Annotated in this window: 98 protein-coding genes, 2 pseudogenes and 2 riboswitches (2 of these 102 only partly in view); of the genes and pseudogenes, 42 read left to right on the plus strand and 58 right to left on the minus strand. The window is 72.0% G+C overall.

The window, feature by feature from the left end; all coding sequences use genetic code 11:
* From OHU35_RS38010 to OHU35_RS38020, 3 genes are all read left to right on the plus strand, one after another.
* Positions 1–477, plus strand: partial view of a MarR family winged helix-turn-helix transcriptional regulator gene (locus OHU35_RS38010; RefSeq protein ID WP_189722190.1) — the 3' portion only. Its footprint begins 27 nt before the window's first position; only the last 477 of its 504 coding nucleotides appear in the window; its start codon lies beyond the left edge, outside the window; the stop codon is at positions 475–477.
* Between the two features lie 623 nt (positions 478–1100).
* Complete coding sequence (locus OHU35_RS38015) at positions 1101–1667, plus strand: 2'-5' RNA ligase family protein (protein WP_189722189.1); 567 nt, start codon at positions 1101–1103, stop codon at positions 1665–1667.
* Between the two features lie 242 nt (positions 1668–1909).
* Positions 1910–4081: a SpoIIE family protein phosphatase gene (locus OHU35_RS38020; protein WP_405508555.1), complete on the plus strand. Its 2172-nt coding sequence runs from the start codon at positions 1910–1912 to the stop codon at positions 4079–4081.
* A gap of 95 nt (positions 4082–4176) precedes the next feature.
* Here the strand turns inward: OHU35_RS38020 and OHU35_RS38025 are convergent, their stop codons facing one another.
* On the minus strand, positions 4177–5361 hold the full coding sequence (locus tag OHU35_RS38025; protein WP_189722186.1) for a type III polyketide synthase: 1185 nt from the start codon (positions 5359–5361) through the stop codon (positions 4177–4179).
* Between the two features lie 341 nt (positions 5362–5702).
* Here OHU35_RS38025 and OHU35_RS38030 point away from each other — a divergent pair, with 341 nt between their 5' ends.
* From OHU35_RS38030 to OHU35_RS38050, 5 genes are all read left to right on the plus strand, one after another.
* Positions 5703–6170 carry a GNAT family N-acetyltransferase gene (locus tag OHU35_RS38030; RefSeq protein WP_189722643.1) on the plus strand — a complete coding sequence of 156 codons (468 nt, stop codon included), beginning with the start codon at positions 5703–5705 and terminating at the stop codon, positions 6168–6170.
* A 166-nt stretch (positions 6171–6336) separates the two neighbouring features.
* On the plus strand, positions 6337–7236 hold the full coding sequence (locus OHU35_RS38035; protein ID WP_189722184.1) for a dihydrodipicolinate synthase family protein: 900 nt from the start codon (positions 6337–6339) through the stop codon (positions 7234–7236).
* 46 nt (positions 7237–7282) lie between these two features.
* Positions 7283–7363 (plus strand): putative leader peptide, encoded by an 81-nt coding sequence (locus OHU35_RS38040; RefSeq protein WP_359890358.1) that lies wholly within the window; start codon positions 7283–7285, stop codon positions 7361–7363.
* Between the two features lie 275 nt (positions 7364–7638).
* Positions 7639–9054 carry an MFS transporter gene (locus OHU35_RS38045; protein WP_405508557.1) on the plus strand — a complete coding sequence of 472 codons (1416 nt, stop codon included), beginning with the start codon at positions 7639–7641 and terminating at the stop codon, positions 9052–9054.
* Positions 9055–9065: 11 nt separating this feature from the next.
* Positions 9066–10139, plus strand: coding sequence for an LLM class flavin-dependent oxidoreductase (locus OHU35_RS38050; RefSeq protein WP_405508559.1), 1074 nt, complete (start codon positions 9066–9068; stop codon positions 10137–10139).
* Positions 10140–10303: 164 nt separating this feature from the next.
* Here the strand turns inward: OHU35_RS38050 and sigJ are convergent, their stop codons facing one another.
* Positions 10304–11221 (minus strand): RNA polymerase sigma factor SigJ, encoded by a 918-nt coding sequence (gene sigJ, locus OHU35_RS38055; RefSeq protein ID WP_405508560.1) that lies wholly within the window; start codon positions 11219–11221, stop codon positions 10304–10306.
* A gap of 102 nt (positions 11222–11323) precedes the next feature.
* Between sigJ and OHU35_RS38060 the strand changes: the two genes are divergently transcribed.
* Positions 11324–11704: a hypothetical protein gene (locus tag OHU35_RS38060; protein ID WP_405508562.1), complete on the plus strand. Its 381-nt coding sequence runs from the start codon at positions 11324–11326 to the stop codon at positions 11702–11704.
* A gap of 31 nt (positions 11705–11735) precedes the next feature.
* Here the strand turns inward: OHU35_RS38060 and OHU35_RS38065 are convergent, their stop codons facing one another.
* The 3 genes from OHU35_RS38065 to OHU35_RS38075 all read right to left on the minus strand — a co-directional run bounded on the left by OHU35_RS38065 (position 11736) and on the right by OHU35_RS38075 (position 16050).
* The gene (locus OHU35_RS38065) at positions 11736–13352 is read right to left on the minus strand and encodes an MDR family MFS transporter (RefSeq protein ID WP_189722175.1); all 1617 of its coding nucleotides are present in this window, start codon (positions 13350–13352) and stop codon (positions 11736–11738) included.
* Positions 13353–13440: 88 nt separating this feature from the next.
* On the minus strand, positions 13441–14649 hold the full coding sequence (locus OHU35_RS38070) for a glycosyltransferase (protein WP_359890151.1): 1209 nt from the start codon (positions 14647–14649) through the stop codon (positions 13441–13443).
* A gap of 78 nt (positions 14650–14727) precedes the next feature.
* Entirely contained in the window at positions 14728–16050 is a 1323-nt protein-coding gene (locus OHU35_RS38075; RefSeq protein WP_359890154.1) for a UDP-glucose/GDP-mannose dehydrogenase family protein, read from the minus strand.
* A 277-nt stretch (positions 16051–16327) separates the two neighbouring features.
* On the opposite strand from OHU35_RS38075, the gene OHU35_RS38080 reads away from it, so the two are divergent.
* Positions 16328–16993 carry a TetR family transcriptional regulator gene (locus tag OHU35_RS38080; RefSeq protein ID WP_405508565.1) on the plus strand — a complete coding sequence of 222 codons (666 nt, stop codon included), beginning with the start codon at positions 16328–16330 and terminating at the stop codon, positions 16991–16993.
* A 16-nt stretch (positions 16994–17009) separates the two neighbouring features.
* Here OHU35_RS38080 and OHU35_RS38085 read toward each other — a convergent pair whose 3' ends face one another.
* On the minus strand, positions 17010–17717 hold the full coding sequence (locus OHU35_RS38085) for a B3/4 domain-containing protein (protein ID WP_405508566.1): 708 nt from the start codon (positions 17715–17717) through the stop codon (positions 17010–17012).
* A 148-nt stretch (positions 17718–17865) separates the two neighbouring features.
* Between OHU35_RS38085 and OHU35_RS38090 the strand changes: the two genes are divergently transcribed.
* On the plus strand, positions 17866–18438 hold the full coding sequence (locus OHU35_RS38090) for an XRE family transcriptional regulator (protein WP_359890160.1): 573 nt from the start codon (positions 17866–17868) through the stop codon (positions 18436–18438).
* 9 nt (positions 18439–18447) lie between these two features.
* On the opposite strand, the gene OHU35_RS38095 is transcribed toward OHU35_RS38090, so the two are convergent.
* The gene (locus OHU35_RS38095; RefSeq protein WP_405508568.1) at positions 18448–19152 is read right to left on the minus strand and encodes a FadR/GntR family transcriptional regulator; all 705 of its coding nucleotides are present in this window, start codon (positions 19150–19152) and stop codon (positions 18448–18450) included.
* A gap of 200 nt (positions 19153–19352) precedes the next feature.
* On the opposite strand from OHU35_RS38095, the gene OHU35_RS38100 reads away from it, so the two are divergent.
* Complete coding sequence (locus OHU35_RS38100; protein ID WP_405508570.1) at positions 19353–21587, plus strand: alpha-L-fucosidase; 2235 nt, start codon at positions 19353–19355, stop codon at positions 21585–21587.
* Positions 21588–21599: 12 nt separating this feature from the next.
* On the opposite strand, the gene OHU35_RS38105 is transcribed toward OHU35_RS38100, so the two are convergent.
* The 3 genes from OHU35_RS38105 to OHU35_RS38115 form a co-directional block, all read right to left on the minus strand.
* Positions 21600–23003, minus strand: a complete 1404-nt coding sequence (locus tag OHU35_RS38105; protein WP_359890165.1) for an FAD-binding oxidoreductase — start codon at positions 23001–23003, stop codon at positions 21600–21602.
* An 8-nt stretch (positions 23004–23011) separates the two neighbouring features.
* Positions 23012–23683 carry an HAD-IA family hydrolase gene (locus OHU35_RS38110; protein WP_189722161.1) on the minus strand — a complete coding sequence of 224 codons (672 nt, stop codon included), beginning with the start codon at positions 23681–23683 and terminating at the stop codon, positions 23012–23014.
* A gap of 161 nt (positions 23684–23844) precedes the next feature.
* A complete protein-coding gene (locus OHU35_RS38115; RefSeq protein WP_189722160.1) occupies positions 23845–24504 on the minus strand; it encodes an SDR family NAD(P)-dependent oxidoreductase in 660 nt (219 codons plus the stop codon).
* Between the two features lie 167 nt (positions 24505–24671).
* Between OHU35_RS38115 and OHU35_RS38120 the strand changes: the two genes are divergently transcribed.
* Together OHU35_RS38120 and OHU35_RS38125 are read left to right on the plus strand one after the other, a co-directional pair.
* The gene (locus OHU35_RS38120) at positions 24672–26021 is read left to right on the plus strand and encodes an MFS transporter (protein WP_405508573.1); all 1350 of its coding nucleotides are present in this window, start codon (positions 24672–24674) and stop codon (positions 26019–26021) included.
* Between the two features lie 24 nt (positions 26022–26045).
* Complete coding sequence (locus OHU35_RS38125) at positions 26046–27629, plus strand: PucR family transcriptional regulator (RefSeq protein ID WP_189722156.1); 1584 nt, start codon at positions 26046–26048, stop codon at positions 27627–27629.
* Between the two features lie 74 nt (positions 27630–27703).
* Here OHU35_RS38125 and OHU35_RS38130 read toward each other — a convergent pair whose 3' ends face one another.
* From OHU35_RS38130 to OHU35_RS38165, 8 genes are all read right to left on the minus strand, one after another.
* Positions 27704–28552, minus strand: coding sequence for an HpcH/HpaI aldolase/citrate lyase family protein (locus OHU35_RS38130; protein WP_405508575.1), 849 nt, complete (start codon positions 28550–28552; stop codon positions 27704–27706).
* Positions 28549–29421, minus strand: a complete 873-nt coding sequence (locus tag OHU35_RS38135; protein ID WP_359890177.1) for a hypothetical protein — start codon at positions 29419–29421, stop codon at positions 28549–28551. Before OHU35_RS38135 ends, OHU35_RS38130 begins: the two co-directional genes overlap by 4 nt.
* Positions 29422–29452: 31 nt before the next feature.
* Complete coding sequence (locus OHU35_RS38140; RefSeq protein ID WP_405508577.1) at positions 29453–30517, minus strand: MFS transporter; 1065 nt, start codon at positions 30515–30517, stop codon at positions 29453–29455.
* A 17-nt stretch (positions 30518–30534) separates the two neighbouring features.
* Positions 30535–30810: a hypothetical protein gene (locus OHU35_RS38145; RefSeq protein WP_405508579.1), complete on the minus strand. Its 276-nt coding sequence runs from the start codon at positions 30808–30810 to the stop codon at positions 30535–30537.
* Positions 30811–30860: 50 nt separating this feature from the next.
* On the minus strand, positions 30861–32327 hold the full coding sequence (locus OHU35_RS38150; RefSeq protein WP_189722149.1) for an aldehyde dehydrogenase: 1467 nt from the start codon (positions 32325–32327) through the stop codon (positions 30861–30863).
* A 17-nt stretch (positions 32328–32344) separates the two neighbouring features.
* Entirely contained in the window at positions 32345–32932 is a 588-nt protein-coding gene (locus tag OHU35_RS38155) for a thiamine pyrophosphate-dependent enzyme (RefSeq protein WP_189722148.1), read from the minus strand.
* On the minus strand, positions 32932–33468 hold the full coding sequence (locus OHU35_RS38160) for a thiamine pyrophosphate-binding protein (protein ID WP_189722146.1): 537 nt from the start codon (positions 33466–33468) through the stop codon (positions 32932–32934). Before OHU35_RS38160 ends, OHU35_RS38155 begins: the two co-directional genes overlap by 1 nt.
* Before the next feature lie 148 nt (positions 33469–33616).
* Positions 33617–34576 carry a LysR family transcriptional regulator gene (locus OHU35_RS38165; RefSeq protein ID WP_359890186.1) on the minus strand — a complete coding sequence of 320 codons (960 nt, stop codon included), beginning with the start codon at positions 34574–34576 and terminating at the stop codon, positions 33617–33619.
* 154 nt (positions 34577–34730) lie between these two features.
* Here OHU35_RS38165 and OHU35_RS38170 point away from each other — a divergent pair, with 154 nt between their 5' ends.
* Positions 34731–35930: a CaiB/BaiF CoA-transferase family protein gene (locus tag OHU35_RS38170; protein ID WP_189722142.1), complete on the plus strand. Its 1200-nt coding sequence runs from the start codon at positions 34731–34733 to the stop codon at positions 35928–35930.
* An 18-nt stretch (positions 35931–35948) separates the two neighbouring features.
* Complete coding sequence (locus tag OHU35_RS38175; RefSeq protein WP_405508581.1) at positions 35949–37151, plus strand: acyl-CoA dehydrogenase family protein; 1203 nt, start codon at positions 35949–35951, stop codon at positions 37149–37151.
* A gap of 9 nt (positions 37152–37160) precedes the next feature.
* Here OHU35_RS38175 and OHU35_RS38180 read toward each other — a convergent pair whose 3' ends face one another.
* Together OHU35_RS38180 and nac are read right to left on the minus strand one after the other, a co-directional pair.
* Positions 37161–38159: a D-glycerate dehydrogenase gene (locus tag OHU35_RS38180; protein ID WP_359890191.1), complete on the minus strand. Its 999-nt coding sequence runs from the start codon at positions 38157–38159 to the stop codon at positions 37161–37163.
* A 110-nt stretch (positions 38160–38269) separates the two neighbouring features.
* Positions 38270–39202 (minus strand): nitrogen assimilation transcriptional regulator NAC, encoded by a 933-nt coding sequence (nac, locus tag OHU35_RS38185; protein ID WP_184587346.1) that lies wholly within the window; start codon positions 39200–39202, stop codon positions 38270–38272.
* Positions 39203–39459: 257 nt separating this feature from the next.
* On the opposite strand from nac, the gene OHU35_RS38190 reads away from it, so the two are divergent.
* The 7 genes from OHU35_RS38190 (at position 39460) to OHU35_RS38220 (ending at position 46040) form a co-directional block, all read left to right on the plus strand.
* Positions 39460–40242, plus strand: a complete 783-nt coding sequence (locus OHU35_RS38190; protein WP_405508583.1) for a LamB/YcsF family protein — start codon at positions 39460–39462, stop codon at positions 40240–40242.
* A 1-nt stretch (position 40243) separates the two neighbouring features.
* Positions 40244–40957 (plus strand): allophanate hydrolase subunit 1, encoded by a 714-nt coding sequence (locus OHU35_RS38195; protein WP_405508584.1) that lies wholly within the window; start codon positions 40244–40246, stop codon positions 40955–40957.
* Entirely contained in the window at positions 40950–41936 is a 987-nt protein-coding gene (locus OHU35_RS38200) for a biotin-dependent carboxyltransferase family protein (RefSeq protein WP_405508586.1), read from the plus strand. Before OHU35_RS38195 ends, OHU35_RS38200 begins: the two co-directional genes overlap by 8 nt.
* 88 nt (positions 41937–42024) lie before the next feature.
* Complete coding sequence (locus OHU35_RS38205; protein ID WP_189722136.1) at positions 42025–43335, plus strand: MFS transporter; 1311 nt, start codon at positions 42025–42027, stop codon at positions 43333–43335.
* Between the two features lie 46 nt (positions 43336–43381).
* Entirely contained in the window at positions 43382–44125 is a 744-nt protein-coding gene (locus OHU35_RS38210; protein ID WP_405508588.1) for an SDR family oxidoreductase, read from the plus strand.
* 4 nt (positions 44126–44129) lie between these two features.
* Positions 44130–45356 (plus strand): aspartate transaminase, encoded by a 1227-nt coding sequence (locus tag OHU35_RS38215; protein ID WP_405508589.1) that lies wholly within the window; start codon positions 44130–44132, stop codon positions 45354–45356.
* 9 nt (positions 45357–45365) lie between these two features.
* Positions 45366–46040: a 4-carboxy-4-hydroxy-2-oxoadipate aldolase/oxaloacetate decarboxylase gene (locus OHU35_RS38220; protein WP_189722133.1), complete on the plus strand. Its 675-nt coding sequence runs from the start codon at positions 45366–45368 to the stop codon at positions 46038–46040.
* A gap of 19 nt (positions 46041–46059) precedes the next feature.
* On the opposite strand, the gene OHU35_RS38225 is transcribed toward OHU35_RS38220, so the two are convergent.
* Positions 46060–46515 (minus strand): ATP-binding protein, encoded by a 456-nt coding sequence (locus tag OHU35_RS38225; RefSeq protein WP_189722132.1) that lies wholly within the window; start codon positions 46513–46515, stop codon positions 46060–46062.
* A gap of 167 nt (positions 46516–46682) precedes the next feature.
* Between OHU35_RS38225 and OHU35_RS38230 the strand changes: the two genes are divergently transcribed.
* From OHU35_RS38230 to OHU35_RS38260, 7 genes are all read left to right on the plus strand, one after another.
* Positions 46683–47048 (plus strand): STAS domain-containing protein, encoded by a 366-nt coding sequence (locus OHU35_RS38230; RefSeq protein ID WP_229872802.1) that lies wholly within the window; start codon positions 46683–46685, stop codon positions 47046–47048.
* Positions 47045–47923, plus strand: coding sequence for an alpha/beta fold hydrolase (locus tag OHU35_RS38235; protein ID WP_405508592.1), 879 nt, complete (start codon positions 47045–47047; stop codon positions 47921–47923). Before OHU35_RS38230 ends, OHU35_RS38235 begins: the two co-directional genes overlap by 4 nt.
* 69 nt (positions 47924–47992) lie before the next feature.
* The gene (locus OHU35_RS38240; protein ID WP_359890215.1) at positions 47993–48640 is read left to right on the plus strand and encodes a hypothetical protein; all 648 of its coding nucleotides are present in this window, start codon (positions 47993–47995) and stop codon (positions 48638–48640) included.
* Positions 48641–48742: 102 nt separating this feature from the next.
* Positions 48743–49927: an aromatic ring-hydroxylating dioxygenase subunit alpha gene (locus OHU35_RS38245; protein WP_189722128.1), complete on the plus strand. Its 1185-nt coding sequence runs from the start codon at positions 48743–48745 to the stop codon at positions 49925–49927.
* A gap of 51 nt (positions 49928–49978) precedes the next feature.
* A complete protein-coding gene (locus tag OHU35_RS38250) occupies positions 49979–50734 on the plus strand; it encodes a GntR family transcriptional regulator (RefSeq protein ID WP_405508594.1) in 756 nt (251 codons plus the stop codon).
* Positions 50735–50863: 129 nt separating this feature from the next.
* The gene (locus OHU35_RS38255) at positions 50864–51988 is read left to right on the plus strand and encodes a TIGR03364 family FAD-dependent oxidoreductase (RefSeq protein WP_405508595.1); all 1125 of its coding nucleotides are present in this window, start codon (positions 50864–50866) and stop codon (positions 51986–51988) included.
* Entirely contained in the window at positions 51982–52656 is a 675-nt protein-coding gene (locus tag OHU35_RS38260) for a phosphonatase-like hydrolase (RefSeq protein WP_405508597.1), read from the plus strand. The genes OHU35_RS38255 and OHU35_RS38260 overlap by 7 nt, the downstream gene beginning before the upstream one ends.
* A 49-nt stretch (positions 52657–52705) precedes the next feature.
* On the opposite strand, the gene OHU35_RS38265 is transcribed toward OHU35_RS38260, so the two are convergent.
* Positions 52706–53119, minus strand: a complete 414-nt coding sequence (locus OHU35_RS38265; protein WP_189722124.1) for an SRPBCC family protein — start codon at positions 53117–53119, stop codon at positions 52706–52708.
* A 110-nt stretch (positions 53120–53229) separates the two neighbouring features.
* Positions 53230–54726 carry a glycine betaine/L-proline transporter ProP gene (proP, locus tag OHU35_RS38270; RefSeq protein ID WP_189722123.1) on the minus strand — a complete coding sequence of 499 codons (1497 nt, stop codon included), beginning with the start codon at positions 54724–54726 and terminating at the stop codon, positions 53230–53232.
* Between the two features lie 284 nt (positions 54727–55010).
* Between proP and OHU35_RS38275 the strand changes: the two genes are divergently transcribed.
* Entirely contained in the window at positions 55011–56414 is a 1404-nt protein-coding gene (locus OHU35_RS38275) for an MFS transporter (RefSeq protein WP_405509406.1), read from the plus strand.
* 18 nt (positions 56415–56432) lie between these two features.
* Here the strand turns inward: OHU35_RS38275 and OHU35_RS38280 are convergent, their stop codons facing one another.
* From OHU35_RS38280 to OHU35_RS38290, 3 genes are all read right to left on the minus strand, one after another.
* On the minus strand, positions 56433–57188 hold the full coding sequence (locus OHU35_RS38280) for a hypothetical protein (protein ID WP_189722121.1): 756 nt from the start codon (positions 57186–57188) through the stop codon (positions 56433–56435).
* Between the two features lie 72 nt (positions 57189–57260).
* On the minus strand, positions 57261–58922 hold the full coding sequence (locus OHU35_RS38285) for an amidohydrolase (protein ID WP_405508599.1): 1662 nt from the start codon (positions 58920–58922) through the stop codon (positions 57261–57263).
* A gap of 25 nt (positions 58923–58947) precedes the next feature.
* Complete coding sequence (locus OHU35_RS38290; protein WP_405508601.1) at positions 58948–60444, minus strand: APC family permease; 1497 nt, start codon at positions 60442–60444, stop codon at positions 58948–58950.
* Between the two features lie 148 nt (positions 60445–60592).
* Here OHU35_RS38290 and OHU35_RS38295 point away from each other — a divergent pair, with 148 nt between their 5' ends.
* A complete protein-coding gene (locus tag OHU35_RS38295) occupies positions 60593–61300 on the plus strand; it encodes a TetR/AcrR family transcriptional regulator (RefSeq protein WP_405508603.1) in 708 nt (235 codons plus the stop codon).
* 9 nt (positions 61301–61309) lie between these two features.
* Here the strand turns inward: OHU35_RS38295 and OHU35_RS38300 are convergent, their stop codons facing one another.
* The 5 genes from OHU35_RS38300 to OHU35_RS38320 form a co-directional block, all read right to left on the minus strand.
* Positions 61310–61810: a zinc-binding dehydrogenase gene (locus OHU35_RS38300; protein WP_405508604.1), complete on the minus strand. Its 501-nt coding sequence runs from the start codon at positions 61808–61810 to the stop codon at positions 61310–61312.
* Positions 61811–62075: 265 nt separating this feature from the next.
* Complete coding sequence (locus OHU35_RS38305) at positions 62076–63056, minus strand: NAD-dependent epimerase/dehydratase family protein (RefSeq protein ID WP_359890246.1); 981 nt, start codon at positions 63054–63056, stop codon at positions 62076–62078.
* Positions 63053–64654 carry an AMP-binding protein gene (locus OHU35_RS38310; RefSeq protein ID WP_405508605.1) on the minus strand — a complete coding sequence of 534 codons (1602 nt, stop codon included), beginning with the start codon at positions 64652–64654 and terminating at the stop codon, positions 63053–63055. Before OHU35_RS38310 ends, OHU35_RS38305 begins: the two co-directional genes overlap by 4 nt.
* Positions 64651–65595 (minus strand): alpha/beta fold hydrolase, encoded by a 945-nt coding sequence (locus tag OHU35_RS38315; protein WP_229872800.1) that lies wholly within the window; start codon positions 65593–65595, stop codon positions 64651–64653. Before OHU35_RS38315 ends, OHU35_RS38310 begins: the two co-directional genes overlap by 4 nt.
* A complete protein-coding gene (locus OHU35_RS38320; RefSeq protein WP_189722114.1) occupies positions 65592–66620 on the minus strand; it encodes a 3-oxoacyl-ACP synthase III family protein in 1029 nt (342 codons plus the stop codon). Before OHU35_RS38320 ends, OHU35_RS38315 begins: the two co-directional genes overlap by 4 nt.
* 156 nt (positions 66621–66776) lie before the next feature.
* On the opposite strand from OHU35_RS38320, the gene OHU35_RS38325 reads away from it, so the two are divergent.
* The gene (locus OHU35_RS38325) at positions 66777–74225 is read left to right on the plus strand and encodes an SDR family NAD(P)-dependent oxidoreductase (RefSeq protein ID WP_405508607.1); all 7449 of its coding nucleotides are present in this window, start codon (positions 66777–66779) and stop codon (positions 74223–74225) included.
* Positions 74226–74294: 69 nt separating this feature from the next.
* Here OHU35_RS38325 and OHU35_RS38330 read toward each other — a convergent pair whose 3' ends face one another.
* The 7 genes and pseudogenes from OHU35_RS38330 to OHU35_RS38360 all read right to left on the minus strand — a co-directional run bounded on the left by OHU35_RS38330 (position 74295) and on the right by OHU35_RS38360 (position 81848).
* Positions 74295–76109, minus strand: a complete 1815-nt coding sequence (locus tag OHU35_RS38330) for an ABC transporter ATP-binding protein (RefSeq protein WP_189722113.1) — start codon at positions 76107–76109, stop codon at positions 74295–74297.
* A 236-nt stretch (positions 76110–76345) separates the two neighbouring features.
* Positions 76346–76993: pseudogene (locus OHU35_RS38335) on the minus strand (dihydrofolate reductase family protein).
* A gap of 83 nt (positions 76994–77076) precedes the next feature.
* Positions 77077–77982, minus strand: coding sequence for a MerR family transcriptional regulator (locus tag OHU35_RS38340; protein WP_189722111.1), 906 nt, complete (start codon positions 77980–77982; stop codon positions 77077–77079).
* 217 nt (positions 77983–78199) lie between these two features.
* Complete coding sequence (locus tag OHU35_RS38345) at positions 78200–78532, minus strand: STAS domain-containing protein (protein WP_189722110.1); 333 nt, start codon at positions 78530–78532, stop codon at positions 78200–78202.
* Positions 78529–79851 carry a PP2C family protein-serine/threonine phosphatase gene (locus OHU35_RS38350; protein ID WP_189722109.1) on the minus strand — a complete coding sequence of 441 codons (1323 nt, stop codon included), beginning with the start codon at positions 79849–79851 and terminating at the stop codon, positions 78529–78531. Before OHU35_RS38350 ends, OHU35_RS38345 begins: the two co-directional genes overlap by 4 nt.
* Positions 79851–80654: an alpha/beta fold hydrolase gene (locus tag OHU35_RS38355; RefSeq protein WP_189722108.1), complete on the minus strand. Its 804-nt coding sequence runs from the start codon at positions 80652–80654 to the stop codon at positions 79851–79853. The genes OHU35_RS38350 and OHU35_RS38355 overlap by 1 nt, the downstream gene beginning before the upstream one ends.
* A gap of 180 nt (positions 80655–80834) precedes the next feature.
* Complete coding sequence (locus OHU35_RS38360; protein WP_189722107.1) at positions 80835–81848, minus strand: LacI family DNA-binding transcriptional regulator; 1014 nt, start codon at positions 81846–81848, stop codon at positions 80835–80837.
* A gap of 126 nt (positions 81849–81974) precedes the next feature.
* Between OHU35_RS38360 and OHU35_RS38365 the strand changes: the two genes are divergently transcribed.
* Together OHU35_RS38365 and OHU35_RS38370 are read left to right on the plus strand one after the other, a co-directional pair.
* Positions 81975–83792, plus strand: a complete 1818-nt coding sequence (locus OHU35_RS38365; RefSeq protein ID WP_189722106.1) for a glycoside hydrolase family 2 protein — start codon at positions 81975–81977, stop codon at positions 83790–83792.
* A gap of 27 nt (positions 83793–83819) precedes the next feature.
* The gene (locus OHU35_RS38370; protein ID WP_405508610.1) at positions 83820–85259 is read left to right on the plus strand and encodes a glycoside hydrolase family 43 protein; all 1440 of its coding nucleotides are present in this window, start codon (positions 83820–83822) and stop codon (positions 85257–85259) included.
* A 30-nt stretch (positions 85260–85289) separates the two neighbouring features.
* Here the strand turns inward: OHU35_RS38370 and OHU35_RS38375 are convergent, their stop codons facing one another.
* Entirely contained in the window at positions 85290–85946 is a 657-nt protein-coding gene (locus tag OHU35_RS38375; RefSeq protein WP_405508612.1) for a maleylpyruvate isomerase N-terminal domain-containing protein, read from the minus strand.
* 207 nt (positions 85947–86153) lie between these two features.
* On the opposite strand from OHU35_RS38375, the gene OHU35_RS38380 reads away from it, so the two are divergent.
* On the plus strand, positions 86154–87947 hold the full coding sequence (locus tag OHU35_RS38380; RefSeq protein WP_405508613.1) for an FAD-binding dehydrogenase: 1794 nt from the start codon (positions 86154–86156) through the stop codon (positions 87945–87947).
* 63 nt (positions 87948–88010) lie between these two features.
* On the opposite strand, the gene metE is transcribed toward OHU35_RS38380, so the two are convergent.
* The 10 genes and pseudogenes from metE to OHU35_RS38430 form a co-directional block, all read right to left on the minus strand.
* Positions 88011–90344: a 5-methyltetrahydropteroyltriglutamate--homocysteine S-methyltransferase gene (gene metE / locus OHU35_RS38385; RefSeq protein WP_405508615.1), complete on the minus strand. Its 2334-nt coding sequence runs from the start codon at positions 90342–90344 to the stop codon at positions 88011–88013.
* Between the two features lie 165 nt (positions 90345–90509).
* Positions 90510–90731, minus strand: a riboswitch (cobalamin riboswitch).
* Positions 90732–90758: 27 nt separating this feature from the next.
* Positions 90759–91610 carry an energy-coupling factor ABC transporter ATP-binding protein gene (locus OHU35_RS38390; protein WP_189722101.1) on the minus strand — a complete coding sequence of 284 codons (852 nt, stop codon included), beginning with the start codon at positions 91608–91610 and terminating at the stop codon, positions 90759–90761.
* Complete coding sequence (cbiQ, locus tag OHU35_RS38395) at positions 91607–92356, minus strand: cobalt ECF transporter T component CbiQ (RefSeq protein WP_189722100.1); 750 nt, start codon at positions 92354–92356, stop codon at positions 91607–91609. The genes OHU35_RS38390 and cbiQ overlap by 4 nt, the downstream gene beginning before the upstream one ends.
* A gap of 5 nt (positions 92357–92361) precedes the next feature.
* On the minus strand, positions 92362–92730 hold the full coding sequence (locus OHU35_RS38400; RefSeq protein ID WP_359892933.1) for an energy-coupling factor ABC transporter substrate-binding protein: 369 nt from the start codon (positions 92728–92730) through the stop codon (positions 92362–92364).
* Positions 92727–93428: an energy-coupling factor ABC transporter permease gene (locus OHU35_RS38405; protein ID WP_189722098.1), complete on the minus strand. Its 702-nt coding sequence runs from the start codon at positions 93426–93428 to the stop codon at positions 92727–92729. The genes OHU35_RS38400 and OHU35_RS38405 overlap by 4 nt, the downstream gene beginning before the upstream one ends.
* 29 nt (positions 93429–93457) lie before the next feature.
* Positions 93458–93665: riboswitch (cobalamin riboswitch) on the minus strand.
* A gap of 68 nt (positions 93666–93733) precedes the next feature.
* Positions 93734–95161 (minus strand): serine/threonine-protein kinase, encoded by a 1428-nt coding sequence (locus OHU35_RS38410; protein WP_405508617.1) that lies wholly within the window; start codon positions 95159–95161, stop codon positions 93734–93736.
* A 261-nt stretch (positions 95162–95422) separates the two neighbouring features.
* Positions 95423–96721 (minus strand): annotated as a pseudogene (locus OHU35_RS38415) (MDR family MFS transporter).
* Positions 96718–98529 (minus strand): ABC transporter permease subunit, encoded by a 1812-nt coding sequence (locus OHU35_RS38420; protein WP_405509408.1) that lies wholly within the window; start codon positions 98527–98529, stop codon positions 96718–96720. The pseudogene OHU35_RS38415 and the gene OHU35_RS38420 overlap by 4 nt, the downstream one beginning before the upstream one ends.
* Before the next feature lie 113 nt (positions 98530–98642).
* Positions 98643–99179, minus strand: a complete 537-nt coding sequence (locus OHU35_RS38425) for a GNAT family N-acetyltransferase (protein ID WP_189722096.1) — start codon at positions 99177–99179, stop codon at positions 98643–98645.
* Positions 99180–99209: 30 nt separating this feature from the next.
* On the minus strand, positions 99210–99644 hold the full coding sequence (locus tag OHU35_RS38430) for a nuclear transport factor 2 family protein (RefSeq protein WP_405508618.1): 435 nt from the start codon (positions 99642–99644) through the stop codon (positions 99210–99212).
* Positions 99645–99784: 140 nt separating this feature from the next.
* On the opposite strand from OHU35_RS38430, the gene OHU35_RS38435 reads away from it, so the two are divergent.
* Entirely contained in the window at positions 99785–100519 is a 735-nt protein-coding gene (locus OHU35_RS38435; RefSeq protein WP_405508620.1) for a carbonic anhydrase family protein, read from the plus strand.
* A gap of 53 nt (positions 100520–100572) precedes the next feature.
* Here the strand turns inward: OHU35_RS38435 and OHU35_RS38440 are convergent, their stop codons facing one another.
* Entirely contained in the window at positions 100573–101370 is a 798-nt protein-coding gene (locus OHU35_RS38440) for a VOC family protein (protein ID WP_359892922.1), read from the minus strand.
* 224 nt (positions 101371–101594) lie between these two features.
* Here OHU35_RS38440 and OHU35_RS38445 point away from each other — a divergent pair, with 224 nt between their 5' ends.
* A complete protein-coding gene (locus OHU35_RS38445; RefSeq protein WP_405509409.1) occupies positions 101595–102443 on the plus strand; it encodes a class I SAM-dependent methyltransferase in 849 nt (282 codons plus the stop codon).
* Positions 102444–102460: 17 nt separating this feature from the next.
* Here the strand turns inward: OHU35_RS38445 and OHU35_RS38450 are convergent, their stop codons facing one another.
* Positions 102461–103258, minus strand: coding sequence for an SDR family NAD(P)-dependent oxidoreductase (locus OHU35_RS38450; protein ID WP_405508621.1), 798 nt, complete (start codon positions 103256–103258; stop codon positions 102461–102463).
* Between the two features lie 108 nt (positions 103259–103366).
* Here OHU35_RS38450 and OHU35_RS38455 point away from each other — a divergent pair, with 108 nt between their 5' ends.
* Positions 103367–103843, plus strand: coding sequence for a DUF4396 domain-containing protein (locus tag OHU35_RS38455; RefSeq protein WP_405508623.1), 477 nt, complete (start codon positions 103367–103369; stop codon positions 103841–103843).
* 28 nt (positions 103844–103871) lie between these two features.
* Here the strand turns inward: OHU35_RS38455 and OHU35_RS38460 are convergent, their stop codons facing one another.
* Entirely contained in the window at positions 103872–105017 is a 1146-nt protein-coding gene (locus tag OHU35_RS38460; protein ID WP_189722090.1) for a winged helix DNA-binding domain-containing protein, read from the minus strand.
* Between the two features lie 143 nt (positions 105018–105160).
* Between OHU35_RS38460 and OHU35_RS38465 the strand changes: the two genes are divergently transcribed.
* Both OHU35_RS38465 and OHU35_RS38470 read left to right on the plus strand, forming a co-directional pair.
* A complete protein-coding gene (locus OHU35_RS38465; RefSeq protein ID WP_189722089.1) occupies positions 105161–105814 on the plus strand; it encodes a hypothetical protein in 654 nt (217 codons plus the stop codon).
* A 147-nt stretch (positions 105815–105961) separates the two neighbouring features.
* The gene (locus tag OHU35_RS38470; RefSeq protein WP_189722088.1) at positions 105962–106594 is read left to right on the plus strand and encodes a sigma-70 family RNA polymerase sigma factor; all 633 of its coding nucleotides are present in this window, start codon (positions 105962–105964) and stop codon (positions 106592–106594) included.
* A 60-nt stretch (positions 106595–106654) separates the two neighbouring features.
* Here the strand turns inward: OHU35_RS38470 and OHU35_RS38475 are convergent, their stop codons facing one another.
* The 4 genes from OHU35_RS38475 to OHU35_RS38490 all read right to left on the minus strand — a co-directional run bounded on the left by OHU35_RS38475 (position 106655) and on the right by OHU35_RS38490 (position 112594).
* The gene (locus OHU35_RS38475; protein WP_405508626.1) at positions 106655–107863 is read right to left on the minus strand and encodes a type III PLP-dependent enzyme; all 1209 of its coding nucleotides are present in this window, start codon (positions 107861–107863) and stop codon (positions 106655–106657) included.
* Complete coding sequence (locus OHU35_RS38480) at positions 107860–109605, minus strand: IucA/IucC family protein (protein ID WP_405508628.1); 1746 nt, start codon at positions 109603–109605, stop codon at positions 107860–107862. The genes OHU35_RS38475 and OHU35_RS38480 overlap by 4 nt, the downstream gene beginning before the upstream one ends.
* An 89-nt stretch (positions 109606–109694) precedes the next feature.
* Positions 109695–111425 carry an IucA/IucC family protein gene (locus tag OHU35_RS38485; RefSeq protein ID WP_405508630.1) on the minus strand — a complete coding sequence of 577 codons (1731 nt, stop codon included), beginning with the start codon at positions 111423–111425 and terminating at the stop codon, positions 109695–109697.
* Positions 111422–112594: an ATP-grasp domain-containing protein gene (locus tag OHU35_RS38490; RefSeq protein ID WP_359892902.1), complete on the minus strand. Its 1173-nt coding sequence runs from the start codon at positions 112592–112594 to the stop codon at positions 111422–111424. Before OHU35_RS38490 ends, OHU35_RS38485 begins: the two co-directional genes overlap by 4 nt.
* A gap of 171 nt (positions 112595–112765) precedes the next feature.
* Here OHU35_RS38490 and OHU35_RS38495 point away from each other — a divergent pair, with 171 nt between their 5' ends.
* The gene (locus tag OHU35_RS38495; RefSeq protein WP_359892899.1) at positions 112766–113605 is read left to right on the plus strand and encodes a (2Fe-2S)-binding protein; all 840 of its coding nucleotides are present in this window, start codon (positions 112766–112768) and stop codon (positions 113603–113605) included.
* A gap of 7 nt (positions 113606–113612) precedes the next feature.
* On the opposite strand, the gene OHU35_RS38500 is transcribed toward OHU35_RS38495, so the two are convergent.
* Both OHU35_RS38500 and OHU35_RS38505 read right to left on the minus strand, forming a co-directional pair.
* Positions 113613–114422, minus strand: coding sequence for an alpha/beta fold hydrolase (locus tag OHU35_RS38500; protein ID WP_359892896.1), 810 nt, complete (start codon positions 114420–114422; stop codon positions 113613–113615).
* 31 nt (positions 114423–114453) lie between these two features.
* On the minus strand, positions 114454–115343 hold the 3' portion of the coding sequence (locus tag OHU35_RS38505) for an FAD-binding oxidoreductase (RefSeq protein WP_405508633.1). Its footprint extends 493 nt past the window's final position; the window shows 890 of its 1383 coding nt (coding positions 494–1383); its start codon lies beyond the right edge, outside the window; it ends in the stop codon at positions 114454–114456.

The raw sequence follows: 115343 nt of genomic DNA on the forward strand, positions 1-115343 counted from the left end.
CCCGTGCAGCTCGGCGCCTACTTCGACCTCGTCGAGGTGACCAGCCTGCTCCGGCACGCGGTCGAGCAGCAGCTGCGCGAGACCGGTGATCTCAGCTATGTGCAGTTCCAGCTGCTGGCCCGCCTCGGGGACTCGCCGACGGGCAGCCACCGCATGACCGACCTGGCCGACGGCGTCGTCTACAGCCGCAGCGGCCTGACCTACCAGGTAGGTCTCCTCGAAAAGGAGGGCCTGGTCGTCCGCACCCCCTCGCCGGACGACGAGCGGAGCATCACCGTCACCCTCACCGACGCCGGACGTGAGCTGCTCGCGCGAGTGCTGCCGGGTCACATCGAGGTGGTCAGCGGTCTCCTGTTCGCGCCCCTTTCGCGCGACGACGTCAAGGCTCTCGCCGACCTGCTGGCACCGGTGCGCGACCACATGCGCTCGACGCCGCCTCGCTCGGCCGCGCCTCGCCGCCGCAGAAGCGGAGCATAAGGAAGTAGGTGCCGGCCGGGACGGAGGCGTCACGGCCCTGGTCGTGCGGGTCTCGCAGGGTTACCGCGCCTCGTAGCACGACGTACAGCCTGATCTGGTCGTGCTCGTGCGTTCCGACTGCCTGGGTGCTCACCGGGGAGGAGCCCCAGAGTTCGTTGACGGCGGTGTCCTGCAGGGTCACCGAGCGCATGGTGCCCTGGAAGCCGTCGACCGTGGAAGCGCTGAACTCCGGCAGGGGATACAGGTCTCCCAAGCGCGGGGCCCCTACCGAGGACAGGGCCGTGGTGGAGCCGGTGATCACCGCGTGGAAGGACCGGCACCGCTCGGTCAGCGGGGGCCTTGCCCTGGGGCAGGGGCCCGAGCATGTGCTGGGACATGCCCCGGCGTTCCCGGTTCCACTTGATCCTTTGGCCCATGCCGAACGGCATCGCGGTGTTCCGCCAGCGGGCTGGTCTCATCACCAAGCGTGACAACTCGAGGTGCGCGGGGGCGGCGGGGCTGGTTTCTTGGAGGGGCATTCGTCCGCCTCGGTCGTGCGGAAGCCCCATGTTGAAGCCGAGGCCACGAGATCGCCCCTGCGCGGCAATCCGCTGTGGGCGCGGAGAGTGAAAACGGAGGAAGCAATGGCGAGTGGCCGGACGACGAACGCGTTCATCTGCCTGAGGGTCCCGTCCGAGCTGGTCGACGCTCTGGTCGACCTGCAACGCGAGTTTCAGGACCGCGTCGACCCGCAGTCCCCGGAGCACATCCACATCACCTTGGGTTTCCTGCATGGCGCCGACGACCGGAAACTGGCCGACGCACGCTCCTTCATCAGCGAAGGAACATGGGCCGCACCTGCCGTCCGCCTGACCGGCGAGGTACGCCACGGCAGCTGGACCCTGCGAAAGAACCCGGCCTACCAATACGACGAGGCCACCGTGCAAAAGGGAGAACAAGTCCGCCTGGGCGTCGAACACAACCCCGAGCTGGCCCGCATCCACCAGGACATCACCCAGCACCTGAACATCGTGGAGGACGGCTTCTGGCCCCATGTAACGCTCGGCCTGGCCCGAGAGGACTTCCCCGCCTCCGAGGTCAAGGCGTTCAGGCTCCCCTCGGTGAGCGGCGCGGCTCCCAGTGTGGACGCGCAGCAGGAGGCGTCGGCCACCGCGTTCACCACCCTCGTCAGGAAAGACCTCACCGCCTGACGAGGGTGGTTGCGCGGGGTCGTCACCGTCGCGGACGACGTCGAGCACGGGCCCGTCCATTCGTCACCGAACGTATCCTTCCCTCGCGGTCCGTGTTCACGGTGCGGTCCGCCGGCGTAGGCGAAGCGGCGCCGGGTGTTATTGAATGAGGTGTGCGGTCAGGAATCTCGGGGCCCTGTCGCCCGGGTTCTGGTACGGCCCCGGCGCTGTGCCGGGGTTGGCGAGCGAGCTGAGAGAGCCGCATGGACTCCACCCCCTCCCCCTCGTCCGCGTCGCCGTTCGACATGGTCAGCGGCGCCCTGGGGCGGTACATCCCACGTGGCGGGGCGGCAGCGGCCGCCGGTTCTGCCGACCCGCAGGGTGACAGTGCCGCCCGCCCACGCGTACCCGCCGATCCGGCCTCCGGCCGTCAGGAGCAGATCCTCGGCGCGGTCAACCTGGACCGGGATCTGAGAATCACCCGCTGCAATCTGGACGCCCCCGTGTTCGCGGGGGTGGAGGCCGTAACCGGGAGCTCGTTCGTCGATCTTCTGCCTCCCTGGGACGTACCGACGGTCACCCGGCGGCTGCGGCAGGTCCTCGAGACCGGTGAGCCGCACGTCGCCCGGGTCCAGCGCCTGCGGCGCGGTGACGGGTCAGAGCTGGTGGTCTCGATGAGCATCCTGGCCGCCGCGGCGCCTCAGGAGGGCCTGACCGTCTCCCTGATCGCCATGGCCAGGAGGCTGCACCTGTACGCCGCCGAGACCGCGATCGGCACCTCGTTGGACATCGGCGAGACCGCGCAGTCGCTGGCGCAGTCTCTGCTGGCCTGGGGAGACGTGGCCGCCATCGACCTCGACCTCGCCGTGTGGACGGGCGAGGTGGTCACCGAGCAGCCGCAGCGGCGCATCCGGCTGCGGCGGGCGGCCCTGGTGCCGGACCGGGCGTGGCCCGACGGCTACGTGACTCCGGGCGACGATCTTCCCGGCGACGCGAGCCGCTTGCTGTCGCAGGCGATACGGCGTGACGACGCCGCGCAGGCCATCGTCCTGCCCGACCGGGAGGCGATCGAGCGGGTCCTCGGCAGTGCGCGACTGGTACGTGCCCTGGTGCCCAGTGACCGGGCGGCGGGTGTGGCGTACATACCGCTGGTCCTGGACGGCGCGCCGCCCGTCGTTCTGGGGGTGGCGGAGGTCTGGCGGCGGGCGGACCGCCCCTTCCACGACAGCGAGCTGCTCGACCTCCAGGAGCTGGTGGCCAGGACCTCTCATCACGTGGACCTGGCCCGTCAGCACCAGCGCGAGCACACGCAGGTGCTGGCGTTGCAGCGCCGACTGCTGCCACGGTCCGGCGGCGACACCATCGAGACCGCCAGCGTCTACCAGCCCGCCACCCCCGACAGCGCGGGCGTCGGCGGTGACTGGGTGAACAGTTTTCCCCTGCCGGACGGCCGTACCGCGCTGGTGGTCGGTGATGTCGTCGGGCACGGTCTGGGAGCGGCGGCGACCATGGGACAGCTGAGCATGGAGGCCCGCGCGCTGCTGTCCGCGGGGCTGGCGCCCAACGAGGTGCTGGAGCATCTGGACGAGACCGTGACGCTGCTGGACGACACGGAGTCCGGGCTGGCGGCCGGTTACAGCGCCCTCGGGTCGACCTGCTGCATCGCCGTCTACGACCCGGTCAGCCACCATGTGGCGCTGTCCAGTGCCGGCCACCTCCCCCCGGTCCTGGTGCCGCCGGACGGGCCGGCCGGCCCTGTCGCAGTAAGCCCCCACCCCGGGCTGGGGGCCGAGTTCGCGCTGCGGGAGCCGTTCGGCGTGCACACGTTCCCCGTACCTCCGGGCTCGCTGCTCGCCCTCTACACCGACGGCCTGGTGGAGGATCCCGCCCTCTCGATCGACGAGGGCATCGACAGGCTGGCGGACGCCGTGTCCACGGTGCACCCCTGGGATGCCCTGCAGCAGGCCGCGCGGCGCGTGGTCTCCGACCTGGCGCCCGTGCGCCGGCGCGACGACGTGACCCTGCTGCTCGCGCGCATGATCGGCTACCGCAAGGGGGACACCGCGACCTGGCGTCTGCCCGCCCGCGGCGACGCGGCCGCCCGGGCCCGCACGCTGGTCTCCGCGCTGCTGGTGCGATGGCGCACCAGAGCCGACACCCGGGACAGCGTGCTGCTGGTGGTCAGCGAACTGGTCGACAACGCGGTCCGCTTCGCCGAGGGACCCATCACGATACGGCTGATCAGGGCCGGTCACGGGCTGCTGTGCGAGGTGGGCGACACCGGCAACGGCAGGCCGCGGCTGGGCCGGGGCGGGCTCCTCGACGACGGTGGTCGTGGCCTGCACGTCGTGCACGGACTCACCACCCGGTGGGGGGTGCGGTGGACCGACACCGGCAAGGTGGTCTGGGCGTCGGTGGCCTCAGCCGCGAGGTGACGCGGCTGTGGGGAGCCGGGCGGCGAGTGCTCGTCGGGCTGCGTCACCGGCGGTACGGGCCGGGACCACTGGTACGGGTGTGGCGCGAGTTCGCGCTACAACCACTCTCCTTGCAGTGCGGTGGCCGTGAGGCCCGGGGCCGCCGCGTACAGGACGGCGCGACTGCCCCGTTCCTGCCCGGCGTCGTGCGCTCTCCGCAGGATGTCGAACACGGCGGCGCCTCCGCGGTTGCCGCTGGTGTAGCTGTCCCGGCTGTAGTCCAGCAGTCCCGACGGCCAGCCGTCGGGCATCGTCTGCTCCATGTACTCCAGCACTCGCGTCCCGCCGGGGTGCGCGAGCAGCACGTCGGGGTGCCAGGAGTCGGGGTCGTCCTGGTAGCGGACACGCAACCACTCCCACATCGCGGTGACCGTCTCCTGCACGGCGCGTGGCCCGCGCCGGTCCATCACGAAGTGGGTGCCGTCCTCCCGTGTCTCCAGGCGGTGCAGGTCCTGGGTGCCGGGCAGGGTGTGGTGCCAGGCGGCGTCCAGCCGCAGCACCGACTCGGGCCTCGGGCGGCCCGTGACCACCGCGGCGACCGCGGTGTCCGCGAACAGCAACCGGACGATCAAGGACTCCAGAGTGTCGTCCGCGGGCTGGTAGGTCGTGCTCAGCGCCTCCGCGATCACGACCAGGACCACCCGGTCGGGGTCCGCGGCCACGAGATCCGCCGCCAGCGCCAGGGAGCGGGTTCCGGCGACGCAGGCCCACTGCGTGGCCGGCAGCAGCATCACGTCATTGCGGAGCGGGAGCTCGTTGGCCAGGGCGACGTCCAGCCCCGGCAGCGCCGGGGTGGTGGAGTTGCTGGTGATCAAGCAGTCGACGTCGGCGGCGTCCAGCCCGGCGATCTGCAGGGCCCCGCGCGCCGCACGCTCCCCGCAGGACCGCACGGCCGCCCAGGCCGGCGCGGTGCGCTCCTGGACGGTCTGGGGCGCGGGTATCGCCTCAAGGGCGGCGATCACGCGATCCACGTCCTGTGCGGTGAACCCGTCGCCGGCCAGGGCCGCTCGGGCCGGCCCGACGCCGGCAGCGGGCAGGGCGCTCCCGTTGCCCGGCGCGACGGCGGTCTCCAGGGGCAGCATCCACCCGCGGGATTCGATGCCCGTACTGGCCGCGATGCCGTCGATCCGCGGCGCCCACGGCGCGTGCGGGTGCCGGTCGCGCACTTCCGCCACGATCTGGCTGGTCTTCACGGTGTGCTCGCCGTGTATCACGGCAGGCGGGCACAGGTATGCGGCCATGGTGGGCACCTTTCTCGGGGGAACGAGGCAGAACATCACGAAGGCTGTGTCGTGGATCACTTGGGCACGGCGCATCCAAGTCAATGGCGGTGCGCTCTACTTCGTGCTTCTGCGTCCGCCTCGAGAATGGAGGCTAAAGGGACATTTGCGCTGTGATCTGGGCAACTTAGGTGGTTTTTGCCGTGCGTGACACGGCGCACACTGCTGCACGAGGCGAAAACAGTTGGACACGTCCTGGGCTCTCCATGACCATTCGCGCTGTGACAGACAATGCCGAACGCCCGACCTCAGTCCCCACGAGCGCGAAATCCGTACGATTCGTCGAGTTGTCGAGCGCGGCCATGATCGCGTTGCTGAAGGACGACCTGGCTCAAGCCAGTGCCGAAGCGGGTGTCGCTCTCACCGGGTACTTCGTCACCGACAGGGCGAAGTGGGTGTGGCGGTATCGGGTGAATCAGCTGACTTCGGACCCGGGATGCGCGGGGTGGCTCACGCAGGTTGTGGTGGCCGAGCCGGAGGGTGTCGTCGTGGGGTATGCCGGGTTCCATGGGCCGCCGGACGACGCGGGTATGGTGGAGCTCGGCTACTCGGTGGTCCCTGACTGCCGTCGTCAGGGCTACGCCCGGGCGATACTGACCGCGTTGGTGCGGCGGGCCGCCTCCGAAGCCCGGGTCAGGATCGTGCGGGCGACGATCAGTCCGGACAACACCGCTTCCCTGGCCACGATTTCCGGGTTCGGCTTCGTGGAGGTCGGAGAGCAATGGGACGAGGAAGACGGCCTCGAACTCATCTTTGAGGTTCCTGCCTGATCAAGCTTCCGTGGGAAGCGACGCCGCTGAAGCCGCGGGGGAGGGCCCTACTCGTCGGCGACGCGGAGGCCGGCCGTCTGTGGCCTCGGCGCACGCGGCGCACGCGGCGCACGCGGCGCAAAGCCAGTCGCGGTCCAAGAAACAACCGATACCGAGGAGTCCTTCCATGTTCCGCGGCCTCAGCGCCTTCCCTCTCACGCCCACGACGGAAGAGGGCATCGACGAGCGGGCGTTCAGCGCCCTCGTCTCCCGCCTCGCCGCGGCGGGCGTCGACTCCATCGGCGCCCTCGGCTCCACCGGCGGCTACGCCTACCTCACCCGCGAGCAGCGCGCCCGCGTGGCGAGGCTCGCGGTCGAAGCCGCCGGCGGTGTCCCGGTCATGGCCGGCATCGGGGCACTGCGCACCTCGCAGGTACTCGCCGTCGCCGAGGACGCGCAGAAGGCGGGCGTGTCCGCGGTCCTGCTCGCCCCGATGACGTATCAGTCCCTCACCGACGACGAGGTGTTCGGCCTGTACGAGAGCGTCGCCCGTGAGCTGTCGGTGCCGCTGTGCGTGTACGACAACCCCCGCACCACCCACGTCCACTTCACCGACGAACTCCACGGCCGTATCGCCGAGTTGCCGAACGTGGCCGCGGTCAAGATTCCGCCGGTGCCCGACGACCCGGCGGCCGCGCGACAGCGCGTCGCGGCGTTGCGGGCGCTGCTCCCGGACACGGTCAGCATCGGTGTGAGCGGCGACTGGACGGCGGCCACCGGACTGAACGCCGGATGCGACGCGTGGTACTCGGTCATCGGCGGCCTGTTCCCCGCCACCGCCCTCGCCCTCACCCGGGCCGCCCAGGCCGGCGCCACGGCCGGCGCCACGGCTCGCTCCGAGCGGCTGGAGCCCCTTTGGGAGTTCATCCGCCAGTACGGCGGCCTGCGCGTGATGTCGGCGGCCGCCTCGCAGCTGGGCCTCGCGACCGAGCCGAACCTCCCGCTGCCCCTGCGGGGCCTGCCCTCCGACGCCCGACGCCGACTGGTCACCGTCCTGGAGAACCTCGGCCTGGGAACGAGTGCGTGAACTGCCCACTTGAGCTCGACGGGGTAACTCACGCACAATGCCTGGCATGACCGCTGCCGCCGACATCCTCGTGGGACGACTGCACGTCGATCTGTGCCGCCAGTCCAGCGCGACCTGTCGCGGCTGACGACCAAGAGCCCATGAGTTCCCCGGCGGCGTAGGGCCACCGGGTCGTCAGCCTTCGCCCGTCCGCGTCCCCCACAGCAGCATGCGCACCGGTCAAGGCTGCGGCCATCCCCTTTCACGCGCCCTTGCGTGCCCCGACGCGTCCCTGGACGTACGTCTTTCGCGTCGGCATGCCCGCACGCCGTCTCCGCACCCCACTCGGAGCCACATGTCCGCGCATGCCCTGTCCCTGTTCCCGCCCACAACCGGTGACCGCCGCCCGGGCGGTGGTGCGCGATGAGCGCCGCGCCCGTCCCGTCGCGGACAACGGAAGCCCAGAAGCCGGAACAGGATGCCCCCGCCCCCTCCCGGCTGAGGACCGTGGTGCTCGCCAGCCTGCTGGGCACCACCGTCGAGTGGTACGACTTCTTCCTCTACAGCACCGCCGCCGGACTCGTCTTCGACAAGCTGTTCTTCCCCACGTCCAACGGCACGGTCGGCACGATGCTGTCCTTCGCGACGTTCGCCGTGGGTTTCGTCGCCCGCCCCGTGGGCGGTCTGCTCTTCGGGCACATCGGAGACCGGATCGGCCGTAAGCACACCCTGGCCTTCACCATGGGGCTGATGGGCGTCTCCACCGCCCTGATCGGTCTGCTGCCCACCTATCAGCAGGTCGGCGTCCTCGCCCCCGCGCTGCTTCTGGTCCTGCGGGTCGCGCAGGGCGTGGCGCTGGGCGGGGAGTGGGCCGGGGCGGTGCTGCTGGCCGTGGAGTACGGGCCCGACGGCCGCAAGGGCCGGTTCGGCAGCCGCCCGCAGATCGGGCTGGCCCTCGGACTGGCCCTGGGCACCGGCGTGTTCGCGCTGCTGAGCGACGCGCTCAGCGACGAGGCGTTCCTCGCCTACGGGTGGCGGATCGCCTTCCTCGTCAGCCTGGTGCTCGTGGTGGTCGGGCTGGCCGTGCGGCTGAAGATCGACGAGACGCCGGCGTTCCGTGCCGTACGCCGACTTCAGGAACTGCCGCGTTCCGCGCCGCTGGTGGAGCTGATGCGTGCGTTGCAGGCACGCCGGCACGTCCTGCTCGGGATGCTTGCCCGGTGGGGCGAGGGGGCCGCCTTCAACACCTGGGCCGTCTTCGCCATCACCTACGCGACCGGAACGCTGAAGCTGGACCGTACGCCGGTGCTGCTCGCGGTCACCGCAGCGGCGCTGGTGATGGCCGTGCTGATACCGGTGTCCGGGGCGGCGGTCGACCACCGCGGGGCCCGCCGGGTCTACGTCACCGGCATGGCGGCGTTCTCCGTCTCGGTCTTCCCGGCGTTCTGGCTCTTCGGCACCGGCGGGACCTGGGCCTTCGCGGCGGCGCTGGTCGTGACGCTCGGGGTCGTGCACGCCTGGTTCTACGGCGCGCAGGGCACGCTGTTCGCCGCGCTCTTCGCCACCCCGGTCCGGTACACGGGCATGTCCTTCGTCTACCAGATGTCCGGCATCTTCGCGTCCGGCATCACCCCGCTGATCATGACCGCCCTGCTGGCACTCGGTTCGGGCAGCCCCTGGTGGGCCTGTGGCTATCTGGCACTGACCGGCCTGGTCAGTGTGTGGGCGACGGGCCGGCTGCGGGACGGGGATCTGCATGTCCCGACCGGAGCGGCGTCCCTGGCGAAGGCCGAGGTGCTGCCGGCCCGGGCCCAGCGTCCCGGCGCCGGCCGACCGTGATCGGAGACAGGATGAGCCCCGAATTCCTCTGGTACATCCCCAACACCGTCGAGCCGGGCCACCGCGGCGACGACACGACGACCGGCTGGGGCTCCATCGAGTTCTCCACCGACCTCGCCCGCACGGCGGAGGAACACGGCTGGGGCGGTGCGCTCCTCGGAACCGGGTGGGGGCGGCCGGACACCTTCACCGTCGCCACCGCGCTGGCCGCCCGGACCACCACCTTCAAACCCCTGATAGCCGTCCGCCCCGGCTACTGGCAGCCCGCGCACTTCGCCACCGCCGCGGCGACCCTCGACCAGCTCAGCCGTGGCCGGGTCCTCATCAACATCGTCAGCGGACTCGACAACCTGGCCGCGTACGGCGACACCCGCAGCGACCCCGCCCAACGGTACGCGCGCACCCAGGAGTTCCTGCGTCTCGTACGACGGCTGTGGACCGAGGAGGACGTGACGTACACCGGCGAGCACTTCCAGGTCGAGCGGTCCACGGTGACGCCACGGCCGTACGCCACCGACGCGAGGGCGCACCCGACGCTCTACTTCGGCGGTGCCTCCGAGGCCGCCGAACGGGTGTCGGCGGCGGAGGCGGATGTGCAGCTCTTCTGGGGCGAGCCCCTCGACGGGATCGCCGAACGCATCGACCGGCTCAGGGCGTTGAGCGAGCAGGTGGGCCGCCGGCACAAGCCCCTCGAGTTCGGGCTGCGGATCACCACGTTGGTGCGCGACACCACGGAGGAGGCGTGGCAGGCGGCCGAGGAGAGGACCGCGACGATGGCGGCGGCCGGGGCGCGCGAGCTGACGTGGACGGGCAACCGCAGGACCGCCGTCGGACAGCGACGGCTCCTCGACCTCACCGCGCGGGGCGAGGTGCTCGACACCTGCCTCTACACGACGCCCGGCAGATTCGGCGGTGGCGGAGCGGGAACCACCTGGCTGGTCGGCTCCGCCACCGACGTCGCCACGGCCCTGCACAAGTACCGCAAGCTCGGCATCACCCACTTCGTGCTCTCCGACACGCCCTACAGGCAGGAGACCATCCGCGTCGGCGACCAGCTCCTGCCCAGGCTGCGTGGCGGCGGATGAGAGCAAGATCTCGCTGGAGCAACCGCGCATGGTCCCGAGCCTGCGGACCGGGGCCCTCCGGGTGCGTACCGTCCGGGCCGGGCCAGCGCGGCATCGGCAGGCCGGGCGACGCGGACCCGAACGCCGATGCGGGCGGCATCGGCCACAGGGGGAGCGTGGGACGGCTAGTCCTCCCGTGCCCACGGCCGCAGCTTCTCCGGGTTGCGGATCGCCCAGATCCGGGTGACGCGTCCGTCGGAGACGTCGAACGCCGCGACGGTCATGACGACGCCGGCGCGCTGGGCGACCAGGCCGGGCACACCGTTGACCGACCGCTCCAGGAGTTCGAGCCCGGGGGCCTTGTCGGCGATGGCGACCATGTACTGGGCGATGCGTGCGCCGCCCTCGACCGGGCGCAGGACGGTGCCGACCATGCCGCCGCCGTCGGCGGTCATCACCGCGGCCGGGTCGAGGAGTCCGACGAGGGCCGCGATGTCCTTGGTCTCCCATGCCTCTTTGACAAGCCTCACCACGTCGGCCCGGCCGGTCGCCGGCACCGGAGCGCGCGCGGCGCTCACCCGCCGGCGGGCGGAAGCCGCCAGTTGCTTGCAGGCGGCAGGGGTACGGCCGAGAACGCCGGCGATCTCGGCGAACGGGTAGCGGAAGACGTCGTGCAGGACGAACGCCACCCGCTCGGCGGGCGTCATCGACTCCAGGACGACGAGGAAAGCCATGGTCACCGACTCGTCCAGGACGATCTGGTCGGCGGGGTCCGCGGGGCCGGTGGCGTCGGCGCCGCCTGCGTGGTCCCACTCGGTGCGGTCGGGCAGCGGCTCGGGCAGCCACGCGCCGACATAGCGTTCACGGCGCGCCCTGGCGGAGCCGAGCAGGTCCAGGCAGATACGGCTGGTCACGGTCGTCAGCCAGGCGCCGGGGGACAGGATCTCCTCCTGCCGGCTTCGTGACAGCCCGTACCAGCGCGCGTAGGCGTCTTGTACGGCGTCCTCCGCCTCGGTCACCGAACCGAGTAACCGGTAAGCGACATTGATCAGTTGGCGTCGCTCGCCGGCTATCTCATCCGTCCTCGTCCCGCCGGTCCCCATGCTTCCGGCCGCCCCCTCGCCTTACCTTTCGCGGTCCCGCGTCGTCGGGCTGGTGAGACCTTATCGATCTACCGCCCGACGGCGGGAAAAGGGGACTGTGACATGGCCACTCAGGTGACGGCGACCGCGCCGGCGAACGCACAGCGCACTTCCTCGTTCCTGCGGATCGCGATCGCCATCCAGACCCTGACCATCTTCCTCCAGGCGGTCTCGGCCGGACTGCTGCTGACCTCGTCCTACGGGGCGGTGCTGCACGATGTCGGAGCCCGGGTGATGTACGGGGCGTCGATGCTGTACCTGCTCGCGGCGGTGCTGGCGTGGAAGCCGGGCGGCGGTTCGCCCCGGCCTGTCTGGCACGCCACGGGTTTTCTCGTCCTCGCCTCGGCCCAGGTCGTGCTCGGCATCGCGCACGTCCCGTCGGTCCATCTCCCCCTGGGCGTCCTGATGTTCGGTCTGAGCGTGCTGGCGCTGGCCCGGCGCTGAGGTCCGACAGTGGGCAGCCCCGAGCCGGCGGCTACTCGTCGGACAGCGTGAGGTCCGGGACCCGCCAGGCCGCGATCACGAAGGCGGCCAGGGACACCGCTGCGCCCATGAGGAAGACGATGCGCATCGAGGCGACGTAGCCCTCCAGGAACGGCAGGGTCACGCTCGGGTCGAGGGCGCGCAGGAACGCGGAGTCCTCAAGGTCGACGCCGCCGTCGGGGCGGAGCACTCCCGTCAGGGCGTGCGCGTTGTCGGGCTGGGCCAGCAGCCGGCGGTAGCCCGGGTCCTGGCGGGCCTCGGCCAGGCGGTCGGCGATGCTGCCGGCCGCCGTGGTGAACAGGATCGACAGGAACGCGGCGGTGCCGACCGTGCCGCCGTTGGAGCGGAAGAAGTTGACCGATGCCGTCGCCGCGCCCATGTCCGTACGGGGCACCTCGCACTGCGCGAGCGTGGTGAGCGTCTGCATCGACGCGCCGAGCCCGGCGCCCATCAGGGCCATGCCGAGCGCCGGGTGCCACAGCGGGCTGTCCGCCCGTAGCGTGGCGAAGACGAGCATCGCCGCGGTGAACGAGCCGACACCGGCGACGAGATGGACCTTGAACCTGCCGGTCCGGGCGATCATCCGGCCCGTCAGCAGCGTCACCGCGAGGTTCGCGGCGACCGTGGGCAGGGTGGCCAGGCCCGCCGCGATGGGGCTCATGCCGCGTACGAGCTGCAAGTAGAGCGGCAGCGTCGTCATCGCGCCGAACATGCCGATGCCGACGACGAAGTGCAGCCCCACGCCCAGCCGGAAGGTCCGGATGCGGAACAGGCGCGGCGGCAGCAGCGCGGCGTCGCCCGACCGCCGCTCGACGACCAGGAACACGGCCAGACCTGCCACACCGATCGCGTACATCGACAGGGACAGGGGCGAGCCCCACCCCCAGGAACGGCCCTGTTCCGCGACGGTCAGCAGCGGCACGATGCCCACGGCCAGGGCGAGCGCCCCGGCGTAGTCGAGCCGGTGCCGCACCCGCCGGTGCGGGAAGCGCAGCACGCGCATGATCGTCACCGCGGCCGCGGCGGCGAGCGGCACGTTGATCAGGAAGATCCAGCGCCAGCCGGCGATGCCGAGCAGGTCGGCCCGGTCCGCGAACGCACCGCCCACCAGCGGTCCGACGATGCTGGCGCCGCCGAACACGGCCATGAAGTAACCCTGGTAGCGGCCCCTCTCCCGCGGGGAGGTGATGTCGGCGATGATCGTCATCGCCAGCGACATCAGCCCGCCGCCACCGAGTCCCTGAACGGCGCGGAACGCCGCGAGTTCATAGATCGAGGTGGCGCATCCGCACAGCAGTGAGCCGACCGTGAACAGGGCGATCGCGGCGAGGTAGACGGGCCTGCGGCCGTGGATGTCGGAGAGCTTGCCGTAGAGCGGTGTCGCGAGCGTGGCGGTGATGAGGTACGCGGTCGTCACCCACGCCTGGGCCGTCAGCCCGTGCAGGTCGTCGGCGATGGTCCGCAGCGCGGACGAGACCACCGTCTGGTCCAGCGCCCCCAGGAACATGCCGAGGACCAGTCCGGACATGACGGTGGTGATCTGCCGGTGACTGAGCCGCGGGGGTATGTCCCCGGCCGCGCCCTGTTCTTGGGTGTCGGAGAAGGTCACGTGTCGTCCTTGGGAGGGGGCGGGTACAACGCGCGGGCACGGGCCGCCCCGGGGCTCCGGAGCGGCCCGTACCCGGGGGAGCGGGCGGCTAGCCGGCGATCTTCGCCAGGTCGGCGACCGCCTGATCGACCTCCGGCAGCGTCAGCATCGCCAGCTGGGCCGACCGGGCTCGTGCCCGGGGCGCGGGATCGGCGAGGAGTCCCCGGCACACGTCGGCGATGCCGGCCGCGCCGCGGTCCGTGATGTGACGGCCGAGCCCCAGCTCCTGCACCCGGTCCGCGTTGGCGGGCTGGTCGCCGAAGTGCGGCAGCACCGCCAGCGGCGTACCGGTGCGCATGGCCTCGCGGATGCTGTTGAAGCCGCCGTGGGTGACGAACAGGTCGACCGACTCCAGCAGCAGCGGCTGCGGCACCCGCTCGGCGACGTGGATGTGCCCGGGCAGCCCCTCCGTGTCCACCGGGATCCCGGACGTCGACACGACCACCGTGCAGTCGTCCAGTCCGGCCGCCGCCCCCAGGATCGCGTCCAGGCTCTCGGTGGGGTCCGGCAGTTTCACGGGCAGCGGCGTGTCCCGGTCCGCCATGCGCTCCCGCATCACCGGCAGGGCGGTGCCGATCGCCGCGTACACCAGCGGCCGGTCCGTCGGCAGCTGGGCCGCCCACTGGGGCAGCGCGCCGCCGCGCTCGACGTCCACCGTCTGCCGGTAGGCCCACGCCTGGTGCAGATGCCGGGCGAAGGAGAAGGCGGGCGGCACGTAGTCGACGCGGCCGTGCGGAACGAGGGACAGCGGGTCGTCCCGGACGGGCAGTCCCAGCTCCTCGCGCCGCTCGTTGAGCTGCGGCAGCACATCCGCGGGGTCCAGGATGTTGCTGAACCCCGAAGGCGTCGGCAACTGCGGTACGCCCAGCAGCTCGGCGGTCAGCACCGCACCCATGTCCATGCCGTCCCGCAGGATCACATCCGGCCGGAAGTCCTTGGCGAGGGGGAGCAGGATGTCCAGGTGCGGCTTGACTCCCGGCCCGGCCACGTGCCGCATCAGCAGCCCGGTCAGCGCGGCCGTCGGATCCGTGAGGTCGGCGGTCTCCTGGAGCTCGGCGAGGTACGGGCCCATCGCGGCGAGCGGATCGAACTCCGGTAAAGCGGCGTTCACTTGAACGTCGTCGTCACGGAAGACGGGGGCGAGGGCTTCGGTGGTGACCACCAGCACCTGATGCCCGGCCTCGGAGAGGGCGCGCAGCAGCGGCAGTTGAGCACGGCCGTGGGAGGGACTGCCGAGCGTGGTGCACAGAACCCGCATGGGGTGAGCCTTTCTCTCGGGATTTCTTCGGCGGCAGGGAAGAGGGGCAGGGGGCGCGGACCGCCCCCTGCCCAGGTGTCACGCCACCCGCGTCGGCGCCTCAGCGCGGCCGATGCCCTGCCAGCTCAGTCCGGCCCGCGCGAGCCGGTCCGCGTCCAGCAGGTTGCGGAAGTCGTGGACCTCGTGGCCGGCCATGCGTGCGGCGATCGCCGCCCAGTCGAGGTCACGCAGCTCCGGCCACTCGGTGAGGACGAGACAGGCCGCCGCCCCCTCCGCCGCCCGCACAGGGTCGTCGGCGAGCTCGACCAGATCGCTCAGGTCGGGCCGCTCCGCACGCAACGCCGGGTCGTACGCCGTGAGTTCGGCGCCCCGCTCGCGCAGCAGCCGGGCCACGGAGAGCGCGGGGGAGTCGCGCAGGTCGGAGGTGCCGGCCTTGAAGGTCAGGCCGTACAGGGCGAGCCGTACGCCGTGCAGCGAGCCGTCCTCGGCGCGTCCGCACGCGGCGGCGACCCGATCGACGAGCTGCCGCTGGTGGGCGACGTTGGTCTCGATGGTGGCGCGCAGCAGGGGGAAGTCGACCCCGGCCAGATCGCACACGGTCAGCAGGGCGTGGGTGTCCTTGGGCAGACAGGAACCGCCCCAGCCGGGCCCGGGCCGCAGGAACGCGGAGCCGATGCGGGGGTCCCGGCCTATGCCCTCGGTGACATCGTCGATGTCGGCGCCGAAGCGTTCGCAGACGGTGGCGAGGTTGTTGGCGAAGGACAGCTTCATCGCGAGGAAGAAGTTCGCCGCGTACTTGGTCAGTTCGGCGCTGGCGGCATCGGTGAGCACCAGCGGCGCGTCCAGTGCGGCGTACAGGTCGGCCACGCGCCGGCCGGCGTCCCGGTCGGCGGCGCCGATGACGATCCGGTCGGGGTGCAGGAAGTCCTGGACGGCACGGCCCTCGCGCAGGAACTCCGGGTTGCTCACCACGGCCACGTCGTCCCGGCCGAGCAGCGCGGCCACGCGCTCACACGTACCGACGGGCACCGTCGACTTGTTGACGACGACACAGCCGGGCGGCAGTACGTCGCGGATCTGCGCGGCCACGGCCTCCACGGCGGCGAGATCGGCCGCGCCGCCCGCCCCCATGGGCGTGGGCAGGCACAGGAACACCGCATCCGCCTCGGCGACGGCGGCCGCGGTGTCGCCCGTGAAGTCGAGCCGGGCCGCGTCCAGGGCCTCCCGGACGGCCTCGGGCAGACCGGGCTCCAGGATGTCCACCCGGGCCTCGCGCAGTCGCTCGACCTTGTGCGGGTCGGCGTCCGCGCACACCACGAAGTGCCCGAGAGAGGCCAGACAGGCGCCGGTTGTCAGTCCGACGTAGCCGGTTCCGATGACGGCGACGCGTCGAGCAGGCACAGAAGATCACCTTTTCCGGTCGGTGGGGGTGCCCGCGTGCGGCGGCTTCGGGACGTGCGCCGTCGTGTCCTGCGGGCAGACCTGAAGGGCCGACTCCGTCGTACGGCCCGGGCACAGCGAGGACTCAAGTCACCAATCGTTGACCTGAGTCAGGTATGTCATGGGGTCAGAACGCAAGTCAACGATTGATGACATAGGTCGGTGACTTTGAGACAGTCGCCGCAGACTGGAACATGGGCGGATGGCCGAGGGGCCGTGGACCACGGAGGTGCGGTACGTGACCGGAGCACACAAGAGCGAGGCGCCGAAGGCGGAGGCCTGTCGGCCCGCCCACAAACGCTCGGCGTCGGGGACGCGCACCGCGCTGCGGGCCGCCGCGGCCTTCCGCTTCGGCAAGTACGGCTACGAGGGCACCAGCGTGCGCGACATCGCGGGCGACGTCGGTGTGGACGCGGCCCTCGTCTACCGCTACTTCGGCTCGAAAGAAGCGCTGTTCAACGACGTGTCGGGTACGGGCAAGATATTCGAGCCGCTGCTGAACGAGCCGGTCGAGGCGATACCCGACTGGTTCTGCGCGCTGCTCATGGGCCCGCCGAGGGAGGGCGACTTCCCGCATCCGGTGCTGTCTGTGCTGCGCTCTTCCGGCCGGGACGAGGCGGTGGCGCGGCTGCGGGCGGACTTCACGGAGGTGTTCTCCCAGCGCCTGGCCGCCCGGCTCGGCGGCCCCGACGCGGACCTGCGGGCGGAACTCCTGGCGGCCTGGATGCTCGGCACCAGCCTGATGCGATCGGAGATTCGCCCACCCGCCCTGGCCTCGGCGCCGGACGCCACAGTGGAGCGCTATCTACGAGCGGGCATCGACGTCCTGCTGTGCCCGGCGCCGGAGGACACCGACGGGACGGCCCGGGCCGGGGGCGAAGGTCACTGCATCGGCGACAACTGACCCGAGACGGCCGGCCTCAGACGGTGGCCTCGGGCCGGGCGGGGCTGAGGCGGTACCCGGCCGTCCGCGTGGCGTGCGGGGCGAGCAGGTCCAGCAGTTGGTCGGCCGCGAGCTTGAGGAGGTCGCCGTCGCGCTCCGCGTGGAGGGTTTCCAGGACGAAGGCCACGCGGGTGGAGTCCTCGGTGACGCGGGTGCGGTGGGCGTCGCGGTGGTTCCAGTGCCGGGTCAGGACCCCGGTGGCGTCCGCGTAGATGATCTCGCCGGGCTTGGGGTGCTCGACGGTGTCGGGTTCGCCGAGCGGGGTGAAGGACTCGGTGCCGTCCGCGTGGTGGATGCCGATGTCGCCGGTGACGTGGTCCAGGTCGAAGGCGCCGGCGGGCAGGCCGTGGCGGACGGAGACGGCGTTGTAGGAGTCGACGGCCGGATTGATGCGCGGCAGTGTTCCCTTCTTGGCGAAGCGGCGGCCGAGTGCGTCGACGCTGGGGCGGATACGGCGGGGGTTGGTGCCGAAGGAGCGGTAGGCGGTGTGCCAGGCCTCGATGCGCGGGTCGGTCTCGTCGGCCGGGTGCCAGGTGCCGGCGGCGACCTGCTGCTCCAGCTCCTCCAGGGCTCCGCCGGTCTGGGGCCAGGGCTCGCGGCCGCGGAGGCCGGTGGCGGTGACCAGGGCGATGAGGGTGCCGGGGAAGGCGTCCGCGACGGCGGGGGAGAGGTGGAAGGAGGTCATGGGCGGGTTTCCGTTTCCAGCAGAGCGATCACAGCACGTCCCTTACCATTCAATGGAACGACCAGACCGTACAACGCAACGACCGGATAATGTCAACCAAACGACCGTGCGGTGCAGTGGAATGGTCGATGGCGAGGAGGGAGACCGGATGGCCGAGACAGCCGCGACCTTGCGGACGGTCGCGCACAACGTCCGGGCGGCGCGCACCCGGGCCGGCCTGTCCCTGGAGGAGCTCGGCCGCCGGGCCCAGGTGAGCAAGGGGGCCCTGGTCGCTCTGGAGAAAGCCCAGGGCAATCCCAATCTGGCCACCCTGGTCCGACTGGCCGACACGCTCGGCATCTCGGTGTCCGCCCTGATGCAGGGGCCGCCCGAAGGGCGTGTCCGGGTCGTGGCCGCCGACGCCGTGGCACCCCTGTGGACCGGCGAGCGGGGCAGCGAGGCCCGCCTCATGCTGACGACCTCGGGCCCGGCCCCGGTGGAGGTCTGGCGCTGGCGCCTGGAGCCGGACGAGGAATACCCCAGCCACCCCCACCAGGCGGGAGTCGTGGAGACCGTCAGCGTCACCTCAGGCCGCATGACCCTGATCGTCGACGGCATGGAACACACCCTGGAAGCCGGACAGACCGCCACCTTCGACGGCGACGCCTCGCACACCTACCGCGGTTCCGGCACCGAACCCTGCGACCTGATCATGACGGTCCACCTGCCGCCCGCGCCCTGAACCGTCACCTCAGCTCGGGAGAGCCGCGCCCGCGCCCAGGTGTTCCCGCAGCCACTGCTCCGTGTTGCTCACATGAAGCAGTGCCGCCGCCTGGCCGAGGGCGGAGTCACGGGCGGCCAGGGCCCTGAAGATCGCCTCGTGCTCGGCGAGGGTCCGGCCCGCGGCCCGGGCGTCGACCAGGCCGCGCCAGATGCGGGCGCGCAAGGTGCGGCCGGAGATGCCCTCCAGCAGGGTGAGGAGGCTCTCGTTGCCCGTGGCCGAGACGACGGCGCGATGGAAGGCGGCGTCATGGGCGTTGAGCTGTTCGACATCGTCACGGGCCTCGCGCATGGCATCCAAGTGCCGCTCCACCTCGGCCAGTTGGGTGTCCGAGATCCGGGTGGCGGCCAGCGCCGTGGCGACCGGTTCGAGGAGCCGCCGTACCTCCATGAGGTCCTGGAGCGCGGCCGAGTCGCCCTGCAGCAGTTCCACCGCACCGCCGAGCCCTCCGAGGAGCAGGCTCGGCTGCAGGCTGGTCACATAGGTGCCGTCGCCCCGCCGGACCTCCAGTACTCGCGCGACGGCCAGTGCCTTGACGGCTTCGCGCGCCAGATTGCGGGACAGGCCCAACTGGGCGGCCAGGTCCGCCTCCGGAGGGAGCTTCGAGCCGGGAGGCAGGGCGCCGGTCCTGATCAGCTCGCGAATCTGCTCGATGGCCTTGTCCGTGAGCGACATCGCGAACTCCTCACCAGCTGGATGGTGCCGGGAAACATACCATGTCTGGCCGACCGGAAAGAAATGGTAAGGGGGGAAATGTCAGGTGTGGTGCAGAGTTTGCGGGCGCCGTTCATTCCGTCACACCCGTTGACATCCCATGAATCAGGGTCGATCTTCGTGCGTAACGTCTCCTGCCCCCTCATACCAGGGATGTCTCCATGCCGAGGTCTTCGATCAACAGACGCCAGTTCCTCGCCAGCGCCACCTGCGTGGCCGCGGCGGCCGGCGCCGCAAGTGCGTTCGGTGCCGGCAGCGCGCAGGCGGCGCCCCGGACGTACACGCCCGACTGGGATTCGGTGGACCGCCATCCGCCGGCCCCGGAGTGGTTCCAGGACGCCAAGTTCGGCGTCTACTTCCACTGGGGCGCCTTCAGCGTTCCGGCCTACGACAGCGAGTGGTACCCGCGCAACATGTACGAGGGCGGCAGCAACGCCAACAAGCACCACATCGCGACCTATGGCCGGCCATCCCAGTGGCCGTTCCACAACTTCATCGACGGCGCGCGGGACCTGGCGGGCAACACCGTGAAGTTCGCGCCGAAGCTGAAGTCGGCGGGCGGGAACTTCGACCCCGACGAGTGGGCGCAGTTGTTCGTCGACGCGGGCGCCAGGTTCGCCGGCCCCGTGGCGGAGCACCATGACGGCTTCTCCATGTGGGACAGCCAGGTCAACGAGTGGAACTCGGTGGACAAGGGCCCGGGCCTCGACCTGCTGCGGATCTTCACCACGGCCATCCGCGCCAAGGGCCTCAAGCTGCTGGTGGCGATGCACCACGCGTACAACTTCACCGGCTACTACGAGTACGCGCCCGCGCAGACGGACCCCAGCCTGAAGAAGTTCTACGGGCAGTTGAGCGCGACGGAGGAGAACCAGCTCTGGTACGACAAGCTCAAGGAGGTCATCGACCGGGCCGAGCCCGACATCCTCTGGCAGGACTTCAACCTGGACGCCGTCGACGAGACGCAGCGGCTGAACTTCCTGGCGTACTACTACAACCAGGCCATCGGCTGGGGCCGCGAGGTCGTCGCCACGTACAAGGACGGCATGAACGGCAAGGGCGAGGTCTTCGACTACGAACGCGGCGGCCCGGCCGACCTCACCGCCCCGTACTGGCTCACCGACGACAGCATCTCCAGCAGCAGCTGGTGTTACACGCAGAACATCGGCTACTACAGCACCCAGGAGATGCTGCACTCGTTCATCGACCGGGTCAGCAAGAACGGCAACATGCTGCTGAACATCGCGCCGATGGCCGACGGCACCATTCCCCAGGTCCAGAAGAACATCCTGCTGGGCATCGGAGACCACCTGAAGCGCTTCGGGGAGTCGGTGTACTCGACCCGCGCGTGGACCGCGTACGGCGAGGGGCCGACGAAGATGGGTGGCGGCTCCTTCACCCGGCCCACGGCCGGCACCGCGCAGGACATCCGCTTCACACGGAACAAGGCGAACACCGTCCTGTACGCCACCGTGCTCGGCTGGCCCGGCAGCTCACTGACCATCAAGACGCTGAGTTCGGACCGGATCGACCTCTCGTCGCTGACCTCGGTGAAGCTGCTCGGCTCCACCGCCGGCACCTACACCCGCCTGCCGAAGCCGACACAGAACGCGTCGGGGCTGACGGTCACCCTGCCGTCCTCGGCGCCGTACAGTGCCGACGCCTACGTATTGAAGCTCGCCTTCTCCGGACGGATCCCCGGCCTGCGCCCGCTGACCGGTGCCGTCGGCTTCAGGGAGGTGAACTACTCCGGCGTCGCCGCCGTGCTCCCCCTCGGCGACTACACCGCGGACGAACTGACCGCGGCCGGACTGGGCACCCGCACCCTCTCCTCCCTGCGGTTGGCCCCCGGTTACCAGGTCATCGGCTGGTCCGGCGACAACTTCACCGGCACCTCCTGGACGTTCACCGCCGACAACGCCGACCTCCGGGGCACCGGCGGCAACGACCGGGTCACCTCGCTCAAGGTCCGGTTCAGGCCCTCGACGTACTTCCGCATCACCAACGTCACCGACGGACTCGCCCTCGACAGCGGCGGCGACGTCGCCTCCGGGGCCGACCTCAAGCAGTGGACCTGGGACGGCAGCACCAATCTGCAGTGGCAGGCGGAGGAGGTCGGAGGCGGCTACTACAAGCTGGTCAACCGCACCAACGGCATGGTCGCCGACGGCTGGGGCGCCACGGCCGATGGTTCCGCCGCCCGGCAGGCTGCCTGGAACGGCGGAAACAACCAGCAGTGGACGATCACCCACCGGGGCGACGGCCGCTACTCGATCGCCAACCGGACCACCGGACTGGTCCTCGACGGCGGCGGCAACGTGCCCTCGGGCTCCGTCACCAAGCAGTGGACGTACGACCACAGCACCAATCTGCTGTGGACCTTCATGGCCCTCTGACCGCCCGCGCCGTCAGGGGCGCCGGCTGATGACGTCGGCCAGCCTCGCCAGCCGGGACGCCCGTTGACGCCCGGCGAGTTCCTTGCGGTCCGCACGGCTGTAGGCCAGGTACATGGACCGCACGCCCAGCCACCGCAACGGTTCGACCTCCCACTTCCGTGAGGTGTGACCCACCCAGGGAAGCCGGGTGAGTTCGGTGTCGTGGCCGAGGACCAGATCGCGCAGGGTGCGGCCGGCCAGGTTGGTGGTGGTGAGGCCCTGGCCGACGTATCCGCCGGCATGCCCGAGCCCGGTGGCCGGGTCGAACACCGCGCTGGAGCACCAGTCCCGGGGGACGCCGAGGACACCGCACCAGGCGTGTTCCACCCGGTGGCCGCGCGTGGCGGGGAACCTGCGGTGCAGGATCGAGGTGAGGGACCGGATGGTCGCCTCCTGCGTGGCGCCGTCGCGGTCGGTGGCCGAGCCGAAGCGGTAGGGGATGCCCCGTCCGCCGATCGCGATCCGGCCGTCGGCCGTGCGCTGGCCGTACATGTGGGAGTAGCACTTGTCGCCGAGGGTCTCGCCCCCGTTCCAGCCGATCTCGTCCCACACGGACCGCGGCAGGGGCTCGGTGACGATCATCGAGCTGTTCATCGGAAGCCAGGTGCGCCGTTCCCCGGCCAGGGACGCCGTGTAGCCCTCGGTCGCCCGCAGGATGACGGGGGCCCGGACGACACCCCGGTCGGTGTGCGCCGTGCCGCTCTCGATCCGGGTGACGGCGGTCGACTCCCGGATCGTGACGCCGAGGGACTCGACGACGTCGGCCAGACCGCGGACATAGCGGGCCGGCTGCATCCGGGCGCAGTGCGGGGTGTAGGAGGCCTTGAGGGCTTCCGGGATACGGAGGCGCTCACGCAGTTCGCCGTCGTCCAGCAGGCGGGACTCGGTGACGCCCCACCTGTGGTCCTCGGTGACGCCGGAGGTCAGCCGGTGCACCTGCGACGGGGAGGAGGCGATGCGGATGGTGCCGCCCTTGACGACATCGGCCTCGATCCCCTCGGCCGCGCCGACCGCGACGATCTCGTCCACGGCCTCGTGCATCAGGCGCTGTTGCGCCTTGGTCGCGTCGACGCCGTACAGCTCCGCGAACCTGTCCCGGGAGCCGGCGAGCAGCCCGGAGGCCCAGCCGCCGTTGCGCCCCGAGGCGCCGTAGCCCGCGAACTCCCGCTCCAGGACGACGATCCGCAGGGAGGGGTCGGCCTTCTTGAGGTAGTAGGCGGTCCACAGTCCGGTGAACCCGGCGCCGACGATGCACACGTCAGCGGTGGTGTCGCCGGGCAGCGCGGGTCGCAGCGGGGGGCGGCCGCCGATGGCCTCGAACCAGAAGGAGACGTTTCCGTTGACGGGATCCGCCCGTGGCGTGGTGGCAGCGTCCATGGCCCTGCTCACATCCCCAGCAGCGCGGGGAGTTCGGACAGGTCGCGGATCTCGTCGTAGGGCTGGTAGGCGTCGCTGCCCTTGAGGTCGTAGCGGTTCACCCAGACCCGCCGGGCGATGCCGAGGTCCTTGGTGGGCATGATGTCGTAGTCCCAGCCCTGCGCGGCATGGGTGATCTGGTCCCTGCTCTGCGGCAGCACCTCGAAGAGCTTCTCGAAGGCCTGGCGGCGGGGCTTGTAGGCGCCTGCCTGCTGCGCGGTGACCACATGGTCGAAGGGGACGCCGATGGTCTCCAGGTGATACGGGATCAGATCGTCGTCGCTGTTGGTGAGGATGGCGATGTCGTAGCGCTCCTTGAGCGTGCGGAGCGCGTCGGGGACGTCGGGGAAGACCGGGAACCTCTCGGCGGCGGCGATCAGCCGGTCGTAGTCCTCGTCGCGGTACTCGATGCCGTGCAGCAGCATGCAGTTCTCGAGGCTGTCCCGCACGATCTCGCGGTAGCGGCGGTAGGGCTGGACGACGCCCTGGAAGCGCATGACGCGCAGGTTGTCGAGGAAGACCTCGTGGTCGACGCCGACCTCGTCGAGGCGGTCCCGGACGATGGGCAGGGTGGCGCGGTTGAGGTCGAAGTCGATCAGGGTGCGATAGCAGTCGAAGGAGACGACGGGCCTCGGAGCCATGGGCGTTCCTCAGTGGTCGTGCCGCCTGCGAGCGGCGGGATGTTTTCTTCACTCTGAGCCGCGGGGTTGTGGGGAGACAGGCACAGACTGTCAGCGCATTGCGGTTCTGCTTGACACGGCGTCGTGTCGAGGCCGGTGGACTCGCTGAGCAGTGCGTCCGCTCACCAGGCGAGCGGTTCCCGGTCCCGGAAGAAGCCGCCCGTGGGGCCGCCGTCGGGCAGGGTCGCGAGCCAGACCGGGGTGTCGGCCCCCTCGGCCGGGCCGCGGGTCGCGGTCGGGCTCATGTCGGTGCGCACCCAGCCGGGCGAGGCGGCGTTGACCAGGACCCCGGTGCCGGCGAGCTCCGCGGCGAGCAGCCGGGTCAGCGCGTTCAGCGCGGCCTTGGAGACGCGGTAGCCGGGTTCGGTCGGGCGGTCCATGAGGGCGAGGGAGCCGAGCGTGCTGCCGATGTTCACGATGCGGCCGTAACCGGCGGCGACCATGCCCGGGACGACCGCCTGAGCGCACCGCCAGGCGCCAAGGACGTTGGTGTCCCACACCCGGGCCGCGACATCGAGATCGGCGGTGGCGGGCGCCTGCTTGCCGTCGGTGATGCCGGCGTTGTTGACGAGGATGTCGACGCGTCCGTCCTCGTCCAGGATCCGCCGCACCGCCGCGGTGACGCTGTCCTCGTCCCGTACGTCCAGCCGCACGTCGCGTGCCGCGCCTCCGCCCTCTCGTACGCCGCGCCACACGCGGATACCCTGTCCGGCCAGGCCTTTGGCGATGGCGGCACCCAGTCCTCGGTTCGCGCCCGTGACCAGCGCGGTTCTCTGTTCCATGGCGACCAGCTGTACCGCAGTCGACAGGCCGCGCGGTACCGGCGGGCGAGGAACGGAACGCCGTGTCAACCGGGCCCGGGACCACCTGACAATCTGTACCTGTCGGTCCCAGGTGAGCTGTCCCACAGTGTCTGCACCCGGCCCTTGCCGACGAAAGGCGCACCACCATGACAACCACCCTGGACGACGTTCCCGTCAATCGGTTCCATCGCCGCCTGGTCGCGGTGGCGATGGGCGGCCCGTTCTGCGACGGCTATCTGCTCGGCATCATCGCCATCGCACTGAGCCAGATCACTCCCCAGCTGCACCTGGGCTCCGTGTGGTCCGGACTGCTCGCCAGTTCCGCCCTGATCGGTGTGTTCGTCGGAGCGATGGTCTTCGGAGCGATCACCGACCGGGTCGGACGTCGGCTGATGTACGTGCTCAACCTCGTGGTGTTCGTCGCCGCGTCGATCCCGCAGTTCTTCGTGAACGAGGCCTGGCAGCTCTTCGTACTGCGCCTGATCATCGGGATCGCCGTCGGCGCGGACTATCCGATCGCCTCGGCCCTCACCGCCGAACTGGTCCCCAGGAAACTTCGGGGCAGCGCGTTGTCCGGACTGGTGCTGTCGTGGTGGATCGGCTACGGCGTGAGCTACTGGATCGGGCTGGCCCTGATGGGGGTCGGCGACGACGCGTGGCGGTGGATGCTGGTCTCGGGGGTCGTTCCGGCGGCGATCTTCCTGGCCATGCGGGCGGGACTCCCGGAATCACCGCGGTGGCTGGCCAGCCGGGGCCGGGTGGACGAGGCGACCGCGATCGTACGGCGCTACATCGGACCCGACGTCCGGGTCGACGAACTCGTCGAGGAGAGCAGGGTGCCGCGGCGCAAGGGGTCGGGCCTGGGCAACATCGGTGAGGTGTTCCGCCGCGGCTACACGAAGCAGGTGGTGTTCTGCTCGACGTTCTTCCTGTGCCAGGTGGCCACGGGCTACGCGATCCGGACCTTCCAGCCGCAGATCCTCACGTCGATGGGTGTCGGCAACGCCACGACCAGCGCGGCGGTCATGATGCTGATCCCGATCCTGGGCGTGGCGACCGGTCTGTTCCTGGTCAACCGGGTCGGCAGGAGGCCGCTGCTGATCGGCAGCTTCGTCGCGATCTTCGTCGCGCTGTTCTGTCTGGCGGTGCTGCCGCTGCACCTCGCCCTGCCCATCATCGTGCTGTTCCTGGTGTTCCACTTCGCCGAGGCCGCCGGCAGCGCCCTGCAGTTCCTCTATCCCAGCGAGCTCTTCCCCACCGATCTGCGGGCGACCGGGGTCGGCTTCGCCTCCGCCATGAGCCGCATCGGGTCAGCCGGCGGCACCTTCTGTCTGCCGCTGCTCATCGCCGGTGTGGGCAACTCCGGAACGCTGCTGATCGGAGCGGGCATCACGCTCGTCGGCCTGGTGGTCTCCCTGGCCCTGGCGCCGGAGACGAAGGACCGCCCCCTCACCTCCACGACTCAGACCGAAGCCGTGCCGGTCCGGCAGCCGTGACCCATTGCGTGGTGGCTCGAAAGCATGCAAGTTGTCAGAGTGAGCGACGGCGGGACAGTGACGGTGGCCGAGGTACTGGCCCTTCCCGTGCTGGTCCGCGGGCTGCCGAAGGTCCTCGCGGGGCACGACCGACTGGACCGGCAGGTGCGCTGGGTGCATGTCACCGAGTGGGAGCACCCGGCCTCGGCTCTGCGGGGCGGCGAGCTGGTGCTGACCACCGGGTTCGGCTTTCCCAACCGGCTGGAGGAGTGGGCCGCCGAATTCGCGGACATCGGTGCCGCCGCCCTGGTGCTGGAACTCGGCCGCCGCTTCCAGGAAGCGCCTTATGAGCTGGTCGCCGCGTGCCGCGCGCGGGGCGTGCCGCTGATCGTGCTGCAGCGGGGGATCAAGTTCGTCGACGTGACCCAGGAGGTGCACGCGATGATCCTGACCGGCCAGGTCCGTACGCTCCGGGCCGCGCAGCACGTCCACGACACCTTCACCGCGCTCTCCCTGCGCGGAGCCGGGGCCGACGAGGTCGTCCGGGCCGCCGCGACGATGACCGGCCGTGCCGTCGTACTGGAGAACCTGGCCCACCAGGCCCTGATCTGCGCCCCCGGCGAAGCCATGGTGGAGGACGCGCTCAACCGGTGGGAGGAGCGGTCCCGGGTCACTCCCTCGCCCACCGAACGCACCGAGGTGTGCGGACAGGAGGGCTGGCTGGTCACCTCGGTGGAGTTCCGCGGGCAGCGGTGGGGACGGCTGGCCATGCTGCCGGGCAGCACCGCCGAGCAGCGGTTCCACACCGACCATGTGATGGTCCTGGAGCGGGCGGCCATCGCACTCACCCTGTCCCGGCTCACCCATGAGACGCGCTGGGAGGAACAGGCCCAACGGGACGCGCTGCTCGACGTCCTGGAGCAGCGGCACCTGTCCTGGCGCGACACCCGGACGAAGATCACCGCGCTCGGGGTACCGACCCACGGGCGCAGACTCGCCGTCGTCCTGGTCTGCGCCGCCGACCGCGACGCGCTGCTCGACAAGCTGCGCGCACGGTTGGAGGGCAGCGCCCTCGTGGGAGACCTGGGCGAGCGCGGAATCGGTGTGCTCCTGGCCTACCGGGAGCCGGGTGGCTGGCGACCGCTGGCCACCGACATCAGCGAACTGGCCGGTGCACCCGTCTATGTCGGCGCCGAGGTGGGCGAACTGTCCGAGGTGGCCCGCTCCGCCGCCGAGGCGGAACAGGTCGCCGACGCCGTTCCGCCCGTCGGGCCTGCGGCCGTCCACACCATCGCCGACATCGGCCTGCCCCAGCTGTTCTACTCGCTGCGCGACGACCCCCGGGTCCAGGCCTACGCCGAGCGTCAGCTGGCGGCACTGCTCGCCCATGACCAGGACCACGGCACGGACCTGCTGACCACCCTGCGCCACTACCTCGCGTCCGCGGGCAACAAGTCGATCGCGGCCCGGCGGAGCCACCTGTCACGGCAGGCGCTCTACCAACGCCTGCACCTCATCGAGGACATCCTGCGCGCGGACCTCGAGTCCGGCGACTGCCGGGCACAGCTGCATGTCGCCATCGCGGCCCTGGACGCACAACGGGCACGACACCGCCCGGGCCGGGCGTGACCCCACCGGTCGGGTCCTGGACCACCAGCCCGAGTCGGCCGGCGACTGTCCCGGACCTTTGGTACCTGGCGGTGTCAGGACGTGCTGTGCGGTGTGCGGGCCAGTGCCAGGACACGCCGGGCGCGTTCCAGGACCGGTGTGTCGACCATCTGGCCGTCGATCGTGGTGACGGAGTCGCCCGCGCCGAGGACGGTCCGGGCCCAGCGCAGCTCCCGCTCCGAGGGTGTGAATCCGTCGGCCGCGCCCGCCAGTTGGGACGGATGGACGCAGAGCTTGCCGGTGAATCCCAGCCGTCGGGCGTGGGCGATGTCGGCGGTAAGCGTGTCCGAGTCGCGTACGGCGGTGGTGACGCCGTCGATCGGCGGGCCGATGCCGACGGCGGCCGAGGCGAGGACCAGACGGGAGCGGGCGTGGGCGAGTGCCGTGTGGTCGTCGTGGGCGACGCCGAGCCGGGCGGCGAGGTCGACGTTGCCGAAGGCGGCGCGGGTGACACCGGGTGTGGCGCACACGGCGAGGGCGTGCTCCACGCCGAGGGCGGTCTCGATGAGCGCGATGACAGGGCACCGCCCTGCCGTGCGGGCGGCGATATCGGCGAGGGCGTCCGGGTCCTCTGCCTTGGGCACCATCACCGGACAGCCGTGCTCGGCCGCCGTCCGCAGGTCGTCCTCGGCCCAGGGAGTCCCGGAGGCGTTGATCCGTACGACGGCCCGGTTGCCGAGCGAGAGCCAGGCCGCGGCGTCGGACCGGGCCCGCGCCTTGTCCGGGGCGGCGACCGCGTCCTCCAGGTCGACGATGACCAGGTCCGCGCCGGAGGAGGCGGCCTTGTCGAAGCGGTCGGGCCGGTCCCCGGGGACGAAGAGCAGGCTCCGAGCGGTGGCGACGCGGTCGTGGAGAGAGCTGATGCCGTCATGGAAGGGGCTCATGCGAAGGTCACCTCCGCCGTGGCGTGCCGTTCCTCCCGGTGGGTCGCGACCCGCAGCTCGGCATGGTCGCCGGCGGGAGTGCCGCACGCTGCCAGGGCCTCACCGGCGAACGCCGGGTGCCGGAGCCGGTACGACAGGGAGCGCACCTGCCGTGCCGGGGCGCGGCGGCGCGGCAGTTCGAGCATGAGCAGGGCCAGCAGGGGACCGTGCACGACGAGACCGGGGTAGCCCTCCTCGTCCCGGCAGTACGGGGCGTCGTAGTGGATGCGGTGCGCGTTCGCGGTCAGGGCGCTGAACCGGAAGAGCAGCGGCGGGTCCGGGCGCAGCGGCAGCTGCCACGGGTCGTCCGGCCGGGGGAGGGCGGACTCGTCGACGGCGGACGGGTGCTGCCCGGTACTGCGCCCCGACCGGTAGACGATGTCCTGCTCCTCGACGAGGCAGGTCCGGCCGCCCTGCCGGAACTCCCGGCGCTCGGTGACGAACAGCAGCTCCCCGGTGCGGCCCCGCTTCGCGGTGACGGAGGCGAGGCTGCTGACCCGTACGGCGGGTGTACCGAGGCGCAGCGGCTCGGTGATCTCGCAGCGGCCGCCGGCCCACATGCGCTGCCGGTCGGGCAGGGGCGGCAGGAAGTGCCCGTCCAGCGGGTGGCCGTCGGCGCCCAGGTCACGCTGGGCCGGCCAGGTGAGGAAGTGCAGCCAGTGCCACAGCGGAGGCAGTGGGTCCCCGGCCTCCGCGACGGTGCCGGGCAGGTCCAGGGCCGCCGACAGGGCCGCCACCGGCCCCGTGGCCAGGGGGTCTTCGTCCGTGAGCGGCCCGGGAGTCCACGACTCCACGTATGAGCCGAGGGGCGCTGGTGAGGTGGGCTGCATGGGCCTTCCGTTCTGGGGGATGTGCGTGCGGTCAGGTGAGCCGGGCCGCCTCGGAGCGACGGCTGGGTGCGGCCTCGGTGGCCTCCAGGAGGGAGGTGCGGGACGGCTCGGGTATGAGCAGGGTGGCCAGGAAGGTCAGGGCGACGCATCCCGTGACATACCAGAAGAAGACCGTCTCGTGGCCGCTGTTCTTCAGGCCCAGCGCGATCGGCTCGGTCAGTCCGCCGAAGGTGGCGGTGACCAGCGCGTGCGGCAGACCCACGCCCAGCGCCCGGACCTTGGTCGGGAACATCTCGGCCTTGATGATCGCCGCCAGGGCCGAGTATCCGGTCAGGAAGGTCAGCGCGGTGGTCATCAGCAGGAAGGCGAGCCACGGATTGCCGGTGCGACCGAGGACGGTCATGATCGGGACCGTGAGGAGCATGCCGCCGGCCGAGAAGACGAACATGACCGGGCGGCGGCCGAAGCGGTCGGACAGATGGCCCGCGACCGGTTGCAGCAGCATGTAGACGAACAGGGCGGCGAAGCCGATGACGGAGACGGTCGACTTCTCGATGCCCGCGGTGTTCACCAGGTATTTCTGCAGGTACGTCGTGTAGGTGTAGAAGGCGACGGTGCCGCCGATGGCCAGCCCGAACACGGCGATCAGCTGGCGCGGGTACTCGCCGAACAGGGCGCGCAACCCCTTGCGTTCCCCCGCGGTGCTCTCGGCCTTCGCCCGCTCCTGCCGGAAGTGCTGCGACTCCTCCATGGTGCGCCGCAGGTACATCACGACGAGACCGGCCGCGGCGCCGACCACGAAGGGGACGCGCCAGCCCCACGTCTGCAACTGGTCCTCGGTGAGGAGCCGTTGCAGCAGGATCATCACGAGCAGGGCGGCGAGCTGGCCGAGCACGATGGACACGTACTGGAAGCTGGAGTAGAAGCCCCGCCGGCCCGGGGGTGCGACCTCGGCGAGATACGAGGCGCTGGAGCCGAACTCGCCGCCGACGGACAGCCCTTGAGCCAGACGGGCCAGCACCAGCAGGACCGGTGCCCAGATGCCGATGGTGTCGTGGGAGGGAGTGGCGGCGATGGTCAGCGAGCCGATGCTCATGAGCGTGACCGACAGGGTCAGCCACGGCGGCGGCCGAAGCGGTCGGCGTACGCGCCGAGCAGCCAGCCGCCGAGGGGCCGCATCAGGAAGCCGACGGCGAAGACCACGGCGGTGGACAGCAGTTGGGCCGTCTGGTCGCCCGCGGGGAAGAACACGGCCGCGAAGTAGACGCTGAACGTGGCGTAGACGAACCAGTCGTACCACTCGACGAGGTTGCCCAGACAGCCGCGTACGACATTGGCGGTGACCCGGGAGCGGTCGGGAGCGGGGGAGGGGGCGGGTGGCTGCGACATGGGAAGCTCCGTTGCTCTTGTCGCCTGGGGTGACTGCGGGTCGGGGGCTTTCAGCGCAGGACGAAGGGGTTTCCGGTGGGGGCGCCGATGTTGATCCACACGCTCTTGTCCTCCAGGTAGGAGGCGATCGCGCCGATGCCGTTCTCGCGGCCGACGCCGGAGTCCTTGAAGCCGCCGAAGGGGGTCAGATAGCTGACCGCGCGGTAGGTGTTGACCCAGACGGTGCCGGAGCGGATGCGGTCCGCCATGCGGAAGGCGCGGCCCATGTCACGGGTCCAGACACCGGCGCCGAGGCCGTAGCGGCTGTCGTTGGCGATCTCGACCGCCTCCTCCTCGTCCTTGAAGGGGATGACGGCCAGCACGGGCCCGAAGACCTCCTCCTGCGCGATACGCATGCTGTTGCGCACACCGGTGAAGACGGTCGGCTCGACGAACCATCCGCCCCGTTCCGCGGCTCCGCCGCCGAGGGCGGTCCGGGCGCCCTCCCGCTGCGCGCTGCCGATGTGGTCGAGGACCTTGTCGTACTGGGCGCGCGTGGTGACGGGCCCGACCTGAGTGCTGTCGTCCATCGGGTCACCCATGCGGGCGGTCCGGGCCAACTCGACCACTCCGCCTACGACTTCGTCGTGCACGCTCTCCTGCACCAGCAGCCTGGAGCCTGCGATACAGGTCTGCCCCGTGGCGGCGAAGATGCCGGAGACCGCGCCGTTGACGGCGGCGTCGAGGTCGGCGTCGGCGAAGACGATGTTGGGTGACTTGCCGCCGAGTTCGAGGCTGACGTGCTTGAAGTCGCGGGCGGCGGCCTCGTTGATACGGCGGCCGGTGGCGTCCGAGCCGGTGAAGGTGACCTTGCGGACCAGGGGGTGTTCGACGAGGGCGGCGCCGACGTCCTGCCCGAAGCCGGTGACCACGTTGACCACACCCGGAGGCAGCCCCGCCTCGTGGCAGAGCCGGGCCAGCTCCAGCGTGGAGGCGGAGGTGAACTCGGACGGTTTGACGACGACGGTGCAGCCGGCCGCGAGCGCGGGGGCGATCTTCCACGCCAGCAGCAACAGCGGGGAGTTCCAGGGCGTGATGACGGCGACGACCCCGACGGGTTCCTTCTTCGTGTAGGCGAAGTAGCCCTGCTTGTCCATCGGCGGGACGGTGCCCTCGATCTTGTCGGCCAGCCCGCCGTAGTAGTGGAACCACTGCGGCACGTAGGAGAGCTGTCCGTGCATCTCGGTGAACAGCTTGCCGTTGTCGCGGACCTCGATCTCGGCGAGGCGGCGGGCGTTCGCGGCGATGATGTCGCCGAGCCGCCGCAGCAGGGCACCGCGCGCACTGGCGGTGAGCTCGGCCCAGGGGCCGGTGCGCAGAGCACGGTCGGCGGCCCGTACGGCGTCGTCGACGTCCTGCGCGGTGCCCTGGGCGACCTCGGCCCACGGGGTGCCGAGGTAGGGGTTGTCGGTGGGGAACCAGTCACCGCCGGAGGCCTTGCGGCTCTCGCCGTCGATGAACATCTCGTAGCGCTGCATGGGGAGCTCCGGCCGAGTCAGAAGGTGTTCAGGCCCAGGGAGGCACGAAAGGCGTTCTTGTTGGCGACACCGTCGCGGGGCGGCAGGGCACGGGGTGGTTCGGTGGTGTCGATCAGCACCTGCGCGTACGTCGTCGCCGCGCGCGCCTTGACGCGCTGAGCCAGGTCCTCGGTCTGGGCGAGGTCGGTGATCCGTACGGCGTCGGGGATGCCGAAGCCCCGGGCGACGGCGACGAGGTCGGTGCCCAGGCCGGTGTGGCTGGGCTGCATGCCGGTCTCGCCGAAGTGGGCGTTGTCCAGCACGACGACCGTGAGGTTGGGCGGAAGCCGCACGCCGATCGTGGCCAACGTGCCGATGCCCATGAGGTGTTCGCCGTCGCCGGTGACCGCGACGACCGGGCGGTCCGGCCGGGCGAGGGCGAGACCGAGGGCCAGGGGTACGGCGGCGCCCATCGCGCCCCACAGGTAGTAGGTGCCGGGGCGGTCGCCGGCGGCGAAGACGTCGTAGCTGGGGGAGCCGAGGCCGGTCACCAGCAGGGTGTCCTCGGGGAGCAGGCCGACCAGGTCGGCGACGAAACGGCGGCGGTCCAGCCGGACGGAGGTCATCAGTCGCGCTCCCACTTCTTGCGGCCGATCAGCCTCTGCCCGAGGAGCACGGCGACACGCTCGCCCGCCTCGAACACCGAGTCCAGGGCCGCCTCGACGGTCTCCCCGACATCCTCGGGGCGGTCGGCCCGCAGGACGGTGATGCCCATGAGTTCCAGGGCCTGCTGGGTGGTGCGGCCCATGGGGCCCTGCCAGGGGTTGAACTCGGCGTACTCGCCGCGCATGGTCACCAGCGTCAGAAAGGGGAACCGGCCCATCTGGAGCAGGGAGAACATGTTGACGCAGTTGCCGACGCCGCTGCTCTGCATCAGCAGCACCGCGCGCTGCCCGCCCAGCCAGGCCCCGCTGACGACGGCGACGCCCTCCTCTTCGGTGGTCAGCACCACGTCGCGGATGTCGGGGTCTCGCTGGGCCTCACGGATGGTGTGGGAGTGGCCGGAGTCCGGGACGTAGGCGATCTGCCGGACATCGCGCTTCTTCAAGGCGGCGAAGACGTCCTCCTGCCAGGAGGGTGCCGGGGCATGTGTCTGACTCATTCGTAGCGACTCCGCTGATCGGTCGGCTCGAGGTGCCACACATCATGGGTGCTGATGAATGAGAATAGACAATAGAAAATCGTGATGCCCGCATGCCCCGCTCGCATGCCAGGCGCCGACGGCTGGTCGGCCCCTTCGGCGCTGTTCGTCAGGGGCCTTCGGTCGCAGGGGAGTTGTCGCCGCCCTGTATCCGGGCGGACGGCCATCTGCCCTGTTCCACCGCCGTGTTGATCTGGAGGACCAGCTCGCGCGCCACGATCTCCACCGCGGGCGGGACGCGGGTGAACCGCGGGGTGCCGAGGACGATCGAGCGCCGCACATCGGGTTCGCTCAGGGGTGCGGCGCTCAGCGTGCCCCGCGCGACGTCCTCGGCGATCCCCACTCCGGGCAGGACGGTCCAGCCGTGCCCGGCGCCAACGAGCTGCTTCTGCACCCGCATGGAGTTGGTCTGCATGACGATGTCCATGGCGGCCCCGGAGCGAGCCGCCGCCGCGTCGATCAGCCGCCGCAGGGCGTGCCCCGAGGCGGGCATGACCAGTGGGTGCGCGGCCGCTTCCGCGAACGGAACGGGACGGTCGGCGCGCAGACCGGCGGACGCGGGCGCCACCGCCCACAGCTGCTCCCGCACCAGCGGGCGGGCGTTGAGCGAGGGCGTGCTGTCGAGGTTGTAGAGCAGGGTCAGGTCCAGGTCCCCGTCGTCGAGCCACTGCTGGAGATGCCCGGAGTAGGCGGTCATCAGACGCAGCTCGACACCGGGGTGGGCGCGGGCGACAGCTGTCACCAGGGGCTCGGCGAGCAGGTCGCTGGTGCTCTCCAGCAGTCCGACGGTGACGATGCCGGTCACGACCCCGGGGGCCGGCTGCACCTCGGCACGGGCCCGCTCCAGTTCGCCCAGGGCACGCCGGGCTCGGTCCACCATGATCGCTCCGGCCTCGGTGGGGCGCATGCCCTGCCCGGTCCGCTCGAAGAGGTCGATGCCGAGTTCCTGCTCCAGTGTACGGATCTGCCGGGTCACCGCGGGCTGCACCAGATGCAGCAGCTCCGCGGCGCGCGTGACGCTGCCCACCTCGGCGACCGTGACGATCGCCCTGAGCTGCTTGATGTCCACGAAGGGCCCTTCCTCTCCGCCGGCCGCCGACGCGCGCGGCGGCCATCCGCGGCACGCATGGGGGTATGACGGATTGCTATTTCAATTACGACGTCATGAGTGTTCATGATGGTACGTCCCGAGAGGGGACCCTGACCCACGTGGAGGTCACCACATGAGCGAACGCCCGGAAGCCATGCCGCTCTCCGGCATCACCGTCGTCAGCATCGAGCAGGCGGTCGCCGCTCCCTTCGCCACCCGCCAGCTGGCCGATCTCGGCGCGAGGGTGATCAAGGTGGAGCGCCCGGGAGGAGGTGACTTCGCGCGCCGGTACGACACGACGGTGCACGGCGAGTCCAGCTACTTCGTGTGGCTCAACCGGTCCAAGGAGTCCGTGACGCTCGATTTGAAGGCGGACGCGGGACGGACCGTCCTGGACCAACTGCTCGGCGGAGCCGACGTGTTCGTGCAGAACCTGGCTCCGGGCGCGGCCGCCCGGCTGGGCCTGGGCGCCGAGGCGCTCGCCGAGCGCTTCCCCGCCCTCATCCCGTGCACCGTCTCCGGCTACGGAACCAGCGGCCCGTGGGCCGACCGCAAGGCGTACGACCTGCTGGTGCAGTGCCAGACCGGGCTCGTGTCGCTGACGGGCGACGAGCACGCGTCCGCCCGCGTCGGGGTGTCGGTCGCCGACATCGCCGCCGGGATGTACGCCTACTCGGGCATCCTCACCGCCCTGTTCACCCGGGCGACCACGGGCGTCGCTCGGGCCGTGGAGGTGTCGCTGTTCGAGGCCCTGGCCGAGTGGATGAGTCAGCCCGCCTACTACACCCGTTTCGGCGGCACCCAGCCCCCGCGCCTCGGCACCCAGCACGCCACCATCGCCCCCTACGGCGCCTACACCTGCGCCGACGGCAAGGACGTCCTCCTCTCCATCCAGAACGAGCGCGAATGGGCGGCCCTGTGCGACCGGTTCCTCGGCCTGCCCGGGCTCGCCGCGGATCCCCGGTTCGCCACCGGCGCCGCCCGGGTGGGCCATCGCGCGGAGCTGAACGCGATCGTCGCCGAGCGGTTCGGGGAACTGGGCAGCGACGAGGTGGTGAAGCTGCTCGGGGAGGCGGGCATCGCTCACGCGGATGTGAACGACGTCGGGGAGTTCCTGGCCCACCCGGTGCTCAGCGAACGGGGCCGCTGGCGGGACGTACGGATCCCCGGGGGCGTCGAGGTGCCGGCACTGCTGCCGCCGGTCGACCTGGCGGGCACCGCCCCACGCATGGACCCGGTCCCGGCGGCCGGAGAGCACACCGAGACCCTCCTGGCCGAACTGGGATACGCCCGCGCCGACATCGACCGCCTCAGGGCCGACAGCGTCATCTGAACCACAAGGAGTTCCCTCATGAGCACCCTCGACATCCTGTCCGAGGACGAGCGGTTCGTCGTCCGCACCGTGCGTGACTTCGTGGACAAGGAGGTCAAGCCCGTCGTCCGGGAACTGGAGCACAGCGACACCTATCCCGAGGCCCTGATCGAGCAGATGAAGAGCCTCGGCATCTTCGGCCTGGCCGTCCCCGAGGAGTACGGCGGCACACCCGTCTCCACCTCCTGCTACGTCCTGATCACCGAGGAACTGGCGCGCGGCTGGATGAGCCTGGCCGGAGCGATGGGCGGGCACACCGTCGTCGCCAAGCTGCTGCTGCACCACGGCACGGAGGAGCAGAAGCGCCGGTATCTGCCGAGGATGGCCACCGGCGAGGTCCGCGCCACCATGGCCCTGACGGAACCGGGCGGCGGCTCCGACCTCCAGGCCCTGCGCACGGTCGCCCGCAAGGACGATGGGGGCACCTCCCGCTCGAGCGAAGCCGAGAGTGGGGGAGGCTACCTGGTCAACGGCTCGAAGACCTGGATCACCAACTCCCGGCGCTCCGGCCTGATCGCCCTGCTGTGCAAGACCGACCCCGAGGCCACGCCCGCCCACCAGGGCATCTCGATCCTCCTCGTCGAGCACGGCCCCGGCCTGACGGTCTCCCGCGATCTGCCCAAGCTCGGCTACAAGGGCGTCGAGAGCTGCGAGCTGTCCTTCGACGACTACCGCGCACCGGCCGACGCCGTCCTCGGAGGGACGGAGGGCAAGGGTTTCGCGCAGATGATGAAGGGCCTGGAGACGGGACGCCTCCAGGTCGCCGCCCGCGCGCTCGGAGTCGGCCGGGCGGCCTTCGAGGACGCGCTGGCCTACGCGCAGGAGAGGGAGTCGTTCGGCAAGCCGATCTGGAAGCACCAGTCGATCGGCAACTATCTGGCGGACATGGCGACATCGCTCACCGCGGCCCGGCAGCTCACGCTGTACGCGGCCCGCGAGGCGGACGCGGGCCGACGCGTGGACATGGAGGCCGGGATGGCGAAGCTCTTCGCCTCCGAGGCGGCCATGCGCATCGCCCTCGACGCCGTCCGCATCCACGGCGGTTACGGCTACTCCACCGAGTTCGACGTCGAACGCTACTTCCGCGACGCCCCGTTGATGATCGTCGGCGAGGGCACCAACGAGATCCAGCGCAATGTCATCGCGGGGCAGCTCGTCAAGCGCGGCGGTCTGGAGGCGTGAGGATCCCGCTCACCGCGGTGCCGCCTCCGTCGGGGACGGCACCGCCGGGCTGCCCGGCAGCGGCGTCCGGGCGGGGCGTTCGGCCAGGACGTCCAGGATGTTGTCGACCGCCAGGTCGACCATGGCGGCCCGGGTGGCCTCGGTGGCCGAGCCGATGTGGGGCAGTGTGACCACGTTCGGCTCGGCGACCAGCGGTGACAACTCCGTTCCCATCGGCTCACGTTCGAAGACGTCGAGCCCGGCGGAGTGCAGCCGCCCCTCCCGGACGGCGTGCAGCAGGGCCTCCTCGTCGACGACACCGCCGCGGGAGGTGCTGACCAGGGTGGCCGTGGGTTTCATCGCGGCCAGTTCGCGGGCGGAGATGAGGTGCCGCGTCTCCTCGGTGAGTGGCACGTGCAGCGACACGACGTCGGACTCGGCCAGCAGTGTGGACAGCTCGACCGAGGCGGAGAGGTCGTCGTCGGGCGCGTAGGGGTCGTGGTGGAGCACGCGCATGCCGAACCCGTGGGCCCGGCGGGCCACCGCGCGGCCGATCTGGCCGTAGCCGACCAGGCCGAGGGTGGCTCCGTGGATGTCCAGACCGAGGTAGTCGTGCATCCGGAACAGACCCCAGGAACCCGACGCCAGGCTCGCTGCGGCGGTGCCGACCCGCCGGCGGGCGGCGAGGATCAGGGCGAAGGTGAGGTCGGCGGTGGTCTCCGCGAGCACGCGCGGGGTGTGGGTGACGACGATGCCGCGCTCGGCGGCGGCGGCCCGGTCGACGTTGTCGAAGCCCATGCTCGCCAGCGCGATCACCCGTAGAGTCGGGCCGGCGGCGTCCATCAGCGCGCCGTCCACCGGGTCGTTGCCCAAGGCGAGGATTCCGCTGACTCCGGGTGCGAGCGCGGCGAGGTCCGAGGGTCCGGGCTTGCCGTCGCCGGGCCAGGCCACCCTTTCCGCCGCATCGGACAAGCGGTCCAGGCCGTTGCCGGGCAGGTTTTCACGGGTGGTGAGCACACGCTTTTTCATCTGTGTCTCCGGTTTCGGGCTTCGCATGTCGACCGTGCGGCGTTGTGAAAACGTAGCCGCGGCACTCACCGGGGACAAATAGATGTTTCGTGTGACGCTATTGCGGCTCCTTATTCTTCGTGAGGGGAGTCGTCGTGCAGAGAACCGTCGAAATCCGTGATGAGTTCCAGGAACAGGTCGTGCACCGCCAGGGCGGGTTCCGAGAGGGGCTGGTTGTCCGAGGTGACCAGGGACAGCTTCACCTGGATCACGGGATGCACGATGCGGCGCACCGACAGGGAGCGGACGTCGAGGATGGCGCGCGCGGCCGACCAGGGCAGGACGGTGGCGCCGAGGCCCGCGTCGACGGCGTTGACGAGCGTCAGCGCGGACTCGACCTCACCCGCCACGTTCGGCAGGAGCGAGGCCTGCTGGAAGGCGGCGTCCACCACCTGCCGGATCGTGTGGATGCGGCTGGGCAGCAGCAGCGGCACGTCCTTGAGCTCGTCCAGATCCACCTCGCCCGCTCCGTGCGGGGCCGTACCGCCGGGGGCGCCGATCAGGAACAGGTCCTCCGTGCGCAACGGCTCGAACTGCACGCCCCGCAGCGGACCGGCCCCGTAGATGAACGCCATGTCCATCCGGCCGGTCATGATGGCCTCGCTGATCACACCGCCGAAGTTCTCGTTGATGTGCAGCAGGATGTCCGGGTAGCGCTCGCGCACGCTCTTCAGCAGCGGCAGCGCGAGCGCCGCGCCCAGGCTGTACGGCGCGAGCCCCACGGACACGCTGCCGGCGGGAGCCCGGCCGGAGACCTCCACGGCGGCGTGCGCGAGGTCCACCTGCCTCAGGATGAGCTGGGCGTGCCGGTACAGCGCCCGGCCCGCCTCGGTCGGGGCGACCCCGCGTTTGCTGCGGATCAGCAGCTGCTGCCCGAACTGCGCCTCCAGCGCGGACAGCTGCTGGCTGAGCGCGGGCTGGGCGATGTGCAGGATGTCGGCCGCGCGCGTGATGCTCCCCGCGTCAATGATCTTGATGAACGAGTACAGACGCCTGGTGTCCATGCGGGGCCTTCCACGGGGAGCGGAGCCTCATCGTAGGGAGGGGCCACCCCGAAGCACACCCCCGAGAGGGGTCAGGGGTGTGAGGCAGGTCATAACCGTTCGCGATAACGCCAGATCGAACGCATATTGGCGGTCAAGCGAGCATGGGATTAAGTTGAGCGGAACATCCAGCCCGGATGATTCTCGGGAAATCACCAAGACGTGATGGCATTCCCTTTCCTCGCATTGTCCTTCCCCATATTCTCCCGGAGGACGTCATGACCCCCATGGTTGATCTCGTCGCCGATCTCGGCGAGGGATTCGGCGCCTACACGATGGGCGACGACGAAGCCCTTCTGGAAATGCTGACGTCCGCCAATGTCGCCTGCGGATTCCACGCCGGTGATCCGCGCATCATGGACGCCACCGTCCGGACCTGCGTGCAGAACCGGGTGGCCGTGGGCGCCCACCCGAGCTTTCCCGACCTGGTCGGCTTCGGCCGCCGCGCCATGGACCTCACGCCCGAGGAGGTCCGCACCGACATGCTCTACCAGATCGGCGCCCTCCAGGCGTTCGCCGTCGCGCACGGCACCCGGGTGCAGCACGTCGCCCCGCACGGACGCCTGGGCAACCTGGTCGCCGTACGCGCCGACTACGCCCGTGCCGTCGTGGACGCCGTCGCCTCCCTCGACGAGTCGCTGATCGTCCTCGCCCAGGACGGTGAGCTCGCCGACGCCGCCCGGGCCCGCGGACTGCGCGTGGGCATCGTCGGCATCGCCGACCGCGCCTACCGCGACGACGGGACCCTCGTCCCCCGCTCAGAGCCCGGAGCGGTCATCCACGACCCGGACGAGGTGGCCCGGCGGACCCTGCGCATGGTCACCGAGGGAGTCATCCGCAGCGCCGACGGCAAGGACATCCCGGTCGCGTGCGACACCGTCCTGCTGCACGGCGACAGCCCCGGAGCGATCGCGCTGGCCCGCCGCATCCGCGAGGAACTCCTCGCCGCCGGTGTCGAGATCACCTCGCTCGACAAGGTGCTGAGCGGGACGGGCGCCTGACATGAACGGCAACATCACGATCACGGACTGCGGTGACTCCGCCCTGACCGCCAGGGCCGTGGGCCTGGACGCCGAAGACGCCTGGCGGCTCGTCCACGCCCTGGCCGACGCCCTGGACACGGTCCGGCTCCCCGGAGTCCACGACGTGGTGCCCACCTACGACGCCCTGCTCGTGGAGTTCGACTGCACCGGCACCGACCACGACACCGTCCGGCGGATCGTGGCGCACGAGGCCGCCCGCCTCGGACCGGACCCCGCGCCGGCAGTACCGCCCCGACGCTTCGTCGTGCCGGTCGTCTACGGCGGCGACCACGGGCCCGACCTGCCCGAGGTCGCCCGCCAACTCGACCTGACCGAGAGCGAGGTCGTCGCCCTCCACTCGGGGAGCGACCTCACCGTGCGCTGCCTCGGCGCGCCCGCCGGGGCGCCGATGACGGACGGGCCGCTCTTCCCGAAACCGGTGCCGCGGCTGGCGTCGCCCCGCACCCACGTCGACCCCGGCACGGTCGCCGTCGCCGGCCGGCAGGCGGTCATCTGCCCGATGCCCTCGCCCGGCGGCTGGCCGCTCCTCGGACGCACCCCGGTGCGCGTCCTCGACCTGCACAGCGACCCGATCACCGCCTACCGGCCCGGGGACACCTTCCGCTTCGTCCCCATCACACCCGACGAGTGGGACGACCACGCCGGCACCTCCCTGGCGGCCTGCCATGGCTGACACCCTCACGATCCGCACCCCGGGCATCGCCACCGTGCAGGACCTCGGCCGGGTCGGCCGCTCCCGCTACGGTCTGCCCGCCGGCGGAGCCGCCGACCAGCACTCGGCGCGCGTCGCCAACGTCCTGTGCGGCAACGACGACCGCGCCCCGCTGCTGGAGATCACGGCGTTCGACTTCGCGTGCGTGCCCTCCGCCGACATCCTCGTCGCCGTGACCGGCGCCCCCGCCGACGTGACCGTCGAGGGCGGCGTCCGCCCCCAGTGGGAACCGGTCTCCGTGTGCGCGGGCGAGACCCTTCGCGTCACCGGCATCCGCCGGGGACTGCGCGTCTACCTGGCCGTGCTCGGCTCGTTCGAAGCCGACTACCTTCAGGGCAGCTGCGCCCCCGACACCATCCTGGGATTCGGCCCCGCCCTGAGCAGCGGCGACGAACTCGTGCTGCGCGCGGCCTGTCCGCCCCTCGACCACCCCTTCTCACGGATCCCGCTGTTCCGTCTGAACGCCCCCGTCCCCCCGTTCCCCGCCACCTGGACGATCGACGTCACCGACGGCCCCGACCGGGCCGATTTCGGAGACACCGGAAGCCGGCTGTTCGAGGCTCCCTTCACCGTCAGCCCGCGCAGCAACCACATCGGCCTGCGACTGCAGGGCGACGTGCCCCGCCGCGTCACCCAGGGCGAGATCCTCTCCCGCGGCGTCCCCATCGGCGCCGTCGAAGTGCCGGCGGGGGACGAACTCCTCGTGCTGCACCGCGGCCGCGGCGTCACGGCCGGCTACCCCGTCCTCGCCGTCGTCACCGCCACCGGCCTGTCCGCCCTCGGGCAGGTGCGCCCCGGGCAGAGCATCCGCTTCCGCCACCGCACCCTCGACCAGGCGGTCACCGCCCACCGCGCCCAGCGGGGCGCCGTCGACGCCCTGCGCACCCGCGTCCGCACCGCCTTCGACGCCCTGCGCATCCGCGCTCCCGACCCGGCCTGACGCCCGGCCGCCTCCCCGCCCGTCCCCCTCGCCCGCCCGCACGGAGCCCCTCACCTCGTCCCCAGCCCGCCGCAAGACAGGAGACGCCATGACCACCATGGCCGCTCAGCCAGTCCCCAACACCGTCGACCCCAGAACAGCCCGGAAGGTCACCCTCGCGGGATGCGTCGGCATCTTCGCCGAGCTCTACGACAACGGCATCTTCGGCTTCATGGCCGGAACGCTCGCCGCCGTCTTCTTCCCCGGCTCCGACGACGCCATCATGCTCGTCTTCCTCGGGTACGCCGTCTCCTTCTTCTTCCGCCCCCTCGGCGGCATCATCTGCGGCCACCTCGGCGACCGCATGGGGCGCCAGCGGATGCTGGTGTTCGTCATCATGCTCATCAGCGTCGCCACCGCGGCCATCGGCATCCTGCCCACCTACGCGAGCATCGGCATCGCGGCACCGGTCCTGCTGATCCTGCTGCGCGTCGCCCAGGGCTTCTCCGTCGGCGGCGAGGCGTCGGGTGCGATGAGCTTCCTCGCCGAGCACGCCCCGGAGGGCAAGCGCGGCCTCTACACCAGCTACGCGCAGATCGCCTCCTTCCTCTCCCTGCTCACCGGCACACTGGTCGCCGCCGCCATGACCAGCGGACTCGGCGACGAGCGCATGGAGTCCTGGGGCTGGCGCATACCGTTCCTGCTCGCCGTCCCGCTCGGCATCACCGGCATCTACATCCGCAAGCGCATCAGCGACACCCCCAACTTCAACCGCCTGAAGGAACAGGGCGGCCTGTCCAAGAACCCCCTGAAGGAAGCGTTCACCTCCGCCGAGCACCGCCGCGCCATGCTGCTGGCCCTGTTCATCCCCCTGATGAACGGCTCCGGGTACTACGTCCTGTTCAGCTACATGCCCACCTTCATGAGCAGCGAGCTCGACTTCGGCAAGGTCCAGGGGCTGCTCGTCACCGCCTCCAGCCTGGTCGCGATCTGTATCGCCATCCCCTACATGGGCCGTCTCTCCGACCGGATCGGACGCAAGAAGGTCATCGCCGGCTCGGCGATCGCCATGGCCGTCGTCGGTATCCCCTGTTACCTCCTGATCGGCACCGGCAACCTCGCCCTCGCCGTCGTCGGCGCCTGTGTCATGGCCGTCGTGTTCGCCGGGCACACCGGCGTCATCCACATCCTGCTCGTCGAACTGTTCCCCACCCGCGTGCGCTACTCCGCCTACGGCCTGGGCTACAACGTCTCCTCCGCGCTGTTCGGCGGCACGGCCCCGCTGCTGATGACCTACCTCATCGCCCGGACGGGCAACGTCAACATGCCGGCCTTCTACGCCGTCGTCACCGCCCTCGGCACCCTCATCGCCGTGTCCCGGGTGAAGGACCGCGCCCACCTGCCCCTGCGCGACGCCTGACCGACCCACGCACCCGCACGCCCCCCACCCCAAGGAGCACAGCAGCATGCCCATCTCCGACTACAGGACGGCCCTCGTCACCGGAGCGTCGACCGGCATCGGAGCCGTGGTCGTCGAGCGACTCGCCAAGCACGGCCTCGAGGTCCACGCCGTGGCGCGCAACGCCGAACGGCTCGACGCGCTCGCCCGCGACACCGGTTGCATCCCGCACGCCGTCGACATCACCGACACCGAGGCGCTCACCGCCGCACTGGACGGCCTGGAGATCGACGTCCTCGTCAACAACGCGGGTGTCTCGCGCACCGGCAACATCCTGACCGCCGACGAGTTCGCCGTGGACGAGCAGGTCGCCGTCAACATCCAGGCCGTTCTGCACCTGGTGCGCCTGCTCATGCCCGGCATGGTCGAGCGCGACCTCGGCCACATCGTCAACATCAGCTCCATCGCCGGCGTCTACAACTTCGGCGGCAACACGATCTACCACGCCACCAAGGCCGCCGTGCACACCCTCTCCCGCCAGCTGCGGGTCGACGGCTACGGCCGCCGGGTCCGGGTCACCGAGATCTGCCCGGGGCGCGTGGAGACGGAGATCTTCGGCCGTCTGCTCGGCGACATGGAGGAGGCCCAGCGGCGGTTCTACGACGGCTACGAGTCCCTCAAGCCCGAGGACATCGCCGACTCCATCGAGTTCGCCGTCGACTCACCCCGGCACGTCAACATCGGCCACATCGAGATCCTGCCCACCTTCCAGGTCCCCGGCGGCCTCAACTTCGAGCGCAGGGAGGGCTGATCGCATGAACACGGCAGAGCGGGTACGCCGTATCAAGCCCTCGCCCAGCACGGCGGCAGCCCAGCGCGTGCGCGAGCTGAAGAGCCAGGGCCACACCATCCTCGACCTGACCGTGGGCGAGCCCGACTTCGACACCCCCGATCACGTCAAGACCGCCGCGATCGAGGCCATCGAGGCGGGCGAGACCAAGTACACCCCCGTCAACGGCACCCCGCGGCTGCGCTCGGCCATCGCCGGGAAACTCCGCGAGCGCCACGGGCTGGAGTGCACCGACGCGCGGATCGCGGTCGGCGGCGGAGCCAAGCAAGTCATCTTCCTCGCCCTGATGGCCACCCTGGACGAAGGGGACGAGGTCATCGTCCCCGCCCCGTACTGGGTGTCCTATCCGGACATGGTCCGCGCCAACGACGGCACCCCGGTCGTCGTCGACTGCCCCGAGGCGGACGGCTTCAAGCTCACTCCGGAGCGGCTCGGGGCGGCGATCACCGCGCGCACCCGCTGGGTCGTCCTCAACACCCCCGGCAACCCGACCGGCTCCGCGTACACCACCGCCGAACTGCGGGCGCTCGCCCAGGTGTTGCTGGACCATCCGCAGGTGCGCGTCCTCACCGACGAGATCTACGACGAGATCTGGTACCGCGAGGAGGACGCCCCGTCCCTGGCCGCCGTCGAACCCCTCCTGGCCGAGCGGGTGTTCCTCACCAACGGCGTCTCCAAGACGTACGCGATGACCGGCTGGCGCATCGGCTACGGCGTGGGCCCGGCGGACCTGGTGACCGCGATCAACACGCTGCAGTCCCAGACCTCCTCCTGCCCCTCCTCCGTGAGCCAGGCCGCCGCCGCTGCCGCGCTCACCGGACCGCAGGACTTCGTCCGGGAGACCGTGCGCGTCTACCGCGCACGCCGCGACGCCACCGTGAAGCTCGTCAACGACATTCCCGGTCTCCGCTGCACCGTCCCCGACGGCGGCTTCTACCTCCTGGTCAACTGCCAAGGCACGATCGGGAAGTTCACCCCGTCGGGAAGCCGGATCGAGAGCGACGAGGACTTCGCCCGCCACCTCCTCGACAGCGGGCAGGTGGCGGTCATCCACGGAGCCGCGTACGGCGCGCCCGGCTACTTCCGCATCTCCTTCGCCACGTCGACGGACGTGCTCACCGAGGCCTGCGCGCGCATCGCGACGGCGTGCGCCGACCTGTCCGCCGCCCCCTCCGCCGTTCCCTCCGTCTGAAAGGTCGTCATGATCCGCGTCAGCACGAAGTTCGAGCGGCCGGACGCCGCACTGGTCGAGCGGCTGCGGGCCTTCTCCTCGGCCACCATCCACGAGGCGCAGGGCCGGCTCGGGGCGCTGGACTCGGTCATCAAGCCGGTCGACCACCGCATGTCCCTGTGCGGCCCCGCCTTCACGGTCCAGTGCGCACCCCGCGACAACCTGATGCTTCAGACCGCCATCGCCTACGCCCGCCCGGGGGACGTCATCGTCGTCTCCGCCGGCGCCTACGAGGAGGCGGGCTCCTTCGGGGACGTCCTCGCCAACGCCTGCCGGTCCAAGGGGCTCGGCGGCCTGATCACCGACACCGGCGTGAGGGACACCGAGGACCTGCGCGCCCTGGGATTCCCCGTCTTCTCCCGCAGCATCTCCATCAAGGGCACGGTCAAGGAGACCGTCGGGCCGATGTGCGAGCCCGTCACCGTCGGCGGCGTGCTCGTCCGACCCGGTGATGTGATGCGGGCCGACGCCGACGGCGTGGTCCTCGTCCGCCGCGAGGACGCGGCCGAGGTGGCCGCCGCCTCACAGGAGCGGGTCGACACCGAGGCGGACTACATCGCCGCGTACCGCGCGGGCCGGACCGTCATCGACATCTGCAATCTCGAGCCGCTGCTCGCGGCGAAGGGACTGGTGATCGAGGAGTAGCGGGCGAAGGGTGTGCCGGTCAGGGCCTCGTGTCGGTCAGGGAGATGCGGGCGGTGATGCGCTTGCCGACCGGCTGCCGCTCGATGTCGAGGTCCTGGGCGACGGCCTTGACGATCTCCAGGCCGTGCTGGCCGACGCGGTCCGGGTCGGCGGCCCGGGCCGCGGGCACGGCGGGGTCGCTGTCCCACACGACGACCTCCACCGCGGCGCCCGCGACGCGCAGTTCCATGAGGACGGGACCGGGGGCGTACTTGCGGGAGTTGGTGACCAGCTCGCTGACGACCAGCTGGGTCAGGTCCATGGCACGCGGGGAGACGTCCACGTCGTGCTCCTCCCGGAGCCGGGTGAGGAAGTCGGCCGCGTGGTGCCGGGCCTGGGCGATGCAGCCGTCGTCCCCGCCCAAGGCGTAGCCGACCTGCGTCGGTCGGGCGCCGGGCTCATTGCGGTCCCCGTCGGGTTGCGGCTCCAACAGCATCGTCCTTCAACTCCCCGTTCACGCGCGTGCGTGTACCCCTCACTTTGTCATGCATGCCACGGGCGTGTTGTTCGGCACAGTCGATCGGATGCGTCCGGCCGGGCGAGTGCGGCACAATCGTCGGCACAGACGTTGCACGGGGCAGCCCAGGCGCAGTTGAGGAGACGGTGACCGACAACCAGGGGACGAGCCGGCCGGACCGGCTGTCCATCGAACACTCCACCGTCGACGGCATCCGCGTCGTGACCCTGCGCGGCGAGATCGACCACGGAGTCAAGGACGCACTGCAGCAAGCCCTGTCGCCCCGGGACGGCGATGGCGGGGCGCCCCGGATCGTGGCGGATCTCAGCGGCGTGACCTTCATCGACTCCAGCGGCATCAACGTCTTCATCCACACCCATCAGCGTGCCGACGCCGCCCAGGGATGGCTGCGCCTGGCCGGGGTCCGGGGATCGGTGATGAGGGTGGTCCAGCTCGTCGGCCTGGACTCCGTCGTCGCCTGCCACTCCACGGTCGAGGAGGCCCTGACGTGAGCGGACAGCGGCAGCCGACGTTCGTGCTGGTGCACGGAGCCTTCGCGAACTCCTTCTCCTTCGCACCGCTCCAGGCCGAACTCGGCCTCCTCGGACACCGTTCGGTCGCCGTCGACCTGCCCGGCCACGGATTCGGGGCGACCTACACCCGCGCGTATCAGGCGCCGCAGGATCTCGAAGGGCTCGCCGGAGCGCCCGGCTCGATCAAGGGTGTGACGCTCGCCGACAACGCCGCGCACCTCATCGGGGTCCTGGAACGGGCCAAGCGCCACGGCCCCGTGATCCTCGTCGCCCACAGCCGGGGCGGCGTCACGGCCACGGCCGCGGCCAACGCGCGGCCGGACCTGATCGACCGCATCGTCTACGTCGCGGCCTGGTGCCCGGTCGATCTCGACGTCGGCGCCTACTACGCCGAGCCGGAGATGGCCACGGTCGACGTCGCCGCGCTGGGTGCGGCGATGGCCGGTGACCCCGCCGAACTCGGCCTGCTCCGCGTCAACTTCCGCACCGCCGACCCGGATGCGCTCGCGGCGTTCAAGGCGGCCTTCCTCGCCGACGGCACCGACGAGGAGTTCCTGACCTTCCTGAACACCTTCCAGCCCGACGAGAACCTGGACGCCGGCGCCTCGACCGACCGGGCACAGGCCGCTACCTGGGGCCGTGTCCCGAAGACCTTCGTCCGCCTGGCCGACGACGCGAGCATGCCCCTCGCCCTGCAGGACCGGCTGATCCGTGAGGGCGACCGGCTGACGCCGGACAACCCGTACGACGTCCGCACCCTCCAGGGCAGCCACCTGAAGTGGCTGGTCGACCCGGCGCCGGCGGCCCGGGTCCTGGGGGAACTCGCCATGCCTCCAGACGTCCCGCCGTCATGAGTACGCGTACTCAGTGAGGCCCGCGAAACCACCGATCCGGTCGGCCGGTCGCGATGAGAGGGTCGCTGCATGTCCGCCTCAACCTCCGCCCGCCGGGCCCCTGCTGCCGCCGTGGGGCTCGTCCTCGTCGCGATCCTGACCCTCACCGCCTGCGGTGATCTGCACGCCTCCGGCGCGACGGCCGGGGCCGCTCCCAGCAGGTCCGCCGGGCCCTCGCCCAGTGCTGCCGGGCCCTCGCCCAGTGCTGCCGGAGCCTCGCCCAGTGCTGCCGGAGCGTCGCCGTACGTGGAGCCCGGGGCCGGTGACGGGGCCCCGCACTACAACGAGAACAACGGCCACCGCCGTCCCGGAGAGATGTCCCCGGCCCACGCGAAGGATGCCGAGCGGGAGGCCGATCGCATCAGGCCGGTGCTCGAACGGCTGTGGAAGCGGCGGACGTGGGACCCCGCGACGGTGCGCGAGGCCCTGCTGCGGCTCGGCTACGAGGAGGAGCGCGTCACGCGGGACGGCAAGCGGCTCGGCGGGACGCTCACGGTCACCGAGATGTCCTCACGCTGGAAGGACGACGGTTACGTGACGCCCGAGGGGGCGCAAGTCGCCCTGCGCGTTCACGACGACGCCTGCGTCATGGCGTTCGTCCAGAAGACGAACTTCTCGGCGGTGGCCAACGGCCCGTACCCGGAGAGCGGCTGCTTCGCGCCGCCCTTCGCCCACTGAACGCGCGACTCACCCGTCCGCACGCGCTGGGCAAGGCGTGGCCGGGAGGCGGCCTTCAGGATGGAGGTGCCCGGGACAGCCGTGTGCGTGCGAGGGAGAGGTATGGCGGAGACCGACAGGGCCAGGATCCTCCCTGCCGAGGACGGAAGCCGGCCCTCGCCGCACCCCGGCCCCGGGACCGGCGCGACCGACCTCCGGCGCGTCGGCGCGCACCCCGATTTCTGGTACCCGGTCGCACTGTCCCGGAGCGTCCGGAACAAGCGGGTGGTCGCGACGGCGTTCGCGGGTGAGCGCATCGCGCTCTACCGCGGGGAGAGCGGCACCGTGCACGCGCTGGAGGACCGGTGCGCGCACCGGCAGGTGCCGCTGAGCATGGGCGTCGTGGAGGGCGACACCCTCCGCTGCTGCTATCACGCCTGGGCCTATCGCGGTGACGGCCGCATCTCGCAGATCCCGTATCTGTCCCGCGACGACGGCCGGCCGCCGCGCGGCGTGCGCGGCTACCCCGTCCGCGAGGCCTACGGCTTGGTGTTCGTCTTCCCGGGCGACCCGGACAAGGCGGCCGACACCGCCCTGCCCGAGCTTCCGGCCTTCGGCTCACCGCGGTACAGGACCATGACCTACTCCCGGACCGTGCGCTGCCACTACTCGTTCATGCACGAGAACCTGCTCGACATGAACCACCAGTTCCTGCACCGGGGCGTCGTCGGCAGGCTCCACCCCGAACTGCTGGAACACCGGACCGACGCGCGGTCGGTGGAGGCCCGCTATCTGTTCACCCACGCAGGGGGGAAGCGGAACCGCGGCGCCAGCCTGCTGGCCGCCGAGGGGATCAGGGGCAGCGACTCCAGCGACATCATGACCATCCGCACCGCGTACCCGTACCAGACACTCGACCTGGTCCCGGAGAACGCCGAGCGTCCGGCCTTCCGCCTCTGGGCCGCCTATGTGCCCGAGGACGCCGAGCAGCGCGTCTGCCACACCTACGGTCTGCTGATGATCGAGAAGCCCCGGGTTCCCGGCGCGCTCCAGCTGGCCTGGCCGTTCATCAGGCGTTTCACCGAACGCGTCTTCGCCGAGGACCGCATGGCCGTCGAAGCCGAGCAGCGGGCCTGGGACGAGCAGGGCGAGGACCGCAACCACGAGGTGTTCTCCCTGATCCTGGACGTCCGCGAGGTGCTGCGCTCCAACGGCGTCCCCATCCGGCCCCGAGCCGCCGCGTGCGGCACCGCCCAGGCGTGCGACGGCCTGGCATCGGCGTCCGGCGACACCCGGGCGCCGAGGTAGCCGTCGGGGCGGCCGGCTCGAGGGAACGGGCCGTCATGCGACGATCTCCGCGTGGACTACCCGAACGACCAGGCCCCCGGCGCCCCCGTCCGCTCCGGCATCCCGGAGCACGGCCGCATCCCGAAGTACTACGCGGTCAAGGCGCGGCTGGACCGGCTCGTCGAGGAACTGGGGGAGGGCGGACCGCTGCCCACCGAGCGTGAGCTCTCCGAGCGGTACGAGGTGGCCCGCGAGACCGTCCGGCAGGCGATCCGTGAGCTGGTGCTGGAGGGCAGGCTGCGGCGGCAGGGGCGGGGGACCGTAGTCGCGGGGCCCAAGCTGGAGCAGCCGCTGTCCCTCGCGAGCTACACGGAAGGCGTACGGCGGCAGGGGCGGACCCCGGGACGGAGTCTCGTCACCCTCGACCGCTTCCCCTGCCCGGACGCGCTCGCCGCCGAGACCGGGCTGCGGCGGGGAGAGCCCGTCTGGCACCTGGAGCGCGTGCTGCTCGCCGACGACGAGCGGGTGGGCCTGGAGAGCACGTACGTCGCGGTGGCCCGGGTGCCCCGGCTCGACAGCGACTTCGACCCCGACTCCTCGTTCTACGCCTGGCTCAAGAGCCAGGACATCGGATTCGGCGACGCCGACGAGCGCATCGAGACCGTACTGGCCACGCCGCGCGAGGCGTTGCTCATCGGGACGCCGCCCGCGCTGCCGATGCTGCTGATCCACCGCGTGTCCCGGGACACGGAGGGGCAGCCGCTGGAGCGGGTGCGGGCCCTCTACCGGGGCGACCGGTTTTCCTTCACGACCCGTCTGCACGGCTGAAGGCATCCAGATCTCACCCTCTCCGAGATCACGAAATGATAACGGGTCTAGCCCAAAAGTGGTGGCTGGTTCACGCTGTCGTAGGGAGCCGGACCCATCCGGCCCCCGAGTACAAGGAGCGTGCAGGACGTGAGAGTGACAGTCGTCGGAGCCGGCGTGGTGGGCACCATGCACGCCTGGCAGGCGGTGAAACGCGGCCATGAGGTCGTACAGATCGAGCGCGAGGCGGAGGCGCGTGGCGCGTCCCTGCGCAATTTCGGCCAGATCTGGGTGAGTGGCCGCGCGGGCGGCGAGGAACTGGACACCGCCCTGCGGGCCCGGGAGCTGTGGGAACAGATCGGCGGCCGGGTCCCGGCCCTCGGCTTCCGCCCGAACGGCTCCCTCACCCCCGTGCGCGGCGACCTGGAACTCGCCGTCGCCGAGGCCGCCGTGGCCAGACCGGACGCCGCCGCCCGCGGCTACAAGCTGCTGACCCCCGGCGAGGCCCGCGCCCTGAACCCCGCCCTGCGCGGCGAGTTCACCGCCGCCCTGTACTGCGAGCGCGACGCGGCCGTCGAGCCCCGCACCGCCCAGCTCGCCCTGCGCGCGGAACTGCTCAAGTCCCCGCGCTACCGCTTCCTGTCCGGCCGCGAGGTCCGCGACGTCGTCGGCCCGGGCGCCGTCCGCGACGACCACGGCGACATCCACCAGGGCGACGCGGTCGTCCTCTGCACCGGCGCCTGGCTGGGCGGCCTGGTCCGCGAGCTGGCCGGACCCGGCCTGCCCGTGCGCCGCGTACGCCTCCAGATGATGCAGACCGACCCACTGGGCGAGCCGCTGACCACCTCGGTCGCCGACGCCGACAGCTTCCGCTACTACCCGGCCTACGCCTCCGCCGCACTCGACGCGCTCGAGGCCGGCAGGCCGCAGACCGAGACCGCCGCGGCCCACCGGATGCAGCTGCTCATGGTCCAGCGCGCCGACGGCGGGCTGACCATCGGCGACACCCACGAGTACGAGCACCCCTTCGCCTTCGACACCCTCGAAGACCCCTACGACCACCTCACCGGTGTCGTCGAGTCCCTCCTCGGCCGCCCGCTGCCGAGGATCCGGCGCCGCTGGGCCGGGGTGTACGCCCAGTGCACCGACACCGCCCGGGTCGTGCACCGGCAGCAGGTGCGCGACGGGGTGTGGCTCGTCACCGGGCCCGGCGGGCGCGGCATGACCTGCTCGCCCGCGATAGCCGAGACCACCGCCGAGGAGCTGGGATGGTAGACACACCCGAGGACATCCGACTCGTCGTCCTCGACATGGCCGGTACGACCGTCGCCGACGGCGGCCTCGTCGAGCAGGCGTTCGCGGCGGCGGCAGGGCGCCTCGGCGCGGACCCCGACGCGATGCTGGACTATGTCCGCGCCACCATGGGCGAGTCCAAGATCTCCGTCTTCCGGCATCTGTTCGGGGAGGAGGCGAAGGCCCAGGAGGCCAACCGGGCCTTCGAGAAGGCCTACTCCGAACTCGTCGACGGCGGCCGGGTCGCGGCCCTGCCCGGTGCGCGCGAGGCCATCGAGGCACTCACGTCCCAGGGCCGTACCGTCGTACTGACCACCGGCTTCGCACGCACCACACAGGACGCGATCCTCGCCGCGCTGGGCTGGCAGGACCTGGTGCCGCTGACGCTGTGCCCCGCTGACGCCGGGGGCCGGGGGCGACCGTTCCCCGACATGGTCCTGACCGCGTTCCTCCGTACCGCGGCGGCGGACGACGTCCGGCAGATCGCCGTCGTGGGCGACACCTCGTTCGACATGCTCACCGGGGTCCGGGCTGGGGCGGGCGTGGTCGCCGGTGTCCTGACCGGCGCGCACGACGCGGACGCGCTGCGGGCGGCGGGGGCGCGGCACGTGCTGGACAGTGTGGCGGACCTGCCCCGAGTGCTCGGGTGAGTCGCGGCATCGGCGCACTGCCTGCCGCGAGCCGTCGCGTGTGCCGCGGTCAGCCGGCCGCGTGGTCGACGCGCAGCCGCACCTGCTCCTCCAGCCGCTCGAGGCTGGTGTCCAGCGCGTCGCCGACGGCCCGCTCGCCTGGATCGTGGCCGGCGTCGAAGAACGAGAGGTGCACGGTCACTTCACTGGCTCCGCTGCCGAGACCGGCGACCTGGAGCCATCCCGCGTAGCCGCCCTGGTCCCGGGTGCCCCACTCGATCCGCATCTGATCGCGCCGGGCGCGCAGCAGGGCGGAGGTGTCCTCGTCCGTGCGGTCCTCGTGCACGGTGACGGCGGGCAGTTCCTCGGCCCGCACATGCAGGGCTTCCGGCAGCCAGGAGTCCAGCCGGCCGACGTTCGCGGCCTCGTCGAAGACATGCTCGGGCTGTGCGGGCATCGTGCGGGAACGTTCGTACTCGGTCATCGCGGTACCTGCCTCGCTTCGGGGTCGTACAGCGCACCGCGTTCCCGGCCTGCCAGGACCCAACCGTGAAAGGCCCCGCCCGCACCACGCGGACGGGGCCTTTCACGTCGTCAGAACTTGGGCTGAGGGGACTGCGCCTGGACGAGTTCCTCCGCCTCCGCCTCCGTCTCCACGGACGGCGGCGAGCCCGCCAGGGGCTTGTTCGCCGTCTCCCGCATGCACAGGACGGCGATGACGCCGATGACGGCGGCGCCCGTGGCGTAGTACGCCGGCATGAGGGTCGAGTCGAAGGCGCTGATCAGAGCGGTGATCACCAGAGGCGTCGTACCGCCGAAGAGCGAGGTGGCCAGGTTGTAGGCCACCGAGAGGGAGCCGTAGCGGACGTGGGTCGGGAAGATCGCCGGGAGCGCCGCCGACATCGTGCCGAGCATCATCACCAGGGACAGCCCCATCAGCAGCAGTCCCAGCGCGATGAGGACGACACTGCCCTGCCGGATGAGCAGGAACGACGGCACGGAGAGGAACAGGAAGCCCAGCATCCCCGTCATCAGCAGCGGCTTGCGCCCGAAGCGGTCGGAGAGCCGCCCGACGTAGTTGATCACGCACATCTGCAGGACCATCACGAGGAGCAGGATCAGCAGCCCGTGATTGGTGCCGTAGCCCAGCTCGTCGGACAGGTACGTCGGCATGTACGACAACAGCATGTAGTCGTTGATGTTGTACGCCGCGACGAGCGCGAGGCACAGCAACAGCGGCCTCCAGTACCGGGTGAAGATCCTGCCGAGGTCACCGGTGGCCGAAGTCTCCACGGAATCGGCTGCCTCGCTCGCCTTGACCTGGCCGCCCTCCAGCTTCTGGAAGGCGGGCGTCTCGTCCAGCTTCAGCCGCAGATAGAGACCGATGAACCCGAGCGGCGCCGCCACCAGGAAGGGGATGCGCCAGCCCCACGCCAGCATCTCGTCCGCGCTGAGCACGCTGTTGAGGACGACGACGAGACCGGAGGCCCCGACATAGCCGCCGAGCGTGCCCAGCTCCAGGAAGCTGCCGAAGAAGCCGCGCCGCTTGTCGGGCGCGTACTCCGCGATGAACGTCGAGGCGCCCCCGTACTCCCCGCCCGTCGAGAAGCCCTGCACCAGCCGGAAGAAGATCAGCAGGGCCGGAGCCCACAGGCCGATGACGTCGTGCGAGGGGACGAGGCCGATGGCGAAGGTCCCCACCGCCATCATGATCATGGTGAGGGAGAGGATGCGCTTGCGGCCGACCTTGTCGCCCAGCGGCCCGAAGACCATGCCGCCGAGCGGACGCACCAGGAAGGCCACCGCGAACGTCGCGAAGGAGCTGAGCAGCTGGGCCGTGTCGTTCCCGGACGGGAAGAAGACCTTCCCGATGGTCACGGCCAGATAGCTGTAGATGCCGAAGTCGTACCACTCCATCGCGTTGCCGAGGGCGGCGGCCTTCGTGGCGCGCTTGACCGCCGCGTCGTCGGTCACGGTGATGTCGCTGCGGCGCAGCTTCGGGTGGCGTCGTTTCTCGATCGCGCGGAACAGAACCCGGTGTCGTCTCACAGCCGCGGGATCCACCGACTCGTCATTGTCGGGCGCCGCCATTACGTCGTTCCTTTCGCCGGTCGTTTTCCCAAGCACAACGCCTGCACAGTTCTCGCGCGCTCAAACGCCCGTTCACGTCACAGACGATCTTCCTGGCGTCCGGCCTGTTCCGCTTGCGGGCTGAGGCGTGTGCCCGTCCCCTGGTGGGGGAACGTGATTCCCCGGGTGAAGGTGGGGCCCCGGTGAGAGGAGCCCAGGTGACAGCGTCGGCACAGGAGGCTGCCGGGTACGAGCCGGATCCGCGCCGGTGGCGGGCCCTGTGGGTCACACTGGTGGCCGGCTTCATGAGCCTGCTGGACGTCTCGATCGTGGTGGTCGCCCTGCCCTCCGTCCAGCGCGGCCTGCACGCCTCTCCCGCGCAGGTGCAGTGGGTGGTGTCCGGTTACGCCCTCGCCTTCGCTCTCGCGCTCGTCACCGCGGGCCGCCTCGGTGACGCGCTGGACCGCCGCCGCATCTTCCTCCTCGCCCTCGGAGGCTTCGTGGTCTTCAGCGCGGCCTGCGGGGCGGCCCCCAGCATCGCGCTGCTGGTGGCGGCCCGGCTCGCCCAGGGCCTGGCCGCCGGTTTCATGGCTCCCCAGAACTCCGCGCTCATCCAGCAGATGTTCCGCGGGGCCGAACGCGGTCGCGCCTTCGGGTTCTTCGGCGCCACCGTCGGCATCTCCTCCGCCGTCGGCCCCCTCGTCGGCGGCATGATCCTCGCCCTGGCCGACGGCGCCCAGGGCTGGCGGTGGATCTTCTACGTCAACGTCCCCATCGGCATCCTGGCCGTCCTGCTCGGCCGCCGCCTGCTGCCCCGCACCCGGCGCTCCGGCCGGGGCCATGTGGACCTGCCCGGGGTCGTGCTCCTCGGCCTCGGTGTCCTCGCGCTGATGTTTCCGCTGGTCCAGGCTGGCTCCGGCGGCTTCGGACGGCTGTGGTGGCTGTTCCCCGCCGGTGCGGCGCTCCTCGTCGCCTTCGCCCGACGGCAGCGCCGACTGGTGGCCCGCGGCACCCAGCCGCTGCTCGATCCGCGCCTGTTCACCACCGTGCGCGGCTACGCCGTCGGTGCCGGCGTCGGCACGCTCTACTTCGTCGGCTTCAGCGGTGTCTGGCTGGTCTTCGCGCTCTACTACCAGGACGGTCTGGGCTTCTCCCCGCTCCGGTCCGGCCTCGCCGTGACCCCCTTCGCCCTCGGCTCGGCCTGCGCGGCCGCGATCGCCGGGCGGCTGGTGGACCGGCTCGGGCGCATGCTCACCGTCGGTGGGCTCGCGGCGGTGATCGCCGGCCTGGGCGGCACCGCGCTGCTGCTCCGCTTCGCGCCCCTGGACATCGCGCCCTGGGCGGCCGCCCCGCTGCTGTTCCTCGGCGGCGCCGGCAGCGGCTGCGTGATCTCCCCGAACATCACCATGACCCTGCGCGATGTGCCCGTGCACATGGCGGGTGCGGCGGGCGGGGCTCTGCAGACCGGGCAGCGGCTCGGCGCCGCCGTGGGCACCGCCGTCCTGCCCGGCCTCTTCTATCTCGTGCTCGGCGGGAGCGACGACTACCGGGGCGCCCTCGTCATCGCACTGGGCGCCGCACTCGTCGGCATGGCGGCCGCCCTGGCCCTCGCGACGTTCGACTGGCGGCGCGACCGGCGGAGCCGGCAGGCGCACGGGACCTGCACGGAGGACGTCGCCAACAGCCCGGTGCACGCCCGGCAGACCTGAGGCGCACGCGGCAGGGCCTCACATGGTCTGCGGTTGGGCTCGCCGCGGCGCGTCGTCGTCCAGGTCGCCGCGGACGGCGGCGAGGGCGAAGGCCGTCATGGAGGCCAGGACGAGCAGCGCGAGCGGCCCCCAGATCGCCGGTATCGCCCACATCGGCCAGTCATTGGCCGACTGGGCCCAGAGGGTCAGGATCGCGGTGGCGCCCAGGCCGACACCGTGCCATCGCACCACGGCCCCCGCCTTCGCATGACGCCGGTCGCCCCGCGCGAGGAGCGGCCACAGCCCTCCCACGAGGGCCGTCAGACCGAACGACACACAGGCCAGCGCGCCGCCCAGCCGGTCCTCGGGCCACCCCACCGGGCCGGAGGACGTCTGCTGCCGCCGCCCGTCGGAGTCCCGTACCTCGACGACCCGCCCGTGCCAGATCAGGCCGACGACCCTGTCGTCCGGCTCCAGTTCGGAGACCACGGGATCGGCCCGCAGGAACGTCACCTTCCACGGCTTGCCGGACGGCAGCACCAACTCCGCCTCCGGGGAGGCGTTCCGCTCACCGCGGTTCGTGTCGGCCTCCCGGACCGTGAACTCTTGCTCCCACACGCACCCCGACGCCCGCACCGGAACAGAGGCACAGGCCGGCGCGGCACGGAACTCCCGCTCCCGCTCCAGCGCTCCCCGGATCTCGAGGGCCGACGCCACCCCGAAGACGAGAGCCGCGACAGCGATCACCAGCCAGAGAACGGACCGCAGCGCCTCGCGTCCCGGCGACTCCACCATGTCTCGTCCCCCCGATTCACGCGGCACCCGCAGGTGCATTGGAACACGCCTACGGGTCCGCGCCCAGGCCCTTTACCCGGCGGTGTGGACGCGACGGCCCTCGACGAAGGTCTCCAGGACCCGGGTCGCGGCGATCTCCTCGGGCGGGCCCGCGAAGGGATCGCGGTCGAGGACGACGAGGTCGGCCGACTTCCCGGCGGTGATGCTGCCGGTGGTGTCGTCGAGGTGGTTCACATAGGCGCTGCCCGCCGTGTAGGCGGCGATGGCCGTGCCCAGGTCGAGGCGCTGCTCCGGCAGGAAGGCGGGGGTGCCCCCGGGTGCGTCGGGGGAGATCCGGTTGACGGCGACATGGATGGCCTGGAGCGGATCCGGACTGCTGACCGGCCAGTCGCTGCCCGCGGCGAGGGTCGCGCCGGCGCGCAGCAGATCACCGAAGGGGTACTGCCATCCGCCGCGCTCCGCACCCAGGAAGGGCAGCGTCAGTTCGTCCATCTGCGGTTCGTGCACGGCCCACAGCATCTGCAGGTTGGCGCTCGCGCCCAGGGTGCGGAAACGCGGCAGGTCGTCGGGGTGGACGACCTGCAGGTGCGCGAGGTGGTGCCGCGTGTCGCGGTGGCCGCCCGCCGCCCGGGCGGACTCCACCGCGTCGAGCGCCTCACGCACCGCGCGGTCGCCGAGCGCGTGGAAGTGGACCTGGAAGCCGAGCGCGTCCAGCTCGGTGACGTACTTCCGCAGCTCTCCCGGCTCCACGAAGCTGATCCCGCTGTTGTCCGAGGAGCAGCCGCAGCCGGTCAGGTATGGGTCGAGCAGCGCGGCGGTGTGGTTCTCGGCGATGCCGTCCTGCATGATCTTCACCGTGCCGGCGCGGAACCGGTCCCGGCTCAACTCGTCCCGGGCGGCGGCCAGTTCGGCGATCTGCTCGGCGCCGCGCTCGCGGTCCCACCACAGTGCGCCGACGACCCGGGCGGTGAGCAGGCCCCGGTCGAGGGCGGCCATGTAGGCGGGCGCCGGGTCGGTCATGTTGGCGTACGTGCCGATGATGGCGTCCTGCCAGGCGGTGACGCCGTGGGAGTGCAGCACGGCCTGGGCGCGCAGCAGAGCGGCGAGCTTCTCCTCGGGCGTGGGGTCCGGCAGCAGCCGGCCCACCAGGTGGACCGCGCCCTCCTGGAGCATCCCGGTGGGGTTTCCCCCGGCGTCGCGCTCGATGCGGCCGTCGGCGGGGTCGGGCGTACGGGCGTCGATGCCCGCGCGCTCCAGGGCCCGGCTGTTGACCCAGGCGCCGTGGTGGTCGCGGTTGGGCAGGAAGACGGGGCGGTCCGGGACGATCGCGTCGAGGGCGGCGGCGGTGGGGGAGCCGCCGGGGAACGCCTCGAGGGACCAGCCGCCACCAGTGATCCACTCGGCGTCCGGGTGCTCGTCCGCGTACGCCCTGATCCTGCGCCGGTACTCGGCCGGGTCGACGGTGTCGCCGAGATGGCACTGGCCGAGCTCGATGCCCGCGCCCAGCGGATGGACGTGGGCGTCCTGGAAGCCGGGCAGCAGCAGCTTCCCCGCGAGGTCGACGACCTCGGTGCGCGGCCCGATCAGCTCGCGCACCTCGTCGTGGCCGACGGCGGCGATCCGCCCGCCGCGCACGGCCACGGTGGTGGCGCGGCTGCGGGCGGGATCGACGGTGTGCACGGGGCCGCCCGTGAAGACGAGGTCGGCCGGTCCCGTGGCGTGGGGGTGCGACATGAGGGTGAACTCCATGGGGGTGGGTTCAGACCGCCGTGCGGTCCATCGGGAGGGTGAGGGCATCGGCGTCGGTGCCGTGCCCCGTCGTGAAGTACGGCGAGCGCCGGACGTACTTGGCCACGGCCGCCATGCCCAGCCCGGCGAGCACGATCACGGCGGGCAGCGAGAACATGAACCAGCCGTTGTCCGGGCTCAGTTCGAAGTGATCGCTCATGGTCAGGTAGGAGTATCCGAGGTAGCCGCCGAGGCCCAGCAGCACCAGCCCGGCCACGGCGGGCACACCGACGGCGAGCAGCGCCTCGCGCGGTCCGTCGTGACGCGCCGAGCGGAAGCGCACGGCGCAGGCGAGCGCGGTGAGGCCGTAGTAGAGGGCGACGATCAGACCGATGGCGTTGACGGCGGCCAGCAGCATGTCGCTCAGCTTGGGGATCGCGAAGGCGAACAGGGCGATCACGGCGGCGACGGTCATCACGAGGGCCGTGCCGACGGCGGGCGTGCCGTACCGCGGATGGATCCGGGTCCACACCGGCCCCATGGTGCGGTCGCGGCCCATGGCGAGCAGTCCCCGTGCCGTGGGAATCAGAGTGGCCTGCACGGAGGCGACGGCGGAGAACATCAACGCGACCAGGGGCAGGGTGGCCCAGGGCTCGGCGGCCAGTTTCGCCCCGAGGTAGGGGAGGGCCTGGGGGCCGTTGCGGACGAGTTCGGCCAGGCTCATCTCCCGCTGGAAGGCGACCGAGGCGAAGAGGAACAGGCCGAGCATGGCGAAGAGGGCGATGAGACCGCCGCGGGCCGAGTCGTCCGGGCGCTTGGTCTCCTCGGTGACGCTGAAGGCCGCGTCCCAGCCCCAGAAGAAGAACACCGCGAGGACCATGCCCTGGGCGAAGCTGGTGCCGCTGGAGATCTCGAAGGGGTTGAACCAGGAGAAGGAGAAGGCGTGGTCGCCGGTGACCAGGGCCCAGCCGCAGAAGCCCAGCAGCACCGCGTACTCGAAGACCAGCAGGACGAACTGGAACCGGGTCGCGGCCCGCATCCCGGTGACGGCCAGGGCCGTCAGGGCGAGGAGGATCACCAGCCCGACCGCCGTGCTGACGCCGGTGGACGTCGGATCGAGGGCGATGCCGGCGAGGCTGCTCAGGCCGGCCTTGTTGGCGAAGAGCAGGACGACCGAGCCCATGATCGCGCTGGTGTAGGCGCAGAAGATGACCGAGCCGACCAGCGTCACCCAGCCGGTCAGGAACCCGGGCCAGGGGCCGAGGGATCTGCCGACCCAGACGTAGCCGTTGCCGCAGTTGGGTTCCGAGCGGTTGAGACGGGCGTAGGCGGTGGCGATGCCGAGCACCGGCAGGAACGCCAGGAGCAGGAGCGCCGGGGCCTGGAGGCCCACGACCGTCGCGATCGTGCCCATGCCGATGGCGATGCTGGTGGTGGCCGCGGTGCTGGACGCGGCGATGGCGACACCGTCGACGACACCCAGGGAACGGCGCAGCGTGGTGGTCGGACTCGAAGGGGCGGACGACATGGAGGGCTCCTCGGGGGAAAGGGTCGGGAAGAGCCGCGCGGGAATGCGATGGAACAACCGGTGTCCACATTGGGTCAACCCTGTTGACGTAACGCGGGGGCGGGCCCTTCACTGAACGGAGTCGGCAGGGCAGGAGAGGAAACCGGTCATGACCACCCGTGTCCCGCAGGAGCGCAAGCGCCGCCGGCCCACCCGTTCCGGGGTCGTGCTGTCCGAGCAGTTGATCGTCGAGACCGCCCTGCGCCTGATCGGTGAGCACGGCCCCGAGGCGCTGAGTGTCCGCCGGCTCGGCGCGGCCCTGGGCTGCGACCCGACCGCTCTGTACCGCTACTTCCACGGCACCGACGACCTGGTGCTCGCCATCGCCGACCGGATCATCGGCGACGCGATGGCCGGCTTCGTCCCCAAAGACGACTGGGTGGCCTCGCTGCGCGAGATGGCCCTGAGAGTCCGCGCCGGATACCTCGCCCATCCCCGGGCGGCCGCCATGGCCGCACACCGGGTGACCCGGCGCCGGAACGAGATCCACGCCGTGGACACCGGGATCGGCCTCCTGCTGAACGCGGGCTTCGCACCGGCCGACGCCGCCCGGCTCTACCTGGCCTTCATCGACACCGTGCTCAGCCACGCCGCCGCGGAGGCGGCGTTCCACGCCCTCCCGCGACAGCAGCGCGAGGCCGACCACCGGGCATGGCGGGACGTCTACCAGGACCTGGACCCGGAGACCTACCCGTCCCTCACCGCGGTCCGCCCCGAGCTGCCCGGCATGGCGGACAGCTCCTTCGAACAGGCGGTGGATCTCCTGCTGGAGGCCCTGACGGCCCGGGCTCCGGCGGGCCGGCGCTCCCCCCGCTGACCCGGGACGTCAGAGTTCCAGGACGAGGGACCCCACGGCTGCCCGGGACGCGGGCCGGGCGTACCCGGCCTCGAAGGCGTCGAGGGCGTACCTGCTGTCGATGACGGGTCGCAGCCGGCCCTCGGCGGCCAGGCGGCCGAGGTCGTCCAGGCCCTCGGCGATCTCCTCGCCGGAGTCGCCGTGCACGCCGTAGCCGGTGACGACGCGTGCGCCGGCGAGGAGGTCCATGATGCCGACCGTGGCCTGCCTGCCGCCGGTGAAGCCCAGCGAGACGACCGTGCCGTGCCGGCGGACGGAGCGGATCAGTTCGCCGAGGCGCGGGCCGCCGACCGGGTCCAGGGCGATGTCGACGCCCTGGCCTTCGGTGAGTTCGGCGATGGCCTCGTCGGGATTCCGAGAGGAGGAGTCGACGACCGCCGTCGCTCCGGCCTCGGCTGCCCGGCGCGCCTCGCGCGCGGAGGAGACCAGGGCGACGGGCCGCGCCCCGAGTGCCCTGGCCGTCCGCGTCACGGCGTGACCCAGTGAGCCGGTGGCCCGGGCACCAGGGCGCTCTGCCCGCTCTGGACCTTCGCGGCCTTCTCGAGGGCCAGATAGGCGCCTTCCCGCCGACCCGGGCCAGACCGTGTGCGCCCACACCGCCGAACCGGGCTCCGCCTCCGCCCAGGCCCTCGCCCTCCTCACCAGCTGGAGCGCCCCCGAGGCCCAGCGCAGCGACGGCACCTCACCCGCCTCCCGGGCAGGAGTCCACGAGATGAGAACCGTTGCGAGCGCCCTGTCACATGGTGTCCGACAGGGCCGCGATGCCCGCGTCGAAGGTGATCGGCGGCTCGAACTCCAGGTCACGGCGGGCGGCTTCGACGCTGAACCAGTGGGGGTGCACGAGCTCGGCGACGAGGAAGCGGCTGAGTGCGTGCGTCCGGGGCAGACCGGTCAGCCGGAGGACGGTCTCGCTGGTGGCCGCGGCGGCGTGGGCGAGCGGGCGCGGGACGGTGCTCCAGACGGCTCGGCGTCCTGCCGCACGCAGGAAGCGGGCGGTGATGTCGCGCAGGGGGAGGGGCTCGTCCTGGGTGATGAAGTAGGCGCGGCCCCCGATGGGCCGGCCCTCTCGGAGCCGGTCCAGAGCGAGCAGGTGGGCGTGGGCCGCGGTGTGCAGGTGGGTCGTGTCGACGAGGTTCGTGCCGTCGCCGGGCATCACCAGCCGGCCCGCGCGCACGGCACGTGCCAGGGCCGGGGCGAAGTGCGGGTCGCCGGGGCCCCAGATGATGTGGGGGCGCAGGGAGACGGTGGCGAGGCCGGGGCTGTCGGCGGCCAGGACGAGGGCTTCCGCGTGTGCCTTGGTGCGTGGGTAGGCGGCCAGATGCCGACGGGGGTAGGGACAGTGCTCGTCGGCGTTCTCCAGACCGCCGGGCCGGAAGACGACGCTGGCGGTCGAGGTGTGGACGAGCGTGCCGATCCCGTGGGCGCGGCACTGGTCGATGACGTTGCGGGTGCCGAGGACGTTGGTTCGCCAGTACGGCCTGAGCGGGCCGCTGACGCCGGCGAGGGCGGCGTTGTGGATGACGGCGTCGCAGCCCGCGAGCGCACGGGAGACGGCGGCCGGATCGGCGAGGTCTCCTTGGTGGTGCCGGACGCCGAGACCCTCCAGGACGAGGCTCGGGCGGCGGCCCAGGGAGGACACCGGGGTGCCGCGGGCGACGAGCCGCCGGCAGATCTCCTGCCCCAGAAACCCGCTCCCGCCCGTGACCAGGACCCTCAACGCAGGCCTCCCTTCCGGTACGTGGAGGCAAGGGCGGCCAGCCGGGCACGGTCGATCTTGGAGTTGTGCCGGATGTCGGTCGGGAAGCGAGGGTGGAACAGCACGGTGCCGATGCGGCGGCCGTGCCGGTGGTCGCCGAGGGCGGCACGCAACGCGTCCAGGACCGCGTCCTTGCGCACGCCGGGCTCGGGCTCGATACAGAGCACCGCCCGCTGGCGACCGGCGGGGCCGACGCCGACCACGGCGGTGCGCCGGACGCCGGCGGCGGTGTCGGCCGTGGCCTCGATGTCCTCCGTGGTGAGGGTGAAACCATCGCCGGTGACGAGGTGGGCCTTGCGGCCGAGGTACCACAGGCGCCCTTCGTCGTCGAGGCGTCCCAGGTCGCCCGTGCGGTGCCACAGTGTGCCGTCGGCGACCGTCCTGGCGGCGGCGGTGGCGTCGGGCCGTGCGTGGTAGGCCGGGCTGACGACGGGCCCCGCGACGGCGATCTCTCCCAGCCCCGTGGTGTCCGGGTCCAGGATGCGCGCGCTGATGCCGGGCAGCGGCCGGCCCAGGCAGGTGCCCGCGTGGCCCGGAGGCGGCTCGATGCGCAGCGAGCTCAGCGCGTCGGCGTCGATGGCGGCGACGGGCAGGCACTCGGTGGCGCCGTAGACGCTGAGGATCTCCGCCTCGGCCGGCAGGGCCTTCGCCAGGCCCTCGGCGAGCCGCGGGCGCAGGGGTGCGCCGAAGGACAGCACGCGGCGGACCGACGGCAGTGTCAGGCCGTGGCGGGCGCAGTGCCCGGCGATCAGACCGAGGACCGCCGGTGAGCCGAGGACGAGGGTCGCCCGGTGGCGCAGCAGGGGGCCCACGAGATGTCCCGCGGGTGTGCGGGCCGGGGCCAGGTGGTCGACCTGCGGGGCGACGGTCGTCAGGCCGAGGAGCGGGCCCAGCGCGGCGAACGGCAGGAAGCAGGAGAGCAGGACGTCGCCGGCCTCGGGACGGAGCACGGCGTCCAGGGCGCCGAGTTGTCCGGCCAGGGTGCTGTGGCGGTACTCGACGCCCTTGGGCCGGCCGGTGGAGCCGGAGGTGAAGGCGATCATCGCCAGGTCCTCGGGCCGGGGTTCCGGGACCCGCGGAGCCGGGCCGCTGCCGTCCGGGATCGCCAAGGGCAGGCTCTGTCCCAGGAGTTGACCCCGGCCGGGGAAGTCGCGGCCGGTGACCAGGGCCGTACGGACATGGCCGCGGCCCCAGCCCAGGGCCCGGCGCGCCACATGTGCCAGCGGCTCCCCGATGAAGACGCCGGGGGCGATCTCGTCCAGGCAGCGCCGCACCTCGGCCCGCGGCTCGATCAGCACGGGAACGGCCCCGATCGCGGTCAAGGCGTATACGGCCGCCACGAGTTGGCAGACGTCCCGCGTCATGACCACCGCTTTGTCGCCGCGTCGCACTCCGGCCGCCCGGAGAGCGCCGGCGGTGCCGCCGCAGCCGTCCAGCAGCTGCGCCGCCGTCACCTCCCGCGCGGACAGGGCACCGGTACAGCGGACCAGCACGGTGGCTCGCGGCCGCTCGGCCAGCCGGGTCAGTCGGGTGACGAAGCTGTCGGGTGCGGCGGTCATCGCTGTCCTCGCAGGAAGTCGCGGATGTGGACGCCGAGTTCGTCTCCGGCGTCGTCCATCACCAGGTGGCCGGCGCGCGGGAAGCGGTGGACGACGGCGTGCGGGTGGCGGCGGGTCCACTCGTCGAGGACCAGCGGTGTGAAGACCGGATCGCGCATGCCCCAGCCGATGAACATCGGCAGCCGCCCGAGGTCGTCGGCCCCGTCCGAGGGGGTGAGCAGCCGCCAGGCCGCGTCCCCGGGATCCCGGGGGATGGCGCGGACGAAGTCCACGATCGCCCGGCGGTTGTCCCGGCGGGCATGGGGCAGCAGGTAGGCGCGCCGCTCGGCGGCGCTGAGCCGGTGGGTGACGCCGAGGCGGACCGTGGCCCGGGCGAAGGCGTTGGTGGTGTGGACCGCGGCGGCCACGGGCCGGTGGTCTCTGATCCAGCGCAGGTAGAACGGCAGCCGGTAGCCCTCGGGCCAGTGGAAGGCGATGGTGTTGAGGACCACCAGGCGGGAGACGACGCCCGGGTTGCGCAGGAGCCAGGAGACGCCGAGCGGGCCGCCCCAGTCGTGCACGACGAACGTCCAGCCCTTCGGCGGGACGCCCTGGGCACGGACCAAGTGGCGGTAGAGGGCGTCCAGATGGTCCAGTTGGCTCAGGTAGCGGGCCGTGGGGTCGGACGGCAGCGCCATGGGCTGCGACAGGCCGAGGCCGGGCAGGTCCGGGGCCAGGCACCGGGCGTGCGGGACCAGGGCGGGAAGCAGTTTGCGCCAGGCGTAACTCCAGGTCGGATTGCCGTGCAGGAACAGCAGCGGTTCGCCCGTGCCGACGTCGAGATAGTGCTGCCCCGTCGACGGCACGAGCCGCCAGTGCTCGCGAGCGGGGTAGCCGGGGAGCAACTGCTGCAGGACGGAAGAGCGCGTGGCGGCGGTCGTGCGCCGGTTCCCGGCGGTCACCAGCGGACCAGCGCCAGACCGAAGCTCATGCCGCTGGCCAGGCCGAGCATCGCCACGGTGTCGCCCGGTTCGACGCGGTCGGCCTCCCGCGCCTTGACCAGTTGCAGGGGCAGGGAGGCCGCGGCGCAGTTGCCGTGCTCGGCCACGGCGGGCATGCACCGGTCGGCGGGCAGGGAGAGCTTGTCGACCATCTCCTGGTACTGAGGCACACCGATCTGATGGAAGGCGATGAAGGCGCTGGAGCGGACCGCGTCCAACTCCCGCTCGGCGGCCTGCTGGAGGAACTGCAGGCCCTCGACCGCGGTCGTGCGCAGCAGGTCGCCGTTCAGCCGGATGGTCAGGTGCTCGTCGTCGAAGGCCCGCGGGTGCATGGAGCCGCCTCCCAGCACGGTGCAGGCGTTCCAGGCGGTGGAGTCCGCGGCGAACCGGAGCGTGAGCACTCCGGGGTCGTTGTCCCCGGCGGGCCCGGCGGTGAGCAGCATGGCGGCGCCGGCGTCGGAGACGGTGTAGCCGGGCATGGCCCGCAACAGGGCCTCGTGGTCGGGGACGTGCCAGCGCGTGACCATGGATCCGACCTCGCCGCAGGCGATGAGCACCGTGCGGTACCGGCGGGTGGCGATGAACGCGCCGGCCACCTCCATCGCGTTGAGGACGCTGTTGCAGGCGTTCGTCACGTCGAACACCGGGCAGGTGGCGCCCAGTTTGGCGGCCACCAGATGCGAGGTCGACGGTTCGAGCATGTCCTGGCTGGTGGCGGCGAACAGCAGCAGGTCCACCTCGCCGATGGTCACGCCGGCGTCGGCGAGGGCCTTGCGGGCGGCGGCGGCCGCGAGGTCCGAGGCACACACTCCCTCGTCGCAGGCGTGGACACCGCGCACACCGGTGATGTCCTCGAGAAGGCCGGGCGGCGGTACGTAGGGACTTCCGGCGGCGGCGATCCGGGCCCGGATCTCCTCCATGGTCCGGTAGCGGGACGGCAGATGGACGGCGGTCGCCGTCAAGCGGGCACGCGGGGCATCGAGCACCGCGCCACCGTAACGGCCGGTCACGCACCGTGACCCCAAGTTCACTCGTTTGCCGGACGAGACCACACCAATGGGTGAAACAGGCCTTGGCCGCCGGGCCATCAGGGCAGTGTCACCCCGCTCGAACAGGACGAACAGGGGACCAGGGGGCGGGTCATGGGTGTGGGACGGGACGACCGGTCGGTTGCGGTGGTGGGCGTCGGCTGCCGGCTGCCGGGCGGCATCACCGACCTGGACGGGCTGTGGGCGGCCCTGCGGGACGGGCGCGACCTGATCGGGGAGATGCCGGCGGACCGGTTCCCCAAGGGCCGGTTCGTCGATCCCGGAGCCGTGCGCCCCGGCCGCAGCTACACGGCCGCCGGGGGCTTCCTCGACGACATCGCGTCCTTCGACGCCGCGTACTTCGGCATCTCGCCCAAGGAGGCGGCGCACCTCGATCCGCAGCAGCGGCTGTTGCTGGAGATGGCCGCCGAGGCGCTCGACGACGCCGCCGTCCCGGCCGAGGCGCTCGCCGGGTCCGACACCTGTGTGTACGTGGGCGTCTCCGATCCGGCCTACGGCACCTTCCTGACGATGATGGAGGACCACACCAGTCCGCACAGCATGCCCGGCGCCACCCTGTCCATCGCGGCGAACCGGCTGTCGTACGCCTTCGACCTGCGCGGCCCCAGCATGGCGGTCGACACGGCGTGCTCCTCGTCGCTGGTGGCGCTGGACCGCGCCTGCCGCACCCTGCGGGAGGGCACCAGCCGCGTTGCCCTGGCAGGCGGCGTCAACGTGCTCATCAACCCCTACTCGTACGCGGGTTTCTCCTACGCGGGCATGCTGTCGCGGCAGGGCCGGTGCGCGGCCTTCTCCGCCGGCGCCGACGGCTTCGTACGGGCCGAGGGCGGCGCGGTACTGGTGCTGAAACGGCTCGCGGACGCGGTGGCCGACGGAGACCGGATCCACGCCGTCCTCGCCGGCACCGGCAGCAACTCCGACGGCCGTACGAACGGTATGACACTGCCCAGTTCACAGGCGCAGGAGGCGCTGCTGCGCGCCGTGTGCCAGGAGGCCGGGATCGTCCCGGACGACCTCGTCTACTTCGAGGCGCACGGCACCGGCACACCGGTGGGCGACCCCGCGGAGGCCCGGGCCATCGGCCGGGCCCTCGGCGCGCCCCGCGGTAACGGCCCGCTGCCCATCGGGTCGGTGAAGTCCAACCTGGGCCATCTGGAGCCCGCGGCGGGCATGGCCGGTCTGCTCAAGGCGATCCTGGTGCTCCGCCACCGGAGAGCACCCGCGTCCTTGCACGCCCTCCCGCTCAACCCGGCCATCGACTTCGACGCGCTCGGTCTCGCACCCACCGTGACGCCCGTGGAGTTGCCCCGCTCGCAACGGGCCGCGGTGGGGGTGAACTCCTTCGGTTTCGGTGGTGCCAACGCCCACGCCCTCCTCGTACCACCACCGCCGGTGCCGTGCGGAGCAGCGCCGACGGACAGGCCGGTGCCGGTGGTGGTCTCCGCGCGATCGCCCAAGGCACTCCGGCAGTTGAGCACGCGCATGGCCGAGCGGCTGCGCGAAGCGGCACCGGAGGAGTTCTACGACCTGGCCCGCACCAGCACGCTCCGGCGCAGCGCCCACCCGCACCGTGCCGCCGTACTGGCCGGCGATCCCCGCCAGGCGGCCGACCGCCTGGAGAGCCTGTACACCGACGCGCCGTCCCACGGGGCGGTGACCCGCAGGGCCGAGCGGGGCGCCGTGGCGTTCGTCTACTCCGGCAACGCCTCCCAATGGCCGGGCATGGCCGCCGACCTGATGGCCGGTGACGCCGTCTTCCGTGCCGCCGTCGAGGAGGCCGACGCCGCGCTGGCCCCGTACCTGGGCTGGTCCGTGACCAAGGAGCTGGAGCGCCCCACCGCGGCACGCTGGGCGCGCACGGAGATCGCCCAGCCCGTGCTGTTCGCCGTACAGGTGGGCCTGACCGCGCTGCTGGCCTCCCAGGGCCTGCGCCCGCGTGCCGTCGCCGGGCACAGCGTCGGCGAGGTGGCCGCCGCTCACGCGGCCGGGGCGCTGACACTGGAGCAGGCCGCTCTGGTGATCAGTCTGCGAAGCCGCACCCAGGCCGCCACGGCGGGCCGCGGCCGGATGGCCGCCGTCGGCCTGGCCGAGGACGCCGCCCGCGCGGAACTGGCCCGCTTCGGCGGTGCGTTGGAGATCGCCGGGATCAACAGCGACCGCGACGTCACGATCGCCGGCGACCCCGACGCGCTGGCCGCGCTCCGCCTCGAACTGACGGCCCGCGACGTCTTCTTCCGCGAACTGGATCTGGACTACGCCTTCCACAGCCGCGCCATGGACCCCATCGAGGAACCGCTGTGCTCGGGCCTCGCCGGTCTGACTCCCGCCGAGGCACGCGTACCGTTCATCTCCACCGTCGCAGGGACTCCGCTGACAGGGCGAGAACTCGACGCGGCGTACTGGTGGCGCAACGTACGCGAGCCGGTCCGCTTCGCCGAGGGCATGGCCCGGCTCGCGGACGAGGGCATCGGCATCGTCGTGGAGATCGGCCCGCACCCGGTCCTGCGCCCCTATCTGCGGCGTACGGGTCTGTCGTACGTGCCGACGCTGCACCGGGACGGGGACGGGCCGCGTGAGACCATGGCCGCGGTCGCCGCCCTGCTCGCGGCCGGCGCCGAGGCGGACTGGCAGGCACACTTCCCGCACCCCGGCCGGGTCGCCGACCTGCCCGCCTACCCCTGGCAGCGCGACCGGCACTGGCACGGCACCCCGCAGAGCCTCGTCCTGCACACCAGCGGCACCGGAGCGCTGGACCACCCCCTGCTCGGCGAACGCCTGCCCGCACCCCACCCCCTGTGGCACGGCACCGTCGAGCCTCAGCTCGTGCCCTGGCTGGGTGACCACCGCATCGGCGCCAGCGTCCTGCTGCCCGCCGCCGCGTACGTGGAGATGGCTGTCACCGCCGGACTGCGGGCGCTGGCCCGCCCGGTGGAGGTGCGGCACCTGGACATCTCCCGCCCGTTCGCGATCGACTGGCCCGACCCGGCGGGAGCCGCGCTCCAGACCGCCGTGACCCCGTCCGACGGCATGCTGACCATCAGCACGCGCGAGACCCGCGACGCCGAGGTCCAGCCGGTCGTCCGCGCCCAGGTACGCACCCGGCTGAGCACCGCCCCGGGTCCGCTGGACATCGCCGCGGTCAAGGCGCGCTGCTTCCGCACCGTCACCGGCCCGGACCACTACGAGCACTGCCACCGTGTGGGCCTGGAGTGCGGTCCCGCGTTCCAGCTCCTGCGGAGCCTGGATGTCGGAGACGGCGAACTGCTCGCGTGGTACCGGCTCGACCACCCGGCCGACGCCTACACGGTCCACCCCGTGCTGCTGGACGGACCGTTGCAGGCCACCGTCGCCCTCGCCGAGCAGCCGACCCGGGAAGCCGCCGGCTACCTGCCGTCCTCCTTCGGAGCGGTACGGGTGTGGCGCACCCCCGCGCAGGAGGGCGTCGTCCATCTGCGGCGGCGCGGCCGCAGTGCCAACGAGGTCTGCTGGGACATCACCTACGCGGACCTCGACGGCACCGTCACCGCCGAGATCGAGAAGTGCCGCACCCGGCGCGCCCGCCTCAGCGACCACGCCCCGCTGACCGTCCAGCGCACCGTGCTGCACGCGGCCCCGCACTCCTCGCTGCCCGCCCCGCCGTCCCCGCTGCCCGCTCCCGCCGAGGTGGCGGACGCGGCCCGGGCGCGCATCGCCGCCGCCCGCACCGAACTGGAGGAGAGCGGCCACGCACCGTTCACCGCCGCCGCCGAACGGGCCGGCGCCCACTGCTGGGCGGCGGCCCTGCGCGGCCTGCTGCCCCACCCGGACGAGCCCTTCACCATGCCCGACCTGGTCGGCCGGGGCCTCGTGCCCCGGCACCGCAGGCTGGTGCGTCTGATGCTGCCCCTGCTGGCAGAGCAGCGACTGGCCGAGGCCGACGGGGAGGCATGGCGGCTGACCGACGTCCCCATGAGCCCCGAGGCGGCCCTGCGGAGCCTCACGGAGGACCACCCCCGCTTCGGCCCGGCAGCGCTGCTGATCAACAGCCAGCTGCGGCACCTGCCCGAAGTGCTCCGCGGCACCGTCGACCCGCAGGACCTGCTGCCCGTCGGAGAGAGCTTCCTCGAACAGTGGCAGGAGACCGCGCCCGCCCACCGCTTCACCCACCGCGTGGTGCAGGCGCTGCTCGACCGGATCGTCCACGACTGGCCCGCCGACCGGCCGCTGCGCGTCCTGGAGGTGGGAGCGACCGGCACGGCCCTGACCGCCGCCGTGCTGCCGCTGCTGCCGGCCGACCGCACGCGCTACACCTGTACGGCCCCGTCCAACACCTCCTTCGCCCGCGCCCGGCACCGCTTCGCCGCCTGCCGCTTCCTCGACCACCGCACCCTCGACCCGGACGCCGACCCGGCCGTCCAGGGCTTCACGACGGGCGGCTTCGACCTGATCCTGGCCGGCGACGCCCTGCACACCGCCGCCGGCCTGACCGCCGCGCTGGAACACCTGCGCTCGCTCCTCGCCCCGGGCGGCCACCTGCTCGCCACCGAGCGGCACCACGATCGGCTCGACGCCCTGCTGCTGGGCGGCCTTGAGGCCCTGTGGAAACGCGGTGACCGGGCCCTGCGCCCCACCACCCGGCTGCTGCCCCGCGACGCGTGGACGCCCCTGCTGGAGCGGTGCGGCTTCACCAGCCCTTGGCAGACGGGGCCCGCGGACCACTCGGTGGTGATGGCCGCCGCGCCCCGGGAGGCAGCGGACGCGCCCCGGGAGGCAGCGGACGCGTCCCGAGGGGCGGCGGACGCGCCCGCCCTTCCCGCCCCACTGCCCGGCGAGGCCTGGGTCGTCGCCACGGAGAACGACACCGAGACCCCGACCGCGAGGGAACTGGCCGCACTGCTGGGCCCGGCCGCCCTCCTGCCGGCCGTCACCGACACCGCCGCGTGGACCGCGGCACTGCCCACCGAGGCCGCGCCACGCGTCGTCCTGCTCCTGGCCGAGCCCGACCCGGAGCGGCTCGTCGACCGGACCACCCACCGCGCGGCCGTCCTGCGCTCCCTGGCCGCCGCCTGCCGGACCCTGCCCGAAGGCAGGGCCGTACACGTGTGGTTGGTGACGCGCCCCACCGGATTGTTCCCCGCCCCGGAACGCCCCGCGCACCCCGAGGACGCGGCCATCTGGGGCGCGGCCCGCACACTGGCCAACGAACAGCCCGGCCTCGGACTACGGCGTATCTCCCTCGACCGCACGGCGGACCCGGCAGCCGACGCCCACCGCCTGGCCACAGAGCTGCTCGTCGCGGGCCGCACTCCTGACGAGAACGAGAACGAGAACGGGAACGGGAACGAGGGCGCGGTCGAGGACGAGGTCGTCCTCACACCCGCCGGCCGCTTCACCCCTCTCCACGTCGAGCACCCGGCCGACGAGCCACCCGCCGTCCCCACCGGCGGGCCCTTCATCCTCGACGTCCGTGACCCCGGACCGGCCCGGCGCCTGGTCTGGCGCGAGACAGCCGTCCCGCGGCCCGGCCCCGGTGAAGTCGCCGTCGAGATGCGCGCGGTCGCACTGAACTACCGCGACCCGATGCGTGCCAACGGCCTGCTGCCCCCCGAGGCGGTGGAGGACAGCGGGCTCGGCCGCGGGCTGGGCACCGACGGTGCCGGCATCGTGTGCGCCGTCGGACCCGGAGTGCGCGACCTCGTGGTCGGCGACCGGGTCTGCGGCCTGATCTCCGCGGCCCTCGCCTCCCACGGTGTCGCCTACGACTACGGCCTGACCAAGATCCCCGACGGCATGGGTTACGCCGAGGCGGCGACCTTCCCCGTCGCGTTCCTGACGGTCCACCACGCCCTGGTCGACCAGGCACGCGTGGCTCCCGGTGAGACGGTTCTCGTGCACGGCGGCGCAGGCGCCGTGGGACTGGCCGCGCTGCAGTGCGCCCACGCCCGGGGCGCCCGCGTCATCGCCACCGCCGGTACCGAGACCAAGCGGAACCTGCTGCGCAGCCTCGGGGCCTGGCGCGTACTCGACTCACGCGGCCTGGACTTCGTTCCGCGCGTCCGCGAACTCACCGAGGGCCGGGGCGTCGACATCGTGGTCAACTCCCTCAGCGGCGAGGCGATCGCCCATGGGCTCGACCTGCTGCGCCCCAACGGCCGCTTCGTCGAACTGGGGAAGCGGGACATCTTCGGCAACAACACGCTGCCGTTGCGTCCCTTCGACCGCAGCCTGACCTTCATCGGCTTCAATCTCGACCACGTGGTGCTGGACCGCGACCGTGGCTCCCGTCTCGTCGCCGACGTCCTGTCCCTCATCGAACGGGGCGTGTACCGGCCGCTGCCGCACACCGTCTACCCGGCCGCCCGGGTGGAAGAGGCCTTCCAGGTCCTCCAGCACTCCCGGCACATCGGCAAGGTGGTCGTCTCCTTCCAGGCCGATGAGAGCCCCCTGGACGAACCCGTGCCCGTCCAGCCCGCGCCCCACCTGCCCGCCCTGGACACCGACGGCACCTACCTGGTGACCGGCGGGCTGAGCGGTTTCGGCGCGGCGACCGCACGTCGGCTGGCTGACCACGGCGCCCGGCACCTGGCGCTGGTCTCCCGCCGCGGCCAGGCCGGCCCCGAGGCCCCGGCCCTCCTGGACGACCTGGCCCAGCGCGGCGTACACGCCACGGCCTACGCCGCCGACGTCACCGACGAGGTGGCTCTGCACCGGGTCATCGAGGCGATCGACGCCACCGGGCACCGGCTGCGCGGCGTCGTACACGCCGCGATGCACCTCGACGACGCGCCCCTGGCCGACCTCACCGACGAACGGTTCACCGCCGTCCTCGCCCCCAAGGCGGACGGCGCCGCCCGGCTGGACCGCCTCACCGCGGACCACGACCTGGACCTGTTCCTCACCTACTCCTCGATTGCCACCGCCGTCGGCAACATCGGCCAGGCCCCCTACGCGGCCGGCAACGCCTACCTGGAGGCACAGGCCCGCGCCCGCCACGCCCACGGGCGTCCCGCCACCGCCCTCGCCTTCGGCCCCATCGGCGAGACCGGATACGTCGCCCGTCACGCCATCGGCGACGCCATGGCCGACCGGGGCTTCCAGCCCCTCACCGTCGCCGAGGCCCTCACCACCGCAGACGGCCTGCTCCGGCCGGACACCGACGTGGCGGGCATCGGCCGCTACCGCTGGGCCCGCGCCCGCCGCCTGCTGTCCACCCTGGCCGCCGCCCGTTTCACCGGCCTCGTGCCGGCCGACGCCGCCCCCGGACCGGAAGGCCGCGCGGAGCTGCTGCGCGAACTGGCCGCCCTGACCCCCGACGAAGCCCGGGCCGCGATCACCCGGACCCTGGCCCGGCTGCTCGCCGCCGTTCTGCACAGCGACCCCGAGGACCTGGACCCCGCGCGGCCCGTGACCGACTTCGGCCTCGACTCGCTGCTGAGCACCGAGTTCCTGGTCCGCGCCGGCGAGCACTTCGACGTCCGCCTCGCGGCCACCGAGCTGATGAGCAGCGACCGCACCCTGACCCACTTCGCACAACTGGTGCACAGCAGACTGGACCTCGCCTAGCAGCAGTCCCGCACAGCGCGCCGCGGCGGCCGTCTCCGCAAGGGGAAACGGCTGCCGCGCCGCCTGCGTTCACACCACCTCGGCCCGCCCCGGGTTGTCGTCAAGGAAGCCGCCCGACTGGTGCTGCCACAGCTTCGCGTAGGCGCCGTCGATCGCGAGCAACTCCTGGTGGGTGCCCTGCTCGACGATCCGGCCGCGGTCGAGGACGACGAGCTGGTCCATGGTGGCGACCGTGCTCAGCCGGTGCGCCACCACCAGCGCCGTCCGCCCGTCCATGAGCCGCCACAGCGCCTCCTGGACGAGCAGCTCGCTCTCGGAGTCCAGGGCGCTGGTCGCCTCGTCGAGCAGCAGGATCGGCGCGTCCCGCAGGATCGCCCGGGCGAGGGCGACGCGCTGGCGCTGACCACCGGACAGCTTGATGCCGCGCTCGCCCACCATGGTGTCGAAGCCGTCGGGCAGGGCGTCGGCGAACTCGGTGACATGGGCCGCCTCGGCCGCCTGGCGGATCTCGGCGTCGGTGGCGTCCGGCCGGGCGAACGCGATGTTGTCCCGCAGGGTGCGGTGGAACATCGCCGGGTCCTGCGGCACATAGGCGATCCGGCTGCGCAGATCGGCCTGGCGCAGCCGGCTGATGTCCTGACCGCCGATCAGGATGCGGCCCGCGTCGATGTCGGTCATCCGCAACAGCAGCCGGGTGAGCGAGGTCTTGCCGCCACCGGACCGGCCGACCAGGCCGAGCTTCGCCCCGCTCGGCACGGCCAGGTCCAGCCCGTCGAACAGTGGTCGGCCGCCACGGTGTGCGAAAGTCACCTTCTCGAAGCGGACGTCGGCCGCCCGGGTCCGCAGCGGCTCCGGCGCCGGCGGGTCGAGCACCGTCGGCGGCGTCAGGAGCAGCTCGGTGAACTGCGCGGCCTCCGTCATCGAGCTCTCCAGCCGGCGGTATATCTGGTTGAACTCGAACATGATCCGGGTCGCGTTGCCGTAGTAGGCGAACGCGACCACGATCGCCTCCACGCCGTGCGCGCCCCCGGCGAGCGTGATCGCGAGCAGCAGGCCCATCGCGTTGGTGAGCACGGACATCGGCGCGACCAGTGTGTCGATGCGCAGGTTGCCGTAGTCCCACGACCGCACGGTGAGCCGGCGCGACACCGCGACCCGGGAGCGGTGCTCGGCCGCCTCACTCTCCTCCGCGGCGAACGCCCGTACGGTGTCCATGTTCATCAGGCTGTCGGCGACATGGCCCGACACCCGGGCGATCGCCTCCTCACGCTGGTCGACGAGCCGCTGGCGGCGACGGATGAGCGGCACGACCAGCACCGCCGTCAGCGCGATCATCACCAGCAGACCGACGACGAGCAGCGGTTCGTAGCGCCACAGCACCACCGCGCCGAACGCCAGCGGCACGAAGCTGCCCACGACCTGGAACGTCACCGTGTCCACGAACTGCTCGAAACGCGAGGCGAAGCTCAGGACCCGCTTGGTCAGCGAACCGGCGAAGTTGTCGTGGAAGAACGCGGCGTCCTTGGCGAACAGTTCGTCCATCCCGAGCACGTACAGATGCTCGATGCCGAGGGCGTCGAGACGGTTGAGGCAGTGCAGGGCGACGCGCCACAGTGCCTCCGCGAGCAGCAGGACGCCGGCGAAGCCGAGAACGTACGGCAGTGCCGAGTCGACCGTGACGTCCTGGTCGCCGGCGATGTCGCCGACGAGCTTGGCGACGATCAGCGGCGCCACGTAGTTGATTCCGATGTTGCCCAGCGCCATGAGCAGCATCGCGGGTACCGTCAGCCGGCGCAGCCGGGCCAACTCCCGTCCGTAGTAACGAAGTGCGAGTAAGACCGAGCGCTTGCCCGGCTGAACCCTGCGAGAATCAGGCGTTTCCATCCCACCCCTGTGTCGTCCTGTGGCAGCCCGCCACGCGCTCACGCGGGCAGGGGCCATCGCCGCAACGAATGTGTGGATTTCGGTCGAGTCCGGCAGTGTCCCGCGACGGCGACCGCGGCGTCCAAGCGTTTTCCGGCCGGGCGGTGGTGCGCGGGGGAGCGCTTAGGGGTGCGGCGTGGGGATGGGGGGCCGGTGCCGACCCGCTCAAGAGCGGCGAGGCCGGCGCCGGCGGCCTCTCACAGGCCCGTACGGGTGAACGTCACGTGCGTGACTCCGCCGGGCGAGGAGGTGGCCTCGACCTCGTAGTCCTTCTCGACGTCCTGCAGCCCGTCCCAGAGGCGTACGCCGCGGCCGAGCAGGATCGGGACCACCGTGAGGTGCAGGTGGTCGATGAGCCCGGCGGCGAGGAAGTCGCGGACCACGGTGGGGCCCCCGCCGATGCGTACGTCCTAACCGCCCGCTGCCTCGCGGGCCGTCTTGAGTGCCTCGGCGGGCGAGGTGTCGAGGAAGTGGAACGTCGTGCCGCCCTCCATCTCGATCGACGGGCGAGGGTGATGGGTGAGGATGAAAGTCGGTGTGTGGAACGGCGGGTTCGGCCCCCACCACCCCTTCCACTCCGGGTCGTCGTGCCATCCGGGGTATCCGAACTTCCCCGCGCCCATGATCTCGGCGCCGATCCCGGGTGTGTGCTGCCGTGCGAAGGCATCGTCGAGGCCTCGGGTCCCGCCGGACTGGCGAGTCATCTCATGCCAGAACCGGGTGGCGAACATCCACTCGTGGAGCCTTTCGCCGGCATGTCCGAACGGGGCCTCACGGCTCAGCCCCTCACCGGTGCCGAAGCCGTCGAGCGAGATGGAGAAGTTGTGCACGCGAGCGAGTGACATGGCCGGCCGATCCCTTCCTTCTCGAAACGTCCCTGTGCCCAATGTTCCAGGTCCCGGCGACCACCGCAGAGCTAGGCCGTGTCTTAGGAAGCGGGTGACTCGTGGGCGGCGAGTTCTTCGGCCAATTCCATGCAGCGCAGGCGGGCCGGGGAGAAGTCGTAGGGCATCTTTCCTGTGGCTTCGAATACGCTCATGGACTCTTGCCCCCTGCCAGAGCTTTGGCCGGCCTCGTCCTCACCCTCATCAGCGGTAGCGGGGTGCAAAGTGTCCCAGGAGTCGAAGAGCGCGTCGTCGCTGTCCGCCAGGTCGGAATCCTCGATAACGGCTTGCAGCGCCTTTTCGAAGGCGTGCCGTTCGGCAGCCACCCGGGCCACGCGGGGGTCATCGACAGCGATCGTGTCATCGAGTGCCTCCTCGGCGGCATCAATACGGTCGGATTCCTCCCGCAGATCCGGGTGAGTGGCCAGGGCGATGAAACGGGTGGCCTGGACGGCCGCACCGAGCGGGCTGAAGATCCGCTCGGTGACCAGCAGGCTGTCCAGGTCCGCCTGGCGCAGGGAGCCCTCGGGCAGGCTCTTGAGGCGGCTGGTGACGAAGTCGGAGAGCAGACCCATCCTGCTGCCCTCGGTACGCATGCGCTGCACGGCAGTCCGTTGCCGCCGCAGTTCTGCTTCCTGGGCGACGAGGGTTTCCTCCAGCCGTTCCAGGATGCTCGCGATGCGGTCATCGCTGTCGGCACCGGCGGAAGCCGTGTCGGCGAAGGCGTCACGGATGTCGTCCAGGGCGATCCCGGCGTCGGCCATCTTGCGGATCCACAGCAGCCGGATCATGTCTTCGTAGCCGTAGCGGCGGCGGTCGTCGCCGCCCCGCGCGGGCTCGGGGAGCAGGCCGATCTCGTGGTAGTGACGGATCGCCCGCGGTGTGGTGCCGACGAAGGCCGCCGCGTCACCGATCTTGACCTGGCGCGGCGGGATGAAAGACGAATACATGAGCAGGGGCCTTCCTCGGTGGGGCGGGACGTGAGTCCACCGGACCACATACCGCTACGGAAGGTGCAACCCGAGTCACTCCGCCCGGCACCCGTATCGCTGCGACCGTCCCGGCGAGCTGCCTCTGCTCGACATGTACCTCACCGGCGTCACCCTGCGCTTCGCCCGCGACAGCGTGCGCGCCCACATCCCCGACGCCGCCGAGCCGCCGGGCGGGTCATGACATGGGGCTGTTGTCCGGGCGCAGAGTGAAGACCTGGTCGAGGCCCACGAGCGTGAGGACACGCAGCAGGTTCGCCGGTACGCCGACCAGGACGATGTCGGCACCGGCGGCCAGGGCGTGCTGGCGGGCGGCGAGCAGGGCGGTGATGCCGGTGGAGTCGCAGAACTCGAGGCCGGAGAGGTCGAGGACCAGGCACTGTCCCGGTGTCAGGGAGAGCCGGTCGACCTGGAGGCGCAGTTCGGGGGCCTGGTCGTAGTCCATTTCGCCGGCCACGTGCAGAACGGGTCCGGTCGCGGCGTCGCGGTGGCTTATGGTCAGCGTTTTCATGAGGGGAGGCTCGTTGCGGGGCGTATGAGGGAGGTGTCGGCGGGGACGCCGAGGGCGAGCAGGGCGGTGTCGTCGTTCAGTCCGTCGCCGAAGCCGTCCAGCAGCCCGGTGAGTGCGGTGATCACCTCGCCCGGGGCGGCCGGAGCGAGGTGGGTGCCGAAGCCCAGCAGGGTGTCCTCGCCGTACAGGTCGTCGCGGCCGGGGCCGGTGCGGGCCTCGGTGAGACCGTCGGTGTACAGCACGATCGTGTCGCCGGCCGCCAGGACCGTCTCCACGGTGCTGATCGGTGCGTCGGGCAGCACGCCGACGAGCAGGCCGCCGGGGGTGTGCAGGAACTCGGCGCCACCGTCGGACCGCAGCACGAGCGCCGGCGGATGACCGCCGGAGGCGAGGCGCACGACCGTCGGACCGTGCTCCCCGCCGGGCTCGACGATCCCGAAGACGCAGGTGCAGTAGCGGGGGTCGCCGCCGGCGGTGTACCGCTCGTGCAGTACGGCGTTCAGCGTGGCCAGGGCAGCGGCCGGATCCGGGTCGTGGTGGGCGGCGGCCCGGAGGGTGTAGCGGGTCAGCGAGGTGAGGGAGGCGGCCTCGGGGCCCTTGCCGCACACGTCGCCGAGGAAGAACGCCCACCGGTCGCCGGCGACGGGGAACAGGTCGTAGAAGTCGCCGCCGAGCTGGTCCGGGGCGGCCGTGTGGTAGTGGACGGCCGTCTCGAGACCCGGTACGTCGGGCAGGGAGTCCGGCACGAGGGACCGCTGCAGCACGGCGAGCGCGTCGGCCAGCCGGGCCCGGTCGGCCTCGGCCTGCCGCCGGGCCTCGTCCGCCTCGGCGTGGGCCCGCTCGGCTTCCTTGCGGCGGTGCAGGAGTTCCGTTTCGTAGGAGCGGCGGTCTGAGGCGTCGAAGACGGTGACACGGATCAGCAGGGGTTCGCCCCGGGTGCTGTACTTGACCACCGCGGAGACCAGGACCGGCAGCCGGCCATGGCCCTGGCGCTTCAGGTCCAGGGCGATGCCCCGCAGCTCGCCCTGCATGCGCAGCAGCGGAGCGAAGTGCGTCTCGTGGTACAGCTTCCCGCCGACGGTGAGCAGGTCGGTGAAGCGCTTGTGGCCCACCACGGCCTCGCGTTCCAGGCCGAGCCAGTCCAGCAGCGTGGTGTTGATCTTGGCGATGGTGCCGTCCATCAGCGTGGACAGGTAGCCGCACGGTGCCGACTCGTACAGGTCCTCCGCGCTGTCCTCCAGCAGCGCGGTGAACGCCGCGTCCGTGCCTGTTGTGCCTCCGGTCCCGGCCGGCTCGGGCGCGCCGTTCGTGCGGCACATCACTTCAGGGACTCCAGGAAGTCGAGGATCGCCTCGGCGGTGGCCTCCGGCGCGCTCAGCTGCGGGCAGTGCCCGGTGGCGTCGAGGGTGACCAGGCGGGAGGAGGGGATCGTCGTGTGCACATAGGCGCCGACCTCGCGGGGCGCGATGGCGTCCTGCTCGCACTCCAGTACCAGGGTCGGCATGGACACGCCCTTGAGGTCCTCGCGACTGTCGGTCAGGAAGGTCGTACGGGCGAAGACCCGGGCGATGTCGGGGTCGGTGGCGCAGAAGCTGTTGGTCAGCTCCTGACCCAGCTCCGGCCGCTCCGGATTACCCATGATCACCGGGGCCATCGCGGACGACCAGCCCAGGTAGTTCGCCTCCAGGGAGTCCAGCAGCTCGTCGATGTCCTCGGTGCTGAAGCCGCCGCGGTACCCCTCGTCGTCGATGTAGCAGGGCGAGGGCGTCACCATCACGAGCGCCCCGATCCGCTCCGGCGCGGCCTGCGCGGCCAGCACCCCGACCATGGCGCTGACCGAGTGCCCCACGAACACCGCCTGCCGGAGGTCCAGCTCCTCGCAGACGTCGACGACATCGGATGCGTAGCCCTGGAGCGAGGAGTACCGCTCCTCGCTCCAGGCCGACAGGTCCGATCCGCCGGAGCCCACGTAGTCGAACAGCACCACCCGGTACCGCTCCGCCAGAACCGGCACCACCAGGCGCCACATGTTCTGGTCGCAGCCGAACCCGTGTGCCAGGACCAGCACCGGCGAGTCGTCGCGGCCGATGACGTTCACGTTGTTCCTGCGGCGGATGTCCATGTCGCCATGCTCCCACCTTGACCAGCACGGTTCGACGGCAGGCCGGGTAGCGCCATGGTCGTCTTCGGCGGGCGTGGACGATGTCGTGTGCCGTGACCGGGCCGGCATCGGCCATCCGAATGGGTGATGCGGCCGGTTGTGCGTGTCTCGCCCGGGTGAGGAAGATCGCCCTCCCGCGCCTCAGCTCCCCGAGCTCTCCCGCACGATGAGCCGGTGCCCGGCCACATGGTCGCCCGGCGGCGCGGTGTCCGGGGCGTCGATCCGGGCCAGCAGCTGGGCGACGGCGGCCCGGGCGATCTCCTGCTTGTCGGGGGCGACGGTCGTCAGGGTGGGGACGCTGAAACGGGAGGCCTCGATGTCGTCGAAGCCGACCACGTCGAGCTCGCCCGGCACGGAGCGGCCCAGCTCGTGCAGGGCCCGCAGCGCGCCCAGGGCGAGATGGTCGTTCAGGCACAGCAGCGCGTCCGGGCGGGGGTCGCGTTCCATCAGCGCGACGGCGGCCCGCGCGCCGTCCCGCCAGTGATAGGCGTCCACCCGCACCACCAGGCCGGGCTCGAAGGGCAGGCCCGCCCCTTCGAGGGCCTCGCGGTAGCCGTCGGTGCGCAGCCGGTCGGTGCCCTGGCGGCCGTGCAGGGCACCGCCGACCACCGCGATGCGCCGGCGGCCCCGGGACAGGAGGTGCTCGGTGGCCTCGCGCGCCGCGCGCACGTTGTCGATGCCGACGTGGTCGGTGCCGCCCTCGGCGGAGCGCTCGCCGAGCAGGACCACGGGCAGGCCCCGGTCGCGGACGGCGAGATCACGCGGCTGCAGGGAGAGCGGACTGAGGATGACGCCGTCGGAGAACTGCGCGTCGAAACCGTGCAGCGCCGCCAGCTCCCGCTCGCGCACCGCCCCGGTCTGGTGCAGCAGGACGGTGTGCCCGCGCCGGTCCGCCTCGGCCATGACGTGCTTGGCCAGCTCGGCGAAGTAGGCGACGTCCAGCTCCGGGACCGCCAGCGTGATCATGCCGGTGCGGCCCTGGCGCAGTTGCCGCCCGGCGATGTTGACGCGGTAGCCCAGGGCCTCGATGGCCTCCTGGACGGCGGCGCGGGTCCGCTCCGAGACATGCTCGAAGTTGTTGATCACGTTGGAGACGGTCTTGGGGGAGACGCCGGCGTACTCCGCCACGTCCTTGATCCTGGGTCTGGCCGCCACGCTGTCCCGTCCTTCCGACTGCCGAGATCGTACCGACTCCGCTCCTCGGGTCGTCCGGTGGGTTTACATCGATGTAAACCCATGGTGCCATGGGCATCGACCGGCACACGCGACACAAGGAGCCCCATGGACGTGCCCCGCCCCGAGTACCCGAGGCCACAGTTCGTCCGTGACGCCTGGCTGAACCTCAACGGCGCGTGGCAGTTCGAGATCGACCGGTCGGACACCGGCCTGGAACGCGGACTGGCGACGCGCGAACTCGAGGGCACGATCGTCGTCCCGTTCTGCCCGGAGTCGGAGCTCTCCGGGGTCGGGGACACGGACTTCATGGAAGCGGTCTGGTACCGGCGGACCGTGACCGTGCCCGCGGACTGGGCCGGTTCCCGGGTGCTGCTGCACTTCGGGGCCGTGGACCACGACACCACCGTCTGGGCAGGCGGCCGTGAAGTCGCCCGGCATCGCGGCGGCTTCACGCCGTTCACCGCCGACCTCGGCGAAGTCGCCGTCCCCGGCGAAAAACTGACCATCGTCGTACGGGCCCGGGACAGCCGTCACGGCGTCCAGGCGCGCGGCAAGCAGGCGACCTGGTACGCCAACTCCCACTGCCACTACACCCGGACGACCGGCATCTGGCAGACCGTGTGGCTGGAGCCGGTCCCGCGCACCGTCGCTCTCCGGCGCCCCCGCATCACGCCCGACCTGGCCTCGGGCTCCTTCTTCCTGGAACTCCCGCTCTCCGCCAACGCGCCCGGCCACCGCGTCCGTGCCACGCTCGCCGACGGCCGCGGGGACGTCGTCGCCGCCGAGGTGCGCGCCGACCTCGACCTGTGCCCCCGGCTCGTCCTGCCCGTGCCCGCCGACCGCCTGCGCGTCTGGTCACCGCGGGACCCGCACCTGTACGACCTCACCCTGGAGGTCCTCGACGCGTCCGGCGCGGTCGTCGACACGGCGCACTCCTACGCCGGTCTGCGCTCGGTCGCCGTCCACGGCAAGCGGCTGCTGCTGAACGGCGAACCCGTCTTCCAGCGGCTTGTCCTCGACCAGGGCTACCACCCGGACGGCCTGATGACCGCACCCACCGACGCCGACCTCGTCCGGGACATCGAACTGGGCCTGCGCGCCGGCTTCAACGGCGCCCGTCTGCACCAGAAGGTCTTCGAGGAGCGCTACCTCCACCACGCCGACCGGCTCGGCTACCTGGTCTGGGGCGAGTTCGGCGACTGGGGCTGCGAGACCGGCGTACGCGACGACAACCAGCGCCCCGACGCCTCCTACGTCACCCAGTGGCTGGAGGCCCTGGAGCGCGACCACTCCCACCCCTCGATCATCGGCTGGTGCCCGCTGAACGAGACCTACCAGCCGCTGCACGACCGCGTCACCCGGCTCGACGACGTCACCCGGGCGATGTTCCTGGCCACCAAGCAGGCCGACCCCACCCGCCCGGTGATCGACGCGTCCGGCTACGCCCACCGGGTACCGGAGACCGACGTCTACGACTCCCACTGCTACGAGCAGGACGCCGACGCCTTCGCCAAGACGATGGAGGGTCTGGCGCAGGACCGGCCGTACGTCAACCAGGCGCCGGACGGACGGCCGTGGTCGGTGCCCTACCGCGGGCAGCCCTACTTCTGCAGCGAGTTCGGCGGCATCTGGTGGGACCCGGAGGCGGTGGCCGGCACGGCGGGCGACGACCAGGACTCCTCGTGGGGTTACGGGCAACGGCCCCGCAGCGCCGAGGAGTTCGTGGCCCGCTTCAACGGCCTGACCGGCGTACTGCTCGACGACCCGGACATGTTCGGCTACTGCTACACCCAGCTCACCGACGTCTTCCAGGAACGCAACGGCGTCTACCGCTTCGACCGCTCCGAGAAGGTCGACACCACGCTCCTGCGCGACGCCCAGACCCGCCCGGCCGCCTTCGAGAACGCACCACAGCGTCAGTGATTGCAACGATGCAAGGAGAAAACGCTCATGCGCTTACGATCCCGGAGTCCACTGCTCGCCGTCCTCCTGGCCCTGCTGCTCGGGCTCACCGCCGTCCCGTCGGCGGCCGGCGGCGCCGAGGAGACCAAGGCCGCCGCCGGCACCTTCCGCAACCCGCTCAACCCCGGCCCGGACCCGTACGTCTCGCACTGGAAGGGCAATTACCACCTCACCACCACCCAGGGCGACAGCATCCGCATGTGGCGCTCGCCCTCGCTGAGCACGCTTCTCACCGCGGACCCGGTGACCGTGTGGAAGGACAGCGACAGCTCCCGCAACCGCAACATCTGGGCGCCGGAGTTCTACCGCTTCGGCGACCGCTGGTACCTCTACTACACGGCCGACGACGGGGTCGACGAACACCACCGGCTGTACGTCCTGGAGTCCGAGCGGGACGACCCGGCGGGCCCGTACCGCTTCAAGGCGAAGCTCACTCCGCCCAACCACGCCGACAAGTACGCGATCGACCCCGGTGTGTTCCAGCACAACGGCCGTCTCTACCTCGCCTACGCCGGCCTCAACCAGTACCAGCACAACGGCCTCAACATCGCCCCGATGTCCAACCCCTACACCGTCTCCGGTGACGCCGTCCCCCTGGACGCCGCCGGCGGCTGCCCCGAGGTGCGCGAGGGGCCGGAGTTCCTCCACCGCAACGGCCGTACCTGGATGACGTATTCGACCTGCGACACCGGCAAGCCCGACTACCAGGTCTGGATGATGTCCCTGCGCGACGGCGCCGACCCGCTCGTGCCCGGCAACTGGACCCAGCACTCGGGGCCGGTGTTCTCGCGCGCAGACGACCGCGGTGTGTACGGCCCCGGCCACCACGCCTTCTTCCGCTCGCCCGACGGCACCGAGGACTGGATCGTCTACCACGCCAAGACGACCTCGACGAACACCTACACCGACCGCACGACCCGCGCACAGAAGATCACCTGGAACGCGGACGGCAGCCCGGACCTCGGCCGGCCGCTCGCCCTCGGAGCCACCCAGGACCTGCCCGCCGGCGACCCCGGATCCGGCACGTACTGGATCAACGACGACGGCCGCTCCAGCGGCGCCGGAAGCGTGGCCTACACGGGCCGCTGGAACTCCGGCACCGGCTGCGCCACCCAGTGCTTCCGGGGCGACGACCACTGGAGCGACCGGGCCGGCGACACCGCCACCCTCACCTTCACCGGGACCCGCATCGCCCTGCTGTCCGTGCGCGACACTGGCAACGGCATCGCCGGGATCAGCGTCGACGGCGGAGCCGAACAGCGTGTCGACTTTCACGGTGCGATCCGCACGGGCGAGACCCTGCGGTACGTCAGCCCCAAGCTGCCCCACGGGCGGCACACCCTGCGGATCCGGGTCACCGGGGAGCACAACGCCCAGTCCCGGGGCGCGTTCGTGAGCGTGGACCGGGCGGAGGTGTACACGAACTGACGAACCACCGCGGAGGGGCGGGGAGCCGGGTCAGCCCAGGTAGAGCGGGAGTTTCGCGGCCGGCTCGCCGAGTTCGGCCCGCTCCGCCTCCGTGGGCGCCCGCCTCCCGGTGCCCACCAGCAGCGCGTCCCGGTCCGTGAACGACGCGGGGAACGCGCTCCCCGCGATCCGCTCCAGCAGCTCGCGGGAACGGGTGAGCCCCTCCGCCGGCGGTTGCTCCGCGTCCGGGAGGTACGCGATCAGGTCGAGGTGGTGCAGCGTCCACTCCAGGACGTACACCGAGAGGTAGTCCTCCACGGTGAGGACCTCGTCGCGGGTGCCGACCCGGCCGGCCGGGTCGGCGAGCCGGGCGGCGCGTCCGGCGGCGGAGCCGACGTCGTGCAGGTGGAACGTGAGCAGGTGCGGCTCCTCGTACGCGGCGGCGAGCCGGACGGTCAGCGCGTCGAGCGGGTCGTCACCGGCCGGCGGCGTGTCGGCGACCTCCCAGTAGGTCACCGCGTCACGGGTCGGCTCCCGGTCGGAAGGGGTGGCGAGGGTGATCAAAACGTCCTGGGCGTCGATGATCAGATGGCACACCAGGTCCCGCACCAGCCAGCCGGTACAGCCGGACGGCCGGGCGAAGTCCTCGTCGGCCAGGTCGGCGACCGCCGCGCGCAATGCCGTCCAGGAGCGTGAGAAGAGATCCACCTCGGCACCGTAGTGCCGTGCCGCGCGGGCGGACAAACGCATTTCGGGCGGCCGGTGCGCCTTGGTGCCAACTCCCGAACCGGGCCCTTGAGTTCATCGGCGCAGGACTCTGGCGGCCTCCAGAACCCCTGGGCTACCGTCGGTAACACCCCTGGTTGCCACAGGGGCCTCTCCCGACCCCTGCGCACCTCCTCCGGAAGGCGGCCCATGGAACACCCGTCAGAACCCGCCGCGTTCACCCGCCGCCGTGCCCTGACCGTGGCGGGCGGTGTGCTCGCCGGTGCCGCACTCGCGCAGGCGACGTTCCCGGCCTTCGCGGCCGGCGCCGGATCGTCGGACGCGGACGCCATCGTCATCGGCCACGGCCTCGCCGGGCTCGTCGCCACCGCCGAACTGGCCGCCGCCGGACGCAAGGTGCTGCTGCTCGACCAGGAGCCGGAGGCCGGCCTGGGCGGGCAGGCCTTCTGGTCCTTCGGCGGGCTGTTCTTCGTCGACTCCCCCGAGCAGCGCCTCATGGGCATCAAGGACTCGCAGGAACTGGCCTGGCAGGACTGGCTGGGCACGGCAGGCTTCGACCGCGGCATCACCGACCCGTCGGGCCAGGACCACTGGGCCCACAAGTGGGCCGAGGCGTACGTGGACTTCGCCTCGGGGGAGAAGCACTCCTGGCTCGCGGGGCTCGGTATGCAGTGGTTCCCGATCGTCGGCTGGGCCGAGCGCGGCGGCGGCCTCGCGGACGGGCACGGCAACTCCGTACCCCGCTTCCACGTCACCTGGGGCACCGGTCCTGCCGTGGTGGAGCCCTTCGAGAAGAAGGTGCGCGCGGCCGTGGAGGACGGCAAGGTGACTTTCAGGTTCCGCCACCGGGTGGACGACCTGATCGTCACGAACGGCGCCGTCACCGGGGTACGCGGCAAGGTCCTGGAGCCCAGCAGCGCGGCACGCGGCAAGCCCAGTTCCCGCAAGGCCGTCGGCGACTTCGAACTGAGCGCCCCCGTCGTGATCGTCACCTCGGGCGGCATCGGCGCCAACCACGACCTCGTGCGGCAGAACTGGCCCGCACGCCTCGGCACGCCCCCGAAGTCCATGATCACGGGTGTGCCCGCGCACGTGGACGGCCGGATGCTCGCGATCACCCAGAAGGCGGGCGGACGGATCGTCAACCCCGACCGCATGTGGCACTACACCGAGGGCCTGAAGAACTACGACCCGATCTGGCCCGACCACGGCATCCGCATCCTGCCCGGCCCGTCCTCCATGTGGTTCGACGCCACGGGCAAGCGCTTCTCCAGCCCCGACATCCCGGGCTACGACACGCTCCACACCCTCAAGTCGATCACCGACACCGGCTACGACTACTCCTGGTTCGTCACGACCCAGAAGATCATCGCCAAGGAGTTCGCGCTCTCCGGCTCGGAGCAGAACCCGGACCTCACCGAGAAGAACGTCTGGAAGCTGCTGTCGCGCATCTGGCAGACCCCCGAGCCGATCGAGCGGTTCAAGGAGAAGGGCGAGGACTTCGTCGTCGCCACGACCCTGCCCGAACTCGTCGCCGGCATGAACAAACTGACGGGGGACGACCTGATCGACCTGGCCGGCCTGCAGCGGCAGATCGAGGCCCGCGACCGCGAGATCGCCAACCCGTACACCAAGGACGCCCAGGTCATGGGCATCCGCAACGCCCTCGCCTACCCCGGCGACACCCTCAGCCGCACCGCCTCCGCCCACCGGATCCTGGACACCGGTGCGGGCCCGCTGATCGCCGTACGCCTCAACATCCTTACCCGCAAGACCCTCGGCGGCCTCCAGACCGACCTCTCCGGCCGCGTCCTGAACGCCTCCGGCAAACCGATCAACGGCCTGTACGCCGCCGGCGAGGTCGCCGGCTTCGGCGGAGGCGGCGTCCACGGCTACCGCTCCCTCGAAGGCACCTTCCTGGGCGGCTGCCTCTTCTCCGGCCGGGCAGCGGGCCGGGCAGCGGCAGCGGCGACCGCCGACTGACCCGCGGGGACACGACGCCGACCCAGCCGGAGGCCGGGGGCCCCAGCCCCCGGCCCCCGGTCGTCACGTGCGGGCGGGGCGCTCCCCGGCCAGTTCGCCGCGGACCGCTCGGGCCGCCGTGACCAGGTTCTCCAGGGACGCGCGGGTCTCGGTCCAGCCGCGGGTCTTCAGGCCGCAGTCGGGGTTGACCCACAACCGTTCGGCGGGGATGGCCTTCAGGCCGCTGCGCAGCAGGTCGGCCGCCTCCTCCGCGCCGGGAACCCGCGGGGAGTGGATGTCGTAGACACCCGGCCCCGCCTCGCGCGGATAACCGTGCGAGGCGAGTTCGCGGGCGACCTGCATATGGGAGCGGGCGGCCTCGAGGCTGATGACGTCCGCGTCGAGGTCGTCGATGGCCTGCACGATGTCGCCGAACTCGGCGTAGCACATGTGCGTGTGGATCTGCGTGTCCGGCCGCACGCCGCCGGTGCTGAGCCGGAAGGCCTCCGTGGCCCACCCCAGATACTCCGGCCGGTCGGCGGCACGCAGCGGCAGCGTCTCGCGCAGGGCGGGCTCGTCGACCTGGATGACCGACGTCCCGGCCGCCTCCAGGTCTCCCACCTCGTCGCGCAGGGCGAGAGCGACCTGCCGGGCCGTCTGGGCACGCGGCTGGTCGTCGCGTACGAAGGACCAGGCGAGCATGGTGACCGGGCCGGTGAGCATGCCCTTGACCGGACGGTCCGTGAGGGACTGCGCGTACCTCGTCCAGCGCACGGTCATCGGCTCGGGGCGGGAGATGTCGCCGGCCAGGATCGGCGGGCGGACGTAGCGGGTGCCGTAGGACTGGACCCAGCCGTGCTGCGTGGCGAGACAGCCGGTGAGCTGCTCCGCGAAGTACTGGACCATGTCGTTGCGTTCGGCCTCGCCGTGCACCAGGACGTCCAGTCCGGCCTTCTCCTGGAAGGAGATCACCTCCTGGATCTCGGCCTTGATGCGCTCCTCGTAGCCGGCCGTGTCGATACGGCCCGCGCGCAGGTCCGCGCGGGCGGTGCGCACCCCAGCGGTCTGCGGGAAGGAGCCGATCGTGGTGGTCGGCAGCAGGGGCAGACCGAGCCGGGCGCGCTGGGCGGCGGTCCGCTCGGCGTACGGCAGCGAGCGGCGGGCGTCCGCCTCGGACACCGCGGCCGTGCGGGCACGGACGGCCGGGTCGCGGGTGATCGGGGAGTTCGCCCGGGAGAACAGGTCGGACCGGTTCGCGGCGAGTTGCGCGCCGATCGTGTCCGTGCCCTGCGTGAGACCGCGCGCGAGGGTGACGATCTCGGCGGTCTTCTGCCGCGCGAAGGCGAGCCAGCGCAGGACCTGCGGCTCGATGTCCCGCTCCGCCCCCGTGTCCAGCGGCACGTGCAGGAGGGAGCAGGAGGCCGAGACGTCGACCCGGTCGGCCAGGCCGAGGAGCGTGCCGAGCCGGGAGAGCGAGGCCGCCAGGTCGTTGATCCAGATGTTGCGGCCGTTGACGACACCGGCGACCAGCCGCTTGCCCGGCAGACCGCCCACCGCGGCCAGATCGTCCAGGTTGGCCGCCGCCGACTCCGTGAAGTCCACCGCGAGTCCCTCGACCGGCGCCTTCGCCAGCACCGGCAGGGCGTTCCCGAGCCGGTCGAAGTACGAGGCGACCAGCAGCTTCGACCGGTCGGTCAGGGCTCCGAGGTCGCGATAGGCGCGCTCGGCGGCGATCAGCTCGGCCGGGGTCCGGTCCTGGACCAGGGCCGGCTCGTCCAGCTGGACCCACTCGGCGCCCGCCGCGCGCAGGTCGGCGAGGACCTCGGCGTACACGGGCAGCAGCCGGTCCAGGAGCGTGAGCGGCTCGAAGTCCGCGGGCACCCCCGGGGCGGGCTTGGCGAGGAGCAGATAGGTGACGGGGCCGACGAGGACGGGGCGCGCGGTGTGGCCGAGCGCCAGCGCTTCGCGCAGCTCGGCGACCTGCTGGGACGAGTCGGCGGTGAACACCGTGTCCGGACCCAGCTCGGGCACCAGGTAGTGGTAGTTGGTGTCGAACCACTTGGTCATCTCCAGCGGCGCCACGTCCTGCGTGCCACGCGCCATGGCGAAGTAGCCGTCCAGGGCGTCCGCCTCGACGGCGTCCCGGTGGCGGCCGGGGATCGCGCCGACCATGACGGTGGTGTCCAGGACGTGGTCGTAGAACGAGAAGTCGCCCGTCGGGACCTCGTCGATGCCGGCGTCGGCCAGCTGCCGCCAGTTCGAGGCACGCAGGTCGGCGGCGGTGGCCCGGAGGGCGTCGGCGGTGACGCGGCCCTTCCAGTAGCCCTCGATCGCCTTCTTCAGTTCCCGGTTCTGGCCCTGGCGGGGGTAGCCGTACACGGTGGCCCGTGCTGCCGCGGCTGCGGGCTTGGTGGTCACGGAGATCTCCTTCGCGAGACGAATCCCTGAGATCCCGGCGACGGGACGAGAGCGCGAAGGGGTGACGAACCGGACGGTGACGACCTCGCGCGGCACAGCGCGGTCGTCCGCCTGGTAGGTACGCCGACCCGCCCTCGAGGTCACCGGAATGTCCGCGCACGCATCGTCCGCGCGCGGGCAGTTGGCAGGTCTTCGGACTCGCGGGCACGTCCTCACCATGTGAGAACTCCTACTGGCCGTCGCTTCCCGGGCCCTTCGTGGGCCCAGTGCGTATGACGGCGGTCGTTCCCGCTCACCGCTGCGGGGCAGTCCCGGATTCCCACCGGGTTCCCTCTTGCGACGCATCCCGCCTGGCTGACGGGGCGAACCAGCTGCATCGCCAGCCTATACACGGGAAGGCCGCGGAAGCGACCCTCAGCCGCCCCTCACCGGCCGCCCCGCCGCCAGGGCGGCCAGCTCGTCCGGGGTGCGCGGGCCGGGTGCCGAACCGGTCAACAGCCCTTGCGCGCGCAGGAGGTCCGCGGCGGCGGCACCCCACGGCAACCGCAGTCCCGCCTGCCGAAGGAGATCGGTCCGGGCCAGTGCCGTGGGCGCGGGAGCGATGTGCACACCGTCCGGGGTGAGGAGCGCCGCGTCGTCGGCCCAGCGCAGGGCGAGATCGACGTCGTGGGTGGCCATCACCACCGTGGTGCCGTTCGCACGCAGCCCGTCGAGCGTCTCCAGAAGCCGTTCCTGGCCGTCGGGGTCGAGTCCGGCCGTCGGCTCGTCGAGGACGAGGACACGCGGCCGCATGGCGACCGCGCCTGCGATGGCGGTCCGCTTGCGCTGCCCATAGGAGAGCAGATGGGTGGGCCGGTCGGCCAGTGCGGTGATGTCCAGGGCGGCGAGCGCCTCCGCCACCCGCGCCCGTACCTCCGTATCGGCCAGCCCGAGGTTCAGCGGCCCGAACGACACGTCCTGCTCGACGGACGCCGCGAACAGCTGGTCGTCCGGGTCCTGGACCACGAGCTGGACGGTCGTCCGCAGCCGGGTCAGGCCCTTGCGGTCGTACGTCACCGGCTGCCCGTCGACCGTCAACCGCCCCTCGTGCGGCCGCAGTCCGCCGCTGAGCAGCCGCATCAGCGTGGTCTTGCCACTGCCGTTGCGGCCGAGCAGCGCGAGCGCGCGCCCCTCGCGGATCTCGAAGTCGAGGCCACTGAGCACGGCCGGGCCGTCCTCGTAGGCGAAGGACGCGCCCCGCAGGGCGACGAGGGCGGGCTCGCTCATGTCAGCGGCCTTTCCAGTACGAAGGTGAGGACGGCCAGTGCCGCGAGGAGCGCGCAACTGGCGACCGTGAAGCGGACGGAGACGCGGGCCTCGGGCACCAGGACGCGCAGGGTCCCGTCGTAGCCGCGCCCGGCGAGACCGGCCTGGAGGCGGGCCGCCCGGTCGAAGGCCCGGACGAACGCGGTGGCGCCGAGCCCGCCCAGCGAACGCCAGGCGGCGGCCCGCGTGGTGTGGCCGAGCCGGGCGGCCTGCGCGTCGCGGATCCGGCGCACGGAGTCCAGCAGCAGAAAGCTCATGCGGTACGTCACGAGCGCGACATCGACGACCGGCGCCGGGATGCCGGCCCGGACCAGGCGCGGCAGCAGGTCGGACATGGGCGTGGTGAAGGCGAACAGCAGCACCCCCAGGGAGGCCGCCGAGGTGCGCAGCAGCAACTCCCCGGCCCGCAGGGGCCCGTCGTCCGCGAGGGAGACGAAGCCCTTCGGCCCGCCGACCTGGACGAGCAGCGTGACCGCGCCGGTCACGCAGAAGCCCAGCGGCACGCGGTAGGCACGCCACAGCCGGCGGGCGGGCACCCCGGCCGGCCCCAGCAGCACGGACACGGCCGTCACGAGCACCAGGGCCGCGCCCGGCCAGGGCGGCAGCGAGATGGCCAGCACGGTGAGTCCCAGACCGAGCACGGCCTTGTCCACGGGATGGCGGCGGCGCCAGCGACTGCTGTGCGCCGCCGCGTCGATCGGCAGCACGCGGCTCAGGCCCTTTCGGCCGTGGACTCCTCGGCGGTGCCGGCTGCCGCACTGTCGGCGTCCCGCTCCCGCGCCTGCCGCTCACCCTGCCGCCGGCCCCGGCGCAGACCGAAGTAGTAGGCGAGGACACCGGCGCCGAGGGCTGCCTGGAGGGAGAACAGCGCCGACTCGATCTCACCGGACGGCGGTTCGTACAGCGGCGAGAACCAGGGCTTGTAGTCCGGCTCGATCTCGGTGATCGCCGTCTCCGCCTCACCGTCGGCGCCCGTGAACGGCTCCTCCTTGTGGTCGCCGAGGCCGAGTGCGAGCGGCAGTACGGCGAGCGCGGCCACGGCGAGCAGCAGCAGGAGGTTGATCTTCGTGTTCTTCTTCATCGGGCGGCCACCTCGGTCTCGGTCCCGGACTGCTTCTTGGCGAGGAGCACGCCCAGCCGGGTCAGTTCGCCCTTGCTGGACTGCACCAGCAGCCGCATCACGAGCACCGTCAGCAGCCCCTCGCTCACCGCGAGCGGGATCTGGGTGACGGCGAAGATGGTGCCGAACTTGCCGAGCGCGCCCACGAACCCGCTGCCCGGGTCGGGGAAGGCGAGCGCCAGCTGCACGCTGGTGACGCAGTACGTGGACAGGTCGGCGAAGAACGCCCCGAAGAAGACCGCGACCATCAGCGGCACGTCGTACCGCCGCAGCAGTTTGTACACGGCGTATCCGGCCCAGGGCCCGACGATCGCCATGGAGAAGACGTTGGCGCCGAGCGTGGTCAGACCGCCGTGTGCGAGCAGCAGCGCCTGGAAGAGCAGGGTGATGGTGCCCAGCACCGCCATGATGGGTGGCCGGAAAAGGATGGCTCCCAGGCCCGTTCCGGTGGGGTGGGAGCAACTGCCGGTGACCGACGGCAGTTTCAGAGCGGACAGGACGAACGTGAAGGCACCGGAGGCACCGAGGAGCAGGGTGCTCTCGGGGTGCTCGCGCACTTCACGGGTGAGCGACCGGACCCCGTGGACGACGAACGGCGCCGACGCGACGCCCCAGGCGACCGCGTGTGCCGGCGGCAGAAATCCCTCGGCTATGTGCATGGCTCAGCAGACCCTCTCCAGCACCTCGTGGATGGTTGACGCGCCTTGGCCGGTCTCCTGGCTTACGGGTACCACCGCCCGTACTCCGCCTTCCCGGGTCACAAGGACCCAGTGGCTGCCCGTGAGGGCCGGAGCCGGACTTCCCGATTCACAGTGGCGAGGGCCGCACCGGCATCACACCGGCTTTCCCGTTCACCAAGGCGTGGTGACAGTAATGCCGAGATAAGGACGATGACAAGCCACCCGAGGGGGCGCGAGAGGGGGCGCGCGAGGGGGCGACCGCTCGCACGGCGGCGCAGGGCCGCTCAGTCGTCGCCCCCGTCGTCATCGTCGTCGCCGTTCTCCCAGGTCTGACGGGGCTTCTCCTGCCGGGGTTTGTCCGCCTTTCGCGGCGGGTCGGCCGTCTCCTGCGCCGGAGCCGTGGGGCTGGGGGTCGCTTCGACCGGGGTCGGGGGAGCGGGTGCGTTGGTGGACGGGGTGATATCGGCCACTGTGCCGGCGGCCGGAGCGGTCGCGTCCGGAGCCGTGCCCGCCGCCGGAGCGGAGGAGAGGGGCGAGGCGGAGCCGGCGGACGGCGTGGCGGCGGGGCTGCTCGCGGAGGGGGACGCGTCGGGTTCCGTGCCCTCCGTCGCGGTGTCGTCGGGCGAGAACCACAGCATGCCGGCGAGCATCGCGGCGGCGAAGAGTGCCGCCGCGGCGATCGTCGCGGCCGCTCTGCGCCGGTTGTCGTTGCCGCCCCGGGGTGCGGCGCGACGCGCACGACCGGTCTGGGCCGTGCGGCCGGTGCGCAGCCCCGGGGCGCCGGGCAGCGCGTACGTGGCCGGGTTGCGGGTCTCGGTGGCCGGATACGGCCTCGGCGCGGCGGACGTCACCGGGGGCGCGGCGTCCGGCAGCGGCTCGGGCAGCCCTCGCCAGGCGCCGCCGGCGAACCACTCGGCGGTCCGCTGGGCGGTGGGCCGGTCCTCGGGCTGCTTGGCGAGCAGGCCGAGCAGGTAGTTCTCGAAGGCCGGCGGGAGCCCGGCGACACCGAGCTCGCGGGGCGGTACGGGCGCGGAATCGAGGTGCTGGTGGAGGAGCGCGACGGCGGTGTCGGCCTGGAACGGCGGTCGGCCGCTGAGGAGTTGGTAGAGCAGACACCCCAGGGAGTACATGTCGGAGGCGGGACCGGCGGGCTGGCCCAGGGCGCGTTCGGGCGCGAGGTAGAGGCCGGTGCCGACGATCTGGCCGGTGGCGGTGAGCGCGGCGCCGGGATCGTCGAGGAAGCGGGCGATGCCGAAGTCGCCGATCTTCAGGGTGCCGTGGGCGTCCAGCAGGAGGTTGGCGGGTTTGACGTCACGGTGGACGATGCCCTGCGCGTGTGCGGCGGCGAGCCCGGAGGCGGCCTGCGCGGCGAGATCGGCCACCCGCTCGGCGGGAAGCGCGCCGGAGACGGCCAGCACCCCGGCGAGGCTGTCGCCTTCGACCAGTTCCATCACCAGGTACAGCCGGTTGTCGTACTCGCCGAAGTCCAGGACACCGACCAGATGGGGGTGGTTGAGACGCCCGGCGGTCTGGGCCTCCAGACGGAACCGGGAGGCCGCCGTGACATCGGTGTCCTGGGGCAGCAGCAGCTTGACGGCCACCGCTCTGGCGAGCGTCTCGTCGTACGCGCGCCAGACCTCTCCCATTCCACCGCGCCCGATCTCAACATCCAGCCGGTAGCGGCCCGCTAGCAGCACTCGTCCTCGTCTCATGCGTGGGGGAAGGTACGTCGCCGCATGCCGAACTCCCCGTTTTGACGCGGGGGTTGGTGGGGAACGTCGCAGCCGACCCAGGATACTGGCGCCGCGCGACCACTGATCTCCGCAGCGGTGCGGAGGGACGGTACGGTCCCGGAAATCCGGGAGCGGAGGAATCGCCCGGCGGGGTGACGGTGCGGTGCGCGCGGTTGCCGGGGGTGTCCTTCGCGCGTCTCGGGGCGCCGGGGTCGTCTTCTGGTGCCCGGGCGTGCCGGATCAGGCCGGCTCGTCCGCCCCCTCTGCCCGCTCCTCCCGGCGCGGCAGCAGAGCCACCGTCAGGGCCGGTACGGCCGCGAGGACCAGCCAGGGCACGGCGGCCGGGAGGCCGAGGTCGAGCAGGGAGCCGGTGGCCGCGCTGCCGGCCAGGACGATCAGGCCGGAGACGGAGGACAACGCGCCCATGTAGAGGCCGATCCGGCCCTCCTCGGCCAGGTCGGGCACCCAGGCGCGGGCGGCGGGCACGACCAGCATCTGTCCCACGGTGAGCAGCACGACGAAGCCCGCGGCGGGCAGCAGCCCGGCGACGCCCGTCCAGCCGGCGGGGCGCGCCGCGGCCACCACCGCGAAACCGGCGGCGATCAGCAGCAGCCCGGCCGTCATGGAACGGCGCAGGTCCAGCCGGTCGCCCGCCCAGCGGGTCACCGGCAGCTGGGTGAACACCACCAGCGCCGAAGACAGGGCGAACAGTCAGGACAGCGGCGCCTGGGAGCCCGCCGCGCGCTGCACCTCGTCCGGCAGGGCCAGATACAGCTGGTTGTAGGCGAGCAGGTACGAGCCGTACGCCCCGCACAGGGCCAGGAAGCGGCGGTTGCGGAGCAGCACGCGCGCCCCGCCCCGCTCCCGGGTGCGGGCCCGGCCCGGGATGTGTTGCGGCATCAGCCACAGATGCCCGGCCAGGACGAGCACGAAGACCGCCGCACCGGCGAGGCACGCGGTGCGGAAGTCGACGGCGAGCAGCAACCCGCCGAGCAGCGGTCCGACGAAGGCCCCGGCCTGGCCCGCGACGCTGAACAGGGCGAGGAGGCGCGTGCGCGAGCCGCGTCCCTCCTCCTCCCAGACCACCGCCTGACGGGCCACCTCGGACTCCACGGCGGGAGAGAACAGCGCGGCGGCGAAACCGATCACCAGCACGGCGCCGATCACGGCCCAGCTCGCCTCCGCGTACCCGAGCCACGCGAACCCGGCGATCCGCAGCACACAGCCGGCCAGCACGACCGGCCGCACCCCGAAGCGGTCCACGAGCCAGCCGCCGACCACGAACAGCCCCTGCTGGCTGAAGGTGCGCAGCCCGAGCACGAACCCGACCAGCCAGCCCGCCATGCCGATCGCGGTGCCCAGGTGCTCGGCGAGGAACGGCAGGACGGCGTAGAAGCCGACGTTGAAGGCGAGCTGAGTCAGGATCAGCAGCCGCAGCAGCGGCGACAGCTCCTTCCAGAGCCGCCAGGTGCTCTCGGCCGGGGTCTTGGATGTACGGGCGGCCCGGCGGGCCAGCACGCGGGAGATGAGGTCGGTCATCGTTCTTCCGCCGGTGAGGTGGACACAGAGGTGGGCACAGGGGCCAGGAGGGCGTCGGGGCTGTTCCGCTGCCGCCGCGGGGGCATGACCCGCTCCCCGGGCGGCCCGGCCGGGCTCTCGGGCCGCTTGCGCCGCCGGGGCAGCCGTACGCCGCCCGCGGCCGTCACCGCGAGCGCCCCCAGCAGTGCGAGTACGGCGGCGGGGAAGAGGACGGCCCAGGGGGCGCGCTCGGCGTACGGCTGGTTCTCGGCGAGCAGCAGGCCCCACTCGGGGGACGGCGGCTGGGCGCCCAGGCCGAGGAAGCCGAGCGCGGCGAGGCTCAGCGCGATGCCGGGCAGCCGGAGCAGGGCGTGCCGGGCCACCGGCGACAGCACGGCCGGCAGCAGTTCGTGCCAGAGCAGGTACCAGCGGCCGGCGCCCAGCGCGCGGGTCGCGGCCAGGTGGGTGGTCGCGCGTTCCTGCCGCAGCAGGGAGGACGTGTGGGCGGCCAGCGGGGACCAGGCCACGACGCCCACGGCGAACGCCGGCGTCCAGGGCCCGCTGCCCGCGATGCCGGCGACGAGGAGTCCGGCCAGGACGGGCGGCACGGCGGCGACGGTGTCGACCAGCGGCCCCGACAGCCTCGGCAGCAGCCCCAGCAGCAGCCCGGCGACGAGGGCGGCGGCGCTCACCGCGAGGGCGATGCCGAGGGTGGTCAGCGCGCCGTGGGAGACCCGGGCCAGGACGTCCCGGCCCAGCGCGTCCGTCCCGAACGGATGCGCCAGGGAGGGGGCCCGCAACCGGGCGAGGGTGTCCAGGGCGAGCGCGTCGCGGGGCAGGCCGAACCCGATGACGGCGGCGAGCAGCGCCCCGTAGAGCAGGGGCAGGGCGCGGGGCGCGGTCGGGCCGGGGCGGTGCAGGGAGTGCAGGGCGCCGTCGCGCAGCGCGGGCCCGATGAGCAGCCGGGCCGACAGCCGGGCGAGGACCCCGGCGAGGGCCGCGACCAGGACGAGGGCGAGGGCGCCGGTCTGCAGGACGGGCAGGTCCTGGGCGAGGGCGGCCTGGAGGGTGAGCCGGCCCAGGCCCGGGATGTCGAAGATCTGCTCGACGGCGACCGAACCGCCCGTCAGGCCGACCACGAACAGGCCCAGATTGGGCAGCAGCCCGGGCACGCAGCGGCGCACCGCCTGCCGTGCCACGGACCTCGGCGGGACGCCGCGTGCCGCGGCCGCCAGTGCCCACGGTTCGGCGAACGCGCCGGGCAGCAGGTCGTCCAGCATCCGTCCGAGGATCGCCCCCGCGGGCAGACCGAGGGCCAGCGAGGGCAGCACCATCCACTGCGGCCCGTACCAGCCGAGGGCGGGCAGCCAGCCCAGCTGGACGCCGATCACCGAGGCCAGCACGGAGGCGACGAGGAACTCGGGCAGTGCGGCCAGCACGGCCGACGCCGTGCCGCCGGGGCCGCGTGCGGCGAGTCGCCCCCGCGAGCCGAGCCGGAGTGTGCGGGCGCACACCGCCGCCACGGTGCCCGCCGCGACCACGAGCGCCCCGGACATCAGCAGCAACGACGCGCCGAGCGCCTGCACGACGCCGGGCAGCACCTGGCCGCCGGACACCCACGACGTGCCCGCGTCCCCGTGCAGCAGCCCGCCCAGCCAGCGGCCGAGCAGTGCCGGCGGGCCGTCGTCCAGGCCGAGTTGGTCGCGGATGGCGCGCAGGGTCTCGGGCGTCGGATCGCGGTCCGCCGAGCGGGCCTTGAGCACGGTCAGCGCCGGGTCGGTGCGCGACAGCCACGGCAGCAGCCCGATCGCGCCCACCAGGGCGGCCATGAGCACGGCCCGCCACAGCAGCGTCGGGCCACCGCCCCGAGCGAGGACGCGCAGGGCGGCGAGGCCCTTGGCGAGGGGTGAGGTCGAGGTGTTCAGCGTCGTCCCCGTGGTGCTCAAGCGAAGGGAATCTCGAAGTGCACCACGCCGGTGCCCCCGCCGGGCACTTCCTCCCGCTCGTCGCACACCACCTTGCCCAGCGCCCGCCACAGGCCCATCGCACCGGGCGAGTGCGGATACGTGTGCAGATACACGGACCGGTAACCACCGTCGGCCCGGGCGAAGCCGACCAGACCTGCCACCAGCCGCCGGGCCAGTCCGCGCCGCCGGTGTGCGGGGCCGACGTACAACCGCCGCAGCTGCGCGGTCTCGCCCGAGGGGTATCGCTCGGCCAGCCAGCGCGGGTTCGGCGGATGCGCCGGCCCGCGCGCGTCCAGCGCCCCCGTGGCCGCCACCGTCCCGTCCCGCTCGTCCACGGCCACCAGGAGGGTGTGCCGCGGCGGTTCGACGTAGAACGGCACCGGGTCGATGATGTCGGCGTGCCAGCGCGGCACATAGCCGGTGTCGAAGTCGCGGTACACGGCGTCCAGCATCACCGCCCGCGCCCCGTCGATGTCCGCAGGCGTGGCTTCCCTGATGCTGTAGTCGTGCATTTGCGCATCATATGCAAATCACATGAACGCTCATTCGGGGGTCGCTGATGTGATGTCGGGGGCGGCCGATGTGATGTGGCTCAGCACGCACCGCCAGCGCCCGTCCCGCTTCACGAACACGTCCGTCGTCCACTCGTCGGCGTCGTAGCGTTCGCCCCGATAGTGGGCCGTGTCGGTGACCCGTCCGGTGACCACGGCCGTGTCGCCGTAGACGCGGACCCTGGGACGGGTCCTGAGGTCCATCGCGGAGTGGGTGAGCTCCCCGGACTCGACGAGTGAGAGGAATTTCTCCTTCGGGTCGATTCCCGACGCGGAGACGATCACCCAGTCGTCCGCCATGAAGTCCGCGATAAGTGCGGGGTCGTTGGCGATGATCGCCGCCGCCCAGTCCCGCGCCAGACCGGCGAGCTCGCGGACGGTGTCCTCGCCGGGTTCCTCAGCCGCCGCGTCGGGACCTTGGTTCATCTCGCGACCGTAGCGCGTCAAGGCCGCGATCCGGGGTGTTCAGCAGTCCGGGTGACCTCGCGCGTCCCGGGCGCCGCCGAGGGAAAAGGATGCGGTCGTCGTTGCCCGGCCGTCCGCCCGCCGCCCGAAGGTGATCCCCCGTGTCCCTGACCGCTCCCGCCCACTCCGCCGTCGGCACCGCGCCGCAGTCCCAGAGCCCGGTCGACATCCGTCCGCAGGCCACCGACGTCTCGGCCCTGCCACCCCTGCGCCTGCGCCATCCGGCGCGGCTCACGATGCGTCTGCGCTTCGAGCGCCCGAAGCGGCACCGGCCCGACTGCGTCCGGGCCGAGGAGGGCTCGGTGAAGGCCGAGCCGCCGCGCGGACAGGACTGCCTGATGAGCGTCGGCGACGCGACCTACTACTTGGAGGACATCCACTGGCACACGCCGTCCGAGCACACCGTCGGCGGGGTGGCGTTCCCGATGGAACAGCACCTGAAGTACGCACGGACGATCGGGGACGGGGACGGGGACGCGAGCGCGGCCGGTGCGAAGGAGTACGCGGTGCTCGCCGTCTTCGTCCACCCGGGCGACCCCAACGGCTCCCTGGACCGGCTGCTGGAATCCGCCCGCCGGAACGAAGACCCCTGGGACGTGCCCGACGTGGACATCGACACCCTGCTGCCGCCCTGCACCGAGTCCTACCACTACCTCGGGTCCACCACGACCTGCCCCTACACCACCGGGGTGCGCTGGACGGTCCTGACCCATCCCGTCCAGGCGTCCGCCGCCGCGCTGGAGCACTACCGGAGCCTCTTCCCCGAGGGCAACGCCCGCGAGGTGCAGCCGCTCGGGAAGCGGCGTATCGCCGGGGACAGTCATCGCTGGTGGTGAATCGCCCGGCTGCGGGCCGGCCGCACCACCCGTTCACCGGGCGGCGGGCCGGTTCAGCCCTGGGCCGGGGTGAGCACCACGAAGTCCGCGTTGGCCGGGTCGAGGCAGACGGCCAGCCGGCCGACGCCCTCCGCGTCCTCGGGACCCATCTGTACGCTGCCGCCGTTCTCCCGGACCTTGGCCACCGCGGCGTCGCAGTCGTCGACGGCGAAGACCGGGTGCCAGTACGGCCGCCCGTTCGCCAGCGACAGGTCCGACTTGCCGACCTCCATGAGCCCGCCGTGCATCCGCTCCTCGGGCAGTCCGGCGGGGGTGATGAGGGTGTACGTGCCCCCGCCGCCCGGCAGCGGCATGTCGCTGAACCGCCAGTCGAAGAGTCCGCCGTAGAACTCCTTCGCGGCCGCCGCGTCGCTCGTGTACAGCTCGGTCCAGGACAGCGAGCCCGGCTCGTCGACCAGGTCGAGGCCCTTGGTCGTCCCCGGCTGCCAGACGGCGAACTGGCCTCCCTGCGGGTCGGTGTACTGCGCCATCCGGCCCCATCCCTCGAGGTCCATCGGCGGGACGCGCACGCTGCCGCCCGACTGCTCGACGGCCTTGGTCGTGGCGTCCGCGTCGGCGACGCTGTAGTAGAGCATCCAGGCCGAGCGGGCTCCCTCCTCGGTGAGCTTGCCGATGCCGGCGACGATCTTGCCGTCCTTCCGGAACATCCCGCCCTCGAAGTCCTCGCTCTCGCCCATGGACTCGTAGTCCCACCCGAGCACGGCGCCGTAGAAGGCAGCGGCGGTCCGGACGTCCGGAGCCCCGAGGTCGAGCCAACAGGGGGAACCGGGGGCGAACTCCGTGGTGATCATGGCGATGCTTCCCTTCCGCAGGTCCAGTGTGCCCAGCGTGACACCGGGCACTGACAAGCGCCCGTCGGCCGCTCTCCGACGGGGGACCTCGGGTCGGTGCTGCCCGGTGACGGCCGGGTGCGCCCGGTGATGATCCCCGGCGGGTGGTCCGGCCGTGGAATCATCGGGGGTCGTCGACCGGTCGGGTGGTCGCGGAGTTCTGTGCTGTGAGGGTGGTGGCGGGCGTGGTGGTCGGCTGGGAGTGGGACGACACGTTGTTCTCGGGCACCGCCGCCTACTACGAGCGGGGGCGGCTGCCGTACGCCGCCGGGCTGGCGGACGCGCTCGCCGAGGAGTTGCGGCTCGACGGGCAGGGCCGCCTCCTCGACGTGGGCTGCGGGCCCGGAACCATCGCCCTGAGCCTCGCGCATCTCTTCGGCGAGATCGTCGGGGTGGACCCCGACAGCGGGATGATCGCCGAAGCCGGGCGCGGGGCCGCCGGCCGGGGAGTGGGCGCCAAGACCCGGTGGGTGCGGGCGCGGGCCGAAGACCTGCCGGCGGGGCTCGGCACGTTCGCCGTCGCCACCTTCGGTCAGTCCTTCCACTGGATGGACCGTGACCTGGTGGCCGCGACCGTCCGGGACATGCTCCGGCCCGGCGGGGCCCTGGTGCACATCGCCGACCTGAAGACGGAGCCCCGGACCGTCGACGGCATGCCGCACCCGGCGCTCCCCTATACGGGGGTGGACGACCTGGTGAAGCGGTATCTGGGTCCCGTGCGACGAGCGGGCCGCGGGGTGCTGGCGCAAGGGACACCGGGGGCCGAGGACGAGGTGTTCGCCCGGGCGGGCTTCTCCGGCCCCCGGCGTCTCGTCGTGCCCGGCGGGCAGGTGCTGGAGCGGACCTTCGACGATGTAGTCGCCTGGGTGTTCTCCATGTCGTTCTCGGCTCCGCATCTCTTCGAAGGGCGCCGCGGCGACTTCGAGGCGGACCTGCGGCTGCTGTTGCGCGAGGCCTCGCCGTCGGGCCGGTTCTCCGAACGGGCACCGAGCACGGAGGTCTTCGTGTGGCGGAAGGCCCCGGCCACTGCCTGAACGCGTGGTCGGCCGCGTCAGTGGACGGACATACCGCCGTCGACGTAGACCGACTGTCCGGTGACGTAGGCGGACGCCGGGCTCGCCAGGAAGACGGCCGCGCCCGCGAAGTCCTCGGCCAGGCCGTTCCGCCCGATCAGCGTGCGTTCGGCGAGGGCGGCCACCTTCTCCGGGTCCGACGACAGGCGCTTGTTGAGCGCAGTCATGACGAAGCCCGGCACCAGGACGTTGCAGGTGACGCCGCGCGGCGACCACGCCTCGGCCTGGGAACGCGCCAGCGACTCAAGACCGCCCTTCGAGGCGCCGTACGCGCCGCTCTGCACGAACGCCCGATGCGCCTGCTGCGAGCTGATGTGCAGGATCCGCCCGAACCCGCGCTCCGCCATGCCCGGGCCGAAGCGCTGCCCGAGCAGGAAGGGCGCCTCGAGGTTGACGGCCATCGTGAGGTCCCAGACGTCCTCGGTGAGTTCCTCCATCGGCGGGCGCAGATTGATCCCGGCGCTGTTGACGAGGATGTCGGGCTCCCCGAACGCCTCGACCGCGCGCTCGGCGGCCGTCCGCACACCCTCACGCGTGCTCAGGTCCGCGCTGACCCACGCGGCGCGGCAGCCCTGAGCCGTCAGCTCCTCGACCGTCGCGGTCAGTCCGGCCTCGCCACGGGCCACGACCACCACGCTCGCGCCGGCGCGTGCGAGGGCGCCGGTGATGGCGCGACCGATGCCGGAACTGCCGCCGGTGACCACCGCGACGCGGCCGTCCAGGGAGAACAACTCGGAGAGATACGCCTGCGTTGACCGGGCGGCCTGTGTCGTCATGACCCGACACTCTAAGCCGATCGATCACAGGGGGAGACGGCGGGACAGGGTGACAGCCCGTGCCGTCCACGCCCCCCGGAACACGCGGCTGCCGCATACTGGCACGTCATGGACCACACCCCTCACCACCCCGAACGGCACCCGCGCGGGACGGCGTCCTGGGGGACCGCCGTGAAGGCGACGCTGCACTGTCTGACGGGGTGTGCGATCGGCGAGATCCTCGGCATGGTCATCGGCACGGCGCTCGCCTGGGGCAACGTGCCCACCATGGTCCTGGCGATCGGGCTCGCCTTCGTCTTCGGCTACTCGTTCACCCTGTTCGCGGTCCTGCGGGCCGGCCTCGGCCTCAAGGCCGCGATCAAGGTCGCGCTGGCCGCGGACACGGTCTCGATCGCGGTGATGGAACTCGTGGACAACGCGATCATCGCGCTCACCCCGGGCGCGATGGAGGCCCAGCTCACGGACGGACTGTTCTGGTCCGCGCTGCTGGGCGGTTTCGCGGTCGCGTTCCTGATCACGACCCCGGTCAACAAGTGGATGATCGGCCGGGGCAAGGGTCATGCCGTCGTGCACGCCCACCACTGACGCGAAGTCACCGTTCGGCGCAGGAGAGTCACCCGCGGCCGGTGAGCAGCCGTACCTGACCCTCGGGGAGCTTCGGCCACCAGTGGTGGTAGCGGCGGTAGACCTCGGTGTCGCGGTCGGTCAGGAGTCTTGTCAGCGACGCGGCCTCTGCCGCGAGACCGTCCCACGTGGTGCGTGGCAGGTCGTGGAACGCCGTGGCCTCGATGCCGCCGTCGAGCGCGCGCCACACGCCGGCGACCCGGCCGTCGACCAGGAGGGTGGGCAGCACGTCACCGTTGACGCGGATCACCAGACGGCGATAGTCCGGGGGGATCACGCGGCTGCGGTCGGCGTGGGCCAGCAGGACGCTGTCCCACATGGCCATGAGCCGTGGTGGGGCCGGGGTGTCCGCCGGTGGGCGCGGGGCGCCCGGTACGTCGAACAGGACCGTTCCGTCCGGTCCGCGCAGCTGCTCCACCGCGTCGGACAGGGAGAGGAGCGCCTGGCGTACGGGCTGCCGCGGCAGCATCGCGAACTGCGCCACGTCCGCGACCGACGCCGGCCCGAAACCCTTCAGATACCGAAGGATGAGCTGCCCGAGCGCCTCCGCTGCCGGCTCCCGGCCCGTCGGCACGGGACCGGTCCGCGCCGCGACGAACGACGCCCGGGTGCCGAACGACCACGGTCCCCCGGTGGGGAGGTGGAGCAGCGGCGCGTACCCCTTGAGTCCCCACCACGCACCGGCCTTCTTGTCCGCGCCGACCCGATCCTCCAGCCATGCCTGAAGCTCCGCGGCCGTCCGCGGCCGGTCGGCGAAGTCAAGCAGCTCCGGGACGAGTGCCTCGCCGTCGGCCGGTGTGAGACCCGCGGCGGCGAAGCGGTAGCCGAGCCGTGAGGCGTACAGGGTCTGCTGCATCGCCTCACGGAACACCTGGTAGTCGTCCGCGTGGACCGCGTGCAGCGTGATCCGCATAAGGGTGGCCTTGACCACCGCACGCCGCGCGAAGGCGTCGTCCAGCTCGGCCGGAGAGAAGCCGGCCAGCCGGTTCCACAGCGCCACGTACGGCGAAGCGGCATGCTGCGCCTGGAGCGCCACCACACGCCGCACGGCCTCCCCGGCCTCCATCACCTCCCGGCCCAGCAGCAACTGACGTCCGAGGGTCGCCCGGTTGAGCTCCTGCGCGGTGATGTCCACGCCGGGGATTCTGCCGTGACCCGACCGGAGGCATCGATTCCTGGTCAGTGGCCTGGATCACACGTCACGGATTGAGTATCAGGGCCGGGCGATTTCCGTACCCAGGGGTGACGGGGTGGGGCCGGATGCGAAGATGAGGCGCCATGACAGCTGGGTGGTGTGCTCGCGCGACACGGGCCGCGGTGTTCGCGGCCGTCTGTGTCGTGCTCGCCGCCCTGGGGCACGTCATGATGTCCGGCGACCATGTGCCCCTGTCGACACTGGTGGCCGGGTGGGCCGTGACGGGTGCGGCGGGCTGGTGCCTGGCGGGCCGCGAGCGCGGACTCCGGCTGGTCGTCGCCGTCGCCGTGATCGTCCAGACCGGACTGCACTCGGCCTTCTCGCTCGTGCCGGCGCCGGCCTCCGGGGCGGTGGGTGGCACGGACTCCATGGACATGCCCTCCATGGGCCATGGCATGGGCTCCATGGGGCACGAAATGGGCTCCATGTCCCACCACATGGCGCATACGGGACACACCCCGGACGGTGACTCGTCCCTCGGTATGCTCGCCGCCCACCTGCTGGCCGCGCTGCTGTGCGGTCTGTGGCTGGGCCACGGTGAACGGGCCGTCTTCCGGCTGCTGCGCGCCGTGGGCAGCCGGCTGGCCGCGCCGCTGCGGCTCCTGTTCGCCCTTCCCACGCCGCCGCCCCCGCCCGTGCGCGTTCGGCGCTGGTCCTCGGACCGTGCGCCGCGCCTTCTCCTTCTCGTCCACGCGATCACCTCTCGAGGACCGCCCGTGGGGGCCGCTGCCGCCTGACGGCAGCCGGCAGTCCCGGGGCAGCACTCCGCGCGCCCCGGTCTCGGTCGTACGTCCGTACCTCACGCCGTACGGATGCGGCCGTATCCCCGCTCACCGGGCCGCACGCGCGTGCGCGTGCTCCCGGAATTCCGAGAAGGACACCAGGTGATCACTCCTGCCCTGCCCCTTTCATCCGAGAGAAGCCCGTCGGCCGACGAGTCGATAACCGCCTGGGCGCTGGCCGCCCGCGGCGGCGACTCCGCCGCCGTCGACCACTTCGTGCGCGCCCTGCACCGTGACGTCATCCGCTACGTCGCCCACCTGTGCGCCGATCCGCAGGCCGTGGACGATCTGGCGCAGGACACGTTCCTGCGGGCGCTCGGCAGCCTGCACCGGTTCGAGGGCCGTTCCTCGGCGCGCGTCTGGCTGCTGGCCATCGCCCGGCGTGCGGTGGCGGACAGCCTCCGGTACTCCGCCGTGCGCCCCCGCCCGGCCGATCTGGCGGACTGGGAGCTGGCGGTCGAGCTCGCCCAGCCGCGCGGCCTGCCCGGCTTCGACGACGGCGTGGCACTGCTCGAGCTGATGGACGGACTGCCCGAGGAGCGGCGCGAGGCGTTCGTCCTCACGCAGCTCCTCGGTCTGCCGTACGCGGAGGCCGCCGCGCTGAGCGACTGCCCGGTCGGCACGGTCCGCTCCCGGGTGGCCCGTGCCCGGGCGACGCTCATGGCCCTGCTCGCTGAGGCGGAGCAGACGGCGACACCGGCTGGGCCGCGGTCACCCGCCCTGGCCGCGGCCTGACGTACCACGGCCCTCGGTGCCCGCCGGCTCCGTCCGGCGGGCACCCCGCTCGCAAGCGGCTCAGGAGGACTGGGCGTCGTCGTCCAGGAAGTGGAACCCGGGCCCGGGATGCATCAGGAAGTCGTGATGCGAGATGTTCCAGGCGTAGGCGCCCGCCAGGGAGAACACCACCCGGTCCCCGGCCCTGAGTTCCGGCACCGGTACCCGGCGGGCCAGCACGTCCTTCGGTGTGCACAGCTGCCCCGCGAGCGTGACGGGCCCGTTCTTCGCCGCCGGTCGCGGCCAGGGGTGCGGCCAGGTGTCCACGGGCAGGACGGAGCAGGGCTGGTCGTGTCCCTTCGTCGCCGGGGTGCGCAGATGGTGCGTGCCGCCCCGGACGACGGCGAACTCCTCGCCGTGGCTGTGCTTCACGTCCAGCACCTCCGTGGCGTACCAGCCGCAGTACGCGGTGAGCGCCCGCCCCGGCTCGATCCGCAGCGTCAGCCCCGGATGCGCCTCGGTGAGCCGGTCCAGCCCCTCGCCGTACGCGGCCCAGTCGAAGCGGCGTTCCGGGTCCGTGTAGTCGACGCTCATGCCGCCCCCGACGTTCACCTCCGCGACCGGCACACCGAGCCCCGTGGCCCAGCCGACCACGCTCTCCGCGATCCCCACCAGCTCGGCCGCTTCCGGGCCGCTGGCCAGGTGGGCGTGGACGCCGCGCAGTTCGAGTTGCGGGTACGTCCCGTCGGCGAGCGCCCGGATCACGGGCTCGGCCCGGGCGGGGTCCAGGCCGAAGGGCGTCGGCCGCCCGCCCATCGCCAGCGAGCTCCCGGCGAGCGAGCCGTCGGGATCCGGCAGGTTGACGCGCGGCAGCACCCCGACACGCCGCCCGGGCGCGACGCGGCGGGCCAGCTCGGCCAGCACGCGCAGCTCGTGCTCGCTCTCGACGTGGAAACGCTCGACGCCCCGCTCCAGCGCGGCCGTCACCTCGTCCGGCGTCTTGCCGGGCCCGCCGAAGGCCAGCGGCCGGCCCGGCACCGCCTTGGCGACATGCGTGAGTTCACCGCCGGACGCGACCTCGTATCCGTCGACGCAGGGCTCCAGCGCGGCCAGGATCTCCGCCTCCGGGTTGGCCTTGGCCGCGTAGTACAGCTCGACCCGCCCGGGCAGCGCGGCCCGGATCCCGGCGGCGTGTGCGCGCAGGGCCGCCAAGTCGTAGAGGTAGGCGGGGAGTTCCGGGGACGGCAGCGACAGGGCACGCTCGCGCACCGCGGGGGTCGGGTGGGTCATCGGGAGCTCCTCTTCGCCTCGTGCAGCACCTCTTCGCCCAGCGGCGACGGCAGCCGGACGTATCCGGCCTCGCGGTCGGCCTTGCGCTCCCAGCGGGTGAGCAGGTTGGTCTTGGCGGGCAGCGGCACCCCGGCGAGGAGGGCGGCCAGGCGGGGTGGGCAGCCGTGCCGGTCGGCGTAGGCGCGCAGCGTGTCCCGCACGCGTGCCCACAGCGCCGCCTCCGTCTCCGGATGCAGGTCGGCGAGGGCCGCCAGCATCTCGGCCACGTGGTTGACCAGCAGGCAGTACACGACCCGGTCCCAGCCGCGCCGCGCGTCGTACGTCATCGGTCCGGCCACCTCGGGCGGCAGCGCGGCCAGTGTCTCCGAGTGCTGCTCGGGCACCAGCTTGGTGCCCTCCAGGTCCCGGAAGAGGACCTGGGCGGGCCGGCCGGCGTTGTCGACGCAGAGCAGCACGTTCTGCAGATGCGGCTCCAGGACCAGGCCGTGGTCGAAGTAGGCGGCGAGGACGGGCGGCAGGAGGAGGTCCAGGTAGGCCGACCACCAGTCGAGCACCGTGGCCGCGTCCGCACCGGCGAGGAGCCGGGAGACCTGGGCGGCACCCGTCGGGTACTCGTCGGCGACGGCGGCCGCGAGCAGGGGAGTGATGCCGGGGGCGGCCCGCCGGGACAGGCCCTCGCGGACGATGACGCCGAAGCCCTCCAGCAGGTCGCGGTCCGGCACGCCGTCGGGGCCGGGCAGGGCGAGGCCGCGGTAGGCGGGTTCGCGCAGCACGGCGCTGCCGGGGAAACGCCCGGCCAGGTCGGCCAGGGCCGGGGTCAGTGCCCGGGTGAGGGCGACCGCCCCGGTCAGCTCGTAACTGCTGTTCTTGCGCAGGCAGTTGGTGATCCGCACGTTCAGGCTGAACTTCAGGAACGTCTCCCCGTCGTACAGCGTGCGCACGGACGCGGTGGCCGCGAAGGGCCGGCCGCCCGGTCCCAGGTCGAGCACGTCACCGCGGTCCAGGGCGGCGCGCAGCAGCGGGTGCTCCCGGAGCGTCTCGTACTGCCAGGGGTGGGCGGGCAGCAGCCGGTAGCCGGCCGGGACCTCCGGGCGCTGCCGGTCCAGGGCGGCGGTGGCCCATGGTTCGGCGCTCTCCTGCGCGATCAGGTGCTCCCGCACGGCGAGGTGCCGCAGCGGGAAGGAGGCGCCCGTCTCGGGGGCGTACGCGGCCCAGGAACGCGGATCGCCGGTGCGGGCCTTGGGCGTGGGGTGAAAGCGGTGCCCGAAGAGCAGGGACTGCTCGGAGGCGAGGTAGGCGGACCGCGGGTCACCCGGCAGGCCCGGGGCTCGGGGCAGGGCGTGTCCGGCGGTGAGCGCACCCTCGACGGCCGTGTGGCTGGAGACGACCTGCGCCAGGAACTCCTCGTTGCGCACACCGGTGCGCAGCGACAACTCGTCACGCGTGTACTCGGCCAGCCGCCGCCAGTCCACGTCCGCCCAGCCGCCGGCCCGCTCCTCGCGCACCGGGCCGGTGAACCGGTGCGCGCCGAGCAGCGACGTACGGCGCAGGGCCACACACAGCAGCACCCCGCGGCGGGGCAGCCGCAGCAGCAGACGGCCGTCGGCGACGACGGTCTGCCGCTCGGGCCCGGACACCTCGCGCAGCAGACAGTTCAGCAGGGTGTGGGCCACCACGTCGTCGGCGGTGGGCAGGCGGACCGGTGCCGCGGTGCGGCCGGGAGATTCGGTCAGCGGGGGCATGGCAGGCTCCAGCGGTTGCGCGGGTTCGTGGGAAGGAGGGGGCAAGTACGGGGGACGAACGGCGGAACCGGCGGTCCGGCTCGCGGCGCTCATGGCGTACTCCGGGACGGCAGGAGGTAGTTGGGACCGGTGGTGTAGTGCTTGTTGATGTCGGCGGCGCCCGACCGCTCCTTGCTGAGCAGCGTCCCGGCCGTGACCATCGCCTTCACCGGCAGTTCCGGGGCGTCGAGGACCCGGGCGCGCAGGACGTCACCCGCCTCTCCGCCGAGCCGCTCCACGGCCTCGGTCAGCCGTTCGCGCACCAGCCGCAGCAGCACGGGCAGCGGGGCGCGGCCGTGCCGGGCGAGCCCGAACGCGTAGGCGCCCGCGCACAGATGGACGGTGATGGTGGCGAAGAGGTCGGCCACCGGCCCGTCCTCCGTGCCGAGGATCCGGGGGTCGTCGAAGTCCCACCGGCACGGGAGCCGGGCATGCAGCCGCCGCGTGTCCACGCGTGGCCCGTCGTTGTCCTTGAACAGCAGCCGGAGACCGCCCGGCCGGAGCACCAGGGAGATGTTCTGCTGGTGCGACTCCAGCGCGACGCCGTACCCGAACAGCGTGGTCTGCCAGTCGAACAGCAGCGTCAGACAGGCGTCGAGCAGGGCGAGCGGGTCGCCGTCGTAGAAGCGGTCGGCGAGATGGTCGACGACCAGCCGTCCGTCCGGCGCCTCGGCGAGCAGCGCCGCCATCGGCACGACGACCGAGTCCCCGAGGCCGGCCGGGTGGCGGCGGCACAGCACGGCCAGCAGTTCGTGTCCCGCGTGGGCGTACGTGGTCTCGTCGGCGTGCAGGACCGTGTCCCGGAACCGGGGCTCGCGAGCGACCACCTCTTGGATCAGCCGCTGCCCCACGGCCCCGTCGACGAGCGTGCCGGGCTTGACGGACCGCTTGTTGCGCAGCCCCAACGAGGAGATGGCTAGGGGCAGTTTGAGGTGCAGCGCCGGGTCCGCCACCGTCGCCACCGTCCGCATGGACAGGGTGGGTACGACGTCGAGGCAGCCCCGTTCGGCCAGTACCACCCGCCCGCGCAGGCCGGTGGCGCGCAAGGCCGCGTCGAGCGGAGGGCCGACGGTCAGCGGGTGCACCGGCAGGGCGAGGTGCGTGCGCTCCAGCCCGGCCAGCCCGAGCCGCCCGGGCGTCGGCCACAGCTCGGGAAGCGTGCCGGTCAGCAGCACCGATTCCCGGGGCACGGCGAGCCAGCGCAGCGGGAACCGCGGATGGAACTCGGGCGCGTACGACCGCAGGTGCCCCTCGTCCAGCCCTGCCCGGCCGCGTGCGGTCGGGTACACCGGATGGTCCAGACGGGCGGCGAGCGTGTCGAACGCCGGCCCGCCGCCGAGGCCGGTCCAGCGCGCCGGATCGGCACCGTGGCGGTCGGTCAGCCGCCCGGCGACGGCATCGCGGGTGTCCGCGTGCAGCCGTAACGTGGCCAGCGTCTGCCGGCACTCCTCGGCGAAGGCGTCGAAACCGGCCCGGTCCTCGGGCTCGGCGAGCGCGCGCAGCGCGTTCAGCACCTCTTCGTACGACGTCAGCTCGGCGCCGTCCGACGCGCGCAGGAGCAGCGGCAGCCGGGCGGCGTACCCGCACTGGAAGCCGTCCTCGGCGACCGGCAGCAGCAGGGCGTCGCGACCCGCGGCACGCCGCAGCCAGGGTCCGTCCGGCCGGTGGACGAGGGTGCTCCGGGTGCGCAGTCCGACGACGTCCTCGCGCAGCAGAGCGCTCAGCACCCGGGTGATCAGCTCGGCCGCGCAGGTGTCCGGCGCGGGTGGCAGTACGGTCACGCCCGGATCTCCCAGCGGTGGGTGGCCAGGAAACCGGCGGCCACGCGGTCCACGGTGTCCTGGTCGGTGCCGGTGGCCCGCAGGACGCCGAGGTAGTCGCGGTTGGTGCGGTACAGCTCGTGCCGCTCGCCCACCGCCCGCAGCGGACGGTACGTCAGACACACCCCGTCGACGCTGAGCTCGGTGGCGGCCGGGGCGTCGGTCAGGGTCCCGGCCCGGTCGGCGCACGGGTACTCCAGGAGGGCGGCGCGGTCGCGCCGGGCACCCGCATCGGCCGGGAGCGGTTCGCCCAGGTGGGTGCGGAGGATGTACTCGAACAGCGGGATGCCGAGGAGCCGTTCGAGTAGCAGGTCGCACTGGTCGCCGATGGCCCGGTAGTTGACCTCGATGATCCGTGCCCGCCCCTCGTGCACCACGAACTCGGTGTGACAGGCGCCGAATCCGACGCCGAGCGCGTCCAATTGGGTGAGGACCTGTGCGACGACCGGCTCGGGGTGGGCGGGGACGAACGTGAGGCGCTGCTCGACGAAGTGCGGCGGCGGCGACAGTTCGGTGCGGAAGCCGCCCAGGACGTGCCGGACCCGGCCGTCGCCCAGGGTCTCCAGCGTGCACAGCTCGCCGGGGAGGTACTCCTCGACGACCAGGGTGGTGCCCGGCCGGCGCTCCAGGATCTCCTTGGTGCGGATCGCCAGGTCCTCGGGGCCGTCCACGAGCACGACGTCCTCGCTGGCCACGCCCTCGCGGGGCTTGACGACACACGGGTAGGGCGCGTCCAAGGCGGTCGGTGCGGTGAGTTCGGCCGACCAGACGGTGTCCGCTCCGGCGGCGGCCAGCCGGCGGCGCGTCTCCGCCTTGTCCTTGCAACGCAGGGTGGCCCGCCAGTCCTTGCCGGGCAGGCCGAAGTAGGCGGCGGCCAGGGCGGCCTGGGTCTGGAGGTGGTCGCTGTTGGTGAAGACGGCACCCGGGCTGTCGTGGACCGAGATCCGCGACACGACGGCCCGGAAGTCCCGCACGTCACACTCCAGGACCTCGACGTCCGGGCAGGTTCTCCGGTGGGCGTCGGGCTGGTCGGTGAGGACGGTGACGTCCAGGCCCAGCCGGGCGGCGGCGGGCAGGAAACCCTCGGTGACGGAGTCGGTCGGATTGAGGGCGAGCAGGTACAGGCGCATGGCGGTCTTCCCTTGGTGGGTGGGGGGTGGCGGCGGGCAGCCCGCGCGAGACCCCCGTGACGTGGACGGCCCTTGATCGGCCGGGCGTTCACGAGCGCGTCCGACGATCTTGTACCTTAGGTTAGCCTTACCTATCCAATCGCGGGTTGCAACTGCCCGTAGGAGTGATCGATGCGCACTGTCCTGGAGTCACCGCCGACCCTCGTCTCCGTCCTCGGTACCGCCTACCGGCGGTTGACCGGCATCTGCGAGGCGCTGACCGTCGAGGTCGCGGACCCCCGGACGGCCTACGATCAACCGGCCTTCACCGGCGCCGAACTGATGTCGGACCAGTCAGCCCTCGACGCCTTCCTGGAGGCCGAGGCGACGCGCATCCACACCCGCTTCGCCCACACCCCCCGCTCCCATGTCACCGCCTCACGCGCCCTGCACGACTACGCCTGGTCGGTCGCCCTCCTGATGAGCGGCGTCTGGTACCTGGAGCGCCGGGTGCCGCGCATCCGGCCCCAGTCGGTGCGCCTGGACCTCGCGGCCGGGGCGTACACGATCACGCCCGAGCCCCGCGTCGCCTGCCTGCCCGGGGATCCCGTCGCCGCGCTGCCCGGCGCGGTGACCGTCGCGGGCGAGGAGGCCCTGCGGGCCGAGCTGCGCGCCGCGGTCGCCGACCACATGCGCCCGCTGCTCACCGCCCTCGGCCCCGCCGTGCGCCGCGGACCGCGCGCCCTGTGGGGCATGGTCGGCGACGACCTCGTCTCCGGGATCTGGTACCTGGGCCGGACCCTCGGCCGCGAGGAGGACGCCGTACGCGCGGCGACCGCCCTGCTCCCCGAACCCGTCAGCCCGTACCCCTCGGGAGCGGACTTCCGCCTGCTGACCGGCACCGACGGCCGCCGTCACACGACCCGCACGCGCGCCGGCTGCTGCCTCTACTACGCCATCCGGCCCGACGAGGCCTGCGGCACCTGCCCCCGCGTCTGCGACACGGAACGGCTGCGCCGGCTCGAGGAGTGACGAGCCGTCAGTCTTCCGCCTCCACCTTGTGCCAGAAGGCCTCGACCCGCGCGTTGAACACCTCCGGCACCTCCTGGAACGGCTGATGAGCCTCTCCGCGCAGCACCTCGAACTCGGCGTCCGGGATGCCCTCCGCGACCTCACGGCCGAGACGCGGCGGCGTCGCGAGGTCGAGTTCGCCGGCGAGGACGAGGGTCGGCGCGGTGATGCCGCCGAGGCGGTCGGACGTGTCATGGCGGGAGAACGCCGCGAGCTGGCGGCGGAAGGCCTCGGCGGACTGCGGGTGTTCGAAGGCCAGCGTCTCGTCGATGAGGCGGTCGACCAGGCCGTCGGAGTGGGCGCGTGGCGTGTAGATCCACAGGTAGAACGCCTCCAGCATGGCCCGCTCGCTCGGGGCCCGCTCCACCATCCATTCCCAGAAGCGCGTCATGGCGCGGAAGTAGGGGTCCGGGCGGGCCGTCGTGCTCATCAGGACCAGGCTGCGGACGAGACAGGGATGCCTCAGCGCCAGCTCCTGGGCGATGAAGCTGCCCCCCGAGAAACCGGTCACGTGGGCGGCCGGTATCTGGAGCGTGCGCAGCAGTGCGGCGGCGTCGTCGGCCATCCGGGGCATGGTGAGCGGCCCCTCGGGCAGGGGCGTACGCCCGGCGCCCCGGTTGTCGAAGGCGGTGAGCCGGTAGCGGTCCGCGAGCCCGTCGAGCTGTGGCTGCCACGCTTCGACGGGATCCCCGAGCCCGGAGATGAGCAGGACGTCGGGCCCCTGGCCCCGTCGCTCGACCCAGAGCTCCACGCCGCCGGCGTCGATCATCTGTCCCATGGCCGCCTCCCGGAGCAGGGAACCGTGGCCGTCAGCCTCGCGCCGGCGCGATGTTCTGGTTGGCGTGGAACAGGTTGTCCGGGTCGTAGGTCCGCTTGACCCGGGCGAGCCTGTCGTAGTGGTCGCGGTACGTCGCCCGGACCCGCTCCTGGCCCTCGCCCGTGCCCATGAAGTTCACGTACGAGCCGCCCATGGAGTACGGGTGCAGCTCCTCCTGGTAGTCGACGCACCACTGCCTGATGGCCCCGGCGTTGACCGGATCGGGGTCCACACCGGCGAAGACGCCGGACCAGACCGCGTCCCGGTAGCTCCACGCCGTGTCGTCCGGGCCCACCCGGTGGGCCGCCCCGTCGACCGGGTAGAGGTGCATCAGCGAGAGCTGGGTGGGGTTGTTCTCGCCGTACTTGAGATGCACGTCCAGGGCGGCGTCCGGGATCTGGTCGAAGAAGTCGCCGCGCCAGTACCACTGGTAGCCCGTCGGGATCAGTTCGTCGAACATGCTCTGCAGCCCGACGTAGGGCATCGGAGTCGTGAAGTGGAAGGCCGGCGGTCCGGCCTCGTGCACCACGGAGAGCGTCTCGTCGAGCCGGTCCAGGTCGCCGGTGTGGCACCACACGATGCCGCACACCTTCCGCCGGTGGAGCTCCTCGGGGAAGGGCGGGCCGGGCGGGACGACGAAGACGTTGAAGAAGCCGTACACGTCCTCGGGCGCCTGCGGGAGGAACTCGCGGTACCACGCCAGCGCTTCGCGGGTGTGCTCCACCGGCCAGACGGTCACCCCGACCCCGACCGTGTCCACCGGGTGCAGCCGGTAGGTGAGGGAGGTCGCGATGCCGTAGTTGCCGCCGCCTCCCCGCAGGGCCCAGAAGAGGTCCGGGTGTTCGTCCGCGTTCGCGGTGACGTAGCTGCCGTCCGCCAGCA

Origin of the sequence: Streptomyces purpurascens, assembly GCF_045040895.1 — a bacterium.
GTDB lineage: Bacteria > Actinomycetota > Actinomycetes > Streptomycetales > Streptomycetaceae > Streptomyces > Streptomyces purpurascens.

Coding starts and splice junctions, on each gene's coding strand:
- OHU35_RS38050 (WP_405508559.1), top strand. CDS start 9,066: ATGAGCCCCGAATTCCTCTGGTACATCCCCAACACCGTCGAGCCGGGC.
- OHU35_RS38120 (WP_405508573.1), top strand. CDS start 24,672: ATGACAACCACCCTGGACGACGTTCCCGTCAATCGGTTCCATCGCCGC.
- OHU35_RS38200 (WP_405508586.1), top strand. CDS start 40,950: ATGGCTGACACCCTCACGATCCGCACCCCGGGCATCGCCACCGTGCAG.
- OHU35_RS38410 (WP_405508617.1), bottom strand. CDS start 95,161: ATGAGACGAGGACGAGTGCTGCTAGCGGGCCGCTACCGGCTGGATGTT.
- OHU35_RS38500 (WP_359892896.1), bottom strand. CDS start 114,422: ATGGGACAGATGATCGACGCCGGCGGCGTGGAGCTCTGGGTCGAGCGA.
- OHU35_RS38380 (WP_405508613.1), top strand. CDS start 86,154: ATGGAACACCCGTCAGAACCCGCCGCGTTCACCCGCCGCCGTGCCCTG.
- OHU35_RS38060 (WP_405508562.1), top strand. CDS start 11,324: ATGGCCACTCAGGTGACGGCGACCGCGCCGGCGAACGCACAGCGCACT.
- OHU35_RS38115 (WP_189722160.1), bottom strand. CDS start 24,504: ATGGAACAGAGAACCGCGCTGGTCACGGGCGCGAACCGAGGACTGGGT.
- OHU35_RS38130 (WP_405508575.1), bottom strand. CDS start 28,552: ATGAGCCCCTTCCATGACGGCATCAGCTCTCTCCACGACCGCGTCGCC.
- OHU35_RS38015 (WP_189722189.1), top strand. CDS start 1,101: ATGGCGAGTGGCCGGACGACGAACGCGTTCATCTGCCTGAGGGTCCCG.
- OHU35_RS38240 (WP_359890215.1), top strand. CDS start 47,993: ATGTCCGCCTCAACCTCCGCCCGCCGGGCCCCTGCTGCCGCCGTGGGG.
- OHU35_RS38105 (WP_359890165.1), bottom strand. CDS start 23,003: ATGGACGCTGCCACCACGCCACGGGCGGATCCCGTCAACGGAAACGTC.
- OHU35_RS38215 (WP_405508589.1), top strand. CDS start 44,130: ATGAACACGGCAGAGCGGGTACGCCGTATCAAGCCCTCGCCCAGCACG.
- OHU35_RS38225 (WP_189722132.1), bottom strand. CDS start 46,515: ATGCTGTTGGAGCCGCAACCCGACGGGGACCGCAATGAGCCCGGCGCC.
- OHU35_RS38125 (WP_189722156.1), top strand. CDS start 26,046: ATGCAAGTTGTCAGAGTGAGCGACGGCGGGACAGTGACGGTGGCCGAG.
- OHU35_RS38285 (WP_405508599.1), bottom strand. CDS start 58,922: ATGTCGCACCCCCACGCCACGGGACCGGCCGACCTCGTCTTCACGGGC.
- OHU35_RS38370 (WP_405508610.1), top strand. CDS start 83,820: ATGCGCTTACGATCCCGGAGTCCACTGCTCGCCGTCCTCCTGGCCCTG.
- OHU35_RS38260 (WP_405508597.1), top strand. CDS start 51,982: ATGGTAGACACACCCGAGGACATCCGACTCGTCGTCCTCGACATGGCC.
- OHU35_RS38490 (WP_359892902.1), bottom strand. CDS start 112,594: ATGCGCCTGTACCTGCTCGCCCTCAATCCGACCGACTCCGTCACCGAG.
- OHU35_RS38100 (WP_405508570.1), top strand. CDS start 19,353: ATGCCGAGGTCTTCGATCAACAGACGCCAGTTCCTCGCCAGCGCCACC.
- OHU35_RS38290 (WP_405508601.1), bottom strand. CDS start 60,444: ATGTCGTCCGCCCCTTCGAGTCCGACCACCACGCTGCGCCGTTCCCTG.
- OHU35_RS38275 (WP_405509406.1), top strand. CDS start 55,011: ATGAGCCTGCTGGACGTCTCGATCGTGGTGGTCGCCCTGCCCTCCGTC.
- OHU35_RS38495 (WP_359892899.1), top strand. CDS start 112,766: ATGCGCACTGTCCTGGAGTCACCGCCGACCCTCGTCTCCGTCCTCGGT.
- OHU35_RS38195 (WP_405508584.1), top strand. CDS start 40,244: ATGAACGGCAACATCACGATCACGGACTGCGGTGACTCCGCCCTGACC.
- OHU35_RS38180 (WP_359890191.1), bottom strand. CDS start 38,159: ATGAAAAAGCGTGTGCTCACCACCCGTGAAAACCTGCCCGGCAACGGC.
- OHU35_RS38070 (WP_359890151.1), bottom strand. CDS start 14,649: ATGCGGGTTCTGTGCACCACGCTCGGCAGTCCCTCCCACGGCCGTGCT.
- nac (WP_184587346.1), bottom strand. CDS start 39,202: ATGGACACCAGGCGTCTGTACTCGTTCATCAAGATCATTGACGCGGGG.
- OHU35_RS38400 (WP_359892933.1), bottom strand. CDS start 92,730: ATGAAGAAGAACACGAAGATCAACCTCCTGCTGCTGCTCGCCGTGGCC.
- OHU35_RS38265 (WP_189722124.1), bottom strand. CDS start 53,119: ATGACCGAGTACGAACGTTCCCGCACGATGCCCGCACAGCCCGAGCAT.
- OHU35_RS38150 (WP_189722149.1), bottom strand. CDS start 32,327: ATGCAGCGCTACGAGATGTTCATCGACGGCGAGAGCCGCAAGGCCTCC.
- OHU35_RS38355 (WP_189722108.1), bottom strand. CDS start 80,654: ATGGACATCCGCCGCAGGAACAACGTGAACGTCATCGGCCGCGACGAC.
- OHU35_RS38190 (WP_405508583.1), top strand. CDS start 39,460: ATGACCCCCATGGTTGATCTCGTCGCCGATCTCGGCGAGGGATTCGGC.
- OHU35_RS38145 (WP_405508579.1), bottom strand. CDS start 30,810: ATGTCGCAGCCACCCGCCCCCTCCCCCGCTCCCGACCGCTCCCGGGTC.
- OHU35_RS38085 (WP_405508566.1), bottom strand. CDS start 17,717: ATGACCTCCTTCCACCTCTCCCCCGCCGTCGCGGACGCCTTCCCCGGC.
- OHU35_RS38205 (WP_189722136.1), top strand. CDS start 42,025: ATGACCACCATGGCCGCTCAGCCAGTCCCCAACACCGTCGACCCCAGA.
- OHU35_RS38295 (WP_405508603.1), top strand. CDS start 60,593: ATGACCACCCGTGTCCCGCAGGAGCGCAAGCGCCGCCGGCCCACCCGT.
- OHU35_RS38465 (WP_189722089.1), top strand. CDS start 105,161: ATGACAGCTGGGTGGTGTGCTCGCGCGACACGGGCCGCGGTGTTCGCG.
- OHU35_RS38340 (WP_189722111.1), bottom strand. CDS start 77,982: ATGTATTCGTCTTTCATCCCGCCGCGCCAGGTCAAGATCGGTGACGCG.
- OHU35_RS38480 (WP_405508628.1), bottom strand. CDS start 109,605: ATGCCCCCGCTGACCGAATCTCCCGGCCGCACCGCGGCACCGGTCCGC.
- OHU35_RS38425 (WP_189722096.1), bottom strand. CDS start 99,179: ATGCACGACTACAGCATCAGGGAAGCCACGCCTGCGGACATCGACGGG.
- OHU35_RS38090 (WP_359890160.1), top strand. CDS start 17,866: ATGGCCGAGACAGCCGCGACCTTGCGGACGGTCGCGCACAACGTCCGG.
- OHU35_RS38175 (WP_405508581.1), top strand. CDS start 35,949: ATGAGCACCCTCGACATCCTGTCCGAGGACGAGCGGTTCGTCGTCCGC.
- sigJ (WP_405508560.1), bottom strand. CDS start 11,221: ATGGGGACCGGCGGGACGAGGACGGATGAGATAGCCGGCGAGCGACGC.
- OHU35_RS38020 (WP_405508555.1), top strand. CDS start 1,910: ATGGACTCCACCCCCTCCCCCTCGTCCGCGTCGCCGTTCGACATGGTC.
- OHU35_RS38110 (WP_189722161.1), bottom strand. CDS start 23,683: ATGGCTCCGAGGCCCGTCGTCTCCTTCGACTGCTATCGCACCCTGATC.
- OHU35_RS38095 (WP_405508568.1), bottom strand. CDS start 19,152: ATGTCGCTCACGGACAAGGCCATCGAGCAGATTCGCGAGCTGATCAGG.
- OHU35_RS38390 (WP_189722101.1), bottom strand. CDS start 91,610: ATGAGCGAGCCCGCCCTCGTCGCCCTGCGGGGCGCGTCCTTCGCCTAC.
- OHU35_RS38325 (WP_405508607.1), top strand. CDS start 66,777: ATGGGTGTGGGACGGGACGACCGGTCGGTTGCGGTGGTGGGCGTCGGC.
- proP (WP_189722123.1), bottom strand. CDS start 54,726: ATGGCGGCGCCCGACAATGACGAGTCGGTGGATCCCGCGGCTGTGAGA.
- OHU35_RS38405 (WP_189722098.1), bottom strand. CDS start 93,428: ATGCACATAGCCGAGGGATTTCTGCCGCCGGCACACGCGGTCGCCTGG.
- OHU35_RS38140 (WP_405508577.1), bottom strand. CDS start 30,517: ATGAGCATCGGCTCGCTGACCATCGCCGCCACTCCCTCCCACGACACC.
- OHU35_RS38280 (WP_189722121.1), bottom strand. CDS start 57,188: ATGGTGGAGTCGCCGGGACGCGAGGCGCTGCGGTCCGTTCTCTGGCTG.
- OHU35_RS38155 (WP_189722148.1), bottom strand. CDS start 32,932: ATGACCTCCGTCCGGCTGGACCGCCGCCGTTTCGTCGCCGACCTGGTC.
- OHU35_RS38330 (WP_189722113.1), bottom strand. CDS start 76,109: ATGGAAACGCCTGATTCTCGCAGGGTTCAGCCGGGCAAGCGCTCGGTC.
- OHU35_RS38045 (WP_405508557.1), top strand. CDS start 7,639: ATGAGCGCCGCGCCCGTCCCGTCGCGGACAACGGAAGCCCAGAAGCCG.
- OHU35_RS38245 (WP_189722128.1), top strand. CDS start 48,743: ATGGCGGAGACCGACAGGGCCAGGATCCTCCCTGCCGAGGACGGAAGC.
- OHU35_RS38365 (WP_189722106.1), top strand. CDS start 81,975: ATGGACGTGCCCCGCCCCGAGTACCCGAGGCCACAGTTCGTCCGTGAC.
- OHU35_RS38475 (WP_405508626.1), bottom strand. CDS start 107,863: ATGACCCACCCGACCCCCGCGGTGCGCGAGCGTGCCCTGTCGCTGCCG.
- OHU35_RS38455 (WP_405508623.1), top strand. CDS start 103,367: ATGGACCACACCCCTCACCACCCCGAACGGCACCCGCGCGGGACGGCG.
- OHU35_RS38345 (WP_189722110.1), bottom strand. CDS start 78,532: ATGAAAACGCTGACCATAAGCCACCGCGACGCCGCGACCGGACCCGTT.
- OHU35_RS38420 (WP_405509408.1), bottom strand. CDS start 98,529: ATGGCCGCCCTGGTGGGCGCGATCGGGCTGCTGCCGTGGCTGTCGCGC.
- OHU35_RS38135 (WP_359890177.1), bottom strand. CDS start 29,421: ATGCAGCCCACCTCACCAGCGCCCCTCGGCTCATACGTGGAGTCGTGG.
- OHU35_RS38030 (WP_189722643.1), top strand. CDS start 5,703: ATGATCGCGTTGCTGAAGGACGACCTGGCTCAAGCCAGTGCCGAAGCG.
- OHU35_RS38210 (WP_405508588.1), top strand. CDS start 43,382: ATGCCCATCTCCGACTACAGGACGGCCCTCGTCACCGGAGCGTCGACC.
- OHU35_RS38170 (WP_189722142.1), top strand. CDS start 34,731: ATGAGCGAACGCCCGGAAGCCATGCCGCTCTCCGGCATCACCGTCGTC.
- OHU35_RS38430 (WP_405508618.1), bottom strand. CDS start 99,644: ATGAACCAAGGTCCCGACGCGGCGGCTGAGGAACCCGGCGAGGACACC.
- OHU35_RS38310 (WP_405508605.1), bottom strand. CDS start 64,654: ATGACCGCCGCACCCGACAGCTTCGTCACCCGACTGACCCGGCTGGCC.
- OHU35_RS38040 (WP_359890358.1), top strand. CDS start 7,283: ATGACCGCTGCCGCCGACATCCTCGTGGGACGACTGCACGTCGATCTG.
- OHU35_RS38450 (WP_405508621.1), bottom strand. CDS start 103,258: ATGACGACACAGGCCGCCCGGTCAACGCAGGCGTATCTCTCCGAGTTG.
- OHU35_RS38440 (WP_359892922.1), bottom strand. CDS start 101,370: ATGATCACCACGGAGTTCGCCCCCGGTTCCCCCTGTTGGCTCGACCTC.
- OHU35_RS38160 (WP_189722146.1), bottom strand. CDS start 33,468: ATGAGTCAGACACATGCCCCGGCACCCTCCTGGCAGGAGGACGTCTTC.
- OHU35_RS38035 (WP_189722184.1), top strand. CDS start 6,337: ATGTTCCGCGGCCTCAGCGCCTTCCCTCTCACGCCCACGACGGAAGAG.
- OHU35_RS38025 (WP_189722186.1), bottom strand. CDS start 5,361: ATGGCCGCATACCTGTGCCCGCCTGCCGTGATACACGGCGAGCACACC.
- OHU35_RS38350 (WP_189722109.1), bottom strand. CDS start 79,851: ATGTGCCGCACGAACGGCGCGCCCGAGCCGGCCGGGACCGGAGGCACA.
- OHU35_RS38220 (WP_189722133.1), top strand. CDS start 45,366: ATGATCCGCGTCAGCACGAAGTTCGAGCGGCCGGACGCCGCACTGGTC.